At 64.3% G+C, this 112,635-nt stretch carries 112 protein-coding genes, 2 tRNA genes and 3 pseudogenes (1 of these 117 running past the window's edge); 30 read left to right on the top strand and 87 right to left on the bottom strand.

The genetic code is table 11. From position 1 onward, the window contains the following. Positions 1–105: 105 nt before the first annotated feature. From ABIB99_RS09575 to ABIB99_RS09585, 3 genes are read right to left on the bottom strand one after another with little or no spacing between them, the layout of a single operon-like run. On the bottom strand, positions 106–645 hold the full coding sequence (locus ABIB99_RS09575) for a 4-hydroxylaminobenzoate lyase (RefSeq protein WP_354175575.1): 540 nt from the start codon (positions 643–645) through the stop codon (positions 106–108). Beyond that, positions 624–1,373, bottom strand: a complete 750-nt coding sequence (locus ABIB99_RS09580; RefSeq protein WP_354175577.1) for a nitroreductase — start codon at positions 1,371–1,373, stop codon at positions 624–626. The genes ABIB99_RS09575 and ABIB99_RS09580 overlap by 22 nt, the downstream gene beginning before the upstream one ends. Further along, positions 1,370–2,578, bottom strand: a complete 1,209-nt coding sequence (locus ABIB99_RS09585; protein ID WP_354175578.1) for an ABC transporter substrate-binding protein — start codon at positions 2,576–2,578, stop codon at positions 1,370–1,372. The genes ABIB99_RS09580 and ABIB99_RS09585 overlap by 4 nt, the downstream gene beginning before the upstream one ends. Positions 2,579–2,806: 228 nt before the next feature. Between ABIB99_RS09585 and ABIB99_RS09590 the strand changes: the two genes are divergently transcribed. Next, positions 2,807–3,784, top strand: coding sequence for a LysR family transcriptional regulator (locus ABIB99_RS09590; RefSeq protein ID WP_354175580.1), 978 nt, complete (start codon positions 2,807–2,809; stop codon positions 3,782–3,784). A 139-nt stretch (positions 3,785–3,923) separates the two neighbouring features. Beyond that, complete coding sequence (locus ABIB99_RS09595) at positions 3,924–5,120, top strand: M24 family metallopeptidase (RefSeq protein WP_354175581.1); 1,197 nt, start codon at positions 3,924–3,926, stop codon at positions 5,118–5,120. Between the two features lie 149 nt (positions 5,121–5,269). Here ABIB99_RS09595 and ABIB99_RS09600 read toward each other — a convergent pair whose 3' ends face one another. Then, entirely contained in the window at positions 5,270–6,085 is an 816-nt protein-coding gene (locus ABIB99_RS09600) for a hypothetical protein (protein ID WP_354175583.1), read from the bottom strand. A gap of 290 nt (positions 6,086–6,375) precedes the next feature. On the opposite strand from ABIB99_RS09600, the pseudogene ABIB99_RS44490 reads away from it, so the two are divergent. Next, positions 6,376–6,534, top strand: a pseudogene (locus ABIB99_RS44490) (glyoxalase superfamily protein); the annotation flags it as partial. A gap of 66 nt (positions 6,535–6,600) precedes the next feature. Beyond that, positions 6,601–6,694: pseudogene (locus tag ABIB99_RS44495) on the top strand (ClpX C4-type zinc finger protein); the annotation flags it as partial. Positions 6,695–7,044: 350 nt separating this feature from the next. On the opposite strand, the gene fsrB reads toward ABIB99_RS44495, so the two are convergent. The 5 genes from fsrB to ABIB99_RS09630 all read right to left on the bottom strand — a co-directional run bounded on the left by fsrB (position 7,045) and on the right by ABIB99_RS09630 (position 14,219). After that, positions 7,045–8,337, bottom strand: a complete 1,293-nt coding sequence (gene fsrB / locus ABIB99_RS09610) for a siderophore utilization protein FsrB (protein ID WP_354175585.1) — start codon at positions 8,335–8,337, stop codon at positions 7,045–7,047. 515 nt (positions 8,338–8,852) lie between these two features. Beyond that, complete coding sequence (locus tag ABIB99_RS09615; protein ID WP_354175587.1) at positions 8,853–10,259, bottom strand: Dyp-type peroxidase; 1,407 nt, start codon at positions 10,257–10,259, stop codon at positions 8,853–8,855. A gap of 81 nt (positions 10,260–10,340) precedes the next feature. Then, positions 10,341–10,799, bottom strand: a complete 459-nt coding sequence (locus tag ABIB99_RS09620) for a hypothetical protein (protein WP_354175589.1) — start codon at positions 10,797–10,799, stop codon at positions 10,341–10,343. A 207-nt stretch (positions 10,800–11,006) separates the two neighbouring features. Continuing rightward, positions 11,007–13,007 (bottom strand): primary-amine oxidase, encoded by a 2,001-nt coding sequence (locus ABIB99_RS09625; protein ID WP_354175590.1) that lies wholly within the window; start codon positions 13,005–13,007, stop codon positions 11,007–11,009. A gap of 15 nt (positions 13,008–13,022) precedes the next feature. Then, complete coding sequence (locus tag ABIB99_RS09630; RefSeq protein WP_354175592.1) at positions 13,023–14,219, bottom strand: serine hydrolase domain-containing protein; 1,197 nt, start codon at positions 14,217–14,219, stop codon at positions 13,023–13,025. 178 nt (positions 14,220–14,397) lie between these two features. Here ABIB99_RS09630 and ABIB99_RS09635 point away from each other — a divergent pair, with 178 nt between their 5' ends. Continuing rightward, complete coding sequence (locus ABIB99_RS09635; RefSeq protein WP_354175593.1) at positions 14,398–15,384, top strand: helix-turn-helix domain-containing protein; 987 nt, start codon at positions 14,398–14,400, stop codon at positions 15,382–15,384. Between the two features lie 175 nt (positions 15,385–15,559). Here ABIB99_RS09635 and ABIB99_RS09640 read toward each other — a convergent pair whose 3' ends face one another. The 5 genes from ABIB99_RS09640 to ABIB99_RS09660 form a co-directional block, all read right to left on the bottom strand. Continuing rightward, positions 15,560–16,333 (bottom strand): MetQ/NlpA family ABC transporter substrate-binding protein, encoded by a 774-nt coding sequence (locus ABIB99_RS09640; RefSeq protein WP_354175595.1) that lies wholly within the window; start codon positions 16,331–16,333, stop codon positions 15,560–15,562. Between the two features lie 28 nt (positions 16,334–16,361). Further along, entirely contained in the window at positions 16,362–17,027 is a 666-nt protein-coding gene (locus tag ABIB99_RS09645) for a methionine ABC transporter permease (RefSeq protein WP_354175597.1), read from the bottom strand. Further along, on the bottom strand, positions 17,017–18,156 hold the full coding sequence (locus tag ABIB99_RS09650) for a methionine ABC transporter ATP-binding protein (protein WP_354175598.1): 1,140 nt from the start codon (positions 18,154–18,156) through the stop codon (positions 17,017–17,019). Before ABIB99_RS09650 ends, ABIB99_RS09645 begins: the two co-directional genes overlap by 11 nt. Before the next feature lie 232 nt (positions 18,157–18,388). After that, positions 18,389–19,861 carry a DASS family sodium-coupled anion symporter gene (locus ABIB99_RS09655; RefSeq protein ID WP_354079915.1) on the bottom strand — a complete coding sequence of 491 codons (1,473 nt, stop codon included), beginning with the start codon at positions 19,859–19,861 and terminating at the stop codon, positions 18,389–18,391. A 114-nt stretch (positions 19,862–19,975) separates the two neighbouring features. After that, positions 19,976–20,782 carry an enoyl-CoA hydratase/isomerase family protein gene (locus tag ABIB99_RS09660; RefSeq protein WP_354175600.1) on the bottom strand — a complete coding sequence of 269 codons (807 nt, stop codon included), beginning with the start codon at positions 20,780–20,782 and terminating at the stop codon, positions 19,976–19,978. A gap of 120 nt (positions 20,783–20,902) precedes the next feature. On the opposite strand from ABIB99_RS09660, the gene nthA reads away from it, so the two are divergent. The 3 genes from nthA to ABIB99_RS09675 are packed head-to-tail and all read left to right on the top strand — an operon-like array spanning position 20,903 to position 22,559. After that, positions 20,903–21,526: a nitrile hydratase subunit alpha gene (nthA, locus tag ABIB99_RS09665; protein ID WP_063983312.1), complete on the top strand. Its 624-nt coding sequence runs from the start codon at positions 20,903–20,905 to the stop codon at positions 21,524–21,526. Then, complete coding sequence (gene nthB, locus ABIB99_RS09670; protein WP_166341639.1) at positions 21,523–22,182, top strand: nitrile hydratase subunit beta; 660 nt, start codon at positions 21,523–21,525, stop codon at positions 22,180–22,182. The genes nthA and nthB overlap by 4 nt, the downstream gene beginning before the upstream one ends. Further along, a complete protein-coding gene (locus ABIB99_RS09675; protein ID WP_354096318.1) occupies positions 22,182–22,559 on the top strand; it encodes a nitrile hydratase accessory protein in 378 nt (125 codons plus the stop codon). Before nthB ends, ABIB99_RS09675 begins: the two co-directional genes overlap by 1 nt. Positions 22,560–22,804: 245 nt before the next feature. Here the strand turns inward: ABIB99_RS09675 and queC are convergent, their stop codons facing one another. After that, a complete protein-coding gene (gene queC / locus ABIB99_RS09680) occupies positions 22,805–23,521 on the bottom strand; it encodes a 7-cyano-7-deazaguanine synthase QueC (RefSeq protein WP_354096317.1) in 717 nt (238 codons plus the stop codon). Positions 23,522–23,658: 137 nt separating this feature from the next. Between queC and mazG the strand changes: the two genes are divergently transcribed. Continuing rightward, complete coding sequence (gene mazG, locus ABIB99_RS09685; RefSeq protein ID WP_063983316.1) at positions 23,659–24,513, top strand: nucleoside triphosphate pyrophosphohydrolase; 855 nt, start codon at positions 23,659–23,661, stop codon at positions 24,511–24,513. A 193-nt stretch (positions 24,514–24,706) separates the two neighbouring features. Further along, on the top strand, positions 24,707–25,729 hold the full coding sequence (locus tag ABIB99_RS09690; RefSeq protein ID WP_063983317.1) for a DUF2278 family protein: 1,023 nt from the start codon (positions 24,707–24,709) through the stop codon (positions 25,727–25,729). A gap of 78 nt (positions 25,730–25,807) precedes the next feature. On the opposite strand, the gene hflX is transcribed toward ABIB99_RS09690, so the two are convergent. The 4 genes from hflX to ABIB99_RS09710 form a co-directional block, all read right to left on the bottom strand. Next, the gene (hflX, locus tag ABIB99_RS09695) at positions 25,808–27,187 is read right to left on the bottom strand and encodes a GTPase HflX (protein WP_063983318.1); all 1,380 of its coding nucleotides are present in this window, start codon (positions 27,185–27,187) and stop codon (positions 25,808–25,810) included. An 11-nt stretch (positions 27,188–27,198) separates the two neighbouring features. Next, the gene (gene hfq / locus ABIB99_RS09700) at positions 27,199–27,447 is read right to left on the bottom strand and encodes an RNA chaperone Hfq (RefSeq protein WP_007591126.1); all 249 of its coding nucleotides are present in this window, start codon (positions 27,445–27,447) and stop codon (positions 27,199–27,201) included. A 248-nt stretch (positions 27,448–27,695) separates the two neighbouring features. Continuing rightward, positions 27,696–29,066, bottom strand: coding sequence for a nitrogen assimilation response regulator NtrX (ntrX, locus tag ABIB99_RS09705; protein WP_063983319.1), 1,371 nt, complete (start codon positions 29,064–29,066; stop codon positions 27,696–27,698). A gap of 17 nt (positions 29,067–29,083) precedes the next feature. Then, on the bottom strand, positions 29,084–31,471 hold the full coding sequence (locus tag ABIB99_RS09710; protein WP_063983320.1) for a sensor histidine kinase: 2,388 nt from the start codon (positions 31,469–31,471) through the stop codon (positions 29,084–29,086). A gap of 45 nt (positions 31,472–31,516) precedes the next feature. Between ABIB99_RS09710 and ABIB99_RS09715 the strand changes: the two genes are divergently transcribed. Continuing rightward, positions 31,517–31,801, top strand: a complete 285-nt coding sequence (locus ABIB99_RS09715; protein ID WP_063983321.1) for a hypothetical protein — start codon at positions 31,517–31,519, stop codon at positions 31,799–31,801. 167 nt (positions 31,802–31,968) lie between these two features. Here ABIB99_RS09715 and ntrC read toward each other — a convergent pair whose 3' ends face one another. The 3 genes from ntrC to dusB are packed head-to-tail and all read right to left on the bottom strand — an operon-like array spanning position 31,969 to position 35,594. Beyond that, entirely contained in the window at positions 31,969–33,411 is a 1,443-nt protein-coding gene (ntrC, locus tag ABIB99_RS09720) for a nitrogen regulation protein NR(I) (RefSeq protein WP_028147560.1), read from the bottom strand. A gap of 9 nt (positions 33,412–33,420) precedes the next feature. Then, complete coding sequence (locus ABIB99_RS09725) at positions 33,421–34,596, bottom strand: two-component system sensor histidine kinase NtrB (protein ID WP_028147561.1); 1,176 nt, start codon at positions 34,594–34,596, stop codon at positions 33,421–33,423. After that, the gene (gene dusB, locus ABIB99_RS09730) at positions 34,593–35,594 is read right to left on the bottom strand and encodes a tRNA dihydrouridine synthase DusB (RefSeq protein ID WP_354175734.1); all 1,002 of its coding nucleotides are present in this window, start codon (positions 35,592–35,594) and stop codon (positions 34,593–34,595) included. The genes ABIB99_RS09725 and dusB overlap by 4 nt, the downstream gene beginning before the upstream one ends. Before the next feature lie 281 nt (positions 35,595–35,875). Here dusB and ABIB99_RS09735 point away from each other — a divergent pair, with 281 nt between their 5' ends. Both ABIB99_RS09735 and ABIB99_RS09740 read left to right on the top strand, forming a co-directional pair. Then, on the top strand, positions 35,876–37,057 hold the full coding sequence (locus ABIB99_RS09735; RefSeq protein ID WP_354175602.1) for a bifunctional 2-C-methyl-D-erythritol 4-phosphate cytidylyltransferase/2-C-methyl-D-erythritol 2,4-cyclodiphosphate synthase: 1,182 nt from the start codon (positions 35,876–35,878) through the stop codon (positions 37,055–37,057). Between the two features lie 3 nt (positions 37,058–37,060). Beyond that, complete coding sequence (locus ABIB99_RS09740; protein ID WP_354113842.1) at positions 37,061–37,672, top strand: CinA family protein; 612 nt, start codon at positions 37,061–37,063, stop codon at positions 37,670–37,672. A 7-nt stretch (positions 37,673–37,679) separates the two neighbouring features. Here the strand turns inward: ABIB99_RS09740 and ABIB99_RS09745 are convergent, their stop codons facing one another. After that, positions 37,680–37,865, bottom strand: a complete 186-nt coding sequence (locus ABIB99_RS09745) for a hypothetical protein (RefSeq protein WP_231141971.1) — start codon at positions 37,863–37,865, stop codon at positions 37,680–37,682. Positions 37,866–37,989: 124 nt separating this feature from the next. Next, positions 37,990–38,169, bottom strand: a complete 180-nt coding sequence (locus tag ABIB99_RS09750; RefSeq protein ID WP_071914051.1) for a hypothetical protein — start codon at positions 38,167–38,169, stop codon at positions 37,990–37,992. Between the two features lie 466 nt (positions 38,170–38,635). On the opposite strand from ABIB99_RS09750, the gene ABIB99_RS09755 reads away from it, so the two are divergent. From ABIB99_RS09755 to ABIB99_RS09780, 6 genes are read left to right on the top strand one after another with little or no spacing between them, the layout of a single operon-like run. After that, positions 38,636–39,343 (top strand): c-type cytochrome, encoded by a 708-nt coding sequence (locus tag ABIB99_RS09755; protein ID WP_063986378.1) that lies wholly within the window; start codon positions 38,636–38,638, stop codon positions 39,341–39,343. Positions 39,344–39,351: 8 nt separating this feature from the next. Continuing rightward, a complete protein-coding gene (locus ABIB99_RS09760) occupies positions 39,352–40,608 on the top strand; it encodes a cytochrome c (RefSeq protein ID WP_439034976.1) in 1,257 nt (418 codons plus the stop codon). An 8-nt stretch (positions 40,609–40,616) separates the two neighbouring features. Beyond that, positions 40,617–40,793 carry a hypothetical protein gene (locus ABIB99_RS09765; protein WP_166341619.1) on the top strand — a complete coding sequence of 59 codons (177 nt, stop codon included), beginning with the start codon at positions 40,617–40,619 and terminating at the stop codon, positions 40,791–40,793. Beyond that, positions 40,790–41,359, top strand: coding sequence for a cupredoxin domain-containing protein (locus tag ABIB99_RS09770; protein ID WP_354113844.1), 570 nt, complete (start codon positions 40,790–40,792; stop codon positions 41,357–41,359). The genes ABIB99_RS09765 and ABIB99_RS09770 overlap by 4 nt, the downstream gene beginning before the upstream one ends. Then, positions 41,346–42,968 carry a b(o/a)3-type cytochrome-c oxidase subunit 1 gene (locus ABIB99_RS09775; RefSeq protein ID WP_354175603.1) on the top strand — a complete coding sequence of 541 codons (1,623 nt, stop codon included), beginning with the start codon at positions 41,346–41,348 and terminating at the stop codon, positions 42,966–42,968. The genes ABIB99_RS09770 and ABIB99_RS09775 overlap by 14 nt, the downstream gene beginning before the upstream one ends. Next, the gene (locus tag ABIB99_RS09780; RefSeq protein ID WP_063983325.1) at positions 42,968–43,783 is read left to right on the top strand and encodes a c-type cytochrome; all 816 of its coding nucleotides are present in this window, start codon (positions 42,968–42,970) and stop codon (positions 43,781–43,783) included. The genes ABIB99_RS09775 and ABIB99_RS09780 overlap by 1 nt, the downstream gene beginning before the upstream one ends. Positions 43,784–43,893: 110 nt before the next feature. Here the strand turns inward: ABIB99_RS09780 and ABIB99_RS09785 are convergent, their stop codons facing one another. Further along, the gene (locus tag ABIB99_RS09785) at positions 43,894–44,364 is read right to left on the bottom strand and encodes a type II toxin-antitoxin system RatA family toxin (protein ID WP_071914058.1); all 471 of its coding nucleotides are present in this window, start codon (positions 44,362–44,364) and stop codon (positions 43,894–43,896) included. 6 nt (positions 44,365–44,370) lie between these two features. After that, on the bottom strand, positions 44,371–45,327 hold the full coding sequence (gene lipA / locus ABIB99_RS09790) for a lipoyl synthase (RefSeq protein WP_085399550.1): 957 nt from the start codon (positions 45,325–45,327) through the stop codon (positions 44,371–44,373). 130 nt (positions 45,328–45,457) lie between these two features. Here lipA and ABIB99_RS09795 point away from each other — a divergent pair, with 130 nt between their 5' ends. Continuing rightward, complete coding sequence (locus ABIB99_RS09795) at positions 45,458–46,060, top strand: DNA-3-methyladenine glycosylase (protein WP_354175605.1); 603 nt, start codon at positions 45,458–45,460, stop codon at positions 46,058–46,060. Positions 46,061–46,152: 92 nt separating this feature from the next. Here ABIB99_RS09795 and ABIB99_RS09800 read toward each other — a convergent pair whose 3' ends face one another. The 18 genes from ABIB99_RS09800 to ABIB99_RS09885 form a co-directional block, all read right to left on the bottom strand. Next, positions 46,153–49,029, bottom strand: a complete 2,877-nt coding sequence (locus ABIB99_RS09800; RefSeq protein WP_354175606.1) for a valine--tRNA ligase — start codon at positions 49,027–49,029, stop codon at positions 46,153–46,155. 150 nt (positions 49,030–49,179) lie between these two features. Next, positions 49,180–49,944, bottom strand: coding sequence for a PopZ family protein (locus ABIB99_RS09805; protein ID WP_354175607.1), 765 nt, complete (start codon positions 49,942–49,944; stop codon positions 49,180–49,182). A gap of 307 nt (positions 49,945–50,251) precedes the next feature. After that, positions 50,252–51,643: a TolC family outer membrane protein gene (locus tag ABIB99_RS09810; protein ID WP_208071439.1), complete on the bottom strand. Its 1,392-nt coding sequence runs from the start codon at positions 51,641–51,643 to the stop codon at positions 50,252–50,254. A gap of 217 nt (positions 51,644–51,860) precedes the next feature. Continuing rightward, entirely contained in the window at positions 51,861–52,517 is a 657-nt protein-coding gene (locus ABIB99_RS09815) for a protein-L-isoaspartate O-methyltransferase family protein (protein ID WP_354118269.1), read from the bottom strand. A gap of 137 nt (positions 52,518–52,654) precedes the next feature. Next, a complete protein-coding gene (locus tag ABIB99_RS09820) occupies positions 52,655–52,831 on the bottom strand; it encodes a hypothetical protein (RefSeq protein ID WP_354175608.1) in 177 nt (58 codons plus the stop codon). 286 nt (positions 52,832–53,117) lie between these two features. Beyond that, complete coding sequence (locus ABIB99_RS09825) at positions 53,118–54,122, bottom strand: ABC transporter substrate-binding protein (protein ID WP_354175609.1); 1,005 nt, start codon at positions 54,120–54,122, stop codon at positions 53,118–53,120. After that, positions 54,119–56,224: an adenylate/guanylate cyclase domain-containing protein gene (locus ABIB99_RS09830; RefSeq protein ID WP_354175611.1), complete on the bottom strand. Its 2,106-nt coding sequence runs from the start codon at positions 56,222–56,224 to the stop codon at positions 54,119–54,121. The genes ABIB99_RS09825 and ABIB99_RS09830 overlap by 4 nt, the downstream gene beginning before the upstream one ends. A 22-nt stretch (positions 56,225–56,246) precedes the next feature. Continuing rightward, the gene (locus ABIB99_RS09835; RefSeq protein WP_354175613.1) at positions 56,247–57,263 is read right to left on the bottom strand and encodes a SphA family protein; all 1,017 of its coding nucleotides are present in this window, start codon (positions 57,261–57,263) and stop codon (positions 56,247–56,249) included. Positions 57,264–57,324: 61 nt separating this feature from the next. Continuing rightward, complete coding sequence (locus ABIB99_RS09840; RefSeq protein ID WP_354175614.1) at positions 57,325–58,752, bottom strand: DUF1254 domain-containing protein; 1,428 nt, start codon at positions 58,750–58,752, stop codon at positions 57,325–57,327. A 25-nt stretch (positions 58,753–58,777) separates the two neighbouring features. Beyond that, the gene (locus ABIB99_RS09845) at positions 58,778–59,797 is read right to left on the bottom strand and encodes a DUF1214 domain-containing protein (protein ID WP_354118271.1); all 1,020 of its coding nucleotides are present in this window, start codon (positions 59,795–59,797) and stop codon (positions 58,778–58,780) included. Positions 59,798–59,808: 11 nt separating this feature from the next. Continuing rightward, entirely contained in the window at positions 59,809–60,750 is a 942-nt protein-coding gene (locus ABIB99_RS09850; protein WP_085399542.1) for an HlyD family secretion protein, read from the bottom strand. Beyond that, positions 60,750–60,989, bottom strand: coding sequence for a DUF3302 domain-containing protein (locus tag ABIB99_RS09855; RefSeq protein ID WP_014495358.1), 240 nt, complete (start codon positions 60,987–60,989; stop codon positions 60,750–60,752). The genes ABIB99_RS09850 and ABIB99_RS09855 overlap by 1 nt, the downstream gene beginning before the upstream one ends. Before the next feature lie 32 nt (positions 60,990–61,021). Next, positions 61,022–61,531: a hypothetical protein gene (locus tag ABIB99_RS09860; RefSeq protein ID WP_354175616.1), complete on the bottom strand. Its 510-nt coding sequence runs from the start codon at positions 61,529–61,531 to the stop codon at positions 61,022–61,024. A gap of 57 nt (positions 61,532–61,588) precedes the next feature. Next, positions 61,589–62,632, bottom strand: a complete 1,044-nt coding sequence (locus ABIB99_RS09865) for an HAD family hydrolase (protein ID WP_354175617.1) — start codon at positions 62,630–62,632, stop codon at positions 61,589–61,591. A gap of 83 nt (positions 62,633–62,715) precedes the next feature. Next, a complete protein-coding gene (locus ABIB99_RS09870; protein ID WP_085399539.1) occupies positions 62,716–64,536 on the bottom strand; it encodes an arylsulfatase in 1,821 nt (606 codons plus the stop codon). 72 nt (positions 64,537–64,608) lie between these two features. Then, the gene (locus ABIB99_RS09875) at positions 64,609–66,318 is read right to left on the bottom strand and encodes an arylsulfatase (RefSeq protein ID WP_354175618.1); all 1,710 of its coding nucleotides are present in this window, start codon (positions 66,316–66,318) and stop codon (positions 64,609–64,611) included. Between the two features lie 18 nt (positions 66,319–66,336). Then, entirely contained in the window at positions 66,337–67,350 is a 1,014-nt protein-coding gene (locus ABIB99_RS09880) for a formylglycine-generating enzyme family protein (protein ID WP_354175620.1), read from the bottom strand. A 459-nt stretch (positions 67,351–67,809) separates the two neighbouring features. Beyond that, positions 67,810–67,989: a hypothetical protein gene (locus ABIB99_RS09885; protein ID WP_354175622.1), complete on the bottom strand. Its 180-nt coding sequence runs from the start codon at positions 67,987–67,989 to the stop codon at positions 67,810–67,812. Between ABIB99_RS09885 and ABIB99_RS09890 the strand changes: the two genes are divergently transcribed. Further along, the gene (locus ABIB99_RS09890; RefSeq protein WP_354079866.1) at positions 67,969–68,853 is read left to right on the top strand and encodes a helix-turn-helix domain-containing protein; all 885 of its coding nucleotides are present in this window, start codon (positions 67,969–67,971) and stop codon (positions 68,851–68,853) included. The genes ABIB99_RS09885 and ABIB99_RS09890 overlap by 21 nt on opposite strands. 152 nt (positions 68,854–69,005) lie before the next feature. Here ABIB99_RS09890 and ABIB99_RS09895 read toward each other — a convergent pair. The 11 genes from ABIB99_RS09895 to ABIB99_RS09945 form a co-directional block, all read right to left on the bottom strand. Next, positions 69,006–69,080 (bottom strand) — tRNA-Asn (locus ABIB99_RS09895). Positions 69,081–69,212: 132 nt separating this feature from the next. Beyond that, the gene (locus ABIB99_RS09900) at positions 69,213–69,581 is read right to left on the bottom strand and encodes a hypothetical protein (protein ID WP_354175623.1); all 369 of its coding nucleotides are present in this window, start codon (positions 69,579–69,581) and stop codon (positions 69,213–69,215) included. Between the two features lie 210 nt (positions 69,582–69,791). After that, positions 69,792–71,486, bottom strand: a complete 1,695-nt coding sequence (locus ABIB99_RS09905) for a flotillin family protein (protein WP_354175624.1) — start codon at positions 71,484–71,486, stop codon at positions 69,792–69,794. A gap of 23 nt (positions 71,487–71,509) precedes the next feature. Further along, positions 71,510–72,169: an OB-fold-containig protein gene (locus ABIB99_RS09910; protein ID WP_354175625.1), complete on the bottom strand. Its 660-nt coding sequence runs from the start codon at positions 72,167–72,169 to the stop codon at positions 71,510–71,512. Positions 72,170–72,179: 10 nt separating this feature from the next. Continuing rightward, positions 72,180–73,343 carry a PspA/IM30 family protein gene (locus ABIB99_RS09915; RefSeq protein ID WP_354175627.1) on the bottom strand — a complete coding sequence of 388 codons (1,164 nt, stop codon included), beginning with the start codon at positions 73,341–73,343 and terminating at the stop codon, positions 72,180–72,182. A gap of 340 nt (positions 73,344–73,683) precedes the next feature. Further along, on the bottom strand, positions 73,684–74,067 hold the full coding sequence (locus tag ABIB99_RS09920; protein ID WP_354175629.1) for a RidA family protein: 384 nt from the start codon (positions 74,065–74,067) through the stop codon (positions 73,684–73,686). Positions 74,068–74,081: 14 nt separating this feature from the next. Further along, positions 74,082–76,409 (bottom strand): acetamidase/formamidase family protein, encoded by a 2,328-nt coding sequence (locus tag ABIB99_RS09925; RefSeq protein ID WP_354175630.1) that lies wholly within the window; start codon positions 76,407–76,409, stop codon positions 74,082–74,084. Between the two features lie 256 nt (positions 76,410–76,665). Further along, positions 76,666–77,907 carry an acetamidase/formamidase family protein gene (locus tag ABIB99_RS09930; RefSeq protein WP_063983406.1) on the bottom strand — a complete coding sequence of 414 codons (1,242 nt, stop codon included), beginning with the start codon at positions 77,905–77,907 and terminating at the stop codon, positions 76,666–76,668. Between the two features lie 46 nt (positions 77,908–77,953). Then, positions 77,954–79,576, bottom strand: a complete 1,623-nt coding sequence (locus tag ABIB99_RS09935) for an amino acid ABC transporter permease/ATP-binding protein (RefSeq protein ID WP_063983407.1) — start codon at positions 79,574–79,576, stop codon at positions 77,954–77,956. Next, positions 79,576–80,493: an ABC transporter substrate-binding protein gene (locus ABIB99_RS09940; RefSeq protein WP_063983408.1), complete on the bottom strand. Its 918-nt coding sequence runs from the start codon at positions 80,491–80,493 to the stop codon at positions 79,576–79,578. The genes ABIB99_RS09935 and ABIB99_RS09940 overlap by 1 nt, the downstream gene beginning before the upstream one ends. A 440-nt stretch (positions 80,494–80,933) precedes the next feature. Then, entirely contained in the window at positions 80,934–81,197 is a 264-nt protein-coding gene (locus tag ABIB99_RS09945) for a hypothetical protein (RefSeq protein WP_063983409.1), read from the bottom strand. Positions 81,198–81,459: 262 nt separating this feature from the next. On the opposite strand from ABIB99_RS09945, the gene ABIB99_RS09950 reads away from it, so the two are divergent. Further along, a complete protein-coding gene (locus ABIB99_RS09950; RefSeq protein WP_039148908.1) occupies positions 81,460–81,654 on the top strand; it encodes a hypothetical protein in 195 nt (64 codons plus the stop codon). An 81-nt stretch (positions 81,655–81,735) separates the two neighbouring features. Here ABIB99_RS09950 and ABIB99_RS09955 read toward each other — a convergent pair whose 3' ends face one another. Next, positions 81,736–81,882 carry a hypothetical protein gene (locus ABIB99_RS09955; protein ID WP_167767891.1) on the bottom strand — a complete coding sequence of 49 codons (147 nt, stop codon included), beginning with the start codon at positions 81,880–81,882 and terminating at the stop codon, positions 81,736–81,738. A gap of 189 nt (positions 81,883–82,071) precedes the next feature. Then, positions 82,072–82,145 (bottom strand) — tRNA-Cys (locus ABIB99_RS09960). A 248-nt stretch (positions 82,146–82,393) separates the two neighbouring features. On the opposite strand from ABIB99_RS09960, the gene ABIB99_RS09965 reads away from it, so the two are divergent. The 4 genes from ABIB99_RS09965 (at position 82,394) to ABIB99_RS09980 (ending at position 84,730) form a co-directional block, all read left to right on the top strand. After that, positions 82,394–83,170 carry a DUF3800 domain-containing protein gene (locus ABIB99_RS09965; RefSeq protein WP_354175631.1) on the top strand — a complete coding sequence of 259 codons (777 nt, stop codon included), beginning with the start codon at positions 82,394–82,396 and terminating at the stop codon, positions 83,168–83,170. Positions 83,171–83,196: 26 nt separating this feature from the next. Beyond that, positions 83,197–83,514: a hypothetical protein gene (locus ABIB99_RS09970; protein WP_354175633.1), complete on the top strand. Its 318-nt coding sequence runs from the start codon at positions 83,197–83,199 to the stop codon at positions 83,512–83,514. 60 nt (positions 83,515–83,574) lie between these two features. Beyond that, positions 83,575–83,772, top strand: coding sequence for a hypothetical protein (locus tag ABIB99_RS09975; RefSeq protein WP_354175635.1), 198 nt, complete (start codon positions 83,575–83,577; stop codon positions 83,770–83,772). A gap of 355 nt (positions 83,773–84,127) precedes the next feature. Beyond that, positions 84,128–84,730: an ATP-dependent DNA ligase gene (locus tag ABIB99_RS09980; protein ID WP_354175637.1), complete on the top strand. Its 603-nt coding sequence runs from the start codon at positions 84,128–84,130 to the stop codon at positions 84,728–84,730. Between the two features lie 93 nt (positions 84,731–84,823). Here the strand turns inward: ABIB99_RS09980 and ABIB99_RS09985 are convergent, their stop codons facing one another. From ABIB99_RS09985 to ABIB99_RS10005, 5 genes are all read right to left on the bottom strand, one after another. Then, the gene (locus tag ABIB99_RS09985; RefSeq protein WP_354175638.1) at positions 84,824–85,129 is read right to left on the bottom strand and encodes a hypothetical protein; all 306 of its coding nucleotides are present in this window, start codon (positions 85,127–85,129) and stop codon (positions 84,824–84,826) included. A gap of 48 nt (positions 85,130–85,177) precedes the next feature. Further along, the gene (locus ABIB99_RS09990; protein WP_354175640.1) at positions 85,178–85,309 is read right to left on the bottom strand and encodes a hypothetical protein; all 132 of its coding nucleotides are present in this window, start codon (positions 85,307–85,309) and stop codon (positions 85,178–85,180) included. Then, positions 85,306–85,677, bottom strand: coding sequence for a DUF1515 family protein (locus ABIB99_RS09995; protein ID WP_354175641.1), 372 nt, complete (start codon positions 85,675–85,677; stop codon positions 85,306–85,308). Before ABIB99_RS09995 ends, ABIB99_RS09990 begins: the two co-directional genes overlap by 4 nt. A 117-nt stretch (positions 85,678–85,794) precedes the next feature. Beyond that, complete coding sequence (locus ABIB99_RS10000) at positions 85,795–86,304, bottom strand: protease IV (protein ID WP_354175642.1); 510 nt, start codon at positions 86,302–86,304, stop codon at positions 85,795–85,797. After that, entirely contained in the window at positions 86,301–87,524 is a 1,224-nt protein-coding gene (locus tag ABIB99_RS10005; RefSeq protein WP_354175644.1) for a peptidoglycan-binding protein, read from the bottom strand. The genes ABIB99_RS10000 and ABIB99_RS10005 overlap by 4 nt, the downstream gene beginning before the upstream one ends. Positions 87,525–87,683: 159 nt before the next feature. Here ABIB99_RS10005 and ABIB99_RS10010 point away from each other — a divergent pair, with 159 nt between their 5' ends. After that, the gene (locus ABIB99_RS10010; protein WP_354175645.1) at positions 87,684–87,899 is read left to right on the top strand and encodes a hypothetical protein; all 216 of its coding nucleotides are present in this window, start codon (positions 87,684–87,686) and stop codon (positions 87,897–87,899) included. 112 nt (positions 87,900–88,011) lie between these two features. Further along, positions 88,012–89,262, top strand: a complete 1,251-nt coding sequence (locus tag ABIB99_RS10015) for a hypothetical protein (protein WP_354175646.1) — start codon at positions 88,012–88,014, stop codon at positions 89,260–89,262. 112 nt (positions 89,263–89,374) lie between these two features. On the opposite strand, the gene ABIB99_RS10020 is transcribed toward ABIB99_RS10015, so the two are convergent. The 18 genes from ABIB99_RS10020 to ABIB99_RS10105 form a co-directional block, all read right to left on the bottom strand. Continuing rightward, entirely contained in the window at positions 89,375–90,226 is an 852-nt protein-coding gene (locus ABIB99_RS10020; RefSeq protein ID WP_354175647.1) for a hypothetical protein, read from the bottom strand. A 4-nt stretch (positions 90,227–90,230) separates the two neighbouring features. After that, positions 90,231–92,264 (bottom strand): hypothetical protein, encoded by a 2,034-nt coding sequence (locus tag ABIB99_RS10025; protein WP_354175648.1) that lies wholly within the window; start codon positions 92,262–92,264, stop codon positions 90,231–90,233. Between the two features lie 31 nt (positions 92,265–92,295). After that, complete coding sequence (locus ABIB99_RS10030; protein WP_354175650.1) at positions 92,296–92,637, bottom strand: phage tail assembly chaperone; 342 nt, start codon at positions 92,635–92,637, stop codon at positions 92,296–92,298. 98 nt (positions 92,638–92,735) lie between these two features. Further along, on the bottom strand, positions 92,736–96,620 hold the full coding sequence (locus ABIB99_RS10035; protein WP_354175651.1) for a host specificity factor TipJ family phage tail protein: 3,885 nt from the start codon (positions 96,618–96,620) through the stop codon (positions 92,736–92,738). Then, entirely contained in the window at positions 96,620–97,033 is a 414-nt protein-coding gene (locus ABIB99_RS10040; protein ID WP_354175653.1) for a hypothetical protein, read from the bottom strand. The genes ABIB99_RS10035 and ABIB99_RS10040 overlap by 1 nt, the downstream gene beginning before the upstream one ends. Next, positions 97,030–97,557, bottom strand: a complete 528-nt coding sequence (locus tag ABIB99_RS10045; protein WP_354175655.1) for a DUF1833 family protein — start codon at positions 97,555–97,557, stop codon at positions 97,030–97,032. The genes ABIB99_RS10040 and ABIB99_RS10045 overlap by 4 nt, the downstream gene beginning before the upstream one ends. Beyond that, a complete protein-coding gene (locus ABIB99_RS10050; protein ID WP_354175657.1) occupies positions 97,557–97,928 on the bottom strand; it encodes a hypothetical protein in 372 nt (123 codons plus the stop codon). The genes ABIB99_RS10045 and ABIB99_RS10050 overlap by 1 nt, the downstream gene beginning before the upstream one ends. Positions 97,929–97,930: 2 nt before the next feature. Next, positions 97,931–100,033 (bottom strand): phage tail tape measure protein, encoded by a 2,103-nt coding sequence (locus tag ABIB99_RS10055; RefSeq protein WP_354175658.1) that lies wholly within the window; start codon positions 100,031–100,033, stop codon positions 97,931–97,933. A gap of 3 nt (positions 100,034–100,036) precedes the next feature. Next, complete coding sequence (locus ABIB99_RS10060) at positions 100,037–100,366, bottom strand: phage tail assembly chaperone (protein WP_354175659.1); 330 nt, start codon at positions 100,364–100,366, stop codon at positions 100,037–100,039. 17 nt (positions 100,367–100,383) lie between these two features. Further along, the gene (locus ABIB99_RS10065; RefSeq protein WP_354175660.1) at positions 100,384–100,827 is read right to left on the bottom strand and encodes a branched-chain amino acid ABC transporter; all 444 of its coding nucleotides are present in this window, start codon (positions 100,825–100,827) and stop codon (positions 100,384–100,386) included. Between the two features lie 33 nt (positions 100,828–100,860). Beyond that, positions 100,861–102,084 (bottom strand): phage tail tube protein, encoded by a 1,224-nt coding sequence (locus tag ABIB99_RS10070; RefSeq protein WP_354175661.1) that lies wholly within the window; start codon positions 102,082–102,084, stop codon positions 100,861–100,863. A gap of 12 nt (positions 102,085–102,096) precedes the next feature. After that, complete coding sequence (locus ABIB99_RS10075) at positions 102,097–102,555, bottom strand: hypothetical protein (protein WP_354175662.1); 459 nt, start codon at positions 102,553–102,555, stop codon at positions 102,097–102,099. 7 nt (positions 102,556–102,562) lie between these two features. Beyond that, a complete protein-coding gene (locus ABIB99_RS10080; RefSeq protein ID WP_354175664.1) occupies positions 102,563–103,033 on the bottom strand; it encodes a hypothetical protein in 471 nt (156 codons plus the stop codon). Between the two features lie 4 nt (positions 103,034–103,037). Beyond that, entirely contained in the window at positions 103,038–103,340 is a 303-nt protein-coding gene (locus tag ABIB99_RS10085) for a hypothetical protein (RefSeq protein ID WP_354175666.1), read from the bottom strand. Beyond that, positions 103,340–103,714, bottom strand: a complete 375-nt coding sequence (locus tag ABIB99_RS10090) for a hypothetical protein (protein ID WP_354175667.1) — start codon at positions 103,712–103,714, stop codon at positions 103,340–103,342. Before ABIB99_RS10090 ends, ABIB99_RS10085 begins: the two co-directional genes overlap by 1 nt. Further along, complete coding sequence (locus ABIB99_RS10095; RefSeq protein ID WP_354175668.1) at positions 103,711–104,037, bottom strand: hypothetical protein; 327 nt, start codon at positions 104,035–104,037, stop codon at positions 103,711–103,713. The genes ABIB99_RS10090 and ABIB99_RS10095 overlap by 4 nt, the downstream gene beginning before the upstream one ends. Before the next feature lie 106 nt (positions 104,038–104,143). Beyond that, positions 104,144–104,455, bottom strand: coding sequence for a phage fiber-tail adaptor protein (locus ABIB99_RS10100; protein WP_354175669.1), 312 nt, complete (start codon positions 104,453–104,455; stop codon positions 104,144–104,146). Beyond that, on the bottom strand, positions 104,455–105,084 hold the full coding sequence (locus ABIB99_RS10105; protein ID WP_354175671.1) for a head-tail connector protein: 630 nt from the start codon (positions 105,082–105,084) through the stop codon (positions 104,455–104,457). The genes ABIB99_RS10100 and ABIB99_RS10105 overlap by 1 nt, the downstream gene beginning before the upstream one ends. A 293-nt stretch (positions 105,085–105,377) precedes the next feature. Here ABIB99_RS10105 and ABIB99_RS10110 point away from each other — a divergent pair, with 293 nt between their 5' ends. Together ABIB99_RS10110 and ABIB99_RS10115 are read left to right on the top strand one after the other, a co-directional pair. Beyond that, positions 105,378–105,842, top strand: a complete 465-nt coding sequence (locus tag ABIB99_RS10110) for a hypothetical protein (RefSeq protein ID WP_354175672.1) — start codon at positions 105,378–105,380, stop codon at positions 105,840–105,842. A gap of 5 nt (positions 105,843–105,847) precedes the next feature. Continuing rightward, positions 105,848–106,483, top strand: coding sequence for a hypothetical protein (locus tag ABIB99_RS10115; protein ID WP_354175673.1), 636 nt, complete (start codon positions 105,848–105,850; stop codon positions 106,481–106,483). Between the two features lie 127 nt (positions 106,484–106,610). Here ABIB99_RS10115 and ABIB99_RS10120 read toward each other — a convergent pair whose 3' ends face one another. The 7 genes and pseudogenes from ABIB99_RS10120 to ABIB99_RS10150 all read right to left on the bottom strand — a co-directional run. Then, positions 106,611–107,060, bottom strand: a complete 450-nt coding sequence (locus ABIB99_RS10120; protein WP_354175674.1) for a hypothetical protein — start codon at positions 107,058–107,060, stop codon at positions 106,611–106,613. Between the two features lie 79 nt (positions 107,061–107,139). Then, positions 107,140–108,483 (bottom strand): phage major capsid protein, encoded by a 1,344-nt coding sequence (locus ABIB99_RS10125; RefSeq protein ID WP_354175676.1) that lies wholly within the window; start codon positions 108,481–108,483, stop codon positions 107,140–107,142. Positions 108,484–108,577: 94 nt separating this feature from the next. After that, positions 108,578–109,438, bottom strand: a complete 861-nt coding sequence (locus tag ABIB99_RS10130) for a S49 family peptidase (protein ID WP_354175678.1) — start codon at positions 109,436–109,438, stop codon at positions 108,578–108,580. A 2-nt stretch (positions 109,439–109,440) separates the two neighbouring features. Then, a complete protein-coding gene (locus ABIB99_RS10135; RefSeq protein ID WP_354175680.1) occupies positions 109,441–110,772 on the bottom strand; it encodes a phage portal protein in 1,332 nt (443 codons plus the stop codon). Beyond that, positions 110,772–111,176, bottom strand: coding sequence for a hypothetical protein (locus ABIB99_RS10140; protein WP_354175681.1), 405 nt, complete (start codon positions 111,174–111,176; stop codon positions 110,772–110,774). The genes ABIB99_RS10135 and ABIB99_RS10140 overlap by 1 nt, the downstream gene beginning before the upstream one ends. Then, positions 111,091–111,831: pseudogene (locus tag ABIB99_RS10145) on the bottom strand (ABC transporter ATP-binding protein); the annotation flags it as partial. The gene ABIB99_RS10140 and the pseudogene ABIB99_RS10145, both read right to left, overlap by 86 nt. 163 nt (positions 111,832–111,994) lie before the next feature. Next, positions 111,995–112,635 carry the 3' portion of an ABC transporter permease gene (locus ABIB99_RS10150; protein WP_245328437.1) on the bottom strand. The gene runs 205 nt beyond the window's last position, so only the last 641 of its 846 coding nucleotides appear in the window; the start codon falls outside the window, past its right edge; it ends in the stop codon at positions 111,995–111,997.

Consider the following 112,635-nt stretch of genomic DNA (forward strand, 5'->3'; position numbering starts at 1 on the left):
CTGGCCGTGGCGTCGCGGCGCGTCGCCGCGCGCGGACTCAGCTGTGCATTCTTCTGAACGGGTGACGCTCGCGCACGGCGTCACCCGAGATGGTCCGGCCGGCAGTCAGGACGGCGCCGCGAAGTCGTAGGAGATGCGTCCGGCGGGCAGATAGAACAGCGCGATGACGGCGCCGCCGCGCACCTCAGGATAGTGCCGGCTGCCGGGATCGGGCGCGGTCCAGCCGGGCCCTTGCCAGCCCTGCAGCCCCTTGAGCTCGGCGCCCTTGTCCAGCGGCACGACCAGGTTCAGTTCCCCGTATGGGTGACCGTGATATTGCCCGCGGAGGACGTCGTGGTCGTCCTCGTCCTTGAAGCGGCGCGGATCGGTGCTGTTCATGTAGACGGCCGTGATGCTGAACTGGAACGTTTCAGGCGTCGGATCCATGATGCGGCTGCGCCGGTAGTTCGGACCGTCGACCTCCTGGTTGGCCGCCCAGCCTTCCTCGACGCCGCGCTTAATCAGCCGCGCCAGGTCCTGGTAGAGCTGGCTGCCCTCGCCGTAAGTTTGGTTGAGCCACCGCTCCATCTCCGCGCCGGGCGTCATGTCCTTGACCTCGCGGAGAAACGGAATGCTGCGCGCAATCAGGTCGTCTCGGCTTGCCATGGCGTTGTCCTTTCCATTTGGGTTGCACTTTGTTCTTCAAAGCCCGCGAACGAGGCGAAGTCCGCGGTGTCCGCGCGCGGCATCAGCCTGCCCGCGATTTGGTCCCTGGCACGGCCGATCGAAATGCCGCACACGACCATTTGCTCCGCCGGGATCGACAGCAGCGGACGCAGGATCCGGTGGTATTTCGAGAACGTCTCCTGCGGACATGACTGGAGCCCATGGCCTGCCGCAGCCAGCAGCACGTTCTGGATGAACATGCCGAGGTCGAGCCAGCTGCCGACCTCCAGGCGCCGGTCGATCGTGACGATCAGCCCGACGGGCGCGCCGAAGAACGCATAGTTCTTGGCGGTCTGGCCGCTCCTGGCTTTGATATCGGTCTGGGCGATGCCGAGCGAACCGTAGAACAACCGGCCGAACTCCTGTCGTCGTTGCAGGTAGGGTTCGGGCAGGTCACTGGCGTAGTATCTGTATTCCGACATATGCGCGTCGCGGGCGGTTTCGTGCGCCTCGCGCAGCGCCACCGAGACCCTGTCTTTGGCATCGCCGGCCAGCACGTAGACGTGCCAGGGCTGGATATTGGCACCGCTTGGCGCAAACCGCGCCACGCGGAGAATCTGCTCAACGGTCCCTCGCCCGACCGGCGCGCCCGAGAAGTCGCGGCATGCAAAACGGCCTGCGATGATCTCGTCGATGCCGCTCTGCACGGCTGCGCCCTCGCCAATCATGGCTGCTTCAGGAGCGGACATCCGCCTTGCTCCATCGGCCGGAAGGCTTCCTTGCCCGGAATCGTCGCCAGCAACTCGTAATAGTCGAACTTGTATTTGGACTGCTCGGGCGACTTGACGCGAAACAGATACATGTCGCGGACCAGCCGGCCGTCCTCGCGGATCCGGCCATTTTTCGTCATGAAATCGTTCACGGGCATGGCGCGCATCCTGGCGGCTATGGTCGGCCCATCCAGCGTGCCGGCCGCCTGGACCGCCCTAAGGTAGTGCATCACCGCGCCATAGGTGCCGGCGTGGATCATGGTCGGGACCTTCTGGGTCTTGGCGATGAAGCGCTTCGACCACGCCCGCGTGTCCTCGTTCAGGTCCCAGTAGAACGCCGAGCTCAGCATCAGGCCCTGGGCGCTCTGGAGCCCGAGACTGTGAATGTCGGCAATGAAGACGAGCAGCCCGACCAGCTTCTGCCGCTGCGTGATGCCGAATTCGCCGGCCTGCTTGACGACGTTGATGAAGTCGCCGCCGGTGTCGGCGAGTGCGATCACGTCCGCCTTCGAGGACTGTGCCTGGAGCAGGAAGGACGAAAAATCCGGCGTATTGAGCGGATGTTTCACGGCGCCGATCACCTTGCCGCCCATGGCGTCGATGACCTTGCGGCTGTCGGCCTCGAGTTGGGCGCCGAGGGAATAGTCGACCGAGATGAAGTACCAGGAGTTTGCGCCGAGACGCGACATCGCCCGCGTCGTTCCCTGCGACAGCGCATAGGTGTCGTAGGTCCAGTGAATTCCGGTCGGCGAGCATTCGTCGCCAGTCAGGCGCGACGTGGCGGCGCCGGTGGCGAGGAAGAGCTTCTTCTTGTCGCGTGTGATGCCCTGCACCGCCAGCGCGACCGCAGAATTCGGCACGTCGAGGATCACCTCGACGTTTTCATTTTCGAGCCAGCGCCGCGCTATGGTGGCTCCCACATCGGCCTTGTTCTGGTGGTCTCCCGCGACGATCTGGATGCTGCGCCCCAGCACCTGGCCGCCAAAGTCGTCGACCGCCATTTGCGCCGCGATCACCGAGCCCTGGCCGCCATTGTCGGCGTAGAGCGAGGACATGTCGGTGAGAACGCCGAGCTTGACCGGACCGTCCTGCGCAAGGGCCGGCGACGAGAACAGCGCGAGTGCCAGTCCGAAAGCTCCGATCGACATCCCGCAGGATTTCATTGCCCGTCTCCTCCAAATTCGGCGTCGGGATCATGACGGGATCGCGCGAATGCGGAAGTGAAACTCTTGCAGAGTGATCCTGAACCGCCTTCAGATTGGTGGCGCGAACGGCTGGGCGTCGCGGTCCGGGCGCCCTGCTCGGTTGCGTTGGCCGCGCGCATGGCCTTAACTGGAAACGATCGCAGGTACGCAACGGGCGCGCGATCCGCCTGCGACGGTGTCCTGCACGTGGCTGTTTCCTTCAAGACCCTGGACCTGAACCTGCTCAAGGTCTTCGACGCCGTCATGGAGGAGCGCAGCGTGCTGCGGGCGAGCCAGCGGGTTGCGCTCAGTCAATCCGCCGTGAGCCATTCGCTCGCCCGGCTCCGCGAGATGCTGGAAGACGATTTGTTCGTGCGCACGGCAACCGGCATGCAGCCGACCGCGCGTGCGTTGACGATGGCGCCACAGGTTCGCGAAGCGCTGCGATCCCTCGAGGCGGCGGTCGAGCAGCCGCGCTTCGTTCCGGCGGCCTCCACAAGGCAATTCACCCTCGCCGCCAACGACTTCACCACGATGGTGCTGGCGTCACCGCTCCTGAAGATACTTGGGCTTGAGGCGCCGGCGATCGACCTGATCATCAAGCCGGTGACACGGATCGACCTTGCGGAGCAGATCGACCTTGGTCGCATCGACGTTGCGATCGGCGTCTTCTCGGATCCGCCGAGCCGCTTCCGGACCTCGCTGTTGTTCGAATATGACGACGTGCTGATCGTGGGCGGAAAGCGCAAGCTCGGCCGGATCGACAACGCGGCCCTGGCGCGCATGCCGCTGGTCGTTGTGTCCTTCGGCGGCGAGCAGGAGGGCGCAATCGGAGGCTTCATCTCCGAGCGCGGCCTCGCAAGGCGATCGGAAATGTATGACCGCGCGGCGCTCGAACGGGCATTGTCCGAAAGCGACCGGCCGCCGCGCATAGCGGTTTCGCTGCCGCATTTCCTGGCGCTGCCCGCCCTGCTCGCGGACTCTGAACTCGCGGCCATCGTTCCGCGTCCATTGGCGCGGGCATTCGAACGCGCGCATGCCATCACGACGTACGAACTGCCTTACGCCACAACCCCGGTCGAGGTCCGGCTGTTGTGGCACGAACGTATCGAGGGCGAGCCATCGCATGACTGGCTTCACGATATCCTCAGGCGTGCGACCGCGGACCTCAGGCGTGGACGCTAGCTGGCGACGGTCTCAGTTCCATTTTCCATCGGGTCGTTCGGTTGGGGCGCGCGAGTGGAGGTTGTGCTAGACTGGGCGTCGCAGTCCTGAAGAGGTCAACGATACAAGGCGGTCTCAACCGCCGCTCAAGGAGCCCGTCATGCAGGAGAACGTCACCCGCGCGAACAGCTCGCGCGCCATTCCGTTCGACGCCGCCAAGCTCGACCGTCTCATGGAGGCCGCCGGCCTCGACGTGCTGGTCGTGACCTCCAAGCACAATGTGCAGTACCTGCTGGGGGCCGAGCGCGCGATCTTCTTCGACTACATGGACGCCATGGGCGTCAGCCGCTATCTGCCGGTCCTGGTCTATCCCAAGGGCGCACCTGATAAGGCGGTCTATATCGGCCACCGTCTGGAGACCCATCAACGCGCCGTGGCTCAGCCATGGGTACCGCAGGTCCGGACCGAGTCCAACGGCTCGGTGGATGCCGTGACGCGGGCCGTGGGCCTGATCCGGGATGCCGGCGTGCCCTTGAAGCGGGTCGGCGTCGAGATGGCGTTCCTGCCGATGGATGCAGGAAGGGCGCTCGCTGACGCCCTGCCCGGCGCCGAGCTCAAGGACGCGCTGCTAGTGCTGGAGCGGCTGCGGGCGGTCAAGTCGGCCGATGAGCTGGCCAAGCTCAAGACCGCATCCGAACTGGTCATTGCCTCGATGCTGGAGGTGATCGCCGGGCATGGGCCCGGCACGACCAAGCAGCAATTGTCGGACGGCTTGCGCATCGCCGAGGCCAATCGCGGCCTGACGTTCGAATACTGCCTGCTCGCCTGCGGCAGCAGCCACAACAGGGCGCCGTCATCGCAGCGCTGGGAGCAAGGCGACGTGCTGTCGCTCGATTCCGGCGGCAATTATCACGGCTATATCGGCGACCTCGCGCGCATGGCCGTGCTGGGCGAACCCGACAGCGAACTGAAGGATTGCCTGGCCGAGATCGAGGCGGTTCAGCGCGCCGCCTTTGCGGCGGTCCGACCTGGCGCCCTCGGCGGCGACATCTACGTCGCGGCCGAGCGGCGGCTTGCCCAGATCACTCAGCGCGACTTCACAGATTTCCTGGCCCATGGCATGGGTCTCGTCAGCCACGAGGCCCCTCGCCTGACCGCCAAGGGTCCGGTCCCCTACGACGACACCGACGCCCGGCTGCCGCTCGAAACAGGCATGGTGGTCTCGATCGAGACCACGATGAAGCATCCGAAGCGCGGCTTCATCAAGCTCGAGGACACAGTCGTGGTGACGGCGACGGGGTATGAGATCTTTGGCGAAGGTGGCCGTGGGTGGAATTTGGGCGGCAGCGCGCTCTAGCCTGATGGCGTTGCAAGACCCTCATGGTGAGGAGCGCGGCACGCGCGTCTCGAACCATGAAGGCCCGCCTCTCGCGTGTGGCCATCCTTCGAGACGCCCGCTTTGCGGGCTCCTCAGGATGAGGTGCGGAGTGTGGTGAAGCTGCGCAATTAGTGCGCCAGTAGCATTTCCAGCTGGCTCTGCGCCTTCTTCACCGCGCCCGCGAACCAGCTCTGGCTGGGCGCTTCCTTGGCGAAACATTTGGTGTAGGCGTCCATCGCCTGGTCTTCCTTGGCCATGGCGTCCTCTGGAGTCTTCCTGGCCATCATCTGCTTCCAGACGTTCTCGCAGGCCGGGATCTCGGCCGTCTTCACGGCATCGGTGACGGCGAGGAAGAAGACCTTATCGCCCTGGATCGCGACCACGTCGATTTCATGCGGCGCGCCCTTCAGGTCGCCGTTGCCGCGCACGCCGAGCACGGCGACCGCGGCACTGGCGGAAGCGGGCTTCGTGATCGGCAGCTCGATATATTTGGCGAAGGCCGAGTCCTGGATCGCCTGATAGTAGAAGCGGTCCGACTTGAAGGCGGCGCCGATCTCCTGCGGCAGGCCGTCCTCGCGGTGCTCGCGCAGCCAGTGCTTGAGCAGACCTGTGGTGGTCACCACGGCCTGCATCTTGTCGCCCTCTGAGGCGAAGCCCAGCCCGTCGAGATGGCCGAAGCCGGAGTCGCCCTTGAACAGCGTGTCGGCGTTCGACTTGCCTTCCGCCGGCAGCCCCTTGATCGTGACCGGTCCGACCAGGCCGCGCAGCACACCGGTCAGCTCGTTGAGCGCCGCATCGTGCTGCTTGAAAGTCTCGTCGTTCTCCTTGGCTTTGGAGAATTTTGCGATGTAGCGATCGCGCAAATCGAGATAGTGCTGCTCGGGCGTGGCGGCGTCGGTGGGTGTCGCGAAAACGAGCAGGCAGAGCAAGACGAGCAATCTCATTGCAATTTCCGGAAGACTGGGAGCGATCTCCAGTCTTTGTGCCGGTGCCGGACGGGAAGGTTCATCGGCTCCTGAACTGCGAACGTGCGCGGCGGCCGGAGGTGTCGATGTACCCGTTTCAGGTTGACAAGAGCGGCCGTCCGGCGCCAAAATTCGATCGGGTCGATACACCCGCTGCCTGCGCCCTTTGGGGATGGTGAACGTATCAAAGTCGCCCTCACCCTCGCTGTTGGCGAGCGGGTCGGCAAGGCAGGCACCGATCTTCTCCGTTCGCCGATACGGGTGCTCTCATGCGCGATTTCCGCGATGCGAAGGCTATGGCTCGTTCCTTGCGCGATGCCTTGAATGCCAAAGCCGTGCAAACCACTCACAGCGAAGCTTTGGAACTGATCGCGAAAGCGTTCGGGTACGAGAACTGGAATATTCTGTCGGCCAAGATTGATGCGGCGCAGCCGAGTGCTGGCGTGCAGAATCCTGCCCAGCAGGATCGTCCCATCTACTGTTCGTTCTGCGGCATGAACCAGCATGAAGTGAGCAAGCTGGTGGCTGGGCCGGCTGTCTTTATATGCGACGAATGTATCGACCTATGCACCGATATCGTTGATGAGCAGCTGCTTCGCCTCATCGAAGGAGATGCAGACAGTGCTCGTGCCATGCCCACCGATCGACTGCTTCACTATGTGGAGCACGCGAACAAAGGGGTGGAGCGCAATCGGCTGTTGTCGCAGAACATCGAAAGGGTTTTTGCGCTTCGACAGAACGCTTCGGCGGCGAATGATGACGTGTTCAAGACATCCAACGTCGCTCGATTGAGAGGCAAGACGTCCGACGAACTGCTGGCGATGAAGAAATTTTCGCTCAGTCAGTTGAAACGTTACGAGCAGGCGCTGCAGACCGCGATGCCCATCGTCAACGAGCGCACTCGGTAAACGCGCAGACGATCGAACGGCACGCCGGCCCTACTCCGCCGGCGTGAGTTGCTGCCGGCTCAGGCGCATCGCCGCCGTCTCGCGCGCCCGGACGCGGGCGCGGCGCTTGCGCCACCAGATCACGACGCCGGTGACCGACAGTGCCGCCACCACGAGGCCCATGATCGAGATCAGGACGCGGCCGAACAGCCCGACGATGCGGCCCGAATGCAGCGGGAATTGCGCCTGCACGAAGATGTCGGCGGCGGTGCCGACCCAGGGCAGCCGTTCGCCGATCGGGCGGCCGTCCTCGCTGTCGTAATAGAGCTGGGCCGGCCCGACGCCGCCGGCGCCGTGATCGTCGCCGGGATGGAAGAACGCCGCGGCATAGACGCCATGGGCCGGGCCGTAATTGATCGAGCCGACCGGGACGGTCCACCCTCGCCCCTTGCCGTCAGCCGCCGCGCGCGCAGCGATGTCGTCAAACGTCACCCTGGGCTCGATGGGATCGTCGAGATTGCGGTAGGGCCGCTGCTCATAGGGCGTCGGCGTGTAGTTCGACACCATCTTCATCATCGGCGAGAACACCTCGAAATAGAGGTTCAGCGAGAACGCCGTGAAGGCGATGACGAACAGCACGCCCCAGGTCCACAGGCTGAAGGCGCGATGGATGTCGAAATTGATCCGGTAGGCGCTCCCCGATGCCTTGATGGTCCAGGCTGGCGCCCAGCGCGCCCAGAAGCCCCGTTCGAGCTGGCGCGTGACCTGGGGTGCCCGCGCGGCCTTGGCGCGCCGTCGCGAGGGCAGCGTCAGATAGAAGCCGACGAAGCAATCGATGGTCCAGATGATGGCGATCACGCCGAGCACGCGCATGCCCCAGCGATCGCTGCCCCAGAATTCCGGAATGTGCATGGTGTAGTGGAGCTTGTAGAGGAACGAGACGAAGTTTTCGCGCGTCACCGGCCACACCGCGCCCCAATAGCGCCGGCCGAGCTCCGCGCCTGTGTTGGGATCGAGGAAAATCTGGTTGTAGTCGATCGCGAAGCGTTTTCCCGTCGCCGGATCGATCCGCGGCATCACGAAGAACCACAGCGAGTGCCCCTCCTCCGGCGTCATGAAGAGGTAGACGACGCGTGCGCGGGGATCGCGCTGCTCGATCATCTTCGCGAGCTCGATCGAGGGAATCGTCGGGCCTTTGCTGGTGACGTCGAACAGGTGGTGGTTCAGCACCTCGTCGATCTCATGATCCCAGGAGATGATCGCGCCGGTGATGCCGGAGAAGAACAGGAATCCGGCCGTGAGCAGTCCCGCCCAGCGATGCAGCCTGCCAAATATCGCTCTCATCGTCTCGACTTTCATCAAGCGGGTCGGGCGCGTTGCGCCGGCGCTTCCACCGAGACCGTGGGAATTTGAGTTTGCGCCTGCACGGGCGCGAAGGGAACGCAGAGAGCGAACATGCTGACGGCGCCGAAGAAAAGCACTTGAAGCTGTCGAACACGCGCATTGGAGCACGAACGAAGTTGGAAGTCTGACACGTTAGGGAGGTCCCGCGCACTGCCGGCTTTGCCGGAATGATTTTTGGACTCTCGCCCTAACGCGGGGGCATTCTCAGTGCGAGAGACGCAGAGTTAGAATCTATCGAGACCGGGGAATAAATCGTGCGACCAATGCGCCCATATGCGCGTCGAGGTGCATCGCTGGCTTCTGCGAGCGCTCGGATATGGAATGCTTCTAGAGTGAGAACATTCGCCGCTTGTCCGCAACGGCGGGCGTGTTGCCTCGCGCCGATCGCCGGAGCTTCGGCGATCGGCGCTGCCGCGAACGAATGAATACGGCGACGATGACGGGAGCCCGGCAGTTCAACTTTGCGCGGCAATCATCGTGTTGAGCGCTTTAACGCTCGGCGCAAACAGCACTGCGACACCCTTGTAGCGGATAAATTGCTTCATCTGGAACGTCACGGAGGCGTCCCCCGCGAGCGGAACCTGGAACCGGGTCTCGGCCTTTGGATCTGCCCGGTTTCCGGTCAAGGCATCCTGCGCGTTGGCTCCGTTCGGAAGGTGCATGTAGGCGTCGGCAAAGTCCGTCTGATGCATCCACCGCAGGATGGTGTAGAATTGCTCGTTGATCCTGGCGAAGTAGAAAAGCCCTACGATGCCGCGGTCCTTGCCGTCGTCCTCCGTGCCCTCCAGATGAGGACCGTAGGAAAATCCGCGGCGTATGACGCGTGGCGGCCCCTTGGGGAAACGAATCTGATTGGCGAATTTCAGCGGCTGATCGCGGCAATTGACAATGCGGATGTGAGCCCCGAGCGGGCATTTGACGCCGTTTGGATCGTCGCCATAGCCGAACGCATCGTTCAATTGCGGGGTCGATGGTGGTGCATCCGGAAAGCGTGACAGCGGCGACCCGTGTCGCCAGCGCCCCATCATCTTGGCCGCGATCCATTCCTCGGCCAGTTTCGGACCGACATGCGGCGCCGCCTGCGGTGCATTCGCCTTCAGGAATTTGTTGAAGGCCGCGACGTCCTGATAAAGCCACGACAGGCCGACGAACGATCCATCGCGCGCGAAGTCCTGCCATGGACCGGGCTTGAACGGTGCAGTGGGAAAATCGCTGTTCGGATAGCCGACGACGATCTCGCGACAATCGACGGCGTCGGAAGCCCTGGCAGCCGGCGCATCCTGCCAGTCAACATTGGGCGCGGTGATTCCATCGCGATAGCCAAAATGCAGGCGGCCGTCGGCTGGCCGACAGCCGGACAGCGCGCCGTCGTCCCAACTGTCGAGCGCCAATTCCCGGACAGCGAAGCCTGTTGCCGACTGCCGCACCTGCGCGAGGCAATCGGCTTTCTGCTCGGGCGTATCGAACCCGATGTGGATGGCGAGATCGATATCGCTCGACTTGAACTTGCCATCCCACCATCCGGCCGGAGCGCTGGCGTCGAAGAAACCAAGCTGTGTCGCAATGCCGCCATCCGGCGCCTGCGCGGGGTCCACGAACGATACCTCGAACTGCTGCCGCCCCTGCGCGACGTCAAGTTCGGCGCGACCCGACATCAACGTCGCGATGCCGTTCCAACTGAACATGAAGTGGAACGCGGGACCATCGGGATCCGGGCCTGCCCCCACCGCTGCTCGCGGTATCCATTGCCGCAGGAAGGACCTGGCACCGCCGGCGTCGCCAAACCTAAACAACAGAACCGCGAGCAGCGGCTTGGCGGAGCTTCGAGCGACGATCGCCTGCAAATTGCCGAGATCCACCATGGCGCCTGTCCTGCAAGAACGGTCAGCCGATAGGCAGCCTCAAAGCCGGCCTATCCCGAAAGCCCAAATACGCTCTGAAAGCTATTTCCCGAGCTTTGCCAGAATGTCCGCGACAGTCATGCCGTCGTAAGCCGAGAACAGCCAGCCGGATGGGTTGCCGCTGATGTCGGTTGAGCCGTCGGTCGCCGTGCCCAGCGAACGCGCGTTGTGATTCTTCGAGAATTCGAAGAACGCATTGGGATCGTTGATGTCCAGACCAGTCGTATCTGCCAGGGAAAATATCGCGGCAAATATCGGCGTGAGCGCTCGTCGGAAAAACTCCGTGTATTCCTGGTGCGTTCCCTCATATTCGGTGATGACCTGGATGTACTTGTCGTCGATGACGACGACGCGGGCGAAATGAACGATCCTGGACTGTTTCAACGCCGCCGCGATGGCGGGCTGAACCTCCGCAGTGAAGACGGCCTCGAGATTCCGCAGCTTTGCCAGGGTCTCGGCATCCTGCTTGATCGGCAGCGTGAGATTGAGTGCATGGGTCATGGGAAATCTCCTTAAAGAATACAACCTTAAGATGGTATCACTCTCGAAAGGAATTGGAAGCGATCTTTTCGACGTGCGGCCGGCCGTCGCGTCGCGGGCCCTTCGAAAGGGGCAGCAATACTCCCCTGACAATTCGACCGCGAGCGCATGCGACCAGCGAACCAGCGCTGGTCGGCCCGCTGCGAACGTTGTTGTCGCGCGACGAGCCTAAGCTTTGCCGGCGTGGCAGCACGCGCCGCCGGCGGCGTCCTTCGGGTCGCCCGCTAGCACGCTGCGGCTGTTGCGCTCCGGCGGAATGTCGCCGGCGGCATTGGCCGCAAAGAATCCGGTCGGCTTCAGCATGAAGCCGGCATATTCGACCGGCATGATCGGAAAATCCTCGGGCTTGCAGACATGGGTGTGGCCGAAGGAGTGCCAGACCACGAGATCTGTATTCTCGATGTTGCGGTTCTGCGCGGCGTAGCGCGGCAGGCCGTCGTCGCCGGCGTGGACATTGGGATAATCGCCGCTGGCGTATTTCTCGTCCTTGTCGAAAGCCGTGACCCAGACATGCTTCGTCGCAAAACCGCCGCGCTTGCGCACGTAGCTGCCCTCCTGCGCCAGCATCAGCGGGCTCGGATTGACGACCAGCTTGTAGGCCGGCGCGTTGCCGACCGAATTGGTCTCGTTGGGATTGCTGATCTTCCAGAACCGGCCGGTCTCGCCGTTCGCAATGGCAGCCGCATCACGCTCGCGCGACAACACGCGCGTGGTGGTGTCGAAGGCATTGCCGTGCGGATTGTCCGCGCCCCAGGGCCGCGGCACGAACTCGTGCTCGGTGACCGTGTTGCCGCCGCCGTCGAGATCCATGTGCATGCGCACGTTGAAGAAGTGCTGGTGCGTGGGGCCGCCGAGATTGTCGTCGACCATGCCGCCCCACTTGTACTTTTCGCCCGATGGCACGGCGGCGGTCTGGATGATGCCGGTGAGTTTTGTCTCGAGCTGGATCGTGCCGTCCTGGTACAGGTACCAGTAGAAGCCGTAGTCGTAATTGCCGACGGTCGCGAAGAACGAGATGACGAGGCGCCGCGAGCGGCGCACCTCGAACAGGCCGTTGCGGAATTCGTAGTGCTTCCAGGCAATTCCGTAGTCTTCTTCATGCATGCAGATGGCATTCTGCATGACGAATGGCGCGCCCTTGTTGTCGGCGGCCGGCACGTCGAAATAATGGATGTTGCCGAGGCAGTCGCAGCCGAGCTCGAGCGCGTTGGCGAGCATGCCGAGCCCGTATTCACCGGCATCGAACGCCGACTTCCAGAAGTGGTTCTCGGTCGGATCGGCATAGGGCACCACCATCTCGGTGACGCTGGCGCGATGGATCAGCGAGCGCTTGCGTGCACCGTCCTGGTAGGCGAGCTGATGCAGCACTAGGCCCTCGCGCGGCGTGAAGCCGACGCGAAAACTCCATTTCTGCCAGTCGACCTTCCAGCCATCGACCTTGAAACTCGCGCCCTCCGGCTGCTCGATATGCAGCGGCCTGATGTCGGTGCGCGGGTTTTTGACTTCGTGCGCGCCGTAATTCCGCTTCTTGCGCGGGATCGGCACGATCGGGTCTGCGTCCGTGAGGTCGATGACCTTGCCGCCGATGAGGTCCACCACGGCGACCACGCCCTCGATCGGATGCGCGTAGCCGTTGTCCTGAAGGTGCTCGCGGAAAAAGCTGACGGCGCGCACGATGCGGGCGCCGCGCTCGTACTCAAAATCGAAGAAACCCGAGGAGAACGGATCGACCTGGACCAGCTCGATATCCTTGTCGGTCAACCCGCGCCGGTGCATCGCAGCGCGCCAGCCTGGATCGGCCTTCACCACGGCCTCACACTTGAAGAATTCCTCCAGCATCACCGGCGGCTGCCCATAGGGCGCCTCGCGGTTCGGAAGGACCTTGCGCGCGACGATCTCGTTGCGCGCGAGATCGACGATGTGCTCGACCGCCTCGCCCGTGGCGATGTCCAGCGTCAGCGCGAAGGCGCGGCGCCCTGCTCCGCCCGCGGCCAATTCCTGCTTGGTCGGCTCCTCCAGCCGCACCGTCGGAAAGCGGCAGTTCTCCGGCGAGGTCGCGGCGGCACGAACCAGCGTGCAGGCGGCCGTGATCTCTTCGGCTGTCAGAGGATCGAGCGGATGAGGTGCGGCCGCTTGAATCGGTGATTTGGCTTTGACGGTATCGAGCATGATGATGACCAGAAATCAGCGCGGGGCGAGATGCGCGGTGATGGCGCGGAAGGCGGCGAGCCAGCGGTGGTCGAGCGGAACGTCCATCGCCTTCGGCTGCGTCGCGAGCTTGACGATGACGGTGTCGGTGGCCGCGTCGATATAGAGCCATTGGCCGTGAATGCCGATCCCCGCGAGATCGTTGCGCGAGGGATCGATCGTGTACCATTTGCTGCGGTAGCGGGCGCCCGGGAAAATGTCGGCGAGATCGCCGTCTTTCCACGCCTGGGGATCGCCGTTCTCGTGGATGTCGTCGATCCACCAGCCCGGCACCACCTGCCGTCCCTCGACCACGCCGCGGCAGCGGATCATTTCGCCGAAGCGCAGCAGATCGCGTGCGGTGACGGAAAGCCCGCCGGCGATGCGGCCCATGCCGTGGCTGTCGAGCGTGAGGGAGCCATCCTCCTCGGCGCCCATCGGCTGCCAGAGATAGTCGGAGAGGATGCGATGGTAGGGCATGCCGCAGGCGCGCTCATAGACCCAGCCGAGCACTTCCGTATTGGTCGAGACGTAGTGGAACACCTTGCCGTGCGGCTTGCCGGTCCCGCGCAGCGTGGTGAGATAGGCGCGCTGATGGCCGGCCTCGACGCCCGGCGGCGGCACGTCCCAGCCCGAGGAGAAGCGATAGCGTGCGACGTCGCCGGCCGGATCCTCGTAATCCTCCTCGAACTTGATCGCGACCGCCATGTCGAGGACGTTGCGGACGGTGCAGCTGCCATAGACCGAGCTCTCCAGCTCCGGCACGTAGCGCACCACCCTCGCCCCCGGATCGAGCAGGCCGCGCGCGGCCAGCACGCCGCCGAGCGTGCCGGCGATCGACTTGCTGATGGAGCAGATCAGATGCGGCGTGGTCGCGCTCATGCTGTCGCCGTACCATTCGTGGATCAGCGTGCCCCGGTGCATGACGAGCAGCACGTCGCCGAAGGTTTCGTGCAACGTGGCCTCGACCGTGGTCGGCTTGCCGTCCGGCGCGGTGAAGCTGAGCTTTTGCAGCTCGCGCGGCGCGCTTGCCATCGGTGTGGGATGCGCGGAGCGACGGACCTCCGCGGTCGGCAGCACTTCGCGGGTGTGGGTGAAACCCCAGCGGATGGCGGGAAAGCTGCGCCAATTGGCACGGGTCACCTGGGCCTCGGGCGTGGGCGGGCTGCCGCGCATGATGTCCGTCGGTCGCATCTCGATCCTCCGCAAGGCCATCCCGACTGCGATGTCGGAACGGCAAGGGAGAAGACTGCACACAGGCCGCATCGGGCGTTATCGAGATCCGGCAATATTTTGCTGGACAGCGGCCATGGCCGTGCCAGTCTGGCGTGGTTATTGCTAGCTCCGGGCTACCAAATTTCGACGTGATGTCATGGCCTTAAGCGCAACTCTTCCAACTCCGGACTCGGCTGCAAACCTGTTTCAGGCGCGCAGTACCGACGTCGACGAGCATTGCGCAGCGCTCGGTCGCTGGCGCCTGAGCTACGACCAGATCAGCGCCGGCGCCTTTCGCGGCAGCTTCACGCAACTCTCCCTGCCCCGGCTCGAAGTCTTCCGCGAGATCACCAGCCAGCAGGTGCGCCAATACGGCCAGCTAGGTGCCGACAGCTTTGGCATCGGCCTGCCCTGGCACGGCGGCAGCGAGGTCAATTGCAACGGCGCCAATGTTGCAGGCTGCCAGGTCATCGCCAGCATCGATGCCGAGATCGACATGTGTACGCCGAAGGCCTTCGAGCTCCGCGGTGTCGTCGCCAGCGCGATGCTGATCGCGGAGCTTGCGGCACGGCTCGACATCGAATTGCCGCGCGCCGTCTGGCACCAGTTGCGGGTGATCGAGATGGCGGCGGCGCCGGTCGCGCGGCTGCGCGCCCACCTCGCCGCCATTCACGAGACCATCACGGCCGCACCCGAACGGTTCGACGATACGGCCGCGCGGCAGGCGCTGGAGGACGCCCTCCTCGTCGAGATCATGGACATGCTACCGACGGCCCAGCCCAGCGATCCCGGCCGCAGCGCCACGGCGCGCAAGCGCACCGTGGATCGCGCCCGCGAGCTGATGCATGGCAGCGGCGATCGCTCGCTGTCGCTGCTGGAGGTCTGCAAGGCGGTCGGCGCGAGCCCGCGCAAGCTCGGCTATTGCTTTCAGGAAGTCGTCGGTACGAGCCCGATGCACTATTGGCGCGCGATGCGGCTGAACCGCGTGCGGCGCGATTTGAAGCGGGGCGCCGCCGAGACGTCGATCTACGACGTCGCCGTGCAGCACGGCTTCTGGCACTTCAGCCAGTTCTCGCTCGACTACAAGCGCCACTTCTCCGAGCTGCCCTCGGAGACACTGCGGCGCGCGAGGCTTGTCGCCTGACGCGCGTCTTCTACTCTACGACTAGTCGTGGCTCGCAGCTCGCTTGCGGCCATCCTTCGAGACGCCCGCCTCTGGCGGGCCCTCAGGATGAGGTCGCGTTTTGCGGCGAGATATTGGACCCTCATGGTGAGGAGCCCGCGCAAGCGGGCGTCTCGAACCATGCAGGCCAGGCACGTTACCAGGTCGGCAAATACGTACCCTTGAAGCGCGTCTCAAGAAACGCCTTCACGGGATCGGAGTGATAGACCGCGATCAGCTGCTTTACCCACGGCTTGTCCTTGTCCTCCTCGCGGACGGCGAGGATGTTGACCCAGGGACCATCGGGGTTCTCGCGCGCGATCGCATCGGTCGCCGGATTGAGGCCGGCCTGCACGGCGTAATTGTTGTTGATCGAGACGACGTCGACGTCCTGCAGCGCACGCGGAAGCTGGGCGGCATCGAGCTCGACGAAGCGCAGCTTCTTCGGGTTGTCGGTGATATCAGCGATGGTCGAAGCGACGTTGGTCGGGTCCTTCAGCTTGATCACGCCGTGCAGCGCCAGGATCATCAGGCCGCGCGCGCCATTGGAGGGATCGTTGGCAATCGCAACGCGGGCGCCTTCCGGCAAATCGGCGAGCTTCTTGTATTTCTGCGAATAGACGCCCTGCGGCGAACCGATCGTGTTCGCGACCTTGACGATCTTCCAGCCGGTCTTGGAGATCTGGTTCTTCAGGTACGGCTCGTGCTGGAACGAGTTCGCCTCGAGATCCCTGAGCGCCAGCGCCTGGTTCGGGATCACGTAGTCGGTGAACTCGACCACCTTGATGTCGAGGCCGCGCTCGGCGCCGACCTTCTTCACGACGTCCATGATCTCGGCATGGGGGCCGGCTGTGACGCCGACTCGGATGGTTTCCGCCTGAGCGGTGGTCGCAAGCAAGGCTGCAGCCGCAAGGGTTGCGAGAAAGCGCATTGAAGTCTCCAGTTTCAGGGAATGAGTATCAGCGCTGCCGCAGCCGGCGGTTGACCCGGCGTGCGAGATAATCGCCCGCGCTCTGCACGAGCTGCACCAGCGCGATCAGAACGACCACGACGGCGAGCATCATCTCCGGCATGAAGCGCTGATAGCCGTAGCGGATGCCGAGATCGCCGAGCCCGCCGCCACCGACGGCACCGACCATGGCGGAGTAGCCGAGCAGGCTGACCACCGCGAGCGTCAGTGCCAGGAGCAGGCCGGGCAACGCTTCGGGGATCAGTACCTTGAGAACGATCTGGATCGGTGATGCCCCGAACGAGGACGCGGTTTCGATCAGGCCGCCATCGACCTCGCGGATCGCAGCCTCGACCAGACGCGCGATGAACGGCGTCGATGCGATGACCAGCGGCACGATCGCCGCAGTCGATCCGATCGAAGTGCCGGCAATGAGCCGCGTGAACGGGATGATGGCGACGACCAGGATGATGAAGGGCGTGGAGCGCGTCGCATTGACGACCATGCCGAGCACGCGATTGACCGCGGGGGCCGCGAACAGCTCTCCTTTTCGGCTGGTCGCGAGAAAGACGCCGAGCGGCAGGCCGAAGGCGGTGCCGAGCAGCGCCGCGATGCCGACCATGTACAGGCTTTCGCCGGTGGCCTGGATGATCAGGTTAATGAGTTCAGGCGACATAGCCGAGACGCTCCGCCGAGAATTGATATTGAGAGAGCCAGGCGAGCGTCCGCGTCGCCGTGTCCTCGCTGCCGGGAATGCCGAGCACCAGCGAGCCCACATGCTGACCGCCGATCTCGTCGATGCGGGCCGACAGCAGCGAGACGTCGAGGCTGAGCTCGCGCGCGAGCCGCGCCACCAGCGTGTCGCCGGCCCCTGCCCCGCGCACCTGGACGCGGATCACGGCCTGCCCGCCCGCAGACGGCTCTGGTACGATCCGGCTCGCCAGCGAGACCGGCAGGCTGTCGCCGATGACCTCGGCTAGGAAAGACTGTGTGATCGGGTGTTTGGGATGGGTGAAGATATCGGCGACATGGCCGCTCTCGACGACGTGGCCGGCATCGAGCACCACCACTTCCTTGGCGAGCTGGCGCACCACCGACATTTCGTGGGTGATCAGCACGATGGTCACGCCCAGCTCGCGATTGATGTTGGCGAGCAGATCGAGGATCGCGCGCGTGGTCTGCGGGTCGAGCGCCGAGGTCGCCTCGTCCGACAGCAGCACGCTCGGCCGCGTCGCCAGCGCACGGGCAATGCCGACGCGCTGCTTCTGGCCGCCCGAGAGTTCGGAAGGATAGCGGTCGTGCTTGTCGGCGATGCCGACCAGCGCCAGCAGCTCGGCGACGCGGGCCTTGATGTCGGCCTTGGCCCAGCCGGCGATCTCCAGCGGCAGCGCGATGTTGTCGGCCGCCGTGCGCGACGACAGCAGGTTGAAATGCTGGAAGATCATCCCGATCGAGCGCTGCGCCAGCCGCAATTCGCGGCCGGCCAGCGCCGAGATATCGCTGTTGTCGACGATCACGCGGCCCGCGGTCGGCTTCTCCAGCCCGTTGATCAGCCGGACCAGGCTCGACTTGCCGGCGCCGGAGCGGCCGATGACGCCGGTGATCGAGCCGCGCGCAATCGCGAAGTCGATGTCTTGCAGCGCGTTGACGCCGGGCTTGCCGCGATAGGCCGGATAGATCTTCGAGATGCCCTCGAAACGGACCATCGCGTCAGCGTTCCGGGCGGCAGGTGAAATCGCTTCAAGCGTTTCGATCTTCTGTCCGATCGCGAGGGATTGGTGGGCGTTCATGGAGGCGGCCTTCATGCACAACAGTTCCTGCTGCCCCGTGGGGCATCCGGGAACCGGTCGCGTCAAGCGACGGAGAGTGAAATCGCCGCGAGGGTTCGGGTGGAACGCGCTGCACTGCAGCACGCACCATCACCTTTTCAGGTCTTTCTTGCAATGTCAGATATTTGCGGGGAGTTGGACGAAGTTTTCCCAATCCCACCCCGGCGAAGAAAATTCGTCTGCCGGGGGTATGAGCTTCCGGCCCCGCTCAGCTGATCTGCAACCAGGGCAGCACGATCAGCAGCAGTCCCGCGAAATAGAGCAGCCCGAACAGCAGCCCAAAGCCCCAGAACTGGCCCTTCCCGATGTAGCCGCTGCCGAAATACATCGGCGCGGGTCCCGTCGCGTAAGGCGAGATCACGCCCATCAGGCCGAGCGAATACATGCAGAGCATGGCGAGCGTCGTGACCGGCAGGCCGGGGATGCCCGATCCGACCGCGAGCACCACCGGCAGCACGGCCGCCGCATGCGAGGTGATGCTCGAGAAGAAGTAGTGGATCCAGAAGAACAGCGCGACCAGCAGGATCATCGCGGTCGACGGCGACAGCCCCGCGAGCGGTTTGGCGTATTCGGTCGCGAACCATTTGATGAAGCCGATTTCGTTGAGGCCAGAGGCCAGCGTCAAGAGCGAGGTGAAATAGAAGAACACCTCCCAGGCGCTCTTCTCGCTGACGATGTCGGCGAACTCGATCACGCCCGTCACCAGCATCAGCGAGATCACGATGAACACGACGGTGGTGGCGTTGACGAAGTTTGAGCCGAGCAGCGGCACGTGGATGTCCGGGCTCGAGCCCGCGATCCACAGGAACATCGCGAGGACGATCAGAGCCAGCATGATCCACTCGTTGCGCGACATCGGGCCCATCTCGCTGACCTCCCTGGCCGCCCATTCGGAGATCTCCGGGCTGTGCTTCACCTCGGGACGGCAGACCACATAGCTGAGCAGCGGCACGAGGATCATCAGGAGGATGCCGAGCGGCGCAAAGCCGACGAACCACTGCGCCCAGCTCACCTCGACGCCGGCGGTCCTCTTGGCGATCGCAAGCGCGGCCGCATTGGGCGCGAGCGCGGTGAAGAACAGCGAGCTGGTGATCGCGGTTGCCGCAAACGCCGTCCACATCACATAGGTGCCGATCTTGCCGGCGGTCGGCCCGGGCTCGGAGCCGTAGATGCGCGGGATGTTGCTGATGATGGGATAGACGATGCCGCCGCTGCGCGCGGTGTTGGATGGCGTCGCTGGTGCCAGCAGGAAGTCCGACATCGCGACCGCATAGCCGAGACCGAGCGTGTTGCGGCCGAGCTTTTGCACCAGCACCAGCGCGATACGGCGGCCGAGCTGGCTCTTGCGATAACCGATCGAGAATACGAAGGCGCCGACGATCAGCCACACCGTGCTCTCGGCAAAACCCGCCAGCATCCAGCGCAGCGATTTGCCGGGATCGGGATCGATATAGCCGGCGACGCCCGCGACCGTCAGCCCGATGAACCCGACCGCGCCGACCGGCATCGATTCGAGAATGAGTCCGGTGATAACGGCCGCGAACACGGCAAAATAGTGCCACTGATTGGCGTTGAGACCCGTCGGCACCGGCCACAGATAGATGGCCAACCACACCACGAGCGGCGCGATCAGCTTCCAGCTAAACCCTTTTGCCTGAGGCGTCTGCGAGCTTGCGGCCATGGGCCCTCCCCCTCGATTGTCGTCGCATTGTACCGCCCGTTGGCCGAGCCGTTTTTGTCCTAGCGCGGCGTATACGGACTGTCTGCGGCGCGATCAATGGTCTGACTTCACGTTCTACCGCCCCTTGAAGCGCGGCTTGCGGCGGGTCAGGAACGCCTCAACGCCCTCCTTGTGGTCTTCGGTGAGACTCGCCAGTGCGAACTGGTCGACGTCCATGTGGCTGGCGAGATCGTCCAGCGCATGTGCCAGCCGGTTGACGGTCAGCTTGGTCATGGCGACCGAGAGCGGCGGCTGCGCGGCGACCTTCCGGGCAAGCTCCATGGCGGCATCGAACGCATGGCCGGGATCGGCCACCTGCTCCACCAAACCCCACTCGTAGGCCTCATCGGCCGAGATGCGCTGGTCGGCCAGGATCACCGCCTGCTTGGTGCGGGCCGGCCCGATCAGATGCAGCATGCGCGGGATGCTCTGCCAGCTCATGTTCATGCCGAGCCCGATCTCGGGCACGCGCAGATGCGCGTCGTGCCCCATCACGCGGAAGTCGAGCGCCACGGCCAGCGCGACGCCGCCGCCGACGCAAAAACCCTCGATGGCCGCGATCGTGATCTGCTCCATCTCATGCCAGGCATGGGTCAGACGCGGCCCGAGCTTGAGATGCCGCCGCAGCGTGCCGAGATCCATGTCCTTGCGCGAGCGGCCCTCGGCATCCTTGAGGTCGAAGCCGGCGCTGAAGGCGCTGGTGCTGCCCGTCAGAACCACGACGGACGTTGCGGCATCATCCTCGAAACTGCGCGCTGCCGCGGTGAGCTGGCGCAGCGCCTCCGGCGAGAGCGCGTTGATGCCGTCGCCGCGGTCGAACCGCACCACCGCAATCCGCCCCTCCGGTCCGAGCCCCTTCTCGATCGTCACGAAGTCCGTCACCGATGTCTCCCTATCCGCTTTGCTGCGAGGCTAGCCTACATCCGGCCTCACGAATATGGGACCCGGTTGCGCCCCAGCGCATACTCGACAGGCAGGGACCATTGCGCCTATCTTTGCGCCATGAGCCACGATCACGACCATCATCACGACCATTCCGAGCTGTCGGAGACCGAGCTGCGCGTGCGCGCGCTCGAGACGATCTTGACAGAAAAAGGTTATGTCGAGCCGGCCGCGCTCGACGCCATCATCCAGGCCTATGAGACCAGGATCGGCCCGCACAACGGCGCGCGCGTCGTCGCCAAGGCCTGGACCGATCCGGCGTTCAAAAAGGCGCTGCTGGAGGATGGCTCGAAGGCCATCGGCACGCTCGGCCATGTCAGCCGCGTCGGCGACCATCTCGTCGTGGTCGAGAATACGCCAGAGCGACACAACATGGTCGTGTGCACGCTGTGCTCCTGCTACCCCTGGGAAATGCTGGGACTGCCGCCGGTCTGGTACAAGGCCGCGCCCTATCGCTCGCGCGCGGTGAAGGACCCGCGCGGCGTGCTCGCCGATTTCGACGTCACGCTGCCCAAGGACATGGAAATCCGTGTCTGGGATTCGACGGCCGAGACCCGCTTCCTGGTGCTGCCGATGCGCCCCGCGGGCACCGAAGGCTGGAGTGAGGAGCAGCTCGCCGAGCTCGTCACGCGCGATTCCATGATCGGCACCGGCTTTCCCAAGACGCCTGGAGCGCCCTCGTGAACGGCGTCCACGACATGGGCGGCATGGACGGGTTCGGCAAGGTCGAGGCCGAGCCGAACGAGCCGATGTTTCACGAGGAGTGGGAATCGCGTGTTCTCGCCATGGTGCGCGCGATGGGCGCGGCGGGCGCCTTCAACATCGACACCTCGCGCTTCTATCGCGAGACGCTGCCGCCGCACGTCTATCTCTCGAGCTCCTACTACAAGAAATGGTTTCTCGGGCTCGAGGAGATGCTGATTGAGAAGGGCTACCTCACCCGGGACGAGGTCGCCGCCGGCCACGCGATGCAGCCTGCAAAGGCGCTCAAGCACGGCAAGTTCGACCTCGCCAATGTCGAGCGCGTCATGGTGCGCGGCAAGTTCGCCCGCCCTGCTCCGGCGCCGGCAAAATTCAACATCGGCGACCGCGTCCGCGCCAGGAACATCCATCCGACCACGCATACGCGGCTGCCGCGCTATGTGCGCGGCCATGTCGGTGTCGTCGAGCTGAACCACGGCTGCCATGTATTTCCGGATTCGGCGGCGATGGAGCTCGGCGAAAATCCGCAATGGCTTTACACGGTCGTCTTCGAGGGCCGCGATCTCTGGGGCGCGGACGGTGATCCGACCTTGAAGGTGTCGATCGACGCCTTCGAACCCTATCTGGACCCGGCGTGATGAGCAGCACGGCTGCGGCCGCCGCGACGGCGGCCATTCCGAGCATTCCGCGCGATGACGACGGCCCGGTCTTCCGCGCGCCCTGGGAAGCGCATGCGTTCGCGATGGCGTTGACGCTGCACGAGCGCGGCGTGTTCACCTGGCCGGAATGGGCCGCAGCCCTGGCCTCCGAGATCAAGCGCGCCCAAGCCGCCGGCGACCCTGACACGGGCGAGACCTATTACCTGCACTGGCTCGCCACGCTGGAAGGTTTGGTTGCAAGCAAGGGCGTCGCATCGGCGGAGACGCTGCACCGCTACCGCGACGCCTGGGACCACGCCGCCGACCGCACGCCGCACGGCAAGCCGATCGAGCTAAAGCCAGAGGATTTTGGCTAGCTCGCGCCACAATCTCGTCATTGCGAGCGTAGCGAAGCAATCCAGAATCTTTCCGCGGCGGCAGTCTGGATTGCTTCGTCGCTTCGCTCCTCGCAATGACGACGTTGAGAGGGCGCAAGCTCTCTCCTCCGTCGTCGCCCGGCTTGACCGGGCGACCCAGTACGCCGCGGCTTCTCGGCTCAAGCACCTTCTCTGGAATACTGGATCGCCCGCTTTCGCGGGCGATGACGGCGGAGATTGGAGCGCTATTTGCGCCCCGCCGCAAACTCTCGCCATCCCTTCGCCCGCAAACTGCACGCCGGGCACTCGCCGCACCCGAAACCCCACTCATGCTGCGCGCCGCGTTCGCCGAGATAGCAGGTGTGCGAGTGCTCGCGGATGAGATCGACCAGTCCTGCGCCACCGAGGTCGTGAGCGAGCTTCCACGTCGCCGCCTTGTCGATCCACATCAGCGGCGTATGCAGCTCGAATTGCCTGGCCATGCCGAGCGAGAGCGCGGCCTGCATGGCGCGGATGGTGTCGTCGCGGCAATCAGGGTAGCCGGAATAATCGGTCTCGCACATGCCGCCGACGATGTGGGTGATGCCGCGCCGGTAGGCGAGCGCCGCGGCAAACGTCAGGAACACCAGGTTGCGGCCGGGCACGAACGTATTCGGCAGGCCGTCGGCGCCCATCGCGATGGCGACGTCGCGCGTCAGCGCCGTCTCGGACACAGCCGCCAGCGTCGGAATCGACAGCGTGTGGCTCTCGCCGAGCCTTGCGGCCCAATCGGCACGCAGCCCCTTGATGCCGTCGAACAGCCGGTCGCGGCAGGCGAGTTCGATGGCATGGCGCTGGCCATACTCGAAACCCAGTGTCTCCACGCGTGCAAAGCGGCTGAGCGCCCAGGCGAGGCAGGTGGTGGAATCCTGGCCGCCGGAAAAGAGCACCAGGGCGGTTTGTGATGAAAATGCGTCACTCATGGCCCGCGCTTTAGCACTGCGGGCGCGGCTCGCCAATCTGCCGCCAATCGGTGGAAATCGGCCTGTTCCGCAGCGCCGCGCTGGGAACGGCGGGCCGCTTTTGGCATAAGGCTTTGGAGCCAGGAGACTGCCCCGCAATGACCCCTTCCCGCGACATTTCCCGTCTGATCGAGATCATGGCGGCGCTGCGCACGCCGGTGACCGGCTGCCCCTGGGACCTCGAGCAGAATTTCGCGACGATCGCGCCCTACACGATCGAGGAGGCCTATGAGGTGGTCGAGGCCATCAGCCGCGGCGATCTCGACGATCTGCGCGAGGAGCTCGGTGACCTCCTGCTCCAGGTCGTGTTTCACGCCCAGATGGCTTCAGAACAGAATGCCTTTACCTTCGGCGACGTCGTGGAGGCCATCACCCGCAAGATGATCCGGCGCCACCCTCATGTCTTCGCCGACAAGGACGGCAACCTCGCCTCCTCCCACGTCAAGGAGGTCTGGGACCGCATCAAGGCCGAGGAGAAAGCCGAACGTGCGGCTCGCCGGCCGCCGGAGGAAACGCCGACGCACAAGTCGTTACTCTCGGGCGTCAAGGCCGGTCAGCCCGCGCTGACGCGCGCGATGGAGCTCCAGCGCAAGGCCTCCACCGTCGGCTTCGACTGGAACGACCCGCGCGCGGTGCTGGCGAAAATCCGCGAAGAAGCCGACGAGATCGAGGCGGCGCTCGACCGCAACGACAGCGAGGGGCTGGCGGAGGAAACCGGCGATCTGATGTTCGCACTCGTCAATCTCGCCCGCCACGTCGACGCCGATCCGGAAGCCGCGCTACGCGCGACGAATGCAAAGTTCGAGCGGCGCTTCGCCTTCATCGAGCGCGCGCTTGAGGCGCAAGGGCGGACGCTCGAGCAGGCGTCGCTGGCGGAGATGGACGCGCTGTGGAACGCGGCGAAGAGTGAGGGGAAACCGGTATCAGAGACTCGCTCGCAGGCCCGCCGCTAGCGTTGTGGCCTGCTCCATCGGTGTACCCGCAAGGATCGAAGCGGTCGCGAAGGAGATATAGGTCAGCATCTTTTCCCGAATGCAGCGAGGCGGTCATGGCGGATCGCAGTCAAGCCATGAAACCGTCACGACAAGCAGTCTAGAGTTGAGCAACGGAGCCCGCGCAGCCGAAATCCCACCTCAGGTGAGTGCGATGCCATTAAAGCACTATTCGGTCCTCAAAGGACGCCCGATCGCGATGCGTTTCGGCACCGGCCAGTCGCCGCACTATCAAGTCCATGTCGTGGCCGACAACGCGGATTTCCGCATCGCCGTCAATGTGCAGTCAGCCGACGGAAGCGAAGTCGAGTTCCTGGTGCGATCGCACTTTGTCCATCCGATCACCGATCATCTCGCGGCGCTGCCGGAGGGCCTGCACCCGCAGCCGCCGAAGCCGGCCAGCATCGCGCTGGACTTCATTCGCGGCAATCTGATGCAGCCCCAGGAGATGATCCCGCTGCCGCTGTCCGTGCCCGGACCCGACAATGACCTCAACGAGAAGCTCGACCAGTTCGTCCAGCGCGCGCTCTCAAACGAAAGCGCGATGATCTACGCATTCGGTGAGACATGGGGGCCGGAGACCAAGGCGGACAATTATTTCGGCTTCCGGCCGGGCCGCGGCATTCACGATATCCATATGAATCAGGGAAATCCAATCGGACGATTCTCGGGCGACAACGGGCCATGGCAAGACGGCGGGCTGGTGTTCGAATTCCCGGATCAGAAGCTATGGACGGCGGTCTTCCTCAAATTCCAGACCCAGGCCTGGCACACCGACGACAAGACCGGTGACCCCATCGATCTCGGCGCTCCGACACAGCCGCCAGATCCGACCGCTCCTCCGACCGGGCAAATGCCTGACGGACTCGTGCGCATCATCGCAGCACTCGTCAATGCCTTGAAGACGCCTGAGCGGGAAGTCGTCACGCTGCTCAATACGGCCGATCGCGACATCGATCTCACCGGCTGGATGCTGGCCGACAAGCAAAAGAACAAGATGGTCCTGTCAGGGAAGATCGCGGCCGGGGGCACGCTCGCCGTCGTCGTGCAGAAGCCGATGGAATTGTCGAACCAGGGCGGCATCATTTCGCTGCTGGACGAGCGCGGGATCAAGATCCACGGCGTCGCCTATACCAAGGCGCAGGCGAAGAATCCGGGCCTGACCATTCCATTCTAGCGTTACGCGTCTCAACCCGGAAACGCGGATATGGTCGATATCGCACGCAGGCCGGTCGGGCGCACCGCGCCCTTCGGATCACGCCACGCGCGGCACGGCATCGAACCGGTTCACCACGATATCCCGCTTGGTCTCGTCGACCCGCACCGTCATGTCGAAGCGGCCGTCGTGCAGCTCTTTGGCCAGCACCTCGGAATTCCTGTGCAGCCAGCTGATGCCGGCGCCGTCGGCGGCGTCGATGGAGAGATCGAGCGTGGTGCGCTTTGCGGCGAGACGTTCCTCGATGGCCGCAAGCAGTGCATCGATCCCCTCGCCTGACACGGCCGAGACCAGCATCGCCGGATGATCTTCCGGCCGGCGCGCGGCGATGTTCAAAAGCTCTTCGCGCTTGTCAGGCTCGTAACGGTCGATCTTGTTCCAGACCTCGATGATGCGGCCACTGTCGTCGGGATTGATGCCGAGCTGGCGCAGCACGGCGTCGACGTCGCCCTGCTGGGCCTCGGCATCCTCGTGCGAGATGTCGCGCACATGCAGGATGACGTCGGCTTCCAGCACCTCTTCCAGCGTGGCGCGGAAGGCGGCGACGAGCTGGGTCGGCAGGTTGGAGATGAAGCCGACGGTGTCGGACAGCATCGCCTTGCCGCCATGCGGCAAAGTGAGCGCGCGCAGGGTCGGATCGAGTGTTGCGAACAGCATGTCGGCGGCCTGAACGTCGGCGCGGGTCAGGCGGTTGAACAGCGTCGACTTGCCGGCATTGGTGTAGCCGACCAGCGCGACGACGCGATACGGCACGCGCTGGCGTCCGGCGCGATGCAGCCGCCGCGTCGCCTGCACCTTCTTCAGCTCGCCCTCGAGTTTCGAGATGCGCTCCTGGATCAGGCGGCGATCGGCTTCGATCTGCGTCTCGCCGGGACCGCCCATGAAGCCGAAGCCGCCACGCTGGCGTTCCAGATGGGTCCAGGAGCGAACGAGGCGCGAGCGCTGGTAGTTGAGATGCGCAAGCTCGACCTGGAGCGAGCCTTCCTTGGTCTTGGCGCGGCGGCCGAAGATTTCCAGGATGAGCCCGGTGCGGTCGAGCACCTTGGCGTGCAATTCCTTCTCGAGATTGCGCTGCTGGATCGGCGCCAGCGCGCAATCCATCACGACGAGCTCGACATCGAGGCTCTTGGCCAGCGCGGCGATCTCCTCGACCTTGCCCTTGCCGATATAGGTCGCGGGGCGGATCTGGCTGATCGGCGCGATAATGGCGTCGGCAATGACGAGGTCGATCGCCCGCGCGAGGCCGGCGGCCTCATCGAGCCGGGCCTCCGCGTCACGCTGAACATGGCTTTCCGATTGCGCGTCGGCACCGCCCGCGCGCACACGCAAGTAGGGGCCGATGACAAGCACCCGCCCCGTCTGCTTCGCCCCTGCCGACCGCGGACGGTCGGCCTCCCCGTCGAAATTCCGGGGTTCCAATCAGATCACTCTCAAGCCGGCTGATCCTCGCCGCCTTCGAACAACTGGATCGGAGCGCCCGGCATGATGGTCGAGATCGCATGCTTGTAGACAAGCTGCGAGTGACCGTCGCGCCGAAGCAGCAAACAGAAATTGTCGAACCAGGTCACGATGCCCTGGAGCTTCACTCCGTTGACCAGAAAGATCGTCAGTGGCGTCTTGGTTTTGCGAACGTGATTGAGGAAGGTGTCCTGTAGGTTTTGTGCGCGGTCTGCCGCCATTGTTTTTTTCTCGCTTTGAGTTTCTTTTTATTGCGCCGGTTGCGGCCCTCTTTGTGACATTCGGGGCCTCTTCCGGTTGCCATTCCTCATGAGATCCCCCTCGGAGGAACAGCGGTTCGATTAGAGGACAGGACGGGTTATTAGGCAAGCCGCTTCACGCGGCAGGCCACGCCCAATTGCCCCGAAAAACTACGGAAATCGATGATTTTCCTCGCTAATCCCTGAGGTGCGGCCGCGACGTCGCGGTGTCAGCCGACACCGAGCGCCTTCAGCTTCCGGTGCAGCGCCGAACGTTCCATGCCAACAAACTCAGCCGTGCGAGAAATATTTCCTGAAAAACGGCTAATCTGTGCAATCAAATAGTCGCGCTCGAACACTTCGCGCGCTTCGCGCAGCGGCAGCCCCATGATGTGCTCGCCGTTGTTGCTGGTCGGCATCGCCGGCACCATCGAGCCGACGTCCTGCGGCAGCATGTCGGCGGTGATGATCACCTCCGGTCCGCCCGCGGCCAGAATCATGACTCTCTCAACGTTGTTGCGGAGCTGGCGTACGTTGCCGGGCCACACATGCGATTGCAGCACCGCCATCGCGTCCTGCCCGATCTGCCGCTTGGGCAGGCCGCTGCCGGCCGAGATCTGCTCCATGAAATAGTCGATCAATTCCGGAATGTCCTCGCGCCGCTCCGAGAGCGCCGGCACGCGGATCGGCACCACCGAGAGCCGATGATAGAGGTCTTCGCGGAAATGACCGGCAGCGATCTCCTCTTCGAGATTTCGCGCCGTGGAGGAGATGATGCGGACGTCGACCTGCACCTTGCCGGTGCCGCCGACGCGCTGGAACGACTGCTCGACTAGCACGCGCAAAATCTTGTTCTGGGTCTCGCGCGGCATGTCCGCGATCTCGTCGATGAACAGCGTGCCGCCATGGGCTTCCTCGAGCGCGCCGGGCTTACGCGGCTGCTCGCCATTGGACTGTTCGACGCCGAACATCTCGTGCTCCATGCGCTCCGGCGTGATCGCGGCGGCATTGATCACGACGAACGGACCATCGGCGCGGCCCGAGGCCGTATGCAGCGTGCGCGCGGTCAGCTCCTTGCCGGCGCCGGCCGGGCCGACGATCAGGATGCGGCTGTTGGCCTTGGCCGCGCGATCGATGGTCTGGCGCAGCTGGTTCATGCTCGGCGAGCGGCCGACGAGCGAGCTTGCGCTCGGCGCGAGCTGCTTCAGCTCCTTGACCTCGCGCTTGAGCCGCGAGTTCTCGAGCGCTCTGTTCGCGACCAGGATCAGCCGGTCGGCCTTGAACGGCTTCTCGATGAAGTCGTAGGCGCCGCGCTTGATCGCGGCGACCGCGGTCTCGATGTTGCCGTGGCCGGAGATCATCACGACCGGCAGATCGGCATTGTCCTTCTTGACCTGCTCCAGCAGCTGCAAGCCGTCGAGCTTGGAGCCCTGGAGCCAGATGTCGAGAAACACCAGATGCGGCCTGCGATTGGCGATCTCGGCGAGCGCCGTATCGCTGTCGCGGGCGGTCCGGGTCACGAAGCCCTCGTCTTCGAGAATGCCCGCAACGAGATCGCGAATATCGGCCTCATCATCGACAATCAGAATTTCACTTGCCATGGTTCGCGCCTGTCTTGTCAGATGCCTGTTGAGGCTTCGATCTTCGTTGAATCATTGGTCTTTTCAGCCGCCTCTTTGGTTTCGGCGGCCGGCTGTTTTGTTTCGGGCGGCTTGGCGATGTCCGTGACCGCGTTTGCGGCCGACGATGCCTGCACGGTCCCCTCGCCCTTCGCGGGGGCACCGGAGATCGCAAAACGCATCCGCATCCACGCGCCGCGCTGGCCCTCGCGGAAATCGGAAGCGTCCTTCAGCTCGATACGCCCGCCATGGTCTTCGAGCACGCGGCCGACGATCGCCAGGCCAAGGCCGGTGCCCTTGGCCCGCGTCGTCACATAAGGCTCGAGGAGGCGCGAGCGCGCGACCTTGGGCAGGCCGATGCCGTTGTCGATGACGTCGATCAGCACGTCCTCGCCCTCGCGCGAGACTACGACGTCGATGCGGCCCTTGCCGTAATCCTTGCCGAGCTCCTCCGGCGGCACCTGCTCGACGGCCTCCGTGGCGTTCTTGACGATGTTGGTGACCGCCTGCGAGATCAGCCGCCGGTCGAACTGCGCGCGCAGCGGATCTTCCTTGAATTCGGCCTCGATATCGATCTCGGGATGGGCGACCTTCATCAGGAACACCGCCTGCCGCACGGTGTCGGCGACGTCCTCGCCCTCCATCACCGGCTTCGGCATCCGTGCGAAACGCGAGAACTCGTCGACCATGCGGCGGATATCGTCGACCTGGCGCACGATGGTATCGGTGCACTGCTCGAAGATCTGCTTGTCCTTGGTCTCGGTGATGTCCTTGCCGAACTTGCGGCGGATGCGCTCGGCCGAGAGCTGGATCGGCGTCAGCGGATTCTTGATCTCATGCGCGATGCGGCGCGCGACGTCGCCCCAGGCCGAGGTGCGCTGCGCCGAGACCAGTTCGGTGATGTCGTCGAGCGTGATGATGTAGCTGTCGTGCGGCTGGCTGGTCTTCTCGGCGCTGACGCGGACCGACAGGTTGCGCTCGGTGCCGTCGCGCGTGATCGTGATCTGGCCCTGCACCAGGCGCTGGGTCCCTTCCCGCGCCGTCTTCATCATCTCCTCTAGCTCGGGCAGCACGTCGGAGAGCGGATGGCCGAGCGTCTCCGCTTCGGAGTGCCCGATCAGCTTCTCGGCGGAGCGGTTGAGGATGCCGACGCTGCCCGAATTGTCGACGCCGATGATGCCGGCACTCGCCGAGGACAGCACGGCCTCGATGAAGCGGCGGCGGCTGTCGATGAGATCGCTGGCGTTGACGAGCTCGTCACGCTGGCTGCGCAATTCCTGCGTCATCTTGTTGAAGGTCTCACCCAGCTGGGCGAGGTCGCCTTCCGACTGGTGCACGGGCACCTTCACATGGAGGTCGCCGGTCGAGACCGTGTGGGCGGCGTTCATCAGCCGCCGGATCGGGGCCACCAGCGAGTTGGCGAAGTTGAGGCCGATCAACACCGAGGCCATCAGGATGGTCAGCGCGATCACCGCGAACATCAGCGCGAAGGCGACCTGGATGCCGAGCCGGCGCGACTCGATCTGGGCGTATTCGGCGACGCTGACTTCGGTCTGCTTGAGCTGGTTGACGACGTTCGGATCGAGCGGCCGCGCGACATAAAGGAAGGTGTCGCTGAAGGCGCGCAGGCGGATCACCGCGGCGACGAAGCTCGCATCCGGCAGCACGGCGATCTCGGGCTCGGATTCGTTGACGTTGCTGAGGAAGTCCGGCGCCGGCGGCGAATAGGCGAGCCGCATGCCGGTGTCGGCCGATTCGAGGATATTGGTGTTCTTGTCGATGATCATCGCGCCCGGCAGGTTGCGGGAGCCGGCGCTGGCGGTCAGCAGCTCGCGGAACGAGCGGCGGTCCTGGTCGTAGAGCGGCCGGGCGTGGGCGATGTCATTGGCCATGCCGAGAATGTCGCCGCGGATCAGCTGTGCGTGGTCCTGCATGTAGGCGCGCGCGATCGTCAGCGAATTCTGGATCACCTCCTTGGTCGGGCCGGAGAACAGCCGGTCGAGGCCGCGCTCGATGGTGACGTTGGCGACGACGGCGACCAGCACCGCCGGCAGCACCGCCACGATCGAGAACAGGCTGACGATCTGGACATGGAGGCGCGCCGCCGCCCGGCCCCGCCGCCGCGCCAGGATCAACTGCCAGAGCTCGCGGACGATGATGCCAACCAGCAGCAGGATCGTGGCCGCATTGATCAGATAGAAGGAGCGGACCACCTCCGGCGTCGGCTCGATCCTCGTGAGACCGGTCAGGACCAGGAAGGTCAGGAGGGCCGACAGCAACGCCATCGCCACGGCAAGGGGTGCCAGCCAGCGTCGCACCGACCAACGCCGGGGCTCTTCCGCTGGGGCCGTGTCGAAGTGTGCGGCCGAGGTATCTGCGCTGGTCATTCCGGCAATGGTGCTGAAAACGGGGTCCGCGGCGGGCGGATACTGATGTATTCGTACCACATTGTTGCCGAATTGCGACAATTCCGCGGCGCCCTCGCCGCGACGGACCGGCGCATCCACAGGCCGCTGTTCTGGCAAACCTCGCTTGCGGGAACGGATTCCCGCCCCTGCGGCTTGACCGCCATGGACAGGTTCTTTCTCGCGATGATGGTGTCGGCCGTGCTGCTGCTGATCGTAGCCGCCGACCTCCTGGTCAATGGTCTCGGGGTGCAGCAGCCGCTGGCGAACGTCGCCAGCGCCCAGCCGGTCTCGGCGCGGCTGATCAGATGAGCGCGACGCTGCGCTCGGCGGTTGAATAACAATTCATACGTTCCAGCGGAACGTTTCGGCCTGATTCGGACTTTTGCTCACCGCGTTAGCCACAACGGCCAGCGCGATCCGGACAGGCTCAGCTCCGCTTTGGTAGGGGGAGCTGAGCCACCGTCCGTTCGGGAAGACTAACCCCCGCTCCGGTACACCTGGATATCGAGGTCCCGGATCTTCTTCCGCAGCGTGTTGCGGTTGAGACCGAGCAAATCGGCGGCGCGGATCTGGTTGCCGCGGGTGGCGGCGAGCGCGGCCGTGAGCAGTGGCACCTCGATCTCCTTGAGGATGCGGTGATAGAGGCCCGGCGGCGGCACGCCGTTCGGGAAGCCCTGGAAGTGCGAGGAGAGATAGGCCTCGACCGCGCCGCCGAGATTGTCGACGCCCTGCTGGACCGCGGCACCGGGGCTGACCGTGGGCGGCGCCAACTCGCCGTCGATGACGGAGCCCGTGATCACGTCCTGCGGGTAGAGCGCGGCGAGGCGCCGGGCGAGATTCTCGAGCTCGCGCACGTTGCCGGGCCAGCGGTGCTGCTTCATCCGCTCCAGCGCCAGCGCATCGAGCTTCTTCGGCGGCAGGCCGTCCTTCTCGGCCAGCGTGAAGAAGTGCCGCACGAGGTCCGGCAGGTCTTCGATGCGCTCGCGCAAGGGGGGCAGCCGCAGCGGCACGACGTTGAGGCGGAAGAACAGATCTTCGCGGAATAGGCCCTGCTGGATCAGGACGCGCAGGTCCTTGTTGGACGCCGCGACGATCCGCACGTCGGTCTTGATCGGGGTGCGGCCGCCGACGGTGGTGTATTCGCCCTGCTGGAGCACGCGCAGCAGGCGGGTCTGCGCCTCCATCGGCATGTCGCCGATCTCGTCGAGGAACAGCGTGCCGCCCTCGGCCTGCTCGAACCGGCCCGAGGCGCGGGTGTTGGCGCCGGTGAAGGCGCCGCGCTCGTGGCCGAACAGTTCGGACTCGATGAGGTCACGCGGGATCGCCGCCATGTTGACCGCGACGAACGGGCCGTTGCGGCGCTTGCCGTAATCGTGCAGCGCGCGCGCCACCAGCTCCTTGCCGGTGCCGGACTCGCCCGTGATCATCACGGTGAGGTCGGTCTGCATCAGGCGCGCCAGCACGCGGTAGATTTCCTGCATCGCCGGCGAGCGGCCGACCAGCGGGATCGCCTCCATCTCGGCGTCCTCGTCCGGCGTCGAGACCCGTTCCTTCGGCTCGGCCAGCGCACGGCCGACGATGGCGATCAGCTCCTTCAGGTCGAAGGGCTTTGGCAGATATTCGTACGCCCCGCGCTCCGAGGCGCGGATCGCGGTCATGAACGTGTTCTGCGCGCTCATGACGATGACGGGCAGATTCGGCCGCATCTTCTTGATCCGCGGCAGCAGGTCGAAGGCGTTCTCGTCGGGCATCACCACGTCGGTGATGACGAGATCGCCCTCCCCCTGGCTGACCCAGCGCCACAGCGTTGCGGCATTGCCGGTGAGCCGGACTTCATAGCCGGCGCGGGATAGCGCCTGATTGAGAACCGTGCGGATGGCGGTGTCGTCATCAGCAACGAGAATGCTACCTGCGGGCATCGTTAATCCTCATTTCGCCCCCTGTGACGCAGACGACGACTTCCCGGCAGAGCCGTCGCGGCTGCTTTGATCGGCATGTTTGACCGATGTGGAATACATCGGCATCAGCACGCGGAAGGTGGTCTTGCGCGGCTGAGACTCGCATTCGATGATGCCCCCGTGATCTCCGATGATCTTTGCGACCAGCGCCAGGCCAAGACCCGAGCCGGTCTGCTTGGTGGTCACGAAGGGATCGAACAGGTTGGGCAGAAGATCGTCCGGCACGCCTGGTCCGTTGTCCTTCACGCAGAACTCGAGCGGCAGCGATACACGGGATTTTTGACCGGGGACTGACAGGCGCACGCCGGGACGGAACGCGGTGGTGAGCTGGATCTCGGCGTCGGGGACGTCGATCAGCGCTTCGGCGGCATTCTTCACGAGGTTGAGGAACACCTGGACGAGCTGGTCCTGGTTCGCCAGGACCGGCGGCAGCGACGGATCATAATCCTCGATGAAACGGATGTTGCGGGCAAAGCCCGACTGCGCCAGTCGCTTCACGTGATCGAGTACGGAATGGATGTTCACGGGACCGCGCACCACGGGGCGCTCGTCGCCGAACACCTCCATGCGGTCGACCAGCGTCACGATGCGGTCGGCCTCGTCGCAGATCAGCCGCGTCAGCATGCGGTCCTCGGACGAGGCCTGCTGCTCCAGCAGCTGCGCCGCGCCGCGGATGCCGGAGAGCGGATTCTTGATCTCATGCGCGAGCATGGCGGCCAGCGCGATCACCGAGCGCGCGGCGCTGCGATGGGTGAGCTGGCGGTCCATCTTGTCAGCGATGGAGCGCTCCTGGAGCATTACCACGATATGGCCGGGCCGCTCCGTCAGCGGGGCGACATGCAGATCCACCTGGCGGTCGCCGCCCATGCGCGGCGTGCCCAGATCGACCTTGTATTCGTTGACCGGCGAGTTGGACGAACGAACCTGGTCGATCAGCGCCAGCAAGGGGCTGCCGAACGGCACCAGTTCTTTCAGCGACTGCCGTTTCAGGAACTGCGTCGAGATGTCGAAGAAGGCTTCGGTCGCGATGTTGGCGGCGACGATCTTGCCGTCCGGCCCGATCATGAGCACGGGATTGGGCAGCGCATCCAGGATCGCGTCGCTCTCGGACGGAAGCGGCCGGCGATGGTCAGCAACTGAGCTCATGCAGCAGCGCTCCATGCGAAATCGTCGAAGGCATCTTGCAGCGACTGGTGGACGAGGCGCGGATCCTCGGAGGTGAGGATCTTGTGGCGCCAGGCTTTCAGCTTCTCGGCCGGTGCACGGCTCACATCGGCCGCGACGTCGAGCGCCCAGCCGAGATGTTTTCGCGCGTGCCGGAGGCCGATGCGCAGGCCGTAGAGCGCGCAGACGCCCTCATAGAGCGTGCGGACATAATGCAGCTGCGTCTCGAGCGACGGCGCGGCTTCAGCCGCCCCGCCCTTCAGGCGGCGGCCGATCTCGCCGGGCAACCAGGGCTGCCCCTGCGCGCCGCGGCCTATCATCACGGCATCGGCGCCAGAGGCCTCCAACGCCGCGAGCGCTTTCTCGTAAGTGGTGATGTCGCCGTTGACGACGAGCGGAATGGAGATCGCTTCGCGCACAGCGCGGATCGCATCCCAATCGGCCTCGCCCTTGTAAAACTGGCAGCGGGTGCGGCCGTGCACGGTGACGAGCTCGATGCCGGCGGCTTCCGCACGCCGCGCCAATTCCGGCGCGTTGCGGGTGTGATCGTCCCAGCCGAGTCGCATCTTCAGGGTCACCGGCACCTTCACCGCCGCGATCGTCGCATCGATCAGGCTGACGGCATGGTCGAGATCGCGCATCAGGGCGGAGCCGGACTGGCCGCCGGTGACATGCCGGGCCGGACAGCCCATGTTGATGTCGATGATGTCGGCGCCTCCGGCTTCGGCGATCCGGGCCCCCTCGGCCATCCAATGCGCCTCGCAGCCGGCGAGCTGGACCACATGAGGCCCGATCCCGGTCGCTTCGCAGCGCAACCGGGACATCTTGTGGCCGTTCGCGAGCTCATCGCTGGCGGTCATTTCGGACACGACCAGACCGGCCCCGAGCTCGGCGGCAAGCCGGCGAACGGGCGAGTCGGTGACCCCCGACATCGGCGCCAGGAAGACCGGGGTGGCGACCTCGATATCGCCAATTTTCAACGGCTTAGAGCCTGATACTGCCGAGCCGGTCACAGGGGTCTCGTTGCGTAGGCAGGGCCTCATCGCGCCTGCCATGACCTATCTTGCGCACAATTCTTGTGCAGTCAAGCGTCATGCCTACAGTTTAGACAGTTCTGCAAATCTTTCAAGTGCAGTGCAGCAAAATGCTGTTTCCCACAATCCGGGGAAACCCCTTTTTTTGCGGGCCTGCCGTGCTAGAGGCATGCGGCAATCACCCCACTCCCCGACTCTCTTCATCACCAACTGAGTATTTGAGTCCTATGGCGAAATCACAGCGCACCGCAGTCGTCCTCGTCGCGGCCGGACGCGGCCTGCGGGCCGGCGCCGGTGGTCCCAAGCAATATCGCGAGATCGGCGGCGTTCCCGTGATCTATCGCGCCATGGAGGCCTTCAGCCGTCACCCCGACGTGTTCGCCGTGCAGCCGGTGGTGAACCCCGACGACAGCGCCATGTTCACGGCAGCGGTCGCGGGACTGAGCCATGAGCCGCCGACCAATGGCGGCGCGACGCGGCAGGCCTCAGTGCTCGCAGGGCTCGAAGCACTCGCCAAGCATAAGCCCGATATCGTGCTCATCCACGACGCCGCGCGCCCCTTCGTCTCGGCAGGCGTGATCTCGCGCGCAATCGAGGCGGCGAGCCGCACCGGCGCTGCGCTCCCGGTCGTTGCCGTCACCGACACCATCAAGGTCACCGGCGAGAGCGGCAATGTCGAGGACACGCCGGACCGCGCAGCCTTGCGAATCGCGCAGACGCCGCAATCCTTTCGTTTCGACGTCATCCTCGAGGCGCATCGTCGCGCGGCGAAGGACGGGCGCAGCGATTTCACCGACGATGCCGCGATTGCCGAATGGGCGGGATTGACGGTCGCAACCTTTGAAGGCGATGTTGCCAATATGAAGCTCACCACTCCCGAGGATTTCGTGCGCGAGGAAGCGCGCCTGGCCAGCCTGCTCGGCGACATCAGGACCGGCACCGGCTATGACGTGCACGCCTTCGGCGAAGGCGACCACGTGATGATCTGTGGCGTGCGGGTGCCGCACACCAAAGGCTTCCTCGCCCATTCCGATGGCGATGTCGGCCTGCATGCGCTGGTCGACGCCATCCTCGGCGCGCTCGCCGACGGCGATATCGGCTCGCACTTTCCGCCAAGCGATGCGAAATGGAAGGGGGCTTCCTCCGACCAGTTCCTGAAATACGCCATCGAGCGCGTTGCGCAGCGTGGCGGCCGCGTCGCCAACCTCGAGGTGACGATGATCTGCGAGCGGCCGAAGATCGGCCCCTTGCGCGACACCATGCGCGCCCGCATCGCCGAGATCTCCGGGGTCGATATCTCCCGCGTCGCGGTGAAGGCGACCACCAGCGAGCGGCTCGGCTTCACCGGCCGCGAGGAAGGCATCGCGGCCACCGCGAGCGCCACCATCCGCCTGCCCTGGAGCGTCTAGGTCATGGGCGGCAGCGACGCACGCGCCCTCTCCCGCTCGCTGCTCGATCTGTGCCGGATGCGCAAGCTGACGATTGCCACCGCCGAGTCCTGCACCGGCGGTCTGGTTGCCGGCGCGCTGACCGACATTCCCGGCTCCTCCGACGTGATCGACCGCGGCTTCGTCACTTATTCCAATGACGCCAAGCGCGCGATGCTAGGGGTCGAGGCGAGCACGCTCGCGAATTTCGGCGCCGTCAGCAAGGAGACCGCAACCGCCATGGCGGTCGGCGCGCTGGAGCGGGCCGGCGTCGATCTCGCCGTTGCTATCACCGGTATCGCCGGCCCCGGCGGCGCCACGCCCGGCAAGCCGGTCGGTCTCGTGCATTTTGCGGTTGCCGCGCGCGACGGCCGCATCGTCCATCGCGAGCATCGCTTTGGCGCGATCGGCCGGACCGCCGTGCGCCAGCGCTCGGTGGTCGAGGCATTGCGCATGCTGACGGATCTCGCCCGCGGCCCGAAGGCCCAGCCCAAGCCCCGGCGCGCGGCCGCGGCAACGCGCCTGCGGCCTCGCGTGACCCGCTCGCCGCGCCGGCATGCGGTGAAGCGCAGGACGCCGCGGTCACCGCGCGGCTAGAGACACGTCATGCCGCCGCCAGCAGCGCGCTCGCGTGGTCGAGCACGCGCTGCTTGACCGCATCGGCGTCGGACGGCGCCACCTTCGCGCTCACCGTCAATTCCACGACGGGCGCTGCCGGATCGGCGGCGACCACCTTCGACACATTGACCGATGGCGCGGCGCGCTCGTCGACGCGAGGATCTTCACGCAACTCCTTCAGGATCTGGTCAGCCAGCTGCCGGCCTGTCCCATGCTGTCAATTGAGCGCGGCCAAGCGCGCGTTCCCGGCATGTGCGTTCGGCGCAAGGAAGCCGAATGGGTTCCGCGACATCCAATTATTGTTCCTGGCGCTTCGTCCGACAAATGACAGGGAGCTTCTGCTCAATCGCCTTCGCCAGCACCGTGCCGCGGGTCCGGCCGAGCTCTTTCGCTATCAGCGCAATCGGCTTGGTGCCTGCCAGTACCTTCAGCCTGCCAAGGTCTTCTTCGCTCCATGCCTGCTTCCAGCGTCCCATCTCCCCGATCCCGCGATAAAGCGCCCGCGCCCGACTCGGATTGTAGTCGAACCCTTCGCGAAGGGCAGACCTCGTGGCGCGCCGTTTCCGGCAAGGGGTGTTGCGTCAGCGCGCTGCGTTTTGGCACAAACTGCACTTGTCGCCCGACGGGAAGATGCACTGTGATGAAAGATTGTCTGCCCGGCCCAAGCGGCAGAACATCCGCGCGCGCGCGAACGGATTCCACATTGCCGCGCTTCCCGCTTGTGAAGCAAAGCTCGGGCGGAATACGCCGCGAGATCGCGGCGTTACGCCAGTTTTCAAAAAGCACGCAATTCTTGTCGAATTCGATCAGGATCGCAAATGTGCAACCGCGACCAAGCGTCATCGCCATGTCCGATCTTGCGCGCGACTGTATTGGCGCAATAATGCGGCTCTACGCTGTGGCCAGGAATCAACCCGGTCCTGCTTTCTGGAGGGCGACGGCGTGTTCGCTCGCGACACTGCACTGGCAATCGCTATTGCTACCTTGGCCGCTATTGATGGTACTGCAGCACAAACGGCCAACCAGCCGCCGGATACCATGGCGGCGCGGGTGGAGGCGTGCACGCCCTGTCACGGCAACAAGGGCGAAGGCACCAGCGACGTCTATTTCCCGCGGCTTGCCGGCAAGCCGGCCGGCTATCTCTACAACCAGCTCCTCGCCTTCCGCAGCGGCCGGCGCAAATACCCGCCGATGAACTATCTGCTGGAGTTTCTGCCTGATCCGTATCTGGAGGCGATGGCCGAATATTTCGCCAGCGAGCATCCGCCGCTGCCGCAGCCCGCGCCGAGCGAAGTCAGCAAGGAAGTGCTGGCGCAGGGCGAGCTGCTCGCGACCAGCGGCGATGCCGGTCGTAACATACCGGCGTGCGTGAGCTGTCACGGCCCGGGCCTCACGGGCATGCAGCCCGGCATCCCCGGTCTGCTGGGCTTGCGCGCCGCTTACGTCAGTGCGCAGCTCGGGGCCTGGCGCTACGGCACGCGGACGGCAAAATCGCCGGACTGCATGCAGCTCGTCGCCGGCCATCTGACGGAAGCAGATGTTACCGCCGTTGCGGCCTGGCTCGCGACGCGACCCGCGCCCACCAACCCGGCCCCCGTCCCGAAAGGCACCTACGCGCTGCCGTTCGGCTGCGGCAGCCAGCCCAACTGACGAGGCGCATGATGGGCTCAAGACTGTCGATCACGCAGCTATCGATCAAGCTCCTGGCCCTTGCCGCGCTCATCACGGCCGCGCAAGCGCAGGACAAGGCCGGCGACGTCATCGCGCGGGGTGAATATCTCGCCCGCGCCGGCGATTGCACGGCCTGCCATACTGCGGCCGAGGGCCGGCTGTTTGCCGGCGGGCGCCCGATGCCGACCCCGTTCGGAACGATCTACACGTCCAACATCACGCCCGATCCGGAGACCGGCATCGGCAAGTGGAGCGCGGACGATTTCTACAGAACCATGCACAACGGCCGTTTCCCGGATGGTGGGCTGATCTATCCGGCGATGCCGTTCGCGTCCTATACCAAGGTCACGCGTGCCGACAGCGACGCGATCTTCGCCTATCTGCGCTCGATTCAGCCGGTGAACCAGAAGAACAAGCCGCACGAGCTGCGGTTTCCCTATGACAACCGCCAGCTCATCCTCGGCTGGCGCACGCTGTTCTTCCGCGAGGGTGAGTTCAAGCCCGACCCCACCAAGTCGGCGGAATGGAATCGCGGCGCCTATCTGGTCGAGGGGCTTGGTCATTGCGGCATGTGCCATTCGCCGATCAACGCGCTCGGCGGCACCTCGCAATCGGACGCCTTCAAGGGCGGCCTGATCCCGATGCAGAACTGGTACGCGCCGTCCCTCACCTCCAACCGTGAGGCGGGTCTCGGCGACTGGAGCATCAAGGACATCACCGATCTGCTCCAGACCGGCGTCTCCATGCGCGGCGTGGTCTACGGCCCGATGGCCGAGGTCGTGCACAACAGCCTGCAATATCTCAACGACGAGGACACGCGCGCCATGGCGGTGTACCTCAAGGGCATCGCGGAGCCCTCGCCTCCGCCCGCGCCGAGCTCGGCCCTGCCGACCACCGAGAGCAGCCTGCTGATCAGCCTCGGCAAGACTGTCTACGACAAGAATTGCGCGAGCTGTCATGGGGCGCAGGGCGAAGGCAAGCCGCCGCATTGGCCGCCGCTCGCCAACAACCAGTCGATCGAGATGCAGTCGGCGGTCAATCCGATCCGCATGGTGCTCAATGGCGGCTATCCGCCGGGCACCAAGGGCAATCCGATGCCCTACGGCATGCCGCCCTTCGCAGGCCTCCTCTCCGACAACGAGGTCGCCGCCGTCGTCTCCTACATCCGCACCGCCTGGGGCAATCGCGGCACGCCGGTCTCGGCGCGCGAGGCCAACGAGCTGCGCTCCGCACCGCTGAACTGAGAGGCGTCATGTTCAATTCCGATCCGCCGACCAGCCCAGCCGCCGCCGACCAGGCCGTCGAGGAAGTCGTCTCGCAAGGACCGTCCGGCGCGATCGTGCTGGCCGGCATCGCCACGGCCTGCGTGGTCGCGATGTGGTTTGCCTTCTATCTCTTCGTCTTCCTGCCGCGCGGATCGCTGCAATGAGCGCAGGGGACACCCACACCCATGGCAGCGCCGAGGTCGCGGCCCGCGTCGAGCGGCGCTGGGCGACCATTGCCGTGATCATCGTCGTCGGCATGGCGCTTCTGGCAGCCTTCGCCGGCATCCATCGCGCCACCATGCCGCAGCCGCGCGTCGAGACCACCGATCCCTCGCGCATTCATCTCTCCGGCGAATTCGTCGAGAGCAATCTCGGCAGCGTGCTGGAGGCCAATGGCAATGTGACGGTGCGTGCAATCGGCCAGCAATATTCCTTCACGCCGGCCTGCATCGTGGTGCCCGTGGACACGCCGATCACGATGCGCGCCACCAGCGCCGACGTCGTCCACGGCATCCTGATCCAGGGCACCAACATCAACACCATGTTGGTGCCGGGCTACATCTCCGAGCAATTGATGCGCTTTACGAAGACTGGCGACTATCTGATGCCCTGCCAGGAGTTCTGCTCCTTCGGCCATGAGGGCATGTGGGGCAAGGTCAAGGTGATCAACAAGACCGAATTCGCCGATCGCGCGAAGGGTGGCGGGAGGCTGAGCTGTGTTGGCGAATAGGAAACTCATCCTCGCCCATTTCTGGCTGGCCTTCGGCGTGTTCGGCTTTGCGCTCACGCTCGGCGCCTGGCAGATGTTCATCCGCAGCCCGATCGGCACCTGGCTGTCCAATCCCGAGCTCTATTACCGCTCGCTGACCGCGCACGGCACGGTGATGGGCTACGTCTTTCCCACGCTCGTCGCGATGGGCTTTGGCTATGCCATCAGCGAGTCCGCGCTGGAGCAGCGCCTGGTCGGCGTGCGCTGGGCCTGGACCGGGTTCTGGCTGATCGTCGCCGGCAGCATCATGGCGCTGATCCCGGTCGCGCTGGGGCGCGCGTCGGTGCTCTACACGTTCTATCCGCCGCTGATCGGCAACGTCTTCTACTACCTCGGCGTCGTGCTGGTCGTGGTCGGCTCCTGGATTTGGGTCGCGCTGATGGCGATCAATCTGCGCGTCTGGCGCAAGGCCCATCCGGGCGCGCCGGTGCCGCTGGCGATGTTCGCCAATGTTGCGGGCTCCTATCTCTGGGCCTGGACCGCGGTTGGTGCCGCGCTCGAGCTGCTGCTCCAGATCATTCCCGTCGCGGCCGGGCTGAAGGCCACGATCGACGCGGGTCTTGCCCGCGTGTTCTTCTCCTGGACGCTGCACGCCATCGTCTATTTCTGGCTGATGCCGACCTACATCGCCTATTACACCATCGTGCCGCGCGCGATCGGTGGCCGGGTCTATTCCGACAGCATGGCGCGGATCTCCTTCATTCTGTTCCTGGTGGTGGCGATGCCGATCGGCATGCACCACACCTTCGCCGATCCGCAAGTCGGCGCCGGCTTCAAGTTCATCCATTCGGCCTTCACGGCACTGGTCGCGTTGCCGACGCTGCTGACCGTGTTCACGATCTGCGCGTCCGTCGAGATCGCCGCCCGCCTGCGCGGCGGCCGCGGTATGTTCGGCTGGATCAGGGCGCTGCCCTGGGACAATCCGATGATGCTGGCGCTGGCGTTCTCGTTCGTCATGCTCGGCTTTGGTGGCGCCGGCGGCCTGATCAACATGAGCTATCAGCTCGATGCGTCGATCCACAACACGCAGTGGATCACCGGCCATTTCCACCTGATCTTCGGCGGCGCCATCGTGATCATGTATTTTGCGATCGCCTATGATCTGTGGCCGCATCTGACCGGGCGCGAACTCATCGATATACGCCTGATCCGCACCCAGCTCTGGCTGTGGTTCATCGGTATGATCATCACGACCTTCCCGTGGCACTGGGTCGGCATCCTGGGCATGCCGCGCCGCATGGCCTATTTCGACTTCGGCAATCCCGCGATCGCGCCTCAGGCGCTCTCCGTCACCTTCTCGGCGATCGGCGGCTTCATCCTGCTGGCGTCGGGCATCATGTTCATCGTCATCCTCGCACGTGGCATGCGTGCGCCTCAGGCTGACGCCGGCCCGTACCGCTTTGCGCTGGCCGTGCATCAGCCCGCGACCGTGCCGGTCGCGCTCAACACGCATGCGCTGTGGGTGGCGCTGATGATCGTCCTCACCCTCACCAATTACGGCTACCCGATCGTGACGCTGGCGCTGACCGAGGGCACGTCGGTGCCGGCCGTCTATGTGGGAGCGCAGTGATGAGCGCGCGCGACCTCTTCACCTTCCGCAACAGCCATTTCAGGATTGGCGTCGGCATCACCGCCGCGATCCTGATCGTGACGGCGATCACCGGCTTCATCGTGCTGCCCTTCGCACAGCCCTGGGTTCAGTTCGCCAATGTCTGGGATGCGATCTGCAGCGCCGCTGGCGTGCCGCAGCGTGCGGCGAACGTTACTGCGCCCGAACAGACAAAACGCCTGTCGGAGGTCGTGCTGACCTCGCATACGCTGTCGCGTCCGAGCCAGGAAGCGATCGGCCGCGGCGCGACGCTGGCGCAGCGCTGCGCGATCTGCCACGGCCCGACCGGCATCAGCCGCGCGGATTCGCCCAATCTCGCCGGCCAGTACGCGGCCGTCATCTACAAGGAGCTGCACGATTTCCGATCCGGCGCGCGCACCAATGCCGTGATGTCGCCATTTGCCGTCAATCTGACGGACCAGGAGATCGCCGATCTCTCGAACTATTACGCCTATCTGCCGCGGCCGGCAGCCTATCACCCGACGCCGCAGCTGCCGAAACCGAGCATCGTCATCTACGGCGCGCCGATGCGCGGGATCGCGCCCTGCGGCTCCTGCCATGGCAGCCTCGACAACAAGACCGGAAGTCCGTGGCTCGAAGGCCAGTCCGAAGCTTACATGAAGGCGCAGCTCCAGGCCTTCGCGTCCGGCGAGCGGCGCAATGACATCAGCCAGCAGATGCGCAACATCGCCCGCGCGATGACGCCGCAGGAGATCGAGGCGGCCGCGGCGTACTACGCCTCGCAGCCGCCGGATGTAGTGAAGGCGGTGGATTGAGCCTCACTGTCATTGCGAGCGCAGCGAAGCAATCCAGAATCCCTCCGCGGAAAGACCCTGGATTGGTTCGTCGCAAGGGCTCCTCGCAATGACGGCGGAGAGAGTAGGCCTTACGACGACGCCAGCTTCGGCCGGCCGTAGATCGCATCCGCCCGCTTCTCGAATGCGATGGAGAAGCGCGCGAACGCGGCATCGAACATCGAGCCCATCAGCATCGCCAGCATCCGGCTCTTGAACTCGTAGGCCAGGAAGAATCCGACGTCGCAGACGCCCTCACCCTTGGGCTCGAACGTCCAGCGGTTCTCGAGGTTGCTGAACGGGCCTTGCAGATATTCGACCCGGATATTCAGATTGGCGCGGTCGAGAGTCACGCGGCTGGTGAAGGACTCCTTGACCAGCTTGAACGACACCGTCATGTCGGCGACCAGCACCTCGGTGCCGTCGGGTTTGGCCATCCGCTGGCGGATCTTGAGCGCGCTGCACAGCGGCACGAACTCCGGGTAGCGCTCGACGTCGGCGACCAGATCAAACATCTCGGACGCGCTGTGATGGACACGGCGCTTGCTTGAAAATTTGGGCATGGCGGTTCAGCGGGCAGTCGCGGCCCGTGCGGCCTTCAGTCTCGCAAAGTCCTCGCCGGCATGATGCGACGAACGGGTGAGCGGGCTCGCCGACACCATCAGGAAACCCTTGGTGTAGGCGACCTTCTCGTAGGACGAAAACTCGTCGGGCGGCACATAGCGCATCACGGCGTGGTGCTTCCGGGTCGGCTGGAGATATTGCCCGATGGTCAGGAAGTCGACGTCGGCGGAGCGCAGATCGTCCATCACCTGCTGCACCTCGTGGCGCTCCTCGCCGAGGCCGACCATGATGCCGGACTTGGTGAAGATGGTGGGATCGAGCTCCTTGACCCGCTGCAACAGCCGGATCGAGTGGAAGTAACGCGCGCCGGGCCGCACCGTGAGGTAACGCGACGGCACGGTCTCGAGATTGTGGTTGAACACGTCGGGCCTCGCCGCGACGACGACCTCCAGCGCGCCCTCCTTGCGCAGGAAGTCCGGCGTCAGGATCTCGATCGTGGTCGAGGGGCACGCGGCCCGGATCGCACGGATGGTCTCTGCAAAATGCTCGGCGCCGCCATCGGCCAGATCGTCGCGGTCGACGGAGGTGATGACGACGTGGGCCAGCCCCAGCTTGGCGACGGCTTCGGCGACGTTCTGCGGCTCGGCCGCATCCAGCGCATTGGGCATGCCGGTCTTGACGTTACAGAACGCGCAGGCCCGGGTGCAGGTGTCCCCCATGATCATGAAGGTCGCGTGCTTCTTGTCCCAGCACTCGCCGATGTTCGGGCAGCCCGCCTCCTCGCACACCGTGTGCAGGCCGTTGGCGCGCACGATGTTGCGGGTGTCGGCATAGCCGCGGGTATTGGGGGCGCGCACGCGAATCCAGTCCGGCTTCGGCGGCGAAGCGGAGTCCGGGCGATTCACCTTTTCAGGGTGGCGGGGGCGCAACGGGTTCGAGATGGTGTCGACAATAACGACCATGGGCTGTCCGGTCTGTTCAGGTCCTACCTAGTCGGTCTGGCTGCCTGCCGCAACCCGGCTCGCGCCGCTTCAGGGAACATGGCAGATATGGGCAATATCCTGCTCTGTTCTCAGGCGATTCTCACCTCGAATGGCTCCAACCTCGAAAGCCTCACCACCGCGGCTCGGCAAAGCCCTGAAGCGTGCGTTTTTCGGCCGCAGCGTCCACGAGGTCGCGCCCGATTTGATCGGGGTCACCATGCTGGTCAATGGCGTCGGCGGCCTCATCGTCGAGGTCGAGGCCTATCATCATACCGAGCCGGCGGCGCACTCCTACAATGGCCCGACGCCGCGGAACCAAATCATGTTTGGCCCGCCCGGTTTTGCCTATGTCTACCGCTCCTACGGCATTCACTGGTGCGTGAACTTCGTCTGCGAGGAGGAAGGCTCCGCCAGCGCCGTGCTGATCCGCGCACTGGAGCCGACGCATGGCATCGCCGCGATGCGCCGCCGCCGCCATCTCCAGGAGGTGCACGCGCTGTGCTCGGGTCCCGGCAAGCTGACCGAGGCGCTGGGCATCACCATCGCGCACAACGCCCTGCCGTTGGACCGGCCGCCGATCGCGCTGCATGCGCGGACAGAGGAGGTCGAGGTGGTGGCCGGCATCCGGATCGGCATCACCAAGGCCGTCGAGCTGCCCTGGCGCTATGGAGTCAAGGGCTCGAAGTTTTTGAGCAAGCCGTTTCCGAAGTAGGCCTAGAACCCGTTCCGATGGAACGGGCTCTAGATTCTGGTTTTGACGCGTTTTCTTGACGCGAACCGGTTTCCACTTCGCTCGAAAACGCTCTACGACGCCTGCTTCAGCCGCTCCTGCGCCTCCAGCAGCTTGGCCTTCCGCGCCAGCGCCGCCTCGCGCTTTTCGCGCTCCTCCTCGACGACCTCTTCGGCCGCATTGGCGACGAACTTCTCGTTCGCCAGCTTGGACTCGGCGCGCTTGATGTCGGCGTCGGCCTTGCCGATCTCCTTGTCGAGGCGCGTGCGCTCGGCGGCGACGTCGATCACGCCCTTCAGCGGCAACGCGGCCACCTCGCCGCGCACGAGGAGCTGGACCGCACCATCAGGTGCGCGGTCGGCGAAGGAGATGTCGGATAGCCGTGCCATGCGCTTGATGACGTCGGTCCAGCGCGGCGCGCGTTCCTTGGTCTCGGTCGAGGCGCCCGCAAGCACCAGCGCCGTCAGCGTCGCCGGCGGGATGTTCATCTCGGCGCGCACTGAGCGGATCTGCGTGACCAGATCGATCACCCAGCCGATCTCGGCTTCCGCCTTGGGATCGGTGAAGTCGGCATGGTCGAAGATCGGCATGATCAGGACCGGCGAGATCAGCGGATCGGTCGGCCCGGCAGCCGCGGCGAGCATCGCGAGTTGCTCCGGCGTCGGCTCGGACGGCTTCAGCGGCCACTGCGCCAGCGCCAGCAGCCCGTCGCGCTTGGCCGTCACCTCCCACAGCTCTTCGGTGATGAAGGGCATGAAGGGGTGCAGCAGCTTCAGGATCTCGTCGCGCGCCCAGGCGACCATGGCGCGGGTTTCGTCCTTCGCGGGGCTGTCCGGACCGAGCAGCACGGGCTTTGCGAGCTCGACATACCAGTCGCAATAGACGTTCCAGACGAAGCGGTAGATCGCACCGGCCGCATCGTTGAAGCGATAGGCTTCGATTGCCTCGGTCACCTCGCGCGTGGTGTGGGCGCTCTCGTGCGCGATCCAGCGGTTCAGCGTCTCCTTGGCCTTCGCCGGCTCGAAACCTTCGGGCACGGCGCAGTGGTTCATCTCCGCGAAACGCGACGCATTCCAGAGCTTCGTCGCGAAATTCCGGTAACCCTCGACGCGGCTGGTGGCGAGCTTGATGTCGCGTCCCTGCGCCGCCATGGCGGCCAGCGTGAAGCGCAACGCGTCGGCGCCGTATTCGTCGATCAGGTTGAGGGGGTCGATGACGTTGCCCTTCGACTTCGACATCTTGGCGCCCTTCTCATCGCGGACGAGGGCGTGGATGTAGATCGTCGAGAACGGCACTTCCTTCATGAAGTGCAGGCCCATCATCATCATCCGGGCGACCCAGAAGAAGATGATGTCGAAGCCGGTCACCAGCGCGTTGGTCGGGTAATAGCGCTGCACTTCCGGCGCGTCCTCGGGCCAGCCGAGCGTCGAGAACGGCCACAGTGCCGAGGAGAACCAGGTGTCGAGCACGTCCTCGTCACGTGTGATGAAGCCTTCGCGCTTGTTGCGGTCGAGCGCCATCTCGCGGCCCTGCTCGGCCGTGATGACCTCCTGCTCGACGTAATAGCCGAGCGCGTGGCTGACGGCCTCCTCCTCGGTCTCGGCGACGAACACCTTGCCGTCAGGGCCGTACCAGGCCGGGATCTGATGACCCCACCACAGCTGGCGCGAGATGCACCAGGGCTGGATGTTCTCCATCCACTCGAAATAGGTCTTTTCCCAGTTCTTCGGCACGAACGTCGTTTCGCCCGAACGCACCGCCGCGATCGCGGGCTTTGCCAGCGTCTTGGCGTCGACGTACCACTGGTCGGTCAGATAGGGCTCGATCACGCTGTTCGAGCGGTCGCCGTGCGGCACCATGTGGGTGTGCGGTTCGATCCGCTCGACGAAGCCGAAGGATTCCAGTCGCTCGACGATGCGCTTGCGCGCCGCGAAGCGGTCGACCTTGTGAAACTCCTCGGCGAACTGCGAAGCGCCTTCCGGCAGGTGGCGCAGGTAATCCTCATTGTCGACGAGGTCGAGGCAACCTTCCTTGTCGATGACGCTGATCCGGCCCAGGCCGTGGCGATTGCCGACCTCGAAATCGTTGAAGTCGTGCGCCGGCGTCACCTTCACCGCGCCCGAGCCCTTGTCCGGATCGGAATATTCGTCGGCGACGATCTTAATCTTGCGACCGACCAGCGGCAGGATCACGTTCTTGCCGACCAGCTTCTGATAGCGCTCGTCGTCGGGATGCACGGCCACGCCGGTATCGCCGAGCATGGTCTCGGGCCGCGTGGTGGCGACGACGATGAAGCTCGAGGGATCCTCGGGGCTGAACGTCTTGCCCTCGATCGGATAGCGCAGATACCACAGGCTGCCCTTGACCTCGGTCTGCTGCACTTCGAGGTCGGAGATCGCGGTCAGCAGCTTGGTGTCCCAGTTCACCAGCCGCTTGTCCTTGTAGATCAGGCCGTCGCGATGCAGCTCGACGAACACCTTGATGACGGCCTTCGACAGGCCCTCGTCCATGGTGAAGCGTTCGCGCGACCAGTCGCAGGAGGCGCCGAGGCGCTTGAGCTGGTTGATGATGGTGTCGCCGCTCTCGGCCTTCCACTGCCAGACCCGCTCCAGAAACTTCTCGCGGCCCATCTCGCGGCGGCTGGGCTGCTGGCGCTCCATCAGCTGCCGCTCGACCACCATCTGGGTGGCGATGCCGGCATGGTCGGTGCCGGGCTGCCACAGCACGTCGCGGCCGCGCATCCGCTCGAACCGGCACAGGATGTCCTGGAGGGTGTTGTTGAGGGCGTGGCCCATGTGCAGCGAACCCGTCACGTTCGGCGGCGGGATCACGATGGTGAAGGGCACTGCGTCGCGGCGGTCGGGGCGGCCGGCCCTGAAGGCAAGGCTGTCCTCCCACACGACGGACATGCGGGCTTCGATATCGGCGGGCTGGTAATTTTTCTCGATCATGGGCTGCTAGAAAGCCGCGCGCGGGGGGCAAGTCAACGAAAAGGTCCGGGAGAGGGGCAACGGAAAGCCCGGCGGCAAAACGGCTTTCCGGCCGGTCGGCAGGCCAAACAGGCGCATCAGCGGGGCTTTATGAGGGCTCGGGAGCCGCCCTCACCTGCCGCCGCGCGAGACCCGCTCGATTTCGGCCTTCACGATGCGTTCAACGAGGCCCGGCAGGTTGTCGTCGAGCCAGGATTTCAGCATCGGACGCAGCATCTCCTTGACCAGATCTTCTAGCGTCCGCGCATTGCTGCTGAGCACCGTGTGGGCCAGGGAATTGAAGGCGGATTCGACCGCCGAGACCGTCGATTGGGCCAGGATCGGCTGTTGGGGCGGTACCGGCGGCGCATCGTAGTCCACCGCCGCATAGGACGATGACGGCGTCAGGCGCAGCGGCGATTCGGCGAATTCCAGATCGTCGCGCGGCTCGACCTTGCGGAAGCTCGGCGGCGGCGGAGGCGGCGTCGGCTCCGGATCCACCGCCATCTCGTCGGTCAATTCGAGCACGTCGGGTTCAGGTTCGGGCTCTGGCTCAGGCGCACGGACCTCGGGCGCAGGCGTAGCCGCGTCCAGCCCCGCCAGCAGAGCATCAATATCGTCCTGGTTATTGGATGCATCGGCCGCAGGTGCGGGCGGCGGCGCTGGAGCTGGCTTCGCAACCGGCGGCGGCGCGGGCTTCTCGGCGGCAGGTTTTGCGGGAGCGACCTTGGATGGCGGAATGTCGTTCATTGCTGACGGCTTCGGCGCAGCTGCAGCGGGCGCTGGCTTGGCAACTTCGGCCGGCGGCGGCTTGGCCTCATCGTCGGCAATGATGCGCCGGATCGAGGCCAGAATCTCCTCCATCGAGGGTTCTGTGACCTTTGCAGGCTGCGTCATCTCCGACTCCACATCATCAACGCCCTCGCATGCGTTGTTTTACACCAAGCACGACAGGATTGGCCGGTTCCGCAACGGACGCCCCGACATTTTCGTCGCGGCAGCCCGACTTGTCCCCAGTTCACGGCTCAACGTGCGGAGGTGCGCCCCTGCCCTCGGCACTCAAGTCTTTACGCACACGACATCAGGTGCCGGGCGAATCGACCCGCATCTTCTTGGCAAGGCTATGTCAGGGATTTTGATGATTGCAAGCAAAGCACCAGTCGGCCTCGGCTGTTTGCGAGGCCGACCGGATGACTACGGGACTTTAGCGTCCGTCAGGCGTGCGCACGCCGGCCCAGCTGTCGCGGACCTGATGGTAGTGAACGCTCGCATCATAAACCGTGGTCGCAAGGCCGAGGACCTGCGGCGACAGACGGCCGATGGCGGCCAGAACCTGATAGGACGCGACCACGCGGTCGTGCTGTGCGGTCACCAGCGCGACGCGCGCGTTGACCAGCGCCTGCTGCGCGTTGAGCACGTCGAGGGTGGTACGCTGACCAGCCTTGGCTTCTTCGCGCACGCCGTTCAGCGCGATCTCGGACGCCGTGACCTGCGCCTGCGCGGACTGCACCTGGGCCTTACCGGCCTGCAGCGAACCCCACCACTGCACGACCGTCGCGCGGGTCTGGTCGCGGGTGGTTTCGAGGTTGAGACGCTGCTGCGCCAGGTTTTCCTTGGACTGGCGGATCAGCGAATATGAATTGCCGCCATCGTAGAGCTGCCAATTGGCCTGCGCGATGGCGGACGCGTTGAACGACCTGTATTGAATCAAGGACTGTTCGTTCCCCTGCGTGGCCCCCACCTGCAACGCGATCGTCGGCAGCAGCGCGCCTTCGGCGACCTTGACCTGCAGAAAGTTGACGTCGATGCCGAACATCGCGGCCGTGACGTTGGGATGTTCGATCAGGCCGAGCTCGACTGCCCCGGCGAGGCTTGCGGGGAGGAAACGATCGACCGGCGAACCGGGCGCGAGGTTCGTCGGCTCGTTGCCGATGATGCGGCGGAAGTTCGCGCGCGTCGTGGTGAGATTTGCTTCGGCAGTGAGGGCCTGCGTCTTGCCAGCCGCCAGCTGCGCTTCCGATTGCGCAACGTCGGTGCGCGTCACTTCGCCGACGTTGAAGCGATCACGCGTCTGCTTCAGCGTCTGCTCGAGCACGCGCACGTTGCTGCGCTGGACTTCGAGCGTAGCCGCATCGCGCAGATAGTCCATGTAGATCGAAGCGCCCTGAAGCAGCACGCTCTGATCCAGGCTGCGCAGCGCTTCGCGGGAGCCGGAAACCTGGCTCTCGGCGGCGCGCGTCCTGTTGCCGGTGATGTTGCCGTTATAGAGCGTCTGCGTGACGGTCACACCCACGCTGCGCGGCACGCTGGGCCCGTTGATTGGTGTGTTACCCGGCCCCGGCGAACTCAACGTATCCTGATATTGATAGCCGCCGTTCGCCGTCAGCGCGACCCTGGGACGATAGCCCGACAACGCCTGAGGCACGTTCTCGTCGGTCGAGCGCACCTGGGCGCGCTGTGCGTTGAGCTGCGGATTGTTCTGATAGGCCCGCACCAAGGCGGCCTCGATCGTGTCCGCCAAGGCAGGCGTCGGCCCGGCAAGCGCCAGCAGCAGGACCGAAACCGCAGCTCCGGTGAAGAGCTTCACCCCATGCATCCCTTAAATTCCGTTCATTCTAACGCCCCGCTCGTGCCCGCGAGCTAGGATACCGTCTACCGAGTGGAGTCGTTGCCCCTCAGCAACATAGGCTGCCAATTGGCGCAACGGAACCACCTGAAGGTAGTTCCCGGTGGAAACTCTTCACGTGCAGCATCCGGGCCACACTTCTGATTCAGAACGGGATTTTAACGGGCCAAAGCCCTCAATCGGGCGTTCAGAAAACGAAAGCGGCGGCCCGTTCCAACCCGGGAAGGACCGGAGCTGCGGCATCGAACAGCGCCCGATGGCCGAATTCACCGTGGGTATGGGTCACGATCACGGCCCGGGGGGGCGTGGATTGGGCCGACACCCCCACGAGGCGCCCGCCCTCCTTGAGCTGCCCGAGCAGCGCCTCTGGCGTCACCTCGAAGGCACCGTTGAGGATAATGACGTCATAGGGAGCGGCAGAAGGATCCCCTTCGGCGCAGGCTGCGGCCTTGCACGTGACGTTGGCGAGGCTGGCGCAAGCCTCCTTGGCCTTCGTGGCCAGGGCCGAATCACATTCCGTCGCGGTGACCTGACGGGCGAGCGTAGCCGTCAGCGCGGCGAGGTAGCCCGTGGCGCAGCCGACGACCAGCACGTTGTCCCCCTCGCCGATTTCGGCGGCCTGGAGCAGCTTGCCGGTCAGCTGCGGCTTGATCAGGAACCGCTTGGCCCCGCCTTCGCTCACGTCGAGATCGAGGTCGAGATAGGCCAATGCCTGCCTGGCAATCGGCACGAACGCCTCGCGCGGAACTGTGAGCATCGCGTCGAGAATACGGCGATCGGTGACGTCATTGGTGCGCACCTGGCCATCGACCATTTTTAGGCGCGCGGTCGAGAAACCGGACATTTGCGGACCCTGCAATGCGGACGATGCCGCGGACGAAATTTGGCGGCATCTTTGGAACAGGCTCCGCGAAAACGCAACACGTCCGTTGGCCCGGCGGACCAGGCTGCGCAACCCGAGGCGTCAAGGTGATCGATGAGCTATTCGATCGTGACTGCGAGGCGGCCGATCAATGCGGCGACTTCGTCGAGCCGCGCCGAATCGTGTGCCTCGACGGCGCGCGCGAGGCAGGCCAAGCATTCATCATCGCTGAGCTCGGGAACGTCCGCCAGCAGAATCGAGGGGGCCATTTCGGAACGGTCGAGGACGTCTGGCATTGGAATCACCTCCGTAAGGATCCGGCGCCTGCCAAGCTCGATTTGAATTGGGTCGAATTGGCGTCGCCCTCATGACGCGACCGCGCCCGACACACACAACTGCTTGAGTGCGATTCTGCGCTGGATTTGCGCGGATCACTGTTGAAATGTCGTCTGAAGTGATGTCGCGGTTACATTAGAGTACGGGCATAGAATATTGAAACTACGTTGAAATTTCATGTGTGCTTCGCAAGCCCAGCGCCGGCCGGAAGGGAACGCTCGTGCGAGAGGGTTCCACCCTGCAGGTTCAGACGACGGTTGCAAGGTAGAGCTGCGTGTCGAAATAGTCTGCGGCCCGCACGGGTGCGGTGACGCCGGCATCCGTCATGAAGAAGTCGCTGACCTGCTGGAGCCATTTCACGACGGTCCCGTCGGAATAGAGCCGCTTCCATTCGCGCGAGGAATAGAGCTTCTGGGCCTTGAAGGCTTCCGCGATGTCGGCGCGACGCGACTGCCCATAATGTGTCTGGAGCGCCTCCGCTGCGGCCGCCGGGTTGCGCACCATGTGGTCGTTCGCTTCTGCCCACGCGCGGATGATCCGGGCCAGCACGTCCCTGTTCCCCGCATAAAAATCCATCCGCGCGGCCCAGCCGCCGAGCACGGCGGATTGCGGGTAGAAGGCGGAGGCGTCCACCAGCTTGACCGCATCCGGCAACGCCTCGCGGACGGCAATGTTGAACGGCACCCAGAGCGCAACGGCCGGCACCTCGCCGGCAATGAACGCCTTGACGGCGGCCGCCATGCTGCCGTTGACGATCTCGACCTCGGACGGGTTGACGTTGTTGGCCCGCAGCGCGCGATCGAGAAAAATGTGAGCCGTGGTCTTCATCGTCGTCGCGATCCGCTTGCCCCTGAGATCGGCCATCCCCTTGACGCCGAGCGTCGGCCGGACCCAGAGCTGTGCGGTCGCGACCTCAATGTCGTTGATGAGAAAGCCCCGGCCGCGGCCGAGCGCCAGATAGTTGGAGATGACGCCGCCGGCCGAGAGAACGTCGAGCTCACCCCGCGCCATCGCCTCGAAGACTTCAGGTCCGGTGTTGAACTCGTGCAATTCGAAATCGATCCCTTCGCGGTCGAACGAGCCGCGATCGAGCCCGGTCCAGATGTGTCCGTCCACGGCGACAACATGGAGATAACCGAGCCGAATTCTGCTGCGCGCCTGCGCAATGGCTGGCGCCGCGTGCATTGACGCGGCCGCCAGCGCCGCGCCGTGCCGCAGCAATTGCCGGCGATTGAGACCACAGATGTTCATGCCGCCGCTCCCGCATTCCGGGCCGCGGACCGAAATCGCTGGGCATGAAATAGCGCGACGCTATCCTCGGGATAGTCGTGCAGGAAGGCCGACAGCCGGACCCGCGTCGTCTCGGCCGCGCCGTCCTGCGCGATCGCCGCAAAGACTTCATCCCAGCGTCGACACATCGCAACCTCGGCTTCATCGGCGTGCGCCAGCTCGCCGCGGAGCTCACTGACTTCGATCGCGTCGGCAAATCCCTTCGGCGTGATGCTGTCGACGCTGCGGAACAGGAACCGATCGCCGACGCTGGCGCGGACCGCCGCGCTGACCAGCACGCGCGTGCCGTAATTCTTGTTCAGTCCCTCCAGCCGCGACGCCAGGTTGATGGTGGCGCCAAGCGCGGTGTAGTTCATCCGGTCGCTCGAGCCGATGTTGCCGACCACGGCATCGCCGACATGCAGGCCAAAGCGGGTGTCGTAGGGCGGCCAGCCCTCGCGCCAAAACTCCTGGTTGAGCGCTTCGTTGGCCGCAAGGCATGCCAGGATGGCGCGGCAGGCATTGACGGTGTGGTCGGGATCGTCGGCCGGCGCGTTCCAGAACGCCATCACGGCGTCGCCGATATATTTGTCGACCGTGCCCTGGTGCCGCATGATCTCGTCCGACAGTACCGCGAAATAGCGCGAGGTGTGGATCATCACCTGCGACGGGTCGGCGCGCTCCGTCTTGGCGGTAAAGTCGGCGACGTCGGTGAACAGCACCGTGACCTCACGCCTGGAGCCGCCGAGGCTGAGCGAAGAGCCGGTCTCGATCAACTGCCGCACGATCTGGCGCGGGATGAAGCTCGCAAAGCTGCGGACCACGCTACGCATGGTGAACACCGAGCGGCCAAGCTCCTCGATCTCGGCGATGACGGAATGGACGCGCGGCCGCTCGGTAATCTCGAACCGCTGGATCGCGTCGGTCTCGTCGGCCAGTTTGCGCAGCGGCCGCGCCATCAGCGATCCCAGCCAGAACGCGAATGGCAGCGTGGCTCCGACAAAGGCCAGCGCAAGCGCGAACAGCGTACGGCGCTCGTCGATGATCTGCGCATAGAACTCGTCGAGCGGCGCGACCATCGCCATCCGGATATTGGCCGAGCCGGCCGTCTCGAGCCTGTGAACCGCCGCAACATAGGTTCGGCCCGACGCGTCGGCAAAGAACTGCTGGGCCGCGCCGCCGTCCCGCCAGGAGCGGATGACCGGCACGAGCGCAGGCAGCTTGAGCGCGCCGATCTGTGGCAGGTCGTCCTGCCGTTCCGGAATCTCCGCCATCAGGCGGTTCATCTCGGGATGGCCGACGATGCGCCCGGCATCGTTGAACAGGAACGCCAGCCCTGATTGGCCGAGCTTCTGCTCCGCCAGCATGTCCTCGAACCGGTTCAGCAGCAAATCACCCGCAATGACGCCGCGGCGCCCTTCCCTCAACGGCGTCCGCAGCGTGTAGCCCGGCTCGCCCGTGGCGTAGAAGACGTAAGGACCGGTCAGGAGCGTCTTGTCGTTCTTGAACGCCTCGACATACCAGGGCCGCTGCCGCGGGTCGTAGCTCGCGGGTCCGGCGACCTCGGCAACCTGAATGAGGTTTTCGGAGAGATACTGCGTGACAGGCGCGGCCCCCGCCGTGCGCGAGATCACGACCAGCCGGAAGGCAGCATCCTCATCGACGTTCAAACCCTTCCGGAACGACGGCTGGGCCCGATCGATCACGTCCATCTCGATGAACGAGCCGTCCTCGTAGCCGACATAGAGATTGAAGAGCTGCGGGTTGTTGCGCAGCATCGCCGCCATCAAGCTGTAGAGCCGCGTATTGTCCGCGATGTCGGCCTCCTGGATCGGCGGCAGGCCGGACAGGATGTCGAGATTGTCGCGGACATTCTTGAACTGCTCGTCGATGTGATCGGCGCCAAGCTGCGCCACCTTCTCGATGAAGCCAGAGGCGGCCGTCCTGGTGATGGCGGTCACGCGTTCGAAGCTGAGATAGACCAGCGTCAGGCCCACAAGCAGCACCACGCCCACGAACACCGTGATGATCGATGTCTGGTAGCCAATGCGAAATACGCGTTTGCTGGTTTTCTCTCCGGTCATCGGAGCTGCTTGAACGCCTCCATCAGTACTTTCGAACGATGGGCTTCGTCGCCGCCGGCGCGGGCGCTGCCGGCGAGACCGAGAAAGTAACCCAGGTCGACCAGCTGTTCGGCCGGTTCTCTGTCTCAAGGTCCTTGTAGCCTCGGACATTGAGATAGCCCTGGTAGCCGTCGGACATCGGGATCATGAAGCCGATCTGCGGACCGATGCCGACCGCCTGGCCGCGGAAGCCACCGAGCTTGGCGCCGGGACCGCTATCGTCGGTGATCTGCTGGAAGAAATAGCCGGCGATGCCGATGTGAACGTTCTTACTGACGAACTGCGAGGCAGCCCAGTCGACATGAAAATCCATGCCGTTCTGATACTGGAGGGCCCCGTTCATGAAACTATAGGTGAGCCCGCCGACGATCGAGAATTCGTGGCCGCTCTTCGGATCGAGATAGGTGTAGCCGGCACCGACGTCGATGGCGGGGAAGCCAAAACTCAGATTGGCGAGCCGGCTGGAATCATAGGTGCCGCTCGGGATGTTGCCGGTGATGTAGACCAGCTCGTTGTGGACGCCCTGATTCCATTTCAGCGTGCCCTGGTAGAACACGTCGGTCAGCGTCGTGCGGTTGTCGGTGGCGCTGCCCGAGATCGTATTGCCGCGCGGACCGGTCAGCGTCGCATCGATGCCGGCGCCAATGTTGCCGGGCGCGGTGAGCACGGTGAAGCCGGCTTGGCCACCCAGCACCGGCATCGGCGAGGTGTAGGTGATGCCCATGACGAGCGCGTCGGCATGTGCGTTGAGGCCGGCGGTCACCGAGCCGGGTATGCCGCCGCTGGTGACGAAGTTCTGCCCTCCTCCGGCCTTTTCGTTGAGGTGAAGGTAGATCGTCGAGTAGGCCCATCCAGGCGTTACGGGAACGGCGGCCAAGCTGCCAAAGATGCCCGGAAGCCAGAAGCTCACGCCGCCGGCAGCGGCAAGCGCGGGCTGAGCGGTAAAGCTCGCCAGCGCCAATGCAGTCCCGAGCCCGGCTTTGCGAATGTGTCCCGTCACGTCGCGTCTCCCTATTCTCGTCACGTCTTCCACCCAAACGCATCACGCTCGACCAATTGCACTACTTCTTGGCGCCCCCGATCGTTGTGGCGACACGCTCGGCATCGGGCAGTTTCCAGCTGTGGTCGAACAGCGGCTGCTCGGGCCCGTAGAGGCGGAATAGCAACTCGAACTTCCGCGCCGGATCGGTCGGCACCCAATTGGCTTCCTTGCCCTCCGGCGCCTTCGGGCCGAAATAGACGTCGACCGAACCGTCGGCATTCTTCTGGATGCCCGGGCTGATCGAAGCCCGGCTTGCGCTCGGCATGTTGCGCACCAGCGCGTGCGTCTCGCGGTCGTAGACGGTTGCAGACCAGTATTGCTTGACGGGCGCGTTGGGCGGCACCGTCAGGCGATAGGTGGCCGCGCCGTCAAATGGCTGACCGTCGCGGTCCTTGTTGGCCATCAGGTAGAACTGTGCGGTGCCCAGTCTCTTGATGCCGGTGAAGCCGAGCGTATAGGTGACTCCGCGCATCTCGACCGGATAGGTGTTCGGATCGGCGTATCCCGTGCTCGCCGCCTTGACCATCTCTGCGACGGCAGCCGGGAACCAGCGGATGCCTGGATTGATCACGGCGAAGCCGGCGTCGTAGCGCTGTTCGAGTATCGCGTGGGCTTCGCGGGCCGCCTGATCGAGCAGCGCAACGGTCTTCTGATCCGGATTGAAGGCCTTGCCCTTCTCGATGCCAATGCTCGCGAGCTGGTCGATCATGGCGCGATCGCGATCGAGCCACGGCTCGTTCTGCACCACGCGGTCGAGGCTGCGATAGAAGCTCGCATCGTAGGGAATCGTGGAGTCGAACAGCACGTCGTAGGCGTCAGTGAAATTGGTCTGCGGCGGATCCTTCGCCTGCGCGAGGGGGTAGACCTTGACCTGCTTGCCGTAGGAGACCGACTTCGCCACGTCGGCATCGCCGTGGCTTGCGAGATTGGAGCGCAGCAGCGCGAAGCCGCTGAACGTGTCCGACTGAAGCGAGATGTAGCCCGCGGGCGCGTCGCCCTTGTAACCGGGCGGCAGGATCAAATATTTGCCGCCCTGCCCCTTGTCGGCGCCTTCGGGACCTGCGTCCTCCAGCGGCATCTGCCACGCCGTGACGATGTTGCCCGCGATCGAGCCGCCTTGCGCCGGCGGAATGTCGATCACGACCGGGCCGTCCTTCACGTTCCAGAACGACATCAGATAGATCGAGTCCGGATTGGGCGTCAGCGTCTGGTTCTTCCAGTTCACCGGCTTCGACCAGTAGATGATCTCGTTCGGCTTTGCCTTGGTCGTCCCAAGCATGGTCTGGAGCATGAGATCGGCATTCACCGCCGGCATGCCCCAGATCATCGCCTCGACTGCGCGACGCTGGATAGTGCGCGCGGCAACCTCATCCGGCGACAGACTCTGCGCATGCGCGCTCGCTGTCATCAGTGTCATGGCGATGGCGCCTGCGATTGCGTGTCTCATGACAGCCTCCATTCTCGTTCAGCCTTCAGCTCACCGGCTTCGGCTCGGGGAATTTCCACTTGCCGTTCAGAATTTCGGGACGCGGCCGATAGAGTCGCACCGTGTAGTTCCAGCCCTTCATGATCGGCAGGCAGTTCGGGATCTTGCCGTCACAGCCACCGAACTGGACCACCGTGGAGCCGTCGGCTGATTTCGTCGCCGTCAGATTGTTGAGCGAGTAAGCGTTGTAGGGGTTTTTCTCGAAATAGCCCTCGGCGTTGTAGAGACTGATCGACCAGAAGCCGTCCACCGGCACATTGCCGGGGACGGTCAGCTTGTAGACGGTGCTGCCGTCGTTCTTCTCGGGGGTGACGCTGAGATAGGTGGCGTCCTTGTCGGGATTGCCGCCCCATCCCGCGGCGGTCGCGATCAGGTGCCGGATCGGATCGACCTGCCCCTTGGCGCCAAACGCATCCTTGAAGCCGCCTGCGGTTGACGACAGCACCAGGAGCGCGTCCCGCACCTTCTTCTGGCTGACCGGATCCCAATTCGGTATCTCGAACTTGCCCGGGGCCTTCTGGCTGATCGTGACGGCGTCCTGGACTGCGCGGACCTTCTCGACATCCTTGGGATCGTTGGGATCGACGAGGGTTCGAAGCCCGATCAGCGCATAGCGTGTGCCGACCCTCTTCCGATCGTAGGTGTAACTTCCGGCGCGATACTCTATGTCGCCGACGATGTAGTGATCCTCGTTGACCACCATCAACGACCGGAACCGCTTGCCAGCGTCCGGCAACTTGATCGTTACCGGTCCCGCATCGAGATCAACGACGGCCATGGAGTACAGCGTGTCACGATTCGACCGGATGACGCCCTGCTTATCGATCGCCATCGGCTCGCGATGGTGAAACAGCTTGCCGATGCCACCGGCGTCCTTGACGCCGTTGCCGAAGTACAAGTCGGATTCCGCGCGCCCAAAATTATCGACCGTCACCGGGACCGGCGACTGCGCCTGCGTGGCCGAGGTGAGGATGAGGAACGAAGCCGTCAGCACTGCTCTTTTCATGCGCCCTCTCGCTAGAACGGATTGACGTAATTCAGGATCGCGACCTGCCGCAGGATCACGCGGCGCACGACATGGGTCGGCTTGACGTGGTCGGTGTAGATCGCAGCCGTTCCGGCACTGCCGGCCGGCAACCGTTTGACGAAATCGGCGTCGTCGAGCTTGACGCGCACGACGAAGGGGGCGGCCTCGATGGCTTTCGGCAGGACTGCCGTGCCCGATGTCTGCACCTGTCCGGTCGCGATCGCCTGGAGCACGCTCTCGACCTTGCCGGAGTAGATCTGCCCAGGTGCGAATTTGAATGTGGCCTCGACCTCCTGGCCGGGCGCCACGTAGCGCGCATCGTTCTGGTTGATCTCGACGCCGATGATGGTGCTTGAGACGTCAATGAACGCCATCACCGGCGCCAGCGGCAGGTTCGCCACGCGCGCGCCCTTGCGCAGCGCGAGATTGGTGACGTAGCCGTCGGCCGGCGCGCGCACCACTGTCTTGTCGAGATTCCACTGCGCGGCCTCGAGCTGGCCGGAGAGCTGGTCGGCCTCCGATTGCCGCTGTTCGACATCGAAGCCGCGGCCGGCGTCGCGCTCGTAGAGCTGCGTCATCTGGCCGAGGCGCGTCTTGGCGAGCTTGAACTGCGCGTCGATCGCCTTGACCTGCGCCGCGTAAGGCGTCGGGTCGATCTTGAACAGGACATCGCCTGCCCTCAGCGGCGCGTTGGCGAGAACCGGAACATCCGTCACCTCGCCCGCCACATCAGGCACGATCGAGACTGCATTGCGCACGACCAGCGCATTGCCCTGCGGTGCGCCCCACCCCATCGGGATCAGCAGTCCGAACAGCAGCAGCACCAGCACGATCGCGGGCGACGCCTTCCAGAACAGGTTGAAGCGTACGATCCCGAAATGCACCAGCAGGAACAGCAGCACCAGATAGGTATTGAAGAGCGCGACACCCATCACGCATCTCCCGCCTTGCGTGCGGGCACGTCGAGATAGGCCCAGATCAACGCGATCGGCCACAGCGCGAAGCCGAAGAACAGCGTAATCCAGCCGGCGACAGTCACTGCCTGCGCATGCGGATGGTTGCGCGACTTCGCGATGTGGCCGGGCAGCCAGCCCGCGATACAGACCACGCCGATCGCGCTAGCGAGCAGGATCACCAACACGATCCAGGCGAAGATGTCGTAGCCGCTCATGACCGCCGCCTCATTGCGTCAGTGACGTGCCTTCATTGGCAGTAGTCCCAAAAACCCTGCGTGCGGGATGGATCGGTGTAGTACCAGCACATCCCCGGCGCGGGCGCAGCACCCGCCCAGGCCACAGCCGTGGCCGCTGTCACGAAGCCGATCGCAGCACCGGCGGCGATCGCACCGCCCCTCGGCCAGTGGTAATAGCCGGGTCGCGCCCAGCCGCCGCGCCCGGCCACGGCCGTGGTGCTGCGGACGGCGACGTTGCCGCGCGGTCCGACCACTGCGGTCCGGCCGCGATAGGCGGCGCCTCGGGGGCCGACCACGGCGCCGCCACGATGGACCACGGCCCCACCACGCGGCCCCATGGCGACCCCGCCGCGGCGAACAGCGGCACGCACCTCGATCAGATCGGATGGTCCAGTCGCGCCCTGCTGGATTGCCGCTGGCTGGAGCGGCGCCGCCGACACCGTTCCGACCGGAAGCGACGCGCCGGTTGCCAACGCCAGCAGGCAGTTCGTCCACCGAAACATGCGCTTATGTCCAGACATCCTTGTCCCTCCCTTTGTTATTGCTGTCGTTGATGCAGCTTCCCGCACGCGTCCTCGTCATTGCGACGCTTCCGCGGTGCCGCGTTCGGACGCAAACACCGTCGTCCAGTCCTTTGCCATGTCGACGACGGTCCAGCCGCGCTGCGTGGCCTCGTCCCAGGCCTTGTCGAGCTTTCCGATCTTGGACTCCCTGTCGTAGGAATATTCGCGGGTGGCATCGGTATGGTGGACGATGCCGAGGAAGCGCGCGCCGGGTCCGGCCGCGGTCCATTGCAGCATCTGGTGGTCGCCGTCCGAATTGCCGAAGGCAAGAATCGGGCGGCGGCCGATGAAGCGGTTGATGCCCGACGGCTTGCCGGGACCGTCGTCGATGAACTCGACCTTTGGCAGCTTCATCAGGACGGGTTTGCCATCGGCGTCGATCTTGAATTGCGTGACGCCGGAGGAGCCGACCACCTGCTCCGGCGGAATGCCGTAAGCCTTCTCGGCCCAGACCCGCATGAACTCGACACCGCCGCCTGATACGATGAAGGTCTTGAAGCCGTTCGCGCGCAGGTAGGCGAGCAGTTCCACCATCGGCTGGTAGACGAGCTCGTTATAAGGGCGATGAAAGCGCGGGTGCTGCGCCCGGGTGAGCCAGTCGGCAACCGAGGCAGCGTAAGCGTCGGTCGTCACGCCGCTGTGGGAGGCCGCGATCAGTGTCAGCAGACCCTTCTCACCCTGCGCCGCCAGCGCGTCCTTGTTGCCTGAGAGGAACGCCTTGAAGGGCTGCTGCTGCTTCCACTCGGGATGCTGCGGCGCCATCGCCCTGACGCTATCGAGGCCGAAGGCCGCCTGGAAATAAATTGGCTGTTCGCACCAAAGTGTACCGTCGTTGTCGAACACGGCAACGCGCTCCGCCGGCGGCACGAAATCGACTCCGCCTTGCGAGGTCACCCGCCCAACAAAGTCGATGATTGATGTCTTCGTGACCCCGTCGTTCCACGAAGGTAGAGGTCCGGTTCGAGCAAAAGCTGCCGCACTCCAGACCGCGACAGCATTGATGGCGGCGAAACCGATCAGAAACCCACGCCGGGTGGCCGATGCGAGGGAAACGAGCATTCTGGATCTCACAGGCGCAAGCGAGTAACTACGAAGGTGGCACCGGCCCGCAACGACGCGGGCCGGTGAGGATGGGGTGTCAGCTATTTGACTCCGCGTTGCTGGAGCTGCTGTTCGATCATCTGATTGACGCCTGAGCGTATCTTGTCGATGCTCTGGGCGCGTTGTCCCGCCCTGGCGCGGTTGTCCTTGATCTCATCGAGCTGCTCTTCAAGGATCGTGGCCGGTACGAAACTCGGTGGGAACGACCGCGGCGGAAAATCCTTGAACGTCATGACGAAGGCGCCGACGTCGTCCATCGCGCCGTAGACCTGCCCGACATGGTTGAGTTGCCAGTCCCAGAATGTGTTCGAGGTGATGTCAGCCCGCTCGAACGGATCCTGAAGCAGGTTGAATATCTTCTGGAGGCGTAGCTTGGTGAAGGGCTCGGCCCAGACGCCCAGTGTGCCGGGCAGACGCTGCTCGGCGTAGACATACTTGTAGTCGCCCTTGCGCAAGGCCACGAGCAAGCCGTCATCATCCGAGTAGAAGAACTTGTCACGAGCGCTCTTGGTGCCGTTGTTGTTGCCGGCCGTGCCACTGACGTTGCGCAGGAATGCGGTCTGGTCGAACCCGTCGAGATGGACCTTATAGTTGATGCCGTTGGCGGTGTACCCGGCGCTCAGCTTGTTGACGATGTCGGGCTCACCTGCCGCCGAGCACAACGTCGGAATCCAGTCGTTGTGGCTCATCAGCTCATTGGTGACCGTGCCCGGCTTGATGACGCCCGGCCAGCGCACCAGGCACGGCACGCGGAAAGCGCCTTCCCAGTTGGTGTTCTTCTCGGAACGGAACCAGGTCATCGCGCCGTCCGGCCAGCTGTTCATGTGAGGACCGTTGTCGCTGGAGTAGACGACGATGGTGTTGTTGGCGATCCCCATATCGTCGAGGGCTTTGAGCAGAGTACCTACCGTATCGTCATGCTCCTGCATGCCGTCGATGTATTCGCTGTCGCCATGCGTGTAGCGGCCGCGATGATCGGTACGCACATGGGTGCGCAAATGCATGCGCGTGGCGTTGAACCAGCAGAAGAACGGTTTGCCGGCGGCCTGTTGCCGTTTCATGTAGTCGATGGCCGCGGCCGACGTCTCGTCGTCGATCGTTTCCATGCGCTTCTTGGTCAGCGCGCCGGTATCTTCGATGGTCTGTTTGCCGATCTTGCCGAAGCGGGGGTCTACGGTCGGATCGTCGCGGTCTGCCGCCTTGCACCTCAGCACGCCTCGGGGGCCGAACTTGGCGAGGTAGCTGGGGTCTTTGGGATAGTCGGGTAGTTCCGGCTCCTCCTCGGCGTTGAGATGATAGAGATTGCCGAAGAATTCGTCGAAGCCGTTGACGGTCGGCAGCGACTCGTTGCGGTCGCCGACGTGGTTCTTGCCGAACTGTCCGGTGCCATAGCCGAGATTTTTAAGGAGGCCGCCAATCGATGGGTCGAGCTGGCTCATGCCCATCGGCGCACCGGGAAAGCCGACTTTGGTCAGGCCGCTGCGAATGCCGTGTTGGCCGGTCAGGAACGCCGCGCGACCCGCCGTGCATGATTGTTCGCCGTAATAGTGGAGGAACTTGATCCCCTCGCGTCCGATGCGATCGATGTTGGGCGTCTCGTAGCCCATCAATCCGTTGGAGTAGGCGCTGATGTTGGCGATGCCGATATCGTCGCCCCAGATCACGAGAATGTTGGGCTTGCCTCCCGCTGGCTGAGCTGCCGCCGGCGCGCGAGAGGGCGCTGCTTGCTGCGCTTGCGCCAGTGCTTCCGAGGTCAGCGTCGCTGCTGCGACGATCGATGATGTTCCAAGGAGCAGATTTCTGCGGTTGATCGTTTGTTCAGCGTCGGAGGAATTGTTCTTGTTCTTTAGTTCGCCGCTCATTTCTACGCTCCCTGTGTTTCATTGGTCGTTCACGTCAGCCGCTCGGCGTTGCTGCCAGGCGGTCACGCCACGCTATTGCGTGACTTGAAAACTCCTCTGCATCTTCTCGACGATCTGATCGATGCTGAAGCTCGACGGCCGCTGACTCGGGGGAAATTCCTTGAAGGTGGCGAGGAACTCCCCCACAATTCTAGGCGCAGCAATGAACACACCCGCGCCGTCCGTCATGAGCCAGTCGTAGTAGGTGTTCGACGTGATATCCGCGCGCTCGTAGGGGTCCGAGCGCAGATCGAAGATTTTCGGCACGCGCAATTTGGTAAACGGCTCGGCCCAAATTCTTAATGTACCTTGCGCACGCTGCTCTTCGAAGACGACTTTCCAGTTCTCGTAGCGCAGAGCCACCACGTCGCCATCGTCGTCGAAGTAGACAAACTCCTTGCGCGCGCTGCGCTCCTGCTGACCCGTGAGGTGGGGAAGCTGGTTATATCCGTCGAGATGGACCTTGAACGTTTTGCTTCCGGCCTGGTGCCCCCTCAGCAGCTTGTCCTTGATATCCGGTTCGCCCGCGACCTCCAGCAGGGTCGGCATCCAGTCGAGCGCGCTGATGGTCTCGTTCGAGATCGAGCCGGGTTGAATTCGTCCTGGCCAGCGGATCATGCACGGCACGCGGAACGCGCCCTCCCAGTTGGTGTTCTTTTCGCTGCGGAACGGCGTCGTTCCCGCATCCGGCCAGGAGTTCTGATGCGGCCCATTATCCGTGGTGTAGATCACGACGGTATCGTTACCGATGCCGAGATCGTCGATAGCCTTGAGCACCGTTCCGATCGTCGCATCGTTTTCGATCATGCCGTCGGCGTATTCGGTCCTGGCCGTCAGCCCGGGCGGGCCACGATGGGACTCCCGTACATGCGTGCGAAAGTGCATTCGGGTCGTGTTGAACCAGCAGAAGAATGGCGTGTTGGCCTTCGCCTGACGTTGCATGAAATCGATGGCGGCAGCCGATGTTTCGTCGTCGATCGTTTCCATCCGTTTCTTGGTGAGTGCGCCGGTGTCCTCGATGGTCTGCTTGCCGACCTTGCCCCAGCGCGGATGTTCGGTCGGATCGTCGCGATCCGACGCCTTGCAACGCAGCACGCCCCGTGGGCCGATCTGGTCCCGCATACCGGTCGGATAAAAGCGGTTCTCCGGATCTTCCTCGGCGTTGAGGTGGTAGAGATTGCCGAAGAATTCGTCGAAGCCGTGCACGGTTGGCAGATATTCATTGCGGTCGCCGAGGTGGTTCTTGCCGAACTGCCCGGTGGCGTAACCAAGCGGCTTCAACAACTCTGCGATGGTCGCGTCTCGCGCTTGCAGACCCACGGTCGCGCCGGGAATGCCCACCTTTGAAAGGCCGGTGCGCAGCGTGCATTGGCCAGTGATGAACGAGGACCGCCCCGCCGTGCAGCTCTGCTCGGCGTAATAGTCCGTAAACATCATGCCTTCTTTCGCGATGCGGTCGATGTTCGGCGTGCGATAGCCCATCACACCAAAGGAATAGGCGGAGACATTGGTCTGTCCGATGTCGTCGCCGAAGATCACGAGGATGTTCGGCTTGCGGCCGGACGCCGATGAAGCCGCCGGGCTCGCGGCTGAACCCGGCGCCGCTTTCTGCGCTTGCGCCAGTGCCTCCGATGTCAGCGTCGCCGCGGCGACGATGGACGAAGTTCCCAAAAGCAGTTTTCGGCGATTGATCGACTGGTCAGCCCCGGACTGGGTGTTGTTCTTCTCCAACTCGCTGCTCATGCGATACTCCCTATCTTGCTATGTTGCAGCAGACCCTTCTTGTTCGCGATGAACAACGAGAGGCGTCCGCATCACGCAGCGGAAGCCGACATGGCTGGTTGAAGTATCGACCGGCTCGGCGTGGCGCGCCGCGGGGCGGTAGCGACGGCAATAGTTCGGCGCGCAGAGATGCGAGCCGCCCTTCAAGACTTTGCGCGGGATGCGGATGTCGGGTTGACATGGATCAAAGCTCGCCTCCTCGCGGCCGCCGCGGGGATTTCTGGGAATGCAGCAAGGCTTTGCGGCATCGGCGGCATGCTTTGACGACCACCAGTCCGAGGTCCACTCCCAGACATTGCCGATCATGTCGTGGAGGCCGTAGCCGTTCGGCGGGAAAGCCATGACCGGCGAGGTAAGCTTGAACCCATCCTCGCCGAGATTCTGGACGGGGAAATTGCCCTGCCAGATGTTGGCCATGTGCTTGCCGCCGGGCATCAGCGCATCGCCCCAGGCGAACTCCTCGCCGTCGAGGCCGCCGCGCGCGGCGAACTCCCATTCCGCTTCCGTCGGCAGCTCCTTGCCGGCCCAGCGGGCATAGGCTGCCGCATCGCTATAGGAGACGTGCACGACCGGATGGTCGTCGAGGCCCTTGATGTTGCTTCCGGGGCCGTAAGGATGACGCCAGTTGGCGCCGCGCATGAAGGACCACCATTGGCTCCAGTCGGTGAGATCGGTGATGCGCGGCAGCGGCGAGAACACCAGCGAGCCGGCGTAGAGCATCTCCTTCAGCGCGCCGGGATAGTCCTTGGGGTCGGGAACGATCTGCGCCTCGGTGACGTGGCCGGTCGCGTTGACGAATTGCTTGAACTGCCGGTTGGTGACGGAGGTGCGGTCGATCCAGAAACCGTCGACGGAGACGCGGTGGCTCGGCGCCTCCTCGGGATAATGATGGTCGGATCCCATACGGAAGGTCCCGCCGGGAATGAAGACCATCTCGCCGGTCTTCACGTCGTCCGGCAACCACTCGCAGTGATCCGTATCCGCCCGCAGCATCGTGGAAACTCCGATACGAGTATTCCACCCGATACTATGGCGCGGATTTCAGCAGGCGTCGACGAGAGCACATTGCCCGGCATTCTGGACGCATTGTCTGGTCCCCTCTTCTTGGCGCCGTGGGTGCGAGATGGGTGTCGTAGACTTGCGTCAGCATCTCTCCCTCTTTTGCGCACATCCTTCGAGCCGGCGGCAACACCATACCGCCATCCCCGCCCCGCGGTTCGCAGAGCGATCGTTGCCGATATCGCCTAGGTTGCAAATGGTATCCGAAGATAGGATGCCCGTGATGTGCAGTTTGTGCCAATACGTCGCGCCGATCGGTGAGGCTTAACGACACATGTCGCAAATTCCTCAATCCGCAGCGTCGAGTGGCGTACAGCTCGCGTCAAATTCGGCGATAATTTACCTCAAAGCGCGAACTCGGACTGTCGTACCCACTTCGCGTTGTAGTGGTGTTCAGCCGCCGCCTGCCGCAGAATTGTCGCGCTTGAGTAACAGGGTGGCGCCATGGGCCAATTCCTTCTGGTTGATTCGCGTAAGCTCGACGGCTTCGAAGGTCTTCACCAGGCCGTTCACGGCTCGCACGTCGATGTTATGCAGCTCGGGCGCGGGCGATTGCGCGGATCGCTCTCCCATGTCGGCATCGGCGATTTCTCGCTCAGCATCGGCACCTTCAGCGTCGGCATGCGCACGCAGCGTGTCGCCAGCGACGACAAGTTGATCATCGGGATGCTGCTCGCGGCCGAAGAGCGCGTCACCCACTGGTCCTTCGACATGCGCCTCAACGACGTGCTCGTGATTCCGCCGCTGCTCGAGCATGACGGAATCTTTCACGGTGCATCCGCCTACGCCGCCATGCGCTTCGACATCAACGAGGTCGCATCGCTGTTCGGCGGCGAAGCGAGGCTGAGCAATCCCGACACCTGGCGCAGGCGCGACCATTTCCGGGCGGCCCCCGATAGCGGCGCGATCGCCGCACATCGTCTGGTCCGGATCATGTCACATCTGCGCACCTACAGGAGCGGCCTGACGCCCTCGACCGCCGATTTCTGGAAGCGATCGATCGTCGAATGCATGGCGGCCAACGTGATGTCGTCGCTACCGCCCGACGACACCGGCTGGCTGCCTTCGGCAAGGCGGCTGATCCGCCGGGTCGAGGAGTATCTCGACGAGGCCGGCACGCGCCCGGTGCATGTCTCGGAGATCTGCGCCGCTCTCGGGGTGTCGCGCCGCACCCTCCATCGCGCGTTTCAGGAGGTGTTCGGCTTGGGCCCGGTCAGCTTCCTCAGGCACAAGCGGCTGTGTGCCGTTCATTCCATTCTGCATGAGAGCGTGCCGGGCTCGACGACCGTGGCCGCTGTCGCCATGCAGCAGGGCTTCTACGAGCTCGGGCGGTTCTCGCAGTATTACCATGCGATGTTCGGGGAACGTCCGTCGCAGACCCTGGGAGGACGAACTGTCCCTCGCCTGAGGGTTCAACCCTCTCAGCATGAATTGTAGGCGCCTGGTCAGGCTGTGCTGGGGGACGGCTATGGTCCGACCGATTCCCCTTCGACCGGTCGACAGATCAGCTGGGCGCCGGGCCCAACGCGGCGGCCTTGGGCGATGTTGCGCAATTGCAACAGAGGTAAGGCTTTGAATTTGCTGGATTTTGGCTCCCCGGGCTGGATTCGAACCAGCGACCATCCGATTAACAGTCGGATGCTCTACCGCTGAGCTACCGAGGAAAGGGCGAACCAGTCGTTCGCGCGCGGCTGCGTATAACAAAGCCGCTTGCGCTTGCAAAGGACGAATTCGCGATCTTGCACAATGCGCCGAGGAAGGGCCGCCGCCCCTCCCCTGGCTCACGTCAGGTCAAACTATTCGGCGACGAAGGACGTGGTCTTGGTTCCGGAGTCGTACCGCAGCCGAAGCGCGGTGATCTTGCAGAGGTTGACGTTCTTCCAGAGCACGGACTCGTCATAGTTCTGCCAGTCGACGCGGATGTTCCAGACACATCCCTCGTCGTCCTCCTCGAACTCGACATAGGTGCTCGCCTGGTTCTGCAAAACCTTGTCGAGTTCGTTCTCCCATTCGTCGAGGCCGTCGTCCGGTGCGTTGAAGCCCAGGAATTTGATGGCATAGCCGGTCTCGTTGACGACGGTGACGTTGCGGGCGTCGGCCGCGAACGACGGCGTAACGGCGATCGCAAGACCGATCGCGATCAGTCCGGACAGAAAATACTTCATGTGAAATTCCCCCGATCGAAAGAGGCTCCGGTGCCTGACGTCGATCCGCGCAGGCACCGTGGCAACAAATGGCGTTGCCTCGAAGAATTCACCCGGAGCGCGATCGAGTGGTTCAACACGCGATCGATCGACGCTCCGGAGCGTGCGCGACGCGAGACGCGCACGGGCAGTTCATATCGATTCGAATTCTCCGCAGCAATGAACCGGCGTTCATAGATCGGCGGCGTTTGTTTTCTCCGGCACGGGCGCCGACACTGCGGCGCCGTTGCTCTTTCCCGTCACGGCGCCGACCAGCGCTTTCACGGGATCCTCGCCCGGCGCAAACCCGCTCTGGCGCAGGATCTCGTCGATCATCGGACGCAGCGCGTGCACCTTGAGGAGCTCGCCCGCAAGCCCTTCGCCGAAGCCGACATTGCCGCCGCCGGTGCCATTGCCGCCGAACGCGCCGCCGGTGTGCAGGATGCGGACGTCCTTGAGATTGCCGATCGGCTTGACCATCTCGGCCAGCGCTGAGGGCATGGTCTCGATCCGCTTCTTGGCGAGCTCGAAGTCGATGACGTTGGCGCCGAGTTTGTTCTGCGCCTCGTTCTTGAGCGTGATGATTGCGGCTTCGGCCTCGCCGATATTCCTGACGCCGACAGCCTTGATCTTGTTGGACTCGGCTTCCGCGGTGGCCAGCGTCTTGACGGCCTCGGCGCGATCGAGCGAGGCCTTCTTTTCGGCTTCGGCCGCGACGATCAGCTCGGTCGACTTGCGCTCGGCCTCGGTGCGCGCGGCGAGCACCTGGGTGAGACGCGCACGATCGGCGACCTCGACCGCGCGGGCGGTCACGACCTTTTCCTCCGCGGAGACGGCGAGCGCTTCCGCGGTCTTGGCCTCGGCGACGGCTTCCGAGGTCTGCTTGCTCTTGGCCGCGATCTGGATCTCGTTCTCCTGCGTGGCAATCTGGATCTCGCGCTGGGCGTCGGTCTTGCGCTTGTTGATCGCCAGATCCGACTCGATGACCGCGGTTTCCTTGACCTGCTTGGCGCCGGCCTCCTTCTCGGCAACGGCGCGGTCGGTATCGATGCGGGCGTTCTCCTCAGTCAGACGCGCCGTCTGCGTCGCAGTTGCCACCTCGGCGCGGGTGCTCGCGGTCTTGTTGGCGATGTCGCGCTCCTGGGAGAGCTCGGCCTCCTTCTTGGTGCGCTCGATGGTCAGGGTCTGCTGCCGCGCCTCGAGGTCCTTTTGCGCAATCGCCACCTCGTTGTCGCGCACGATCGAGTTGCGGTCGCGCCGGCGCGTCTCGGTGACGGTCTTCAGCTGGGTCAGGCCTTCGGCGTCGAAGAAGTTTTCTGGATTGAAGAATTTCACATCCGTCTGGTCGAGCTTGGTCAGCGACACCGATTCAAGCTCGAGACCGTTGGATTTTACGTCCGATTCCACGGTCGCCTGCACATGCTTGACGAAGTCGCTGCGCTTCTCCTGCAACTCCAGGATGGACATGGTGGCCGCCACTGAACGCAGGCCGTCGACGAATTTTGCCTCGACCTGGTTACGCAGGGCTTCGGCGTCATTCGTCAGCGCGCCCAGCGTCTGGCTCGCGAGCGCAATGCTCTCATCGTCAGGACGGACGCGCACGTAGAACTCGGCGACGATGTCGACGCGCAGGCGGTCCTTGGTGATCAGGGACTCCCGCTCCTTGCGCTCGACGGTGAGCCGCAGCGTCTTCAGATTGACGCTGGCGTAGGAGTGGAAGATCGGCAGGATCATGGCGCCGCCGTCGAGCACGACCTTCTTGCCGCCGAGGCCGGTGCGCACGAAGGCCTCGTCGCGGGTAGCGCGTTTATAGAGGATGGTGAAGACGATCCCGAGGACGACGATCAGCGCGACGCCGATCACGGCCGGGACTGCGATGTCGAACATGACTTTCTCCAATAAATGGCTTGCTAGCTGCTTAGAGTGGGCTTGGAAGGTTTCAGTTCATCGTCGGCCTTCACCGCCACGAAGCGGGTGCCGGCGCGATCGACCAGCAGGACCATGGTTCCCTGCGGCAGGGGCGATGATGACGGTGCGGCGACCGCCCAGACGAAATGGCGGTTGCCGTGGATGTCGGCGACGCTGACGCGGCCGGGCGGCCCCTGATCGAGCGGGCCGATCACGACCTCGCCGACGCGGCCGACGAGATCGCCGAGGCCGACGGCATAGCTTTCATCCTTGGGAATGACCCGCGCGATGCCCCTGCTTGCGGCGCGGACCAGCGGAATCGAGACGGCGACCGCTCCGACCGACGCGAGCGTTGCCGGCAAGGGGCCGGCCACCATCCGCGCGATGTCCTGGATCAGAAAGCCGGTGATGGAGAAGGCGCCGAGCAGCAGCAGCGGGAAGATGAGCAGCGGCACGCCGCCGACATTGATCCAGGAGATGGCGTTGATCACGCCATTGTCGCTGGGGTGACCGAAATCGATGTTGGTGCCGAGCATCTCGCTCAGCGAGGCCCCGACCAGCATCGAGACCACCTCGATCGAGCCGACGATGAGGATCATGGCCGCCGCGATCGCGAACGGCCTGACCTCCGGCGACATCACGTGTTCGAGCAGAGCGCTCATGACACATTACTCAGGAGCGCGACTTCAACCGCGCCAGCCTCGCTGCAATCTCCTTGTCGCGATGCAACGTGCTAAGCTCGTCGATGTCGCTTGAATACGGGATCGCTGCCGGAACGCCGGTGGCGCGCGCCACCGCCCTGCCCGCGCGCAAGGCCTTCGCTGCCGCCGAGGCACCACCGGACTTCCGGGGCGACGTCGAGGCCTGATGGCTTGCGTGAGCCTCGCTCTTTTCGAGATCGGCGCGGCGCTGCTCGGCATCTTGCAATGCTGACAGCACGGCGCGCAGCGACGTCACGCACTGTTCGATCTTCTCGTTGTTCTCATCGATGGCGCGGGAGAGTACCTCGAACTGCGCTTCGAGGTCCATCTGCCGCGCGATGCCGGCGCGTGCGAGATCGTCCCGGCTATCAGCAATCGCACCTTCGATCTTGGGCGCAAGATCGGTCATCTCGCGTTCGATCTCGGTGCGGCGCGCGTTGAGACGGTATTCTTCGGCGCGCGCGGCCGCGAGCGCATCGCGCGCTTCACTCTCCGCGCGCTCGATCTCGCGGATGGCTTGGCCAACCACGTTCAGCTTGTTCTTCCCCTCCGCCTGCTCGATCGCGTCATAGGCGATCCCGGCGATCAGGCGCCCGACCCGGGACAGGAAGTTGTCGGGGGCGGCAGCGATGGTATCCATAGCGTTCTCCTCCTCTGGCAGATTGTTCGGCGTGACGCCGTAGTGAACTTCGAAACCGTCGTCGGTGCGGATGAGGTGCGCGGGAGCGCTCTGCCCCCAACCCTCGGCATAGCCGGCATAGTCGAAGGGAACGCTGAAGCGCCCCTGCACGGTTGCAATCGAAATGGTGGCGGGGCCCTTGATCTTGGCGAGCTTGTCGTCCAGCGGCAGGCGGCGGCCCTGCGCGGCACGATAATCGGCGCGGTCGCGCAGGCCCAGCGTCACCAGCCGCGACGGCAGCGCGGTTTCTTTCCGGATCGGCTCATAGGCATGGGCATGGAGCAGGACGACATTGGAGCCGACGTTATGGCTCCGCGCCACCTCGTCCAGGATCTCCATCATGCGGTCATAGGCCCTGAACGTCGCCTCCATGGCGGCCTTGGCGGCCGGGTCAGGGGCAAGCCTGTAACGCAGCGCGGACGGCGCGTTTTTGGACGACGGGCTCATGGAAAGCACTAAAGCACCATTTTAGTGCTTTAGGAAGAGGAAGTACAATCACGTTCCCCTGACCCTCATGCACTCTGTGGGTTAGTCGTCGGCCGCAGGCGACGCGTTCAAGGCGGTTGATCATCCCTAGATCACGGCCGATCAAGACTTCTTGCACGCGCGGGTTGCAATTTAAGACGAAGTGGAGGGAGCGTTTGGCGACTGCCACTCTCGTGTCCCGGCCGCGTTGCAACGTGGAACGTTACGGCGCCAAGCCGGGACCCGGAAAGCCGCACCGTAGCTGTGGCATGGGCCCCGGCTCTGCTGCGCATCAGTTCGTGCCGCAGCGACCGGGCTGCGAAAGCCGAGCTCACGGTCGCCGACACACTAGGTCGATCTCGATCAGCGCGTCATAGGCAAGCCCGGTGACGCCGACACACGTGCGAGCCGGCAAACGATCCGGCGCGAAGTACGTGCGATAAGCCTCGTTCATTGAGGCGTAGTCTTCGTTGAAACGCGTCAGATAGATTCGCGTCATCACGACGTGCTCGAGGCCAAGATCGAGGCCGGCGAGAACCACCTTCAAGTTCTCCATCACGGCCCGCGTCTGCGCCTCAATGCCGTCGGGCAGCACACCCGGCGCCTGCGGCGTGTCCGGCATCTGGCCGGTGACGAAGACAAAACCGTCGGTCTCGACGGCGTGGCTGAAGGGCGCGACCGGCTTCGGTCCGCCGCTGATCATGTGGAATTTCACTTGAGATGTCCTTGTTAAGTCGCGTCCCGAAACAGGCGCTTGCTGAGGATGGCGTGCACGCCCCAATTGCCGTCGACGACCTGGGTGACGCCGAAATCAACGGCGGCCGACATCAGCGCGATCGCCTCGTCCTCGCTGAGGCCCTTCACGTTCATCAGGAAGCGCCGCATTTTCCGGAACGCATCCTTCATGGCGAGGTCGAGCGAGGATTTTGTGTAGACTTCGCTTTGGCCCTGCGCGCCGAACTCGGCGAGATAGTTGGGATGGCTGAAGCCGGTCAGCACCCAGTCGGTCTCAGTCTCGATCAGGGGATAAGAGAGATCGGCAAAGGGCCGGCCTGCAAGATCGGCCTTCTTGTGCAGGATCACCTCGAACGTCCCCGTCATCGAGCATTCGATCGCCGTGCCGCTGAGTTCGCCGTCGCCTTGCGTGGCGTGGGAATCGCCGACCGACAGCAGCGCGCCGGGCACCGAAACCGGAAGATAGACGGTAGAGCCCTTCCCCAGCCGCCAATTGTCGAGATTGCCGCCGAAATAGGACGGCGGCACGGAGTCGACGAAATCGACCTCGCGCGGCGCCACCGCGATCACGCCGAAATGCGGCCTCAGGGGAATGCGGATGCCATCGAGTACGGCATGCCGGCGCTTCACCGTGGCCGGCGCGACGGGGACGCCGGGATAGTCGTAGGTGGCGTGCATGACGCCGAAGGGGTCGGTCTGCGGCTCCCAGCGATAGGAATAAAGCGCCCGGGCGTGCGGCTCCTCTGGATCGTCGAAGATCTCGTAGATGGTGACGACCTCGCGCGGCATGGGACCGCCGAGAAACTCGTTGTAGTGATAGCCCCACCAGGCCGCGACCGAGGAGCCGAACACGCGGCCGGCATGGTTCGGATTGCGGCTCGCGCGCGGCACGATGTCGAGGATGCGCACCTCCAGCACGTCGCCGGGCTGGGCATCCTTCACCGCGACCGGCCCCGTGCAGATGTGCACGCCAAATCCTTCGCCGGCGCCACGGCCGAACACGCTGGCATCCATCGGGCCAGCGCCGCGACGATCGACGTTCTTCTTGTCCCGTGTCCAGCCGAACACGCTTTCAGCACCGGCATCGCCCGCGATCATCATCTCGGGCGCATCGGAGGCGTGCTGCGTCAGCGTCTCGATGGTGATGGTGTCGCCCGAGGCGATCTCGATTTGCGGCGATAGCGAGCGGCTGAAATAACCCCAATGGACGCGGCTGGCCTCGACCGGGAGATGGTGATGCCTGCGTTCCGTGGTCGTCCGCTCCTCGGTGCCGGCACACGCAACGGTGCTGCGTGCTTCGACGCTCGAATGCACGCGGAGCTGCGCCAGCGCATCCTGCGGCCAGCCGCGCTGGCCGGCAATGCCGTGCTGCAAGGTCGCGCGCTCCACTTCCTGCTGGCGGAATTCGCGCGGCGGCAGGCCGAAGCGGTGACGGAAGGCGCGGCTGAAATGTGCGGAATCACCAAAGCCGTAGGCATAGGCGATCTCCGAGATCGAGCGATGGGCTTCCGTGGGGTTGGACAGATCAGCCCAGGCACGCTGAAGCCGGCGCTCCCGGACGTAATGGGTGAAATTGTCGCCGACCGTCTCGAACAGCTTTTGCAGGTAGCGCTCGGAAATCCCCTGGGCCTGCGCGACGCGCGCCGGCGCCAGTTCGGGATCGTCGAGCCGCCGCTCGATGGTCTGGCAGATCCGATGCAGCAGCGCGGCCTGCGTCGCACTCGATCCGGCATCGGACGTCGAGGCCGCCAGTTGATGCGCGAGCGTCAGGAGCAGATCGAGCGACTGCGCGACCGAATTCCATTCGGCATCGCTCAGCGTGTCGAGCGTGCGCGCGGTCGCATCCAGCAGACGCGAGAACACATCGGCAAAGCCGCTGGGTGGAACCACGCGGGGCTCGCCGAGCCGCGGCCTGCCCGAGAGGCGTCCGTGCAGCGCTTCCGAGGTCACCGACAGCACGATGGCCCGCATGTCACGCTGGAACACGATGCTCCAGTCCCCGCTCCGTGGTAGCAGCACGAGATGGCCGACCGGAACGATGCGGTGGCCGTCGGCACTCTTCAGCACCATGCCGTCCTCGACCGGCATCAGCGCGATCGGAATATCTTCGTTGGATTGCGAGAGCGGACTGATGGTCTGCGCGGCCGCGGCCATCCGTGTCAGCGCGACACCCGCGGCATTGCAATGCGATGCGGTTGCGTGTCCGTCAAAGAAGGAATGACCGGTCGCCGGTTGCAGACCGACCGCCGCCAGCACGTCCCGCCAGGCTTCGGGGCGGTCGTCTTGCGCGTAGGACTCGCTCGTGAACGGCCGGAAGCTCATCGGATCAACCCAGATTGCAGTTGATCGAAGCAACCTCTGTGCCAGACGAACGCGGTCATCCGTCGCAGCAACGGGCCGCAAATGACGTTCGGTGGTCAAGCGTTCATCCGGGAAATGGAATTTCCTTCAGAGTGTTAGCGCCCAATTGCTGCATCAAGCACGCTGCGTAGCCCGGATGGAGCGAAGCGTAATCCGGGAATCGGGCCGCCATCGACGCTGTCCCGGATTGCGCTTCGCTCCATCCGGGCTACCCCCGTCAATCGCATCGAAAGATGTTCTTGCGAATCGTGCCGTGGACGCCCCAATTGGCGTCGACGACCTGGGTGACGCCGAAATCGGCGCCGACCGACAGCAGCGAGATCGCCTCGTCCTCGCTGAGACCATGCACGGTCATCAGGAAGCGCCGGAGTTTTCTGAACGCATCGCGCATCGCACGGTCGAGGCTCGAGTGATTGGCAATCTCGGTTTGTGCGTCGGCGCCGAGCGCGGCGAGATAGTTCGGATAGGTGAAGCCGTAGAACGACCAGGCGTGATCGGTCTCCAGCATCGGATGGTCGAGGCCCTCCAGACTGGTGCCGGCCAGATCAGCCTTCTTGTGCAGGATGAACTCGAAATCGCCGGTGAGCGAGGTCTCGATTGCGGTGCCGCCGAGCTCGCTGTCGCCTTGCGCGGCGTGAGGATCGCCGACCGAGAAATAGGCGCCGGGGACTGCGACCGGATAGAACATCCGCGCGCCCTTGCCGATACGCCAGTCGTCGATGTTGCCGCCGGTGTAGCTCGGCGGGATCGAGCTGACGAAATCAGCTTCCGAGGGCGCGAGGCCCATGGTGCCGAAATGCAATCGCGCGGGCACCCTCACGCTCGACAGGATGTTTTCGCGCTTCCTGACGGTGGCGTGATCGACGCGCACGCCGGGATAGTCGATGGTGGGATGCACGATGCCGTCGGGGTCGGTCTGCGGCGTCCAGACGTAGTTGTAGACCGCTTTCGCATAAGGCTCGCCCGAGGTGTCGAGCTCGAAGATGGTGACGACCTCCCGCGGCTTCGGCTCCTCGATCAAATCGTGATAGTGAAAGCCCCAGTTTGCGGCGACGTTGGAGCCGAAGCAGCGGCCGGCGTGGCAGGCGCTGCAGCTCGGCCGCGGCCTGATATCGAGGATGCGCACTTCCAGGATGTCACCGGGCTCGGCGCCTTCGATCGCGACGGGACCTGTGAGAAGATGCACGCCGATCCCCTCGCCTGCGCCGCGGATGAACGGACCTTCGACCGGGCCTGAGCCGCGGCGCGGGACCGCCTTGTACTCGCGCGTCCACTGGAACACGCTCTCGGCGCCGGGATCGCCCTGGATCATGCGCTCGTAATCATCGTTGGCGTGATGGGTCAGCGTCTCGATGGTGGCGCGGTCGCCGGAGCGCAGTGTCAGGGCCGGCGTGACCTTCTTGGAGAAATAGCCCCAGTGGACGGTCTTCGGCGAAACCGGCAGCGTGAAATGCTTCATCAGGTGGCCTCTTCGGGGAACGCGGTCTTGAACGTGGGGGCGGCGCTCATCGCACCGCCTCCGGAGTCTTGTCGGCTTCCATCACGCTGAGGAAACGCGCCGTCAGCGGATTGCGGGGATTGGTGAGCACCTCGTGCGCCGGTCCCTCCTCGATGATGGTGCCGCCGCTCAGGAAAGCGACGCGGTCGGCGACTTCATCGGCAAAGCGGATCTGGTGCGTCGAGATGATCATGGTGAGACCGTCGTCGATGGCGAGCCGCCGGATCACTTCCAGTACCTCGTTGACGAGCTCGGGATCGAGCGCCGAGGTCGGCTCGTCCAAGAGCAGCACGCTTGGATTGGGCGCCAGCGCGCGGGCGATGGCGACGCGCTGCTGCTGGCCGCCGGAGAGATGTCGCGGCAGCGCGTCGGCGCGCTGTGAGAGACCGACACGGTCGAGCAGCTCGGTGGCGCGACGGTCGGCGTCGATGCGGGTCATACCGTGGACCCAGCGCAAAGGCCCGGCGATGTTTTCGCGTGCCGACAGATGGGCGAACAAATTGAACTGCTGGAACACCATGCCGACACCGACCGTTGCCCGCTCGTTGGCGATCGCCCGCGGTGACAGCAACTTGCCGTCGTCGTCAAAGCCGAGACGGCGGCCGCCGACGCGCACGGTGCCTCCGTCCCAGCTTTCGAGATGGTTGATGCAGCGAAGCAGCGTGCTCTTGCCCGAGCCGCTGGGGCCGAGCAGCGCGACCACTTCGCCGACGCGAACGGTCAGATCGAGGCCACCGAGCACCTTTTGCGTGCCGTAGCTCTTGGTGAGGTCCTTGGTCTCGACCGCGATGTTGTTGCGCGCGATCGTCGCGGAACGCCGCGTGCGCTCCTCTCTGGTCAGAGCAAGCGGCGGCGTGTCGGTCAGCTCTGCCTGCACGGGTTCGGGATCGGCGACGGTCGCCTCCGCAAGCTCCAGCTTGGCGCCGAGATCGACGCGACGCCACGGCAGGTAATCGGCGAGCTTGCGCTTCCGTCCCTTGGCGCGGTCGAGATCGAGCAGCCATTCGACGAACAACTGGATGACGCTGATGGCAAAGGTCAGCACGAGGTACAAGAGGCCAGAGGCGAAGAAGATCGAGAAGAAGTCGAAGGTCGAGGACGCCAATTGAGTCGAGCGCAAGGTCAGCTCCTGGACTGCGACGACGGACGCCAGCGAGGAATTCTTCAGCGCGCTCACCGCCTCGTTGCCGAAGGCCGGGATCATGGTGCGGATCGCCTGCGGCGCGATCACCCGCCACATCAGGATCCGCGGCGTCATGCCGAGCGCCTGGCCGGCCGTCACCTGCCCGCGGTCGACGCCGAGCACGCCGGCGCGCAGCATCTCCGCGATGAACGGCGCCTCGTTGCAGGCGAGCGCGAGGCCGGCCGCCAGCACCGCCGGCAGCTTGATGCCGATATGCGGTAACGCATCGTAGGCGAAAACCATCTGCAGAATCAGCGGCGTGCCGCGAAAGATCACGGTATAGGCCCTGGCGATCGCCGCCAGGAGCCAGAAGCGCGAGAGCTGCATGCCGGCGAGGATCAATCCAAGGATCAATCCACCGCCGAGCCCGAGGGCGGTCACCTCGAGGGTGAGCTCGATGCCCTCGAGCAGATACGGCATGCTCAGGTAATGGAGGAACAGCGACATCAGTCTGCCGTCAGAATGTCAGGCTCCTTGAAGTTGTTCACGTCGAGCCCATGCTTCTTTAGAAGCTCCATATGCGTGCCGGCCTTCTGCACCTCGATCAGTGCGGCGAGCACGGCGTCGCGGAATTTCGGCTTGTCCTTGGGAACGGCGATGCCGACCGAATACGGGATCGTCACCGCGATCGCCTTCTCCAGCTTGTCCGGATAGGCCTTCACCGCACTGTCGACGGTGTTGACGTCATTGACATAGGTGTCGGCGCGGCCGGCCAGGATCGCCTGGATGCAGTTGGCGTTGTTGTCGTAGAGCTGGATGGTCGGCTCGGCCTTGCCCGCCTTCTTGCATTCCGGGATCAGGGCCTGGATCAGGGGCACCTCGACATAGCCGGTGTTCTCGGCGGCGGCCGCGCCACACATCGACATGTTGATGCCGTTGATGCCCTTCGGATTGCCCTTGGCGACGAGCACCCCGTCGAACACTTTCGAGTAGGTGATGAAGTCGGCGGCCTTGGCGCGCTCCTTGGTGGCGTAGATGTCGGAGATGACGATGTCCGCCTGGCCGGCAGCGAGCGTTGTGAGGAGTGCTGCGAACGTCACCGGCTTGTAGGTCAGCTTGAAGCCGAGGCATTCGCCGATGGCCTCGCCAAGATCGATGTCGAAGCCGATATATTTGCTGGGATCCTTCGGGTCGATCGTCTCATAGCCCGGTGTATGCGGGTTGATGGCGTTGACGAGCGTCTTGCCCTTCCAGTCCGGATATTTCTCCTGGAGTGCGGCGCAGGCGGCGGGCGCGGCGGCCTGCGCGCTCAGCGGCGCCGCTGCGACGAGGCCGAAGGCGATGGTGGCGCCGAGCGCGACCTTGCGCCACGGTGATGATGCGCGCGCCGTTCCCTGCGCGTGGGGCAATACCCGTCTCTCCATCTCCAGCTCCTTTGAATTGTCATGGCACTGGCCATGTTCCAGATCTCGGGAGCGAGCCTAGGTGGAGTGCGGACGGGAAAGCTTGTCCGCGGGCGTACAAAAAATTGGATGAATGAGGCCCGCGAATTAGGCAGCCGGCTGCACAAAAACTGTTCGTGCGTCAGGTGTCCTGCGGCACGCAATTCCGAATTCGGGAGAACCAAATGATCTCGCGCGACGCAATAATCTGCACGGTTGGAGAATCAATCAGTCAGGATATTTGACAGAGATATGACGTTCGCTGACGGAAATGAGGCGCGGGGCAGACGCATCTGTGGACGACATCCACAGCATCTCACCGCTTTCCACAGCCTGTCCGCAGCATATCCACAGGCCGACTATGCCGGATTCGCGAGGCCGCACGAGCCACTTGCTGCGCACAAACCCACAGGGCGGCTATGTCAACCGCCGGCTTGATCGAACACGGTGCGGCAAGCCTCGCTCAAGCTTGACCGGTTACGGCGCAGACAGGCCGTGATGGCGCGGACGTTGGGGATCTCGCCGGCGCAGAGCCGGTAGACGTCGGGGGTGCAGGCCCGGCGCTGCTCCGGCGTTCCCTGCTGTGCATTGGCGGCGGAGGCGAACAGCGCCAGGAACAGCCCGACCGTCGAGGCGCGGCGCGCCCGGCTCTTCGCCCCCGCAAACCGTAAGAACCTTGCCCTCATGACCAAGTCTCCCGTCTGCCTTGCCCGCCCCCGGCCTTCGCTGGCCGGTGTCGTGCCAAGGGGTAGGAGAAATAAATCGCGGGGGATGTGATCTCTTTCACACTGAGGCCGGACGGGAGGAACGTACGGTTCCGCGGGGATTTTAAGGAATCGCTAACCAATCGGAGCCCGATCGCCGGATCGCTAAAATGCGAACGATCGGCTCAATCGGGTAACAAACCGGCTTTGCGACATTGCGCCATCCGCGTTCTGCGAGGGTGCGATGAGCGAAGCCGAATTCAACTTGCTGCTGGATGCCGTCCGGGACGCCATGGTCTATCAAGATTTCGCGCCCGAGCCGGAGGAGGAATTCGTGCCCCGCTCGTGGTCGTACGTCGCAACGCCCAAAGCCGCCAATGACAATGAGGGCGCCTGGCCCCTTCTGCCGTTTCCGGACGGCTGGTACGCGGCCTGTTGAGACCACTTTCAACGTCAACCGATGCGCCCGCTCCTGCGGGCGTTTTGCTATCGGCCATGCGCCGGAACGGCGCGGCTCCGATCAGGTCTTGACCCGCTCCTCGCCGTCCTGCGGCACCCGGTCGGGTGCGGCCGGCGGAAAGATACTGTCATAGATCGCACGGGCCTCGCGAATGAGGCGAGCCCGCTCCAGCTCGGATTTCGGGACAAATCGGACGACGTCGCTCACGTGCTCTCCAGCTCCAGGGGGGCCTGACGCATCACTTCGCAGATGCGAAGTCTATGCCATCGGGCCTGAATCGCTGGTGTCCGCCAAGCCCCGGGCAAACCCGGTGTGCACGACCTGGCAGGCCTTAGCCGCGCGCTTGGCGGAACGCGCGGTGAGCAAAATTTGTGATGAAATATCAGGAAGTTGTAATGGAGGCCACGACCAGAATTGAACTGGTGTACACGGTTTTGCAGACCGTTGCGTAACCACTCCGCCACGTGGCCCCAACGCGGCAGATCAATACAGACGATCAAACACTTACGCAACCACCCTCCTCCGGTCACCCTCAGAGTTCTGAAACTCGGATTCCGCAGCATTTCTGAAACTCGTGTGCGGGGTTCGTTCTTGTGCGGTACCCAGTCGGCCGGTGCTACCGTGAGTAGCGCGGGTGAGTCGTTCTATCGCGGGACGCCTTCCGGATCGTCCGGGGGCTTCCCGTTTGCGTGGAACATCCGGTGAAAGGTTGGTCTGCGTGTTTCAATGCTACCTTGACGACAGCGGTACTAGCGGCCTGCCAATTGTCACTCTTGGCGGCTTCTTTGCGCATATGTCCCAATGGGACAGAATTGAGCCAGCGCTAGATGCCGCGATGAATGCGCATGGAGTGGGAATCTTTCATGCCAAAGAATTTCACGATACCAAGCCGCCATTCCGAGGTTGGCCGAAAATCAGAAAGCTTAGCTTTACTGATGAAATCTTTTCTGCGGCCCACGGAGCAATGGCGGGCGTCGCCATCGGCGTTGAGAAAGAAGGCCTTAAAAGAGGTAAGCAGCTTCAGCCAAAAGCGTTCAACCGAATGTCCCCAATGGGGGTTGCGTTCGCTTTGATCATGTCAAGGATTCTAACGCATCAATCCGTAGCATCAGCTGTGAAACAGAACGGTCTCTCCTTCCTAGTCGAAGCCGGGCCGAACAATGGAGAGATACAAGACTATTTCCAGAGAATGGCGAAGATGTCTGTTTTTGAAGGCGTTTTGAGATCTGTTAGTTTCGTCCCGAAGGAACACAGTAGGGCTATCCAGCTAGCGGATTTCTTGGTTTTCTACGCCCGTCGTCAACTCCGCAATCAGTTTAGATTCAAGGGCAAGCAGATGATTCTGCCTGCCTGTCCATACCTGGAAACCATGAGAAAGCATGGACCAGTTTATACTGATATCGCGGCTGGCGCGCCCCGAACCACGGGCGCAAAGATGGAAATCGATATCAAAAATCTCAGCGACTTCGCCGCCCTTACGAAGAAGCGCCTTTAGTTATTTTATCGAAGGCTGGAATCTCCATGCCCGCCGACCTCACCATGCGCCGAACCGTGATCGGCGGCGAAACCGCTCAGGACGACTATATCGTGATCTGGGACGAGCTCACGATCGGTCGAATCTTCCGCTCGATCGGCGTCGGTGGCGCCCAAACCTGGTCCTGGTCGGTCAGCCTGCCGAACGTGCCGCAGCCCAGCACCCATCGCGGCCGAGCCAGCAGCCTCGACGCCGCTAAGGCCAGCTTCCGCGGCGCGTGGAGCGACCTGCAGGCGAAGGTCGGGTACGAGGAGATCAAGGCGGCGCGAGAGATCCAGGCCCGCCGGCGCCCGTGGCACCGATAGAGGGCGGGTTTCTACACTGCGACGTAGTAAGACGGCCTCGGCTTTAGCGAGGGCATCCCAATGAGCGACAGCGTTACCGCTTCCGAATTGGCCAGGCTGATGAAGGTGACCGAGGCGATCGTCGCCGAGCTGGAGCGCCAGCGCGTGGCCGACGCCGTTGCCGATCTGGGGTTCGACCCGATGGAGATGGCCAGGGCCGTGATCCGCGCAGCGGACGGCGACGTGGTCCCCTTCCCTGGTGGTCCACGCGGCCATTGATGAGTGCTTCCGATTAGCGCGTAGCGCTCGCCGGGCCATGCTCGGAACGAGACCGCGGCGCGGGCATTGGCCCAGATGGATGACAGGAAGTGGATCGCCATCATGGTCTCGTCGATGCTGCTGCTGATCGGCATCGCCGCCGTGCTCGTGCAGCGGCCGGAGTTGGTCCACGCGGTGATGACTCGGTAGCGCGAAGCGCTCGCTACCCACGGCGGCCGGCGGCGCGGGGTAGGACTCTCTCCCCCAATGCGGCCAAGTGAGGCACAAAATCCCCGGAGAAATCCCCGGAGCCGTTCCGCACAGCGAAACGCGCCGCGCTCTGGCATCCCAGCGCCAAACTCCCCATTTCGGCGGCATGCGTAGCGCGTTCGAATTCTGCCTGCCGACCCCCGCCAAGGTGGTGCCGGCCGGCCCCGACTGGATCCACGAAATCAAATATGACGGCTACCGGCTGCGGGTCGAGCGCCAGGGCAAGTCCGTGCGGCTGTTCACCCGCAACGGCCACGACTGGACCGGCCGGTTCCCCTGGATCGTCGAGGCGGCGCTGAAGAACCGCGAGCAGCAATTCGTCATCGACGGCGAGGCCGTTGTGCTCGGCGTCGACGGCGTCTCCGACTTCAACGCCCTGCACTCGCGCCGCCACGATGACGAGGTGCAGCTCTACGCCTTCGACATCCTGGCGCTCGGCGGCGAGGATCTGCGGCCGCTGCCGCTGTTGATGCGCAAGACCAATCTGGCGCGACTGCTGCGCGGCCGGCCGGACGGCATGTTCGTGGCGCCGTTCGAGGCCGCCGCGAACGGCCCGGACCTTTTCGGCGCCGCCTGCCGCATGGGTCTCGAGGGCCTGGTCTCCAAACGCAAAGACCGGCGCTACGGCGCCGGCCGGTCGAAAGACTGGATCAAGGTCAAAAACCGCAGGCATCCGGCGTTCACGCGGGTGATGGACGCGCACAAATGAAAAAGCCCGGCGCATCGCCACGGCGATGCGACCAGGCATCGCCGCGCCGGATGGATGCGCCGGGCCGGACTGCCAGCCGAGGGGACATTCGGATCAGGCAGTCATCGTCCGCCGGGAGGCGACCGCGGACGAATTCAGGTGGCCGGCTTCTCCCGGCATTGGCGCCGGATGGAAGTCGACGAAGTATTGCTTGCCCAGCTCGAGGGCCGCGATCGCCGCGGGATTAGTGATCGACATCGAGATCTGCCCCTGCGGCGTCCATTTCGACCAGTCCTTGTTCGCCTCGTCATAGACGGGCGCCATCGTGACGGTCGCGAACACGGCGTTCGGATCCTGCTGGTGGTGATGCTCGACCTTCGTCACCCAAAACTTGGCGCGCACGCTTTGGACCTTTTCCATGGTCTCTTTCCTTCTCTTGGTTTGCCGGGAAACCGCCCGGCGCGGATCTCAGAACCTGCGCAGCTCGCCGATCGCCCACGCGATCGCGAGAAGCAACATCACGCCGACGCCGGCCGTCAGCGCGTCGCGCAGCTCGCCGCGGATGGCCGCAGCGTCGATCATGATCTGCGACAGCTTCATTTCAGCGTCACCGAAAAGAAGTGCGAGGCCACCCACAGCACGGCCGCACCGCCGCCGCCTGACGCCACCCAATAGATCCAGCGCCCGGCCTTGACCGCGCCCCTGACCTGCTGCCGCGCCTCGATCACGCCGTCGACGATCGGTTTCATGAAGGCGATGTCGGAGATCGCCGCCTTGACCTGCCCCTCGAGCGTGCGGATGTCGTCGACCAGCCCGCCGATCTTCTCATAGAGTACGCGACGGCCTTCCGATGCCTTCGCGTCCTGGTCACGCCATTGCTGCGTCAATGTGTTGACGGTCGCCTGCAGCCCGCCGATCGCCTGCGCGAACTCGCGCAGCGCCGCCTGGATCGATTCTGCTTCCGTCACTTCGCGCCCCCGCCAAAACTCTGCCGCACGCCGTCGTACCAGGCACGGCCGGCGCCGATCCGGTCGTTTGCCTCTTTCAGCGCATCGCGCGTGCGCGCCAGGCGCTCGCGCGCGTCGTCATTCAGTTTTGCCGAGGGATCGCCAACGGGCGCGAAAATCCGGCTGTCCGCCGGCGGCAGCTCGCGGTGGAGCGGCGCAGGCTGCGGATTTGATGCGCAAGCCCCGCAGGTCAGCGCAAGTAAGACCGCAAGCGTTCGGCTTGCCGGCGGCCGCCAACGCCGCGTTCTGCTTCTGAAGTTGGTCGACATAGGCATCGGTCCCCGCCTTTTCCTGCTCTGCCTGGTGAAGGATCTTGTCCGCGCGCGCCTCGGCGTCGGCCGCGGCCAGCCGTGCGGCGGCCTGGTCGGCGCGCGCGGCCGCGAGCTGCGCGTCGAGCGCCTTCTCACGCCAGGCGCCGTCCGCGGCCGCATAGCCCGCGTTGTAGAGATGAACGCCGGCGACGAGCGCCGAGATGCCGATGACGAGCGCGAGCACGCCGGCAACGATCGCACCGGCCTTGAACGGCGACAGCTTGACGCCGGCGAGGCCGGCGAGCTGCACGATCGCAGCGATGATGGTCCCGCTCATGTGTTTTTACCCGTGCGGTAGTCGGCGACGCGCTTGATCTCGACCTTGTGCGCGACGAACCAGATCAGCACGCCGAGGCCGGCGACGAGCGCCAGCACCACAACGGCCGCGATCAGCCAGGCGATCGCCGCCGGCGGAATGCCGAGGCCGCCGACCGCCTCCCTGGCGCCGGAGACCGCCGTCGCCTTGTCGGTGACCCAGGCGAGCAGTCCGCCGACGCCAAGCGTCGATGAGCCTCCGAACAGTTTTCCCGCCCAGCCCTTGACCTGGTCGGTGATGGCGATCGTCTCCGAGCCCTGCTCGCGCAAATCGGTCACGGTCGCGTTGCCGCGGATCTCCGAGACCTGCCGCGGCTCGGCCCGCGCCATCGCCGCGAGCAGATCGTTATCGATGCCGGGGACGAGCGGCAGATCGTGCTCATGCCGGAACGCGAGAATGGCTGCCTCTGTTCGCCCCTTCGGCGCCAGCTGCCCGTCGACGGCGCCGGTGTCGTAATAGCCGAGCTCGCGCAGCCGCGTCTGGACCTGGACGACCAGGTCCGGGTCCGGCGCCGGCGGCGTCACCTCGAGTCTCGCGTGCTGCTCCGGATGATGTTCGGCGAGCCCGCGCTCGAACAGCACCGCCTCATGCTCGCGCCGCTTGTAGACGCCATTGGTCGGCGGCCACAGCCGTTTCATCGAGCGGATCAGGCCGGGAATGCGGGCGAGATCGCCACTCGCCACGCAGGCGCGGATCTCGCGCATCTCGGCATAGCGCGCCCCGGCCTTGACGAAGCCGGCGGCGTCGCGGTTCTGCGCGATCGAGAACAGCGCCCCCCGGCAATCGGGACCGAGCCGGTCGGCGCCGGGGCAGTAATGATCCAGGATGCCGAGATAGCGCGGCAGGTCATGATTGCTGAAGACATCGAGCGCGACGTCCCAGGGGATGTCGACCTGCCCCTGCGTCTGGCGCGAATAGGCCTTCGCCGCCTCGCCGCGCACGCCGGACGCAGCCAGCATGATCCGGAGCATGCCGGCGTCGACCTTGTCGCTCCAGTCGGCCCGGATCTGCGCCTTGGTCTGCGTGCCGAAATCGTAACCGATGCCGCCGGTCGGCCCGGACTGCTGGCCCGGATATTCCAGCACGTGGCGGTACTTCTTTTCGTACCACTCGCGGCTGGTCACCTCCTCGGCGACGACGAGATCGAACGCGGCACGCGAAATGCCATGCAGGTCAAGCATGCGGGTCAGCCCTTTGTTAAATCAGTGGAAAACGACGCCGATCGCGCCCATCGCGGAATTGACGTGCACTCATGGGTTGTGTAAACGCCGCGAGCAATCGGCGGAACTGTCGGGAAAGTTGTGAAAATTAACGAGCGTCTGATCTGGGGCATCAGTCTGGTGCTGATGCTCATCGGGATCTTGATGATCGCGATGTCGCGATCGCCGGTGATCTACAGTTTCGCCGAAAACGACAGAGCCAAGGCCGCGTGCGAGGGCATGGAGGACCGAGGTCGCGCCTACGCTCTCTGCTATGACAACGCGCTCAAGCAATGGCGGAAAGAACACCCTGACGAGCCGCGCGGCAGCGCCAGCGCATGGCCATGGGATCGCTAATTGATCACGCACTTCGCAAAGTCGTGCCTAAACCCGGCATTAGCAGAGAGTCGGGCTTGCACGGGGTGGTTGTAGCGGAGTAGGGTTCGGCACTCGGGGCGGGTGACTTGGAATGTGGTCAATCAGGAAGTGCGTTGCGGGTCATGGCTTTGCCTTCCTGCTGGCAGCCACGTTTCTAATCTTCACGGTTCCTCAGGCTTATCGATCCTATGCCGCGTCCTCGGGGCTCCCCTTCTTTTGGACGACTAGCAAGGTCTGGATCGAAAGCGCGGAGTGCGCGGAAAAAACCAACAAGATCCTCGTAATCTGCCGGGACGATAAGGTCTTACCGATCGCTGACGGCTTTGGCGGCGATGACCTGGGCCACGCACTCACGCTAGAGCTGGTCACCATACTGACCGGCAAGGTGCCAGATCCCGCCAGCATCTCCACCCTCAACACGGCGGTTAACTATTTGGGCTTGGTAGCCTTGGCCCTTCTGCTCTTCTCGGCCGGGATGCCGCTAGGTTCTTTCGCGCTGCTTACGGTCGGGACGCTCATCGCGAACCAGTTTCACGCCCTCTCGCCGCATCCGTCTCAGTTCGGCGCCGCATGCTTTGCCGCCATTCTCCCGATAGCCATCGCGACGAACCGGAAGTGGATCGCGGCCGGCTTCCTCGGACTTGTCGCTGCCCTCATGCTCCGCGAGGCCATCGGAATGATGGGCGTCGTGGCCTCTCTATTCACAGCGCTGCTCGCGCGAGATGGCAAGCGGGGCGCCAACTTGGCGCTGGCTATCGCCATCATCGTGACTGCCGCAACGCCTTACGCCCTGCTCAGAGCCCGCGATCGCGTCTATGACCTGCCGCCGCCGACGAAGCTAGAAAGCCACGGCACTTGGGCCAACCTGTACATGGGCCTCGGGGCCGTCGAAAACCCCTTCGGCATAGAGTGGAGCGACTTCAGTGCCATCGATGCGGTCAAGGCCGTTGATCCGAGCGTCGATTACCTCAGCCCCCGCTTCTACGAGATCCTCAAAGGGCTGTACTTCAAGACGGTTGCTGCTCATCCGCTCGATGTGGTGAGCGTGTATTTCAGGAAGCTGCTGGTCACGCTGCACACGCCAATTCTCTACGATTTGGAGATCTGGCATGCGCTCGTTCTCGTTGCGATCGGCGCCCTCTTCGTCGGGCTTCAGCCCATCCTTATAATTTGCTTCCTCTTCGTCGCGATGTTCTTGGCGCAAGCCTCGCTGTTCCACTTCCACATGCAGTATCTGTTCCCGATCAAGCTCTTCGCTCTGATCGCTGCTGCCAGCGTGATGGAAGCGCTCGCCAAGCGCGTGACCCAATTCCAGAAAGCAGCCGGTCAATGGACGCAGTGAACAGCTTCTATAGCCTCTCCAAAACCGAGCCGCTCTACTTCTGGTCTGTGGTGGCGATCCTCGCGATATTTGCCGTTGCGAATGCCGTGATGATCGTCAGGGAACGCAGACGTCAGTAAGGCGCCCCGCTGGCGTGCATGGCGTTGTAGATGATAGTCGTCATTGTGGCCGATCCGGCGTCACTCGGGTGGGTACCGTCCGATAGGGCGATCGAACTACTGTCGATGTCCCCGCCGTCACAAACAGTCGTCCCGTTTCTGACCGCGGCTTGTGCTGACCGGATCGCGTTAGAGGTCTGGCCAGACGCGCTCTCGCTGCAAACGAAAGAGCGCCCGTTGTAGCCCGTCGCCCTCAGCGTCGATTGATAGGAATTATAGGAAGCCGTCCAGGCTGCCTGTGAGGTGCCGTCCGCGAAGTCGCGATGACCATTGGCCATGAGGTCAGCAAACGTAACGCCCGTCGTCCCCGGCGTGATGCCCCTCGCCGCCAGCCGACGCATAGCGACTTGGGTGCGATTGGCGTGAATGCCTCCGCTGTCCCCCCATGAAGAAATGTTGGTATTGCCGATTGCCAGAGGCACAATGATAACGCGGTCGAACCTACCATTCGTTATAAGGGCGTCTGCCACGCGCAGCACGACATTGCCCGGCCCCAAAGGGGGTGACTGGCTCGGCGTGTAGGAAGTCCCCAGCAGCGGACCGGCACAATCATAGAGCTGGCCGTCATAGACATTCAGATTGTCGATCACGCCGCCATTCGTCGGCACGTAGAGCGTAGGGCCGACGTTTGTGATCAGCGATTGACCGGCCGTGAGAAGCACCAGGTTCTTGATGCCGGAATTGATCGCTGACGAACGCACAGAGCGGCCGGACGTAATGCGATATCCGCCGGTCGTCTGGATCGCGTTCAGGCTGTTCGTGTCGTAGAGCGTGAACGGATCGGGAGGAGAAACACCGCCAACCATCAGGCTACATCCTCATGTAGACTGAAAGGCCACTAACAGAGATCGCCCCACCAAGGTTAAAAGTATTTGCGTTTGTGACGCCGTCGTTGTTTTCGACTGACGCAACGAAGTGCGACCCAGCCACCGGATAGAAGATAACCTGGGCATTGATGTTGCCAATAGTGCCGCTGCCGTAAACCAGAGCGTTCGCGGAAAATGCCGTCGTCATGTCGATACCGAGACCGCCTCGACAAATGGCACCGGCCGCTGCCACGTTCTGCATGACGTTCTGGTAGTTCGCGATAATGGCGTCTTCAGCAGAACCGACCACGAAAGAAATTCGATTGGCAGCACTCGCCCGCGCCTGTCTAACGATTGCGCTCAAATATTGGTACGCAGCGCCTTGGTCGATGACTGTGCAGCCTACGGATACGCGATTGTAGGCATTCCAGACGTTGAAGGCACCCGCAACCGGCCCCGCCGTGCCAAAGATAAAATCGATCGTGCCGGACGAGTTAGAGCGGATCGTTCCGACCCACGTCCCGCGAAGCGCGGCCGGGCCATTGGTGACGGCCGAGGTGTTCAGCAGAATGCCGTTCACCATCGCGAACGTGTAGCCGCGCGAGGTTGTGCGGTTCTCGCCCGTGTGCGTTCCGCTCTGCGAGCCTGACGTATTGATATGAACGCCGGCCAGAGCATTTGCAAACGAAGTCGAGACATTGAACGTGCTGGCGCCAGGGGACGCGCCAACATAATAAACCGTCCCGGCCGTGATCCCGGTCGGGAGCGCTCCTGAAGTCGTGAAGATGACGGGATCGCCCTGCCGCAGCGCGTGACCGCCCCAAGTCACAACGCACGGCGAAGCAATCGTCATCGTGACGGTCGCGGTTTTGCTCCACCTTTGCCGCGACATTCTCGGGGTCCCGGCATCGTTATATATCAGGACGTCCCACACCTCCTCGGGGCCAATAGCGGCGGGCGCCTTAGTGGTATCGCTTGTCGCCTGCGACAGCTCGGCGAAGGCTGTCGGCGTCATGTTCGCGCCGTCCCAGAATGGGCACAAATTCCCGGCGTAGGGCGTGTAATAGAGCGTCGACGCTCCAGCTACGCTGGACCCTGGCACCGGGACGCCGCTCGTGAGCGTAAGCCGCCCGCCAGGCGCTATCGCGAAGTCGCTAACGCCGCCAGCGGCACCGGGCTCACCGACGAGATTGAAATTCCAAGCCGTGCCCGTACCGCTCCCACTGGTCTTGTCACTGGTGATCGTCAACGTCGTGCCGCTATAGGTCACGACACCCTCAAGCCATCCCGCAACGCCCGCTGTCGCAGTCGCGCGAACACGAGCGCCGTTCTGATAGGCCAGGCCGGCCTGCGTGGTGAAGGCCTGCGACCCCGTGCCGATCGTCCGCGATGTCGTTGACGTGCCGCCATAACTGGCGCCAGCCGGCCCAGTCGCGCCGATGCTTGCCAGCACCTGCCAATAGGTCGCGTCCGGAGCCGCGTGGCCGGCGCTCGGCGTTTCGTTGATATAGATGTAGGACGTGCCCGATGTCGTCTGCACGTCGCCGTAATAGTACGTCGTGGCATTGTCATAGGCGCCGCGCGGCCTGAATGCCTTGTAGATTCCGAGAAAAACCCAGACCCCGCCAGTCATCACCCACACCTTGCCGGTCGTCGGCTGGATTGCGGTCTGACCCTCCTCCCCGAGCGACGGATCCGGCCCTGTCTCGTCATCACCGACGACAACCGGGATCTCGCGTGCATCGAGTGACGCGACGAGCTTATTGACCGTGGCCATCGCCTCGGCGCCGGCAAAGCGTTGCGGCGAGACTTGCCAGATCTTGTACGCGACGCCGGCCTGCGCGCCGCCGCCCCAGAGCGGAATGACCAGGTGCGTGGCGTCGGTGACGTCGGAAATAACCGACTGGAAATTCCCGATCTGAAGGACATCGCCGGGCCGCGCATTGGTGCCCGACCAAATGGTGCCGACACCTGTGACGATCGTACCGCCGGCCGCCACGGAAACCGTGCCGGTCGAGTAGCTGACAAGCGCTGTCATCGCTTCACCAATTTCGAGAGCTGGAAATTAATCAGACGTCTGCCGCTGGCGGCGCGGAAAGCTGCGATCGCAGCCATTCAAAAGCGTCGATTCCATCGGGCCGCGCGGGAATGGCAGCGAGCACGTCCGCCGGCGTGGCGCGCCCCTTCGACGAGTCCCGCAGCGCCTGGCGATAGTTGATCCACGCGGCGCGCTCCGTCTCGGAGATCGGGAAGTCCGGCAAAACAAACTTGTCGGTGTCCGCCAGTTCGCGGCGCACGGCCGCCTTGACGTCGAACATCGGGAAAGGGTCGGGCTCCGTCTTCGGCACCTTCTCCAAGAGAACGAGATCAATTTTCTCGGTCTTCGGATCGATGCTGTCATAGTCGCGCATCAACACCTTGCAGCCGGGTAGGTAGCTATCGGAGCAGCATTCGTAGACTGCCGAGCCGTGCGACATGATTTGGCCGGTCGTGACGTCGTAATGAATGTTCATCGTTTCGCCGCCTGGGCGTAGATGGTCGTTCCAGCCTGCATGTAGGTTGCCGAATTCGCGTAGAATTGCGCCTGCACCGGAATGGACATCACGCCACCAGATGCAGTGATGTTGACCGCGCCGCCGAGCGACACCAGCGCAAGCGTGCCGGAAGGTGTCGAAATCGCGTAGCCGTTCGCGACGCTGCCGTTGATCAAGAGATAAAACTGCCCGGTTTCGGTGGCCACCGAGCCGTTGGCCCACATACCGCTGACGCTGGCATAGATCACAACATTCTTGCCGGCGAGCCCGGTCGTATCAACCGTCAGGTTGAAACTGAAATAACTCTGCGGCGTGCCGGGTGAGATGGCGGACACGTTGCCGCCGAGCGACTGCGCGACCGGCACAGTCACCGCATTGTCTGCGATGCTGAGACTACCAACGCCGAGGGCCTTGATCACACCCGAAGCAGAGTCGATCGAGTTTGCCTTCAGATAGATGACATCGATCGCGCCTGCCGCGATGGCCTTCACGTTGAAGGTGCCATCGAGGTACAGGTTGCCACTCATCCCGATTGCCGGAACACCGTTGAGAGTTCCGACCGTGAATGGCAGCAGCGGCGCACCCCCATTGTAGCCCGTCAGCTGGAGCTGGAATTTGTCGGCCCTGATGGTAACGGCCGACCAGGACGCGCCGCCATCAATTCGGATGCTTCCCGTTATAACGCCGTCGACGCCGACAGACACGCCCCACGATGCCGCGGCGTAGCCGTCGAGCGTCGCGATCGCCGTTGCGCTAATCTCCACAAACGCCGTCGTCGAACCCCATGCGGCGGTCGCAGTGGTCGAGAACGATGCGAACGCGGCTTCGGTGGTCACGGCGACAAGATCGACGCGCGCGATCTCAGCAAAGGCTGCGTCTGATCGCGCCGAGAGCTGCGAGCGCAGCTCCTGCTTGTCCAACGGGGCGCGCGCGGTGACGTCGGACGCAACTGACGCGATACGGTTCAGGGCCTCATTGACCTCATCACGCAGCGAGTCCTGAAGCGTCGTAACCTGGTACTTGATGCCCTCGATCAGCGACTCCAACGCCACTGTGTTATTCGCGATCGTGATCGTCGGAGCGGCGACGTCCGCGGTCGCATAGGGTCCGCGTAGCTTGCCGGGCGTGACCGCCTGGACGCGCACCCGCAGCGCCGCCAGCGTGACCACCTCCTCGAATCGGTTGTCCGCGCCCTCATACACCTGCGCCCAGGTCTCGCCGGCGTCATAGGAGATGTCGGCGACGTAGTACTCGGCGCCGGCGGACGGAAACCAGCTCGCCGAGAGCTTCGGCTCGGCGATGCCCTGCCCGAAAGTGGCATTGATGCCGACAACCAGCGGCACCTTGCTGTCTGACGGGAACTGCGGCGACGGCAACAGCGGCGGCGCGCCAAGGTCGGTCGCGTGCACACGCTCGTCGTCGACGACCAGCGACAGCGTGCACAATTCCCCGTTGGGCACGCCGCCGAGCACGACACAGAGGCGGGACTCTCTGATGCCACTGCCCAGCTCAAACGAGGGATATTCGCCGCCAGCCTCGCGCGCGAGCACGGCCGACAACGTGGTTGATTGCGCCGTTTCCGCGGCAGACAGGCTGGTCGCGTTCAACACGGCGAGCGAGGGATCGGCGCCCTCGGTGCATAACACCGGGCCGAACGATTGCCCGTTCGGCTGGCGCAGGCGGATATAGAACGTCCCCGTATCCCATGTCGGCGCCGGGTCGAGGGTCAGGGTGCGGACGTTGACGTCGACCACTGCACCGCCATAGCCGTAATTCTGCGGCAGCTCGGACTGGACGCGGAGCACCTGGCCGAGGGTTGTCGCGCGCCCCTCATATTCCACGCCGATCTGGACTTTCTCGCGCCGATAGATCGACTGCAGGTAATAGAACGCGCACTCGCGAAACGCATGCTCCCGATTGACGATGCCGTCGACGCGCTTGGTCTCGGCATTCGCCGCGACAAAGCCGTCGCCGTTCGGCGGATACTGCACCTGCGCCGGCAGCCAGGTCTCCTCGTCGACATATTCGACGATGACAGCGTCGGGATCCTCGTCGCCGAGCATGGTGAACTCGACCTGCGTCGAGTCCCGCACGATCTCGCGATCGGTCAGCATCATGGTCGGCACGTCGCGCCACTCGTCGCGCACGATCGAGACGGTGTCGCCAAGCCAGAAATGCCGCGCGCGCGACGCGGTCAGGATCTTGTCGAGCGCCTCCGGCACCGCGATCGCGGTCGCGAACCGATAATCGAAGGTATCGCCGCGGGACGCACAGCCGGCGGCATGATTGACCACCGCGTTAAAATCGGCTTTCGCGATCGACAGGCCGGAGCCGTATTGCGCATTGGTCGCCGCGTCCAGGAACGCCCATGCATTGTTGCGCGTGGCCTGCAGCTCGAACGTGGAGCCGGTCCAGACCAGCAGCTTGCGGGTGCCGAGCACGCCGAACTTGTAGGAGCCCTGCGTCGACTGCGACGCCTTGAGCCGGATCGCGACCGTCGAGACGTCGGGGAACGAATTGTTGCCTTTGAGGAAGGATCGGAGCCCAGCCCAGATCACGCTATCGACGCCGAACTTCGATTGCGAATTGATGCCCATGCGACTGAGCCGCACCAGGTAGCGCCCAGGGGCGACATCCACTTTCGTGGTGTCGCGGACGGGCGAATTCGAATTGAACTGCTTGGTGACCTCGAACAGCGTCGAGAACGGCCCGGTCTGGACACCGGCATCGTCGCAAGGCGCGTACTCGGCCTTGAACGTGCACCTCGAATAACCGTAGTTGTTGTTATCCTGATTGACCGTGAAACATCCCGCCTGAAACACGATGTCGATCGCGATCGCCTGCGTCTGCGTCCCCGCGGGGTTGGAAACGAACGGCCCCAGCGGCGAACCGTAGGTTAGAGGCCCAAAGCCGGCATCATACTGACCGCCCTCGTCGCCCCCGCCATCGGGCAACTGCTGGCCGGAGACCTCGGCGGACTGGTCGACGTTGGTCGGAAACAGCGTGACAGTCTCGCCCGGCTCATAGAACGCGACCTGCGCGCCGGGAAACGACGCGGAGATGCCGCCGCCCGGCGTCCAGAACACGGTGTCGTCGAGATAGAGCGCCTCATAGGCCATGCTGCCCATGGTCGGCGCCAGCAGCACGTTGAGATATTGATCATTGCCGACGAACTCACCCCAGGGCGTCGCCGCGAAATCCGGGTAGGCCTTCAGGCGCCCGTACCAGACCGGCAAGGGCTGGCCGAGCCTGGCCGTGTTGCCCTGCGCCTGGACCGAATAGATCTGGTCCTGCGTCGCGTCAGGCGTGTTGGTCGCGCCGGCCTTCGGCATGACCAGGGCATTGACGAGAAGCGAGCCGCCGACGGCGACCGCGGCGCCGAGGGCCGCCGCGCCGAATGTGCCAGCGCCGAACGCCGCCCCCAGCAGTCCGGCCGCAGCGCCACCGGTCACAACAGTCGCAAACGCCGCGACCGCGATCAGCGCAACCAGGCCGATGACCTGCTTGGCGCCACCGCCGCCGCCACCGAGCGGATAGGAGACGAACCGCACGTTGTCGTTGGCCGCGATGCGCCGGCGCGACCAGCTCTTGCGCAGCACCGCCTCGCCGTTGATCTCGAGGACGGTCGGCAGGCCCTTGCGGAATTGCCAGCCATAGACCCGATCGCGCCTCGCCCAGCCCGTGCGGCGCAGGAAGGCCGTCACGGTCTCGCGCGGCCGCGGTTCGGCCTGCGCGACCTCGAGGCCTGGCATGACCAGGTGCAGCACCGGGCTTCGCGTGCGCTTCGCGCGGCGCTGCCGGCGCGAGCAGGCGGCCTCGGCCGCGTGCGGCGCCGGCAATTTTCTTGCTGTCCCGTGCATCAGGTTCTCGGCTCGAGGAACGTCAACTGCTTCCAGCCCATCTGACGCAGGGCGAGCGGTGTCTCGCAGGCCACGCCGGTCCTATCGTCGCAATGGATCACACGGGCCTCTGGCCGCAGCCAGACGCCGATATGAGCGGGAAAGCGCGAATGGGCCATCAGCACCAGGGCGCCGTCCGCGGCCGTCACCAAGCCGCCAGGACCGTCAGGAACGGCCTGCCAATTGGCACGCTCCGGATGCTGGCCGAACTCGGCCAGCACCCAGCGCCGCGAGAAGTCCGAGGGCACGGCAATGCCGGGCAGCTCGCGGCCGAACAGCGCGCGCTGCACATGGCAGGCGAAGTCCCAGCAATTGCGGGACTGCCAGGCCCACGGTTCGCCAATTAGTGGCGTCAGAAACTCGGAGCGGGTCACGTCGGCAAAAGGCTCGGAAACTGAACGTAGTCGTAATTTTTGGTGATGCGCGGAAACCGCTTGTTCTGCAGGTTCTTGACCATCACCGTGCCCGACAGCGATGTCCCCACCATCTGGACCCCGCGCAGCTCGAACTCAACGGGACCATAGGCAGGCTCGGTGAGGTCGCTACCGAGATATTCGCGGTACAGCACTGAGATGTATTCGCGCACGCCCTGCGCGGCGCGGATCTTCGGCACCAGCTCGCGGCCGACATTGTCGATCTTGATCGTCGTCGACGGCGGCTGCCCCTCGCGCTGCTCCGGATATTTTGCCTCGAACGGGCAGGCAATGAAGGTGACGGTCTCGCCGCCATTGCGCGGCGCCCCGACCTCGATCCCGAACGCCATGTCGTCGCCGACATTGGCGACGATGCGCGCAGGCTGATCGAACGAGGATTGCCACACCTCGAGCGTGAAGTAGATCCGCGCGCTCGGCGGGCAGGAAGCATAGGCCTCCAGCATGGCTTCGGAATGTGTCGGCATCAGACGTCGTAAACCTGCAGTGTCATGGTGACGTCGACGAGGCCCGGCCCCGGCCAGCTGGCCACAAGGTTAGTTCCGGGCTTGACGAACTGGCACACCTTGTTGGCGAGCGCGGTTCCCAGCCAGACATCGATCGTGAACCGGGCCGTGCCGAGATTGAGCGTCGTCTTCACCCACTCGACGAAGGTGTCGTAATCAGCCGCATCGAACCGCACGGTTTGCTTGACCGTCCCGACGTTGTCGCCGGGCCGCGGCCGCTGGCGTATGTTGCCGCCCTCCATATCCGTCGCGAGGGGATCGCGCATGCGTTGCAGGCCAAAGCCATTCTGCAGCACCACGGTGTTGGCAATCGGCCAGGACGGCAGCGACATCTCTAAGACCCCGTGAACTGCTTGACGCCGTATTGCGACCCGAGCACGCGGCGGCCGGTCCCGGTCGAGAGGGAATCGCCGACCATGTCGTCGACGGCCTTGCGCAAGGTGATGGTCACGTCGCCATTCGACGACCGCTCGACGTTCGGCCGCGCGTCCGTGTAATTGTTGATGGTGACGCTGGACCCGCCACTGGCGCCCGCTGCCGTTACACCAAGACGACCATCCGAACCGCGCCGCAGCGGCATGATACCTTCGTCGCCGGCCTCGCCGAACATCGCCATCGGCGCGATCGTCGGTGACGACACAATATCGGGCACGCCGCCCATGGCAAAAGGCACGATCTGGCCGGCCGAGAACACATTGCCCATCGCGCTCGGTGCAACAGGCCCGTAATAGGGGCTGCCCGCCGTCCCAGGGAGGGCCGAGCCGCCGCCAAAGATGCCGCCGGCCACGCCCTGCAGGCTGCGCATGAGCGGCTCGACGATCAGCAGCTTGATGATCATCTGCTCGATCGAGCGGATGATCGATGCGGCCATGTCCTGAAAGCCCTGGCTGACCGACTTGGTGCCCGTCGTGATGTCGGTCAACCCACTCACGAGACCGTTTTCGATGCCGGACGACAAATCGCGCAGCGTCGAATTGAACCGGATCTGCGAGGCCTGTGCGCTATTGAGCGCCTCGGCTACGCTGCCATAGGAACCGCGCAGCTGCTGCGCGATCGCGACGTCGTCCGGCGAGAGAAACGCGGTATCGCGATTGAACTTGATATCGGCGTCGACCTTTGCCCGCGCCAGCGCCTGCGCAGCGGCTCCGGCGCGCTCGGCCAGGTTATAAAATTGATCGGCATAGTCCTCGAGGTTCTTGATGCCGGCTTTTTGCGCGGCGTCATACAACAACGCCTCGGCGCGCGCGTGCTCGAGGGCGCCGGCACCCTCGCCGACCGCCTCGGCGTCAGCCTTCATCTTGGCGATGTGGCGCTCGATCGACTCGGTCTGCTTGTCGAGGGCATTGCCGCCCGACATATCCGGCAGCACGGTCGAAGTCTGGTTCGGCGTGACCCTGAGACGGTCCGGCTGCTGGTCGTACTGCTTCTGCAGCTTGTCGAGCAACTGCGAGACCTGGTCGAGGCTTGCATCTTCAGGCAGTCCGACGAGACCCGCCAGTGTGCGCGCCCTGAAGCCGAGCGTGCTCTGCTGACTGATATCACCGCCGAGCTTCTCGACCATTTCGGTCAGGCGATAAACGTCATTGATCTGATCGGCGAGCTGCCCCTTGCTCATCTGGTCGGTCGGCGTCAACCAGCGGCCGATGCTGCCCGAGACCGAGCCGATACCACTCAGGACCTGGTTCGCCAGCGTCGCGAGCTGCGTGAGCAGCGGCAAGATCGACGCGATTGAAGCCTTGAACTGAAGGTCCCAGATCGCAACCGCTTCCTTCCACTGCGCATTAAATTCGCGCGCCTTGGCAATCGTGCCGTCGTCGATGACAACGCCAAGATCCTGCGCCCTCTGCTTGAGCCGCTCGAACTCGTCCTCGCCAGCCTTAAGAAACGGAATCCACGACGCCGAAACGCCGACGATCTGCGCGATGCGCTGCTGGACCGCCGGCGCGGCACCTTCCATCAGGCCCATGATCTCCTTCAGGGCAGTCCCGGCCGTGATCAACTCACCGTTGGTCTGCTTGATCGAGAGGCCGTTCTGACGGAACAGCTCGCCGAACTCGGTCGTTTTCTGGCTGGCCTGCGTGATGTCAGAGGACAGCTTGTCGAAACCGGAAAAGAAATCCTTGTCCGAGACGCCACTCGCACGCGCCGCGAACAGACTCTCCTGGAATTCCTTGACACTGACGCCGGCGAGCGCGGCCTTGTCCGCGAGGTCGACCAGCTCCTGCGTTTGCCGGCCGACATAGTCATAGAACGACCGCAGGCCCTGCACGGCCGCGATGACCGCGACGCCGACACCGGCGAGCGCCAGCGTCATCTGCGCGACCGAGGCCTGCGCCGACCCTGACGACGTGCCGGCGCGATCCATCGCCGACGAGAACTGGTCGGCGCCGGACGTATCGCTGTCGATCACAAGCTCGGTGACGACCTGTTGAGACATCAATCAGCCTTTTTCCGAATTGATCTGGCGCTGGAGATCGTCCAGCTCCTCGATCAGACGCACCTCGAGCGGCAGCAACCGAAAGCCGGTCACCCGCTGGAATGCGTCGATCTCGAGGAAACTGATCGGGTTGCCGGAGAAGCCCGCCGAGCGGCGCGCAGCGAGCCGCGCGAACGCGTTCCAGACGTGGCCCAGCGCCGGCGGACAAGGCGGACAGGCCAGCTCGGCCTCATACTCCGCCTTGCGCCTGGGATCTCGCGCGCGTGCCGCGAGCCCCTCGAGCACCTGGCGCCAGGTCGCCCCTTCCTCCTCGGGGCGGCCCAGCTCGAACACTTTCTGCGCGTATGCCCTCAGCTCGTCGCGGAGGGCGGCATAAAATTTTGCTCGTCTCGCAGGAAAGCCATCACCTGCGCGAGTAACCAAGCCTTGCGCGGATCGAGCAGCAATTCGCGCGCCTTCTCCCGCGAGAACGACAGCTCCTCGCCATTGAGCCGCACAGGAGAAAACGTCCTGGTGCGCGCCACGATCGCGTCGACATTCTCGGCGCGCAGTCGTTCCGGCGACTGCTCCTCCTCATGCCACTTCTTGCCGTTGACCTGCGCCTGGCGGACGGACGCCGCCCTGCGCAGCGCGTCGCGCGAGAACCGATCGGCCAGCTCGAGGGTGACCTGATGGGCCGGGCCATAGAAGGTCCAGGTCCAGCCGGTCGGTACGTCCTTGGTGGGATGGCGGATCGCCAGCACCGCCTCGTCGAGGGCGTCGAGTGACGCCAGATCCAGAACGTCGTCTTGCACTTCTGCCTCCCCTACTTGTCCGCCGGCGCCGGCTTAGGCCGCCGTCGTCTGAAACGAGATCATCGAGCCGTTGCCGGTCGCCGACGAGTCGAGCCCGACCAGCGCCGCCGGAACGGCGATCGTCTGCGTGCGACCGCCGCCCTGCTTTGACAGCGCGGACGGATCGACACCGCCGAGCGTGAAATTCGGCACCGTGATCGACATGAAATCCTTGGGCTCGCTCATGTTGTCGACCGCAAGGATGTTGAGCGAATAGGGCGTCTCGGCCAGGAAGTCGGAGAAGATCGCCAGCGACTTGCGCAGCATGGTGAGGTTCATGTTGACCTTGAGCGGTCCGGTGAACACGTCGGGCGAATATTTCTGGCTGCCCGAACCGAACGTCACCGGCGCATTCGGCTGGATGTCGAGCGACAGATCGAAGCTGGTCAGCTCGACCAGGTCGGCGCCGTTGAGCCGGATCGTGGCATCGACAACCGAGAACGGCACATCGACCGGCCCGGTCGGCGCGGTGAAATAGGGCGAGGTGCCCGTGGTCAGCGCCTGCGCCTGGCCGGTCCCGATGCCACCCGGATCGAACCGGATCAGGCCATCGGTCGCCATCGAGAGCTTGCCCGTGCCCCACACGAAGTCGGTCAGCATGGTCGACTGATCGATATCGGATTCGTATTCCTCGATCGTGAAGTAGCGTTTGACCAACGGCACGGTGTTGATCAACTGCTTACCAGGCCTCGTCAGCGAGCAAGTCGTGTCCGGGACAGCATTGGCGATGAGCGTCTCTGCCACCGTGATCTTGGTCGACGAAAGCGCCGTAATCCGACAATTCTTGCCATTGTTGGAAGCGTCAGGAAGGCCAGCGGCGCGGATGATGTTGCCGACCTTGAAGCCCATCGCGATGGGACTACCCGACGCAAACACGAAACCATCCGTCACCGTTGTCAGCGACGTAAAATCGGTCTGCGTTTTGGTGAATGCGGTCGAGTCCCAGGTCGAGCGCATGATCGCCTCGATAATCGGATCATGCGAGCCGAGCGACATTTCGCCGTTGTAGCCGCTCGACGCCTTCTGCGAGCCGTGCCGGCCGCGCGTCGACAGGCCGTCGTTGCGCACCTCGGCCGATTCCGTCGCGGCCTTGCTGACACGAATACCGTTACCGCCGGCGATGCGCAGCAGGTTGGCGCTGACGGCCGAGGCCTGCGTGCCGAGGCCGGACTGCACCTTGTAGGCAACGAGGCCGGCCGATTGAGACTGATAGACCATCTGCGTCCGCTCCTATTTGACGTAAAAAAGCTGAAAGGGAATGACGACAGCGGCGCCGAACCAGTTGCCGTCGTCGCTCTTGCTGTCGCCGCCCTGGATGCTCGGCCCCTGCCCCTGCTCGCTCCAGAACCGCAGGCAAACGCCAGGCTCGGCGTTGTAGATCGTCTTGCTGCGAAACAGCGCGTCGACCTGCCCCGCGAGCGCCAGGTGCGCGGCAAGGCCGTAGCCCTTCGGCACGAACACGTTCACGGCGATGTTGCCGGTCGCGAGCCAGACCTGATTGCCCGGTGTGCCGACGCCGCGCAGGCGGTCGTCGAGCTGCACCATCTCGAAATAGCACCAGGGCGACGGCGGCGACGGCGGCCAGGGCCGCAGCGGCGGGTCCTCGTTCTGAAACTGGACCGGCGCGGCGGAAAAGCCCGCCTCGAGGAAGGCGCGCGCCGCGGCGACGGCGCCGGGATAGTCACCCATGGATTGCTTACCTTGCCCGGATTTCCAGCGCCGGCTGCCGCGACAGCCAATCCTGCCGCGCCTTCTCCGACATCCGCCGGCCAGGCCGCAGCCGCTTTGAGAACGCCGCAAAGGCCGCGATGCCGCCGAACCGCACCGGCATGAAGGTGAACTTGACGGCCGCGCGGTTGCCATAGCGGCCGGCAACCATCACCGCGGTGTCCTCGTAAATATGCGGAGGCACGGACATGGTCAGGCGGCCGATCTCGATCTTGCGCGCATAAGGCACCGGATTGGAGATGTTGATCTGGTCGCCAGGCCGGAACGCCGCGACGTCGCCGCCCTGGACCACCTGACCGTTGAGAAACACGGTATGGCTGTCGCGATAGAGGCCGGGATGCTCGTCATCACCGGAGCCGACCGGCGACCGCTCGCGCAGCGTGGCGAGCGCGAAATCAACGATGTCCTGCATCGCCAGATAACGGACGATGATCCGCATGGGCTCATTTGCCGATGCTGCTGTCGACCTTGACGAGCTCGTCAGACGGCCCGGTGACGATTTCCTCGACCTCGGTCGGCACCAGGCCGTTGAGGGCCTGATCGCGCCGCGCCGCATCGATCGCCTGCAGCATCTGCTTGCGAGCCTGGCGCAGCGCCGCCTGCTTGGCTTCCTGATGCGCCTTGGCGGCGTTGAGGCCGCGCAGATCCCCATTGGCAATGAAACGCAGCTCGGTCGCGGTCGAGATCTCATTCTGCGCGGCCTCGAGCCGGCGGCGATAGTCCGCCTCGTCAAAGACCTGGCCCATCAGCCGCGCACCTGGATCTCGAGGGCGACCAGGACGTCGGCGATCCGGCGCGTCGAGTCGTCGACACCCTGAATTGCGACTTCGGCGCCGCGCACCACCAACCTGTCGTCGCTGTCGAGCGGAAGCAGCGTCGACAGCGCGACCTTGCCGGAGGGAACGGCGGCCGCAGGATCATTCAGCAGAATGACCTTGCGGTCGCCCTGCTGGACGGCGCCGACGATCTCTTTCGGCAGATAGCCCATGACGCGGCCCTGCGCGACCGCCTCTGTCGCGGCACGGCCAGCGCCCGTTCCGGCATAGCGCCGCACGGTGATGGCCTCGCCGACCTGCAACAGCATCCTGCGATGACTGGCAAGGGCCTGATCGGGCGTCATTCGCCGTCAGTCCCTTCGGTCGTCGACGTGATGACCTGGCCGACGTCACCGTCGCCGATCGAGCCGTGCGAGGAGTCCCCACCATCGTTTGGGCCGCCATTGCTCCGCGCCGTCATGCGGTCGATGACCTTGTCGAGCGCCGCGCGCTGGTTCTCCAGCGAACCGACATGCGAGACCAGCGCGGCATGCTGGTCGTCGATATCGTCGAGCACGGTATCGTAACGCTTCCCGGTGACGGAGAGATCGGCCTCCTGCTTCTCTGCCCGCGCCAGGCGCGACGAGAAGCCGGCCAGCTCGATCGGCCGCTTGATGGAACGATTCATGTCTAAGCCCTCCAGGATTGACGGATCGCGCTCGATCGCGACCAGGAACCGCCGCAGCCGCAGCCGTAGATGTGCGACCAGAACCAGCGCGGCGACATCCACGCCATCACCGCGTCTTGACCCGCAGCCGGATCGCCTGCTCAAGCTCGGCGCCTTTGGCCGTGGTGACGCGGTTGATGATCTCATAGGCATGCCCGGCCGCGCCGCCTGAGATCTGCACGCTGGCGACGGTCGCCGTGTTGGCGGCATTCTCGGCGACCAGGCCGGCCGGCAACTCAAAAGCCGAGCTGGCCAGCGCATCGCCCTCGGCGAGCCGCGGGGTCCAATCGACCGCGTACACGATACGGCGCTCGGCCGGGTCCTTTGGCGGCCAGACATGGCGCGCGGTGCGCTGCAGCAGAACAACGGTTCGGGACATCACCAGACCTCGTCCAGCATAAGATTACGGACCGCGTCCGGGATCAGCGTCTGCAGGTTGGCCGGCACCGCGAATTGCTGCTGGCCGACGCCGAATACGGTGTCGCTGGTCAACGTCAAGCTGGCCTCGCCCATGGTGTAGAGATGGCGCAACATCAGGAGGATCGCCACCTTGACGTTGCCGGGCAGCTCGGCCGGATCTTCATAGCCGGCGTCGAACCTGACCACGACCGGCTCCGGCGACCGCGCGAACAGCAGCGGCCAGCAGGTGCCGAGCTTCGGGACGATGCGCACGCCCGGCCCGCCGATCGTCTGGAGCACATAAGCGGACGGATCGAGCGTCACCTGCGTCTCACCGGCCCAATCGACGAATTTGATCGAGACGACCTGGTCGGCGAGCACGGGCGCGATCGGCAGGTCGAGCGACGACCGCCAGCACGGTAGCACCCATTCCAGCGTCTGCAGCACGAACACGCGCTGCACCAGGGACTGGCAGAACTTGGTCGCGGCCGGGATCAGCGCTTCGACCATCACGTCATTGCTGATATCGCCGCTTGCAATGCGCAACTGCGCCTTGGCTTCCGCGACGGAAACCGGGTAGCTCGCCGGAGGCGTGACAATGCGGAGCATGGTGGGATTTTGCCTTTGCGCGATCAGCGGCTCGCGCGGGCCGGGGTTGGGGTTTACTGCCCTGAGAGAAGTGGGCGGCGAACCTGCATAGTGGACATATCGCAACTTCGACTCGACTCGCAGTTGGCGATCGTGAACGATGCTCCTTTTCGGCGAGCAACCACATGACGACAATTCGAATTCCCGCGTTTTGCCCGATCTGCAATGATCTTTTCCCAAGCGGCTTCGTTGTGGGCGGCCGAGCCACGATCTTCCTCGATCGATGCAGGTCAGCTTGCACCAAGGGGCATCCAATGGAGATGATCGATGGCGCGTTCGACATCCGCGATGGTGTGCTTACCATCACCGACGCCATAGGCAGCGGGCCGATCCTAGACCGCATCCGCAGAATGATTGAGGAGGCGCGCTCCGGGAAGGCAGATCCCGCGGCGGCGATCGAAGCAATTGGTGAACTGGCACCAACTCTCAAGCCGGTCTTGCAGGCAATGGGCAAGAGCAACTCGCTCGGCGCGCTCTTACTGCTGCTCTGGTTCATCGTCGAGATGACGAAGGCCCTTCACCCGAGCGGAACCCACTCTTCCACCACTCACGTTGAATATGGGCCGACAACGATAAACCAGATCACCATCAATCAGGGTGTATCTGGCCAGCCGCAGCTTGCTCCAGTCGATGCCAGCGTCTCAGATCATAAACACAAGAATTCCAAGCGGAAAAAGCGTCGTCTGCGCGCGAAGTTTCATCGAACCAACTTGAGGTAGACTGCTTGATGAACGATAGACGGCTGCCGCCCTTCCGAGACCCGTTCGCGTTTCTTCGGCAGCTTGATGCTGAGAAGAAGAACCCTCTGCCTCCGCGGACGAAGCAGAAAAAGCCGAAGCCTCAGGTTGTTGACCCTCTCGAACTGCTGCGCCAGGGAGACGCTTTCTTCAAGGTCGAGCTTCTATTGAGGAGGCCGATGATGCTGCATCAGGACGTGGACATTGCGGTTGTCCGTGTTGTGACATCTGCGTTCGCAAATGAGATGTATCTCAAGTGCATTGCTCAAATCGAGAAACCAACTCAGCCACCGCCGCAGTCGCACGATCTTGAGGATTTGTTCGGGGCTTTATCCCTAGAATCTCAAGAGTACATCGAAATCGCGGTTCAGGTGAGCGGACAAGCCATTTTCGGAGCCGTCATCCCCGAAGATCCTAATGCTCCGAAAACGTTCCGCCAAGCATTGCGAGGCGGCGCAGAAGCGTTCGTTCAATGGCGCTATCGCCATGAAAACAGGAACTTTGTACAGGGTTACTATCTCTTCAGATGGGGAGCCACTCTGCGCGAGCGCGCTCTTCAGCTACGTCCCGACTGGGTCACAAGCGGAACTGTGAAACAAAGAGTTGATCCACCGAGCGACTGACCAAAGATCGATCCTGCAGTCGGGCGACTAGAAGCTGGTGATAGTACCGCCACCGCCGCCCTCGAGTTGGCCGGTGGTCGAGTGAGCGCGGCCCGGCACGAACGCCGGGCCGCCAAGCGACGACGGATCAGACGTTCTGGACGACCGAGGCCGCATCATTGTCGGTCCCGAACCCATAGCGCGCATCGAAACCGAAGATCGTCGCATCGATCAGCGAAGCCGCGGCTGCGACCGTCACCGACAGCCGAAACCACTTGAACGCGCCATTGAAGTCGAGATCTTCCTGCTTGAGGTCGATCGTGACCTGGTTGTTGTCATTGGAGGCTTTCACCAGCTGAGTGATCGCCTTGCCGGTGACGTCCTTGGCGCCGGTGCCAGTATTGTCGGTCGCCTGCTGCAGCTTGGCGTCGACGGTCGCGGACGCGCCGAGGACGCCAGTTTTCAGCACGGCCATGAAGTTGTGGAACGTGGTGGCATCCATCCACCCCGAAGTGACGGTGCCAGCAGCTTGCGACACCGGGCTGATGAAACCGACGATGCCGACGCGCTGCGACGGCTTCAATGCAGGTCCAGACATTTGCTTTCCCTATGTTCTGGAAGGTTAAGGACAACGGCACGAAACCGGGCGGGCCGGAGCCCGCACGGCGAGCCGCGCGTTAGCGGTTTTCGAGACAGACGAAATGAGACTTGGTGCTGTTGCCCTTGGCCGCCGCGACCGGCGCCGAGAGATAGGGCTGGCCGCCGACCCGGAAGATCCAGCGGAACGCCTGGACGTTCTGGTCGAAGAACAGATGGATCGACGCCGCGAAGTCGATGCCGCCGCCCTGCTTGGTCGCGAGTGCGTAGCCGGAGAGATCGGCGAGGACGATGTCGCCCTTGGTGCCGAGCGTCTGGCAGTGCTCATTGTAGGACAGCTGCTCGCCGAGCAGGATACCGCCCTTGCGGATGCCGCCGCCGGTGAGCGCCCCATTGACCGGCAGCCAAGCCGCATTGTTGCCGATCTGCAGCGTGCCGAGCTGCGGAATGGTGTCGCGGTTCGCCAGGAACTGCGGATTGCCACCGTCCATCTCGAGCAGACGCGACGCCATCTTCAGCACGTTGGCCGTGACGAGCGTCGCTGCCGCCTGGCCGGATTCCTTAGTCACAGTGACCAGCGCGGGCGAGGCCATGAAGCCCAGCGGCTTACCGTTGCCGTCGCCCCACATCACCGCTTCAAAGGCCTTCCAGCGGATCGCGCGCGCGGCCTGGACGGTCAGGCGGTTCTGCAGCCGCGGCGCGTCGTCGAGGACTTCCTGCGTCGCCAGCACGAAGGCAAACAACTCGTGCAGCTGCATCATGGTCGGCGTCAACGCCGCCTTGGTTGCGAGCATCTGCGTGCCTTCGGAGCGCCAGGCCGCCTGGACGCCGGAGGCGCCCCACGGCGTGGTCTCATCCTTGATGATGCCGACCGTGTTGCCCTGAGTCGGCTCCGGGTTACAAAAGCCGAGCAGGTCGTTGTTGTCGAACACCAGCGACCAGATCGCCTCGCGCCACTCGGTCGGGACGAGAACGCCCTCGCCCGCCGAGCCCTGGTTCTGCTGATAGCCAGTCGCGGCCGCCGAAAAACGCGGGTCGACGATGCCGCCGACCGCCATGTTGCGGACGGAGACGGCAAACTCGGCGAGGCTGGCGAAGCCAGCGGTCCGCGCCGGATCGCTATCGCGAACGACAGTCGCGAGCGCAGGGTTGCTGAAGGCCGAAACGGCCAGCGCGGTCGCCACAGCCGTCGAGGTGAACAGCGAAGCGCGGCGCGCAGCCTTCTCCTCAGCGGCAATATCGGCGTCGAGCTGGCTGACTTCCTTCTCGAGCCCGTCGACTTCGGCCTCGAGGGCCGCGATCGAGGCCTTCTCGGCATCGGTCGCGTTGGCGTTCCCCAAGATCGCATTGAGCTTGTCCAGGGCAATCTTGCCGGCCTTCGCCTTTTCGGCGCGGGCCTGGCGCAGCTTCTTAAGATCCTTCATGGGATCAACCTTCTCCTGTGATGACGCCGGACCGAGAGCCCGCACTCCCGCTGTCCGGCGACGCGGGTGGGCAACCGAAATCTTTCGGAAAACGCTAGTCGAACATCAGCGCCGAGCGCCGGCGCGAGGCCGCGCGGGACGGCATGCCAGCGACCATGCCGGCGATGACGCTGTCGAGCGTCGCCACGCGGTCGACCATGCCGCGGGCCATGGCTTCCTTGACGCCGAACACGCGGCCCTGGCCGAATTCGTCCTTGACCTTGGCCTGCGAGACCTTGCGCCCCGCAGCGACCGCCTTGACGAAATCGGCGCCGGCGGCATTGGCGCGACCCTGCAGGAAGGTGCGCGCGCCATCCGATAGCGGCGCAAACGGGTGAGCCTCGTTCTTCATCGGAGATTGCTCGGACCGGATCAGCGTCATCTTCAGTCCGGTCTGCTCGAGCCAGCCGGAAATGTCCTGGTGCATGATCATCGCGCCGATCGAGCCGACATCGCCCGACGGCGAGATCACCAGTTCGGACGCCTGCGAGGCGATCCAATAGGCCGCCGATGCGGCGAGCGTGTTGACGACCGCCACGACGGGCTTTTTTGACGCCGCGTAGGCAAACGCCGCAGCCGCCTCCGCCGTGCCAGACACTGTTCCGCCGGGGCCGTCGACGTCGGCGATGATGCCGGCGACATCGGCATCGTCAGCGGCGCGCGTTGCGCTCGCAGCGATGCCAGACAGGCTCGACCCATACCAGGAGCCGCGTGGCGTCAGGCCGCCGTAAACGCCGATCAGCGCGATCTTGCTCGGCTGCGTCGCAACTGTCTGCGTGGTCGCAGCGAGCGCGGCCTCGCGCGCCTCAATGCTCGACAGGCCGTTGAGGATTGCGGAGATCTCGATCGACACGACGGCGTCGATCGACGTGATCTGCGCGATGACCTGGCGCAATTCGGCGCGCTCATCCTTCATCGTCATTCTCCTTGGTCGCCGGTGTCCGACTGCTGACCGGGATTTTCGTCTGCGCCGGCGCCATCTGCGGCGCCGGAATCCTTGGTCAGCGGGTTCTTGTAGTCGTCGCCGCCAGGATCGGTCCGCAGCGGCATATTCTCGAACCGCAGGATGTCATTGGCGGAGAGCCATTCGCCCTGCCGGCCCATCAGGTACGCGGCGTAACGCGTCTTGAGATCGCCGCGCAGCAGGCCCGCGAAATTGAACTCGACGAACAGGTCATTCGCGGGGTTGTCGAGCAGCAAATCGCCCTCGGCGGCCTGCTCGATCGCGATCGCGAGCGGCGCCAGGCAGTAGATGACGAAATCGAGCGACTGCTGCTCGATATTGTTGTTGGTCGACCGCTTGAGGCGGCCGGCGCGGTGCGGCGGATAGCTCCACAGGCCGAAAACGGCGGTATCGGCCGCATCCTCGGTTTCCAGCAGCTGCGCCTCGGAATTGGTGACCTTCAGCTGCGTGTACTTGGCGCCGTATTTGAGCAGCCGGTCGCGATGGCGGTTGCGGCCGGTGCCGTTGCGGCGCCAGGTGTCGAGGAAATCGCGCTCGGCGTCCTTGTCCTTGAAGGTGCCGGGGTGCTCGATGATGCCACCCGTGCCGCCATAATTGGCGAACCAGATGTCTCCGTACTCGTGCACGGCGATCGCGCGGGCGAACACGTTGCGTGCTGTTTCCCAGATCGGCTCGCCGAGCAATCCGTCCTCGCGCAGCGGGTTGCCGCGCAAATGCCAGATCTCGTCATCGCGATAGGTTTCCGGCGCCAGCGAGGCGTTCTGTACGATCGTCGCCGGCGGATTGAACGTGTAGTAAAGGTGGCCGTCATAGCGGCGCTCGATCTGTGCCAGGCGGCGCGGATGCAGGATGTCGAGCCCACCGAGCCCGTAGGGCTCCGGACCGAGCCCATCGCCGGGCGGCAGGATGCGGGCGAACGCGTTGCGGTAGTAGGACAGGTGCCAGCCGATCTCGGAGATGAACTCGCCCGGCTTGGTGATGCGGTTCGGCCGCGCCGACAGCAGGCGCGTCAACGGATGGTCCGGCAGCGCTGTGCGCGAGCCCTTGGCGCCCTTGCGGTAGACCGAGACCGGTAGCGTCGAGAGGGACGACGACATACCATAGCGGACGGACTGCACCGAGCCGAGGCCCGACACGCTCCGGTCGTTGACCACGACGTTAGCCGTCGACATGCCTCCGCCGAGCGCGCCCCAGTATTGCGGGTCCCACTCGTCGCGCGGCTTGGTGATGTCGATCGAGTCGGCCATCACCCGCAGCGCATTACCGATACCGGACAGAAAGCCCATCAAATCACCGTCAGGATATCGGCGCCGGTCACCAGCATGCCGGCCGAGGGATTCCAGCTCATCAGGATGGTGGCCTGCAGGAGCGCGATCAGTGGGTCGATCTTGGCGCGGCCGGCGACCTGCTTCGTGATCATGTCGGCGTTGCCGCGCTGCTCGACCTTGGCGTTGCCGACGACCCACGTCATCAGCGCCTGGTCGGCGTGGAAATAGGTCGCATCGGCGAGCTTGATGTCGAGCCCGTAGACCGCCGGCGCCAGCGCCGGCCCCTGGAGCAGCCGGCGGATCATGTCCTCGGTGACGCCGGCGCCGAACAACGCCTCAAACAGGGCCGCGGCGCGGTTCGGGTCGATGCCGACCGCATTTTTGTCGGGCAGGAGTCCGCTGGCGACGACCGTCGCGACCATGCTTGCGAGATCCGCGTGCGCCGCCCCGATGTCGAGGATCTTGAACGACTCCTCCTTGACGAAGTCGTCGAGCTGCGCGGCAATCTCCTTGCGCCGCTGCAGAACGATCGGATCGGCCCATCCGCCCCTCCTCGAGCAGGATCGCGCGGTTACAGGTGCTCTGGATCAGCTCGATGTCGTGGGAGGCCAGCACCAGGATGCCGGCACGGGCCACGATCTCGTCGAGCCGCTGCCGCGCCTTCCGGCGGAATTGCTGGTCGCCGACGCCGATCCATTCGTCCAGCAGCACGATCTCGCCTTCCACGGCGGTTGCGACCGCGAAGATCAGCCGCAGCATCATGCCGCTGGAATAGGTCCGCAGCGGCAGGTCGAGCCTGTCGCCGAGCTCGGTGAACTCTGCGATCTCCGCCCGCCGCGCATCGATCTCGGAGCGCCGCGCGCCGATCACGAGCCCGCGGCGCACGATGTTCTCGTAGCCCGTGGCCTCCTCGTCGAAGCCGGCCGACAGGTCGAACAGCGACAGGCAGCGGCCGAGCACGTCCACGCTGCCCGCGGTCGGATGATAGATGCCGGCGAGCACCCGCAGCAGCGTGGTCTTGCCTGCGCCGTTGGCGCCGATGATGGCGACGCGGTCGCCGGCGCGGATGTCGAGACTGACGTCGTTGAGCGCGGAGACGATGTGCGGCACAGCCCGCGTCCGGCGCAGCGTCACCGCGCTGACGAACCGGCTGCGCAGCGAACGGTCGCGGAACGACAGCACCGGAAAGTTGACCGAAACGTTGCGAAGCACGATGTGGGCAGCAAGGCTCATGCGCGCCTCACAGCCAATACGCCACGCGGTGGCGGTATTTCGCGTAGCAGCCGAAGGCGATGACGGCTACGACGATCGCATAGATCGCCCCGAGCAGCCATTGCACCGGATCGGTCGGCTGCGACAGCAGCGGCCTGCGCACGAGGTCGAGCAGCGTCGCGAACGGATTGGCGCGGATCAGCCAGGAGAACGCGGTGCCGCGCAGGGCGTCCTCGGTCCAGATGATCGGCGTCAGGAAGAAGATGAATTGCAGGCCGCTGACGACCGCCGTGCCGATATCGCGAAAGCGCGCGCAGAGCATGCCGAGTGCGACCGAACCGCCGAGCAGAACGATGAGCAGGATCGCAAAGCCGGGCACCGCGAGCAGCATGCTCCCATGCAGCGGCCAGGGCATCACGATGTAGAGCAGCACCACGATCACCAGATGATGCGCGAAGATGAGCACGTTGCGCGCGATCATCTGGAGCACATGCACGATCAGCGGCGCCGGCACGGCCTTGATCAAGTGGCCCGACGCCACGAAGATGCTTGAGCCTTCCTGGAGCGTCGTCGCGATCAGGGTCCAGACGATCAGGCCGACGGCGAAGGGCGGCAGGAAACCGGCGATGTCCTGCTTGAACAGTGCGGCGTAGACCGTGCCGACACTTG

Source organism: Bradyrhizobium sp. LA6.1 (genome assembly GCF_040547805.1).
Lineage (GTDB): Bacteria > Pseudomonadota > Alphaproteobacteria > Rhizobiales > Xanthobacteraceae > Bradyrhizobium > Bradyrhizobium barranii.

Bases quoted from the DNA above. Each gene is read 5' to 3' on its own strand.
- ABIB99_RS09575 (WP_354175575.1), bottom strand. From the start codon at position 645: ATGGCAAGCCGAGACGACCTGATTGCGCGCAGCATTCCGTTTCTCCGC.
- ABIB99_RS09580 (WP_354175577.1), bottom strand. From the start codon at position 1,373: ATGATTGGCGAGGGCGCAGCCGTGCAGAGCGGCATCGACGAGATCATC.
- ABIB99_RS09585 (WP_354175578.1), bottom strand. From the start codon at position 2,578: ATGAAATCCTGCGGGATGTCGATCGGAGCTTTCGGACTGGCACTCGCG.
- ABIB99_RS09595 (WP_354175581.1), top strand. From the start codon at position 3,924: ATGCAGGAGAACGTCACCCGCGCGAACAGCTCGCGCGCCATTCCGTTC.
- ABIB99_RS09600 (WP_354175583.1), bottom strand. From the start codon at position 6,085: ATGAGATTGCTCGTCTTGCTCTGCCTGCTCGTTTTCGCGACACCCACC.
- fsrB (WP_354175585.1), bottom strand. From the start codon at position 8,337: ATGAGAGCGATATTTGGCAGGCTGCATCGCTGGGCGGGACTGCTCACG.
- ABIB99_RS09615 (WP_354175587.1), bottom strand. From the start codon at position 10,259: ATGGTGGATCTCGGCAATTTGCAGGCGATCGTCGCTCGAAGCTCCGCC.
- ABIB99_RS09620 (WP_354175589.1), bottom strand. From the start codon at position 10,799: ATGACCCATGCACTCAATCTCACGCTGCCGATCAAGCAGGATGCCGAG.
- ABIB99_RS09625 (WP_354175590.1), bottom strand. From the start codon at position 13,007: ATGCTCGATACCGTCAAAGCCAAATCACCGATTCAAGCGGCCGCACCT.
- ABIB99_RS09630 (WP_354175592.1), bottom strand. From the start codon at position 14,219: ATGCGACCGACGGACATCATGCGCGGCAGCCCGCCCACGCCCGAGGCC.
- ABIB99_RS09635 (WP_354175593.1), top strand. From the start codon at position 14,398: ATGGCCTTAAGCGCAACTCTTCCAACTCCGGACTCGGCTGCAAACCTG.
- ABIB99_RS09640 (WP_354175595.1), bottom strand. From the start codon at position 16,333: ATGCGCTTTCTCGCAACCCTTGCGGCTGCAGCCTTGCTTGCGACCACC.
- ABIB99_RS09645 (WP_354175597.1), bottom strand. From the start codon at position 17,027: ATGTCGCCTGAACTCATTAACCTGATCATCCAGGCCACCGGCGAAAGC.
- ABIB99_RS09650 (WP_354175598.1), bottom strand. From the start codon at position 18,156: ATGAAGGCCGCCTCCATGAACGCCCACCAATCCCTCGCGATCGGACAG.
- ABIB99_RS09655 (WP_354079915.1), bottom strand. From the start codon at position 19,861: ATGGCCGCAAGCTCGCAGACGCCTCAGGCAAAAGGGTTTAGCTGGAAG.
- nthA (WP_063983312.1), top strand. From the start codon at position 20,903: ATGAGCCACGATCACGACCATCATCACGACCATTCCGAGCTGTCGGAG.
- ABIB99_RS09675 (WP_354096318.1), top strand. From the start codon at position 22,182: ATGAGCAGCACGGCTGCGGCCGCCGCGACGGCGGCCATTCCGAGCATT.
- queC (WP_354096317.1), bottom strand. From the start codon at position 23,521: ATGAGTGACGCATTTTCATCACAAACCGCCCTGGTGCTCTTTTCCGGC.
- mazG (WP_063983316.1), top strand. From the start codon at position 23,659: ATGACCCCTTCCCGCGACATTTCCCGTCTGATCGAGATCATGGCGGCG.
- ABIB99_RS09690 (WP_063983317.1), top strand. From the start codon at position 24,707: ATGCCATTAAAGCACTATTCGGTCCTCAAAGGACGCCCGATCGCGATG.
- hfq (WP_007591126.1), bottom strand. From the start codon at position 27,447: ATGGCGGCAGACCGCGCACAAAACCTACAGGACACCTTCCTCAATCAC.
- ntrX (WP_063983319.1), bottom strand. From the start codon at position 29,066: ATGGCAAGTGAAATTCTGATTGTCGATGATGAGGCCGATATTCGCGAT.
- ABIB99_RS09710 (WP_063983320.1), bottom strand. From the start codon at position 31,471: ATGACCAGCGCAGATACCTCGGCCGCACACTTCGACACGGCCCCAGCG.
- ABIB99_RS09715 (WP_063983321.1), top strand. From the start codon at position 31,517: ATGTATTCGTACCACATTGTTGCCGAATTGCGACAATTCCGCGGCGCC.
- ntrC (WP_028147560.1), bottom strand. From the start codon at position 33,411: ATGCCCGCAGGTAGCATTCTCGTTGCTGATGACGACACCGCCATCCGC.
- ABIB99_RS09725 (WP_028147561.1), bottom strand. From the start codon at position 34,596: ATGAGCTCAGTTGCTGACCATCGCCGGCCGCTTCCGTCCGAGAGCGAC.
- ABIB99_RS09735 (WP_354175602.1), top strand. From the start codon at position 35,876: ATGGCGAAATCACAGCGCACCGCAGTCGTCCTCGTCGCGGCCGGACGC.
- ABIB99_RS09740 (WP_354113842.1), top strand. From the start codon at position 37,061: ATGGGCGGCAGCGACGCACGCGCCCTCTCCCGCTCGCTGCTCGATCTG.
- ABIB99_RS09750 (WP_071914051.1), bottom strand. From the start codon at position 38,169: ATGGGACGCTGGAAGCAGGCATGGAGCGAAGAAGACCTTGGCAGGCTG.
- ABIB99_RS09760 (WP_439034976.1), top strand. From the start codon at position 39,352: ATGATGGGCTCAAGACTGTCGATCACGCAGCTATCGATCAAGCTCCTG.
- ABIB99_RS09765 (WP_166341619.1), top strand. From the start codon at position 40,617: ATGTTCAATTCCGATCCGCCGACCAGCCCAGCCGCCGCCGACCAGGCC.
- ABIB99_RS09770 (WP_354113844.1), top strand. From the start codon at position 40,790: ATGAGCGCAGGGGACACCCACACCCATGGCAGCGCCGAGGTCGCGGCC.
- ABIB99_RS09780 (WP_063983325.1), top strand. From the start codon at position 42,968: ATGAGCGCGCGCGACCTCTTCACCTTCCGCAACAGCCATTTCAGGATT.
- ABIB99_RS09785 (WP_071914058.1), bottom strand. From the start codon at position 44,364: ATGCCCAAATTTTCAAGCAAGCGCCGTGTCCATCACAGCGCGTCCGAG.
- lipA (WP_085399550.1), bottom strand. From the start codon at position 45,327: ATGGTCGTTATTGTCGACACCATCTCGAACCCGTTGCGCCCCCGCCAC.
- ABIB99_RS09795 (WP_354175605.1), top strand. From the start codon at position 45,458: ATGGCTCCAACCTCGAAAGCCTCACCACCGCGGCTCGGCAAAGCCCTG.
- ABIB99_RS09800 (WP_354175606.1), bottom strand. From the start codon at position 49,029: ATGATCGAGAAAAATTACCAGCCCGCCGATATCGAAGCCCGCATGTCC.
- ABIB99_RS09805 (WP_354175607.1), bottom strand. From the start codon at position 49,944: ATGACGCAGCCTGCAAAGGTCACAGAACCCTCGATGGAGGAGATTCTG.
- ABIB99_RS09810 (WP_208071439.1), bottom strand. From the start codon at position 51,643: ATGCATGGGGTGAAGCTCTTCACCGGAGCTGCGGTTTCGGTCCTGCTG.
- ABIB99_RS09815 (WP_354118269.1), bottom strand. From the start codon at position 52,517: ATGTCCGGTTTCTCGACCGCGCGCCTAAAAATGGTCGATGGCCAGGTG.
- ABIB99_RS09820 (WP_354175608.1), bottom strand. From the start codon at position 52,831: ATGCCAGACGTCCTCGACCGTTCCGAAATGGCCCCCTCGATTCTGCTG.
- ABIB99_RS09825 (WP_354175609.1), bottom strand. From the start codon at position 54,122: ATGAACATCTGTGGTCTCAATCGCCGGCAATTGCTGCGGCACGGCGCG.
- ABIB99_RS09830 (WP_354175611.1), bottom strand. From the start codon at position 56,224: ATGACCGGAGAGAAAACCAGCAAACGCGTATTTCGCATTGGCTACCAG.
- ABIB99_RS09840 (WP_354175614.1), bottom strand. From the start codon at position 58,752: ATGAGACACGCAATCGCAGGCGCCATCGCCATGACACTGATGACAGCG.
- ABIB99_RS09845 (WP_354118271.1), bottom strand. From the start codon at position 59,797: ATGAAAAGAGCAGTGCTGACGGCTTCGTTCCTCATCCTCACCTCGGCC.
- ABIB99_RS09850 (WP_085399542.1), bottom strand. From the start codon at position 60,750: ATGGGTGTCGCGCTCTTCAATACCTATCTGGTGCTGCTGTTCCTGCTG.
- ABIB99_RS09855 (WP_014495358.1), bottom strand. From the start codon at position 60,989: ATGAGCGGCTACGACATCTTCGCCTGGATCGTGTTGGTGATCCTGCTC.
- ABIB99_RS09860 (WP_354175616.1), bottom strand. From the start codon at position 61,531: ATGTCTGGACATAAGCGCATGTTTCGGTGGACGAACTGCCTGCTGGCG.
- ABIB99_RS09865 (WP_354175617.1), bottom strand. From the start codon at position 62,632: ATGCTCGTTTCCCTCGCATCGGCCACCCGGCGTGGGTTTCTGATCGGT.
- ABIB99_RS09870 (WP_085399539.1), bottom strand. From the start codon at position 64,536: ATGAGCGGCGAACTAAAGAACAAGAACAATTCCTCCGACGCTGAACAA.
- ABIB99_RS09875 (WP_354175618.1), bottom strand. From the start codon at position 66,318: ATGAGCAGCGAGTTGGAGAAGAACAACACCCAGTCCGGGGCTGACCAG.
- ABIB99_RS09880 (WP_354175620.1), bottom strand. From the start codon at position 67,350: ATGCTGCGGGCGGATACGGATCACTGCGAGTGGTTGCCGGACGACGTG.
- ABIB99_RS09885 (WP_354175622.1), bottom strand. From the start codon at position 67,989: ATGGGAGAGCGATCCGCGCAATCGCCCGCGCCCGAGCTGCATAACATC.
- ABIB99_RS09900 (WP_354175623.1), bottom strand. From the start codon at position 69,581: ATGAAGTATTTTCTGTCCGGACTGATCGCGATCGGTCTTGCGATCGCC.
- ABIB99_RS09905 (WP_354175624.1), bottom strand. From the start codon at position 71,486: ATGTTCGACATCGCAGTCCCGGCCGTGATCGGCGTCGCGCTGATCGTC.
- ABIB99_RS09910 (WP_354175625.1), bottom strand. From the start codon at position 72,169: ATGAGCGCTCTGCTCGAACACGTGATGTCGCCGGAGGTCAGGCCGTTC.
- ABIB99_RS09925 (WP_354175630.1), bottom strand. From the start codon at position 76,409: ATGAGCTTCCGGCCGTTCACGAGCGAGTCCTACGCGCAAGACGACCGC.
- ABIB99_RS09930 (WP_063983406.1), bottom strand. From the start codon at position 77,907: ATGAAGCATTTCACGCTGCCGGTTTCGCCGAAGACCGTCCACTGGGGC.
- ABIB99_RS09935 (WP_063983407.1), bottom strand. From the start codon at position 79,576: ATGTCGCTGTTCCTCCATTACCTGAGCATGCCGTATCTGCTCGAGGGC.
- ABIB99_RS09940 (WP_063983408.1), bottom strand. From the start codon at position 80,493: ATGGAGAGACGGGTATTGCCCCACGCGCAGGGAACGGCGCGCGCATCA.
- ABIB99_RS09945 (WP_063983409.1), bottom strand. From the start codon at position 81,197: ATGAGGGCAAGGTTCTTACGGTTTGCGGGGGCGAAGAGCCGGGCGCGC.
- ABIB99_RS09950 (WP_039148908.1), top strand. From the start codon at position 81,460: ATGAGCGAAGCCGAATTCAACTTGCTGCTGGATGCCGTCCGGGACGCC.
- ABIB99_RS09970 (WP_354175633.1), top strand. From the start codon at position 83,197: ATGCCCGCCGACCTCACCATGCGCCGAACCGTGATCGGCGGCGAAACC.
- ABIB99_RS09975 (WP_354175635.1), top strand. From the start codon at position 83,575: ATGAGCGACAGCGTTACCGCTTCCGAATTGGCCAGGCTGATGAAGGTG.
- ABIB99_RS09980 (WP_354175637.1), top strand. From the start codon at position 84,128: ATGCGTAGCGCGTTCGAATTCTGCCTGCCGACCCCCGCCAAGGTGGTG.
- ABIB99_RS09985 (WP_354175638.1), bottom strand. From the start codon at position 85,129: ATGGAAAAGGTCCAAAGCGTGCGCGCCAAGTTTTGGGTGACGAAGGTC.
- ABIB99_RS09990 (WP_354175640.1), bottom strand. From the start codon at position 85,309: ATGAAGCTGTCGCAGATCATGATCGACGCTGCGGCCATCCGCGGCGAG.
- ABIB99_RS10000 (WP_354175642.1), bottom strand. From the start codon at position 86,304: ATGAGCGGGACCATCATCGCTGCGATCGTGCAGCTCGCCGGCCTCGCC.
- ABIB99_RS10005 (WP_354175644.1), bottom strand. From the start codon at position 87,524: ATGCTTGACCTGCATGGCATTTCGCGTGCCGCGTTCGATCTCGTCGTC.
- ABIB99_RS10015 (WP_354175646.1), top strand. From the start codon at position 88,012: ATGTGGTCAATCAGGAAGTGCGTTGCGGGTCATGGCTTTGCCTTCCTG.
- ABIB99_RS10020 (WP_354175647.1), bottom strand. From the start codon at position 90,226: ATGGTTGGCGGTGTTTCTCCTCCCGATCCGTTCACGCTCTACGACACG.
- ABIB99_RS10025 (WP_354175648.1), bottom strand. From the start codon at position 92,264: ATGACAGCGCTTGTCAGCTACTCGACCGGCACGGTTTCCGTGGCGGCC.
- ABIB99_RS10030 (WP_354175650.1), bottom strand. From the start codon at position 92,637: ATGCGCGACTATGACAGCATCGATCCGAAGACCGAGAAAATTGATCTC.
- ABIB99_RS10035 (WP_354175651.1), bottom strand. From the start codon at position 96,620: ATGCACGGGACAGCAAGAAAATTGCCGGCGCCGCACGCGGCCGAGGCC.
- ABIB99_RS10045 (WP_354175655.1), bottom strand. From the start codon at position 97,557: ATGCCGACACATTCCGAAGCCATGCTGGAGGCCTATGCTTCCTGCCCG.
- ABIB99_RS10050 (WP_354175657.1), bottom strand. From the start codon at position 97,928: ATGTCGCTGCCGTCCTGGCCGATTGCCAACACCGTGGTGCTGCAGAAT.
- ABIB99_RS10055 (WP_354175658.1), bottom strand. From the start codon at position 100,033: ATGTCTCAACAGGTCGTCACCGAGCTTGTGATCGACAGCGATACGTCC.
- ABIB99_RS10070 (WP_354175661.1), bottom strand. From the start codon at position 102,084: ATGGTCTATCAGTCTCAATCGGCCGGCCTCGTTGCCTACAAGGTGCAG.
- ABIB99_RS10075 (WP_354175662.1), bottom strand. From the start codon at position 102,555: ATGGGTGACTATCCCGGCGCCGTCGCCGCGGCGCGCGCCTTCCTCGAG.
- ABIB99_RS10080 (WP_354175664.1), bottom strand. From the start codon at position 103,033: ATGCGGATCATCGTCCGTTATCTGGCGATGCAGGACATCGTTGATTTC.
- ABIB99_RS10085 (WP_354175666.1), bottom strand. From the start codon at position 103,340: ATGGGCCAGGTCTTTGACGAGGCGGACTATCGCCGCCGGCTCGAGGCC.
- ABIB99_RS10090 (WP_354175667.1), bottom strand. From the start codon at position 103,714: ATGACGCCCGATCAGGCCCTTGCCAGTCATCGCAGGATGCTGTTGCAG.
- ABIB99_RS10095 (WP_354175668.1), bottom strand. From the start codon at position 104,037: ATGAATCGTTCCATCAAGCGGCCGATCGAGCTGGCCGGCTTCTCGTCG.
- ABIB99_RS10100 (WP_354175669.1), bottom strand. From the start codon at position 104,455: ATGTCCCGAACCGTTGTTCTGCTGCAGCGCACCGCGCGCCATGTCTGG.
- ABIB99_RS10105 (WP_354175671.1), bottom strand. From the start codon at position 105,084: ATGCTCCGCATTGTCACGCCTCCGGCGAGCTACCCGGTTTCCGTCGCG.
- ABIB99_RS10110 (WP_354175672.1), top strand. From the start codon at position 105,378: ATGGAGATGATCGATGGCGCGTTCGACATCCGCGATGGTGTGCTTACC.
- ABIB99_RS10120 (WP_354175674.1), bottom strand. From the start codon at position 107,060: ATGTCTGGACCTGCATTGAAGCCGTCGCAGCGCGTCGGCATCGTCGGT.
- ABIB99_RS10125 (WP_354175676.1), bottom strand. From the start codon at position 108,483: ATGAAGGATCTTAAGAAGCTGCGCCAGGCCCGCGCCGAAAAGGCGAAG.
- ABIB99_RS10130 (WP_354175678.1), bottom strand. From the start codon at position 109,438: ATGAAGGATGAGCGCGCCGAATTGCGCCAGGTCATCGCGCAGATCACG.
- ABIB99_RS10135 (WP_354175680.1), bottom strand. From the start codon at position 110,772: ATGGGCTTTCTGTCCGGTATCGGTAATGCGCTGCGGGTGATGGCCGAC.
- ABIB99_RS10140 (WP_354175681.1), bottom strand. From the start codon at position 111,176: ATGGTCGCGACGGTCGTCGCCAGCGGACTCCTGCCCGACAAAAATGCG.